Raw genomic sequence first — 115343 nt, forward strand, 5'->3', positions numbered from 1 at the left:
TTTCGACGCCACTATTGTTGCTCAGGCTATTAGGTGGCGTCGTGATGCGGTTGTAGGTCTGCTGGCGCACGCGCGCCGCATTCGGAATGGTGGCTAGGCCCCAGTTGTGGCAGGTCAGCAGGTCCGACTGCGCGGCTAGGGCCATGCGGGCGTACTCGCTGCGCCCGACGACCTTACCCGTGCCCGGCGCCGGGCCGAACCCGGTGGCGGCAAACGGCCCCGGCCCGTAGTTAATCGGCGAGGTAAACATGGCGGCCAGGGACGGGAAGATGACCCCGTTGGCGTCACGGTCCTCCAGGCTGATGTCGTTGACCATGGCCCCGGCGTTGGGCACTGGGCCTTGGTCGTCGTAGAAATCAACGGTGATGCGCGCCGCGCATTCGGCGGCGGTTCGCCACTCTGGGCGGCGGTTGCGCAGCACCATCTTGGCAATCATGCGCGTGTGCATGCTGTTGTGCCAGGGGCGGCCTTTGCCCCAGATAATGCCCAGGTGCCTGGTGGGCCCGTTCAGGGCTTCGTGCTGGTAGGCAAAGGCCGTGTCGTTGAGCACCTGCGAGAGCAGGCCCCGCGCCGGGTAGGCGTCGGGCAGGATGCAGTCGGCATCATCCATAATCGATATAGCCCAGGCGCCGTGGCGGTTGCCCTGGCGGTTCACGCCCGACACGCGGCGCGTGCCAATCAGGTAATCAGCGTACTCACTCGCGGCCAGGGTCAGGGCCATGCACAGGGCCAGCTCCAGGTACAGCTCGTCGCCGGTGCGCAGGTAGGGCACCAGGTTAAACTGCGTGGCGTGCGCCCCGTCGTAGTTCATGTCGTACTGCCGCCCGATGCCGGCCTGGCGCGGGCCCCGCGTGGCGAGCCACCGGGCAGCGTCGTTGCCGCCAAACTGCGGATTGCCTACCTGCCCGCGGCCCCCGCCGTAGGAGCGGAAGCCGAAGTTGTTGGGCCCCATCCCCGGAAAAGGCGCGCCGTTGCCGTCGGCTCCGCGCGTGTGCACCGGCGGCTGCCCGCTACGCTCGTCGAGAATGTTGTAGATGTGGCCGGCGTGGTTGAGCGCCTGCACCCGCGTGTTCTGGTCGAGTGCCTCATCGAAAGGGCAGCGCAGCAGGCGCGCGTGCCGGTACGGAATGGGGCCAATGCGGTCCACGTTTTCCGCGTCGCTGCCGGCCCGCCAGTCGGCCGAGAAGTAGGACGCTGCGCTGGCCACGTGCAGAAACTTCCGCTCGCCGGACAAGGGCACGGCGTAGCTCAGGTCGTAGTGCGGAATAAGCTGCGCCCGGCGCGAAAGGTAGAGCTGGTCGTGGGCCGGCAGGATAACCGGCTGCGTGCCCGCACCCACCCAGATGCGCCGCCCGGCCTCGGTCAGCAGCATGGCCTTGGTGTTGGGCCAGGTCATGTGCACCGGGTACACGCGCACCGTTCCCGAGCCGCCGCTGAAGCTCACGGTGGTATCCGCGTTCAGCCGCTCGGTGGTCAGGCGGAGCGCCGGCACGTTGAAGGTGTATCCGTAATAGATAGTGCCCGCGGTAAGCCCGGCGGGCAGGCTGTTGCCCGCCACCATAAGCGGCACGCCGTGGCCGTAGTCCTGCGTTTCCAGCTCGCCGGCCGGCAAGTGCAGCCGCTCGCCGGCAAAGGCCGTGGCCGGTACATCGAAGGCCAGTGGGTCTTGGGGGCCACCCCAGCGGTGGAGCACCTGAGCGCCGTTTTTCAGCGTCATGTGGCAGGCAATGCCCTGCTGGTCGAGCCGGTTGCCGATAGTGCCGGCCGGATGTGGGCCGTAGGCATTGGGCTGCTGGGTGATGGCGCCCACCTCGTACTGCCCCGTGGAGCGCTTATACACGAACAGGTCGCCGCGCAGGTAGGCATGCGTGGCCCCGCCGCTGGGGTTACGGAAGTAGGCCCAGGCGTGCACCCCCACCACCAGACTGCCCCGCTTGGTGTAGCGCCAGCCTCCCACCGGGTTGGTGCCCCAGCCCGTGGCTGGGTTCTGCTCGGGGTAAGTAGCCAGGATATGGTTGAAGGAGACGCGCAACGAGGCGCTGGCAAAGTCCCCGCCGCTGGCTTCAAGGTAGAAGTCGGTGGCGGCGGCTATCTGCTGGGCCGTGGTGTGGGGCGTGCGGTTGGGGGCCAGGCGCTCGGCGCTGAAGTAGATGGTGGTTTCCTGCCCGGCGGCCAGCGCCGCTGGCGCGGCCCAGGCCAGCGCGGCCGTGCGCGTGGAGCCGTCGTGGGTGTTTTCCAGGTCCTGCTGCAACGGAATGGGCGCATTGGCTCCGGTCAGGGCCTTCCAGCGCCAGCCGGCGGGCAAGTCGCCGGGCCCCGCGCCTTGCGCCGTCATCAGAATGTCGCCGGCGGCCACGGCCGTAACCGCTTTGTAGGAAAAGGGCACGCGCAGCTTGTCGCGCTGGCCGAAGCCAAAATCGTAGTCGGCGCCAGTAGCAGTGCCAGCGGTGCCGGCCAAGCCGGCGAAGGTGCCCAGGCCCGAGCTGGCCAGCCACACGCCCCCGGTAGCCAGGCCCATAGTGCGCAGAAACGCCCGGCGGCTCACCGAATCCAGGTTGCTGAAACTGTTGCTGTTGTCGGAGAAGGATGGAAAGGTGTCGGAGTGTTCCATAGGGTGTGGGAGGCTGGAGCTATGGTTGTTGTGGAAGATAAAAGACTTGGTGGTGCGCCGGTCACGGCTGGCTCTATCCACGGGTGGGGCGGGCGCACGTGAGAAGTTGGCGGGCCTTTAGAGCGGCATAGGGAGTTGATTGGGGTTGCAGGAAGTTTGTATGACCTACTCACACCACCAGCTTCAGCAGCTTAAGAAGCTTCACCCTGCTAATCCCAACTGCAACTGCTTGCAAGAGCGTCGTGATACCGCCCAGCTGAGTGCACAACTGGTCGGAAACGTTGACCAACTTACACTTTTATCCTTTATTCTATTTCCAATACAATAGTATTTCCCTATGAAGCTTCCCGTACTGGCACGGGTAATGCGCAAGGTGATTGATGCTGGAACAGCCGAGCCGTGCAAACAGCAGTTGTTGCCCTCCGAACAGGCCCTGGGCAACAGCTCTTTTTGGTTTGCTGCACGAATGCCCGATGTACAAAGGAAAAAACGTGTTCTACTTCTCCACCAACCCCCCCTGCAACACCGCCCACACGTTCTGGGCCAGGATTTTCTGGCCTTCGGCATTGGGGTGCACGCCGTCGGGGAGGTTGAGGTGGCGCTGGCCCAGCACGCCTTGCAGCAGGAAGGGCACCAGGGGCAGGCTGTTTTTGTCGGCCAGGTCCCGGAACAGAGCCTTGAACTCCTGGGCGTAGCGGGCCATGCGGTGCCCGCCCAGCGGGCCCAGGTCGAAGGGAAATTCCAGGCCGGCCAGCACGATGCGCGCCGCGGGGTGCTGGCGGCGTACCTGGTCGATGATGTCCTGGAGGTTGTGGGTGGTTTCGCGGACGGGAATCCCGCGCAGGCCGTCGTTGGCGCCCAAAGCCAGCACAAACACGTCGATTTGCCCGAAGCGGCTGAGCACCGAGCTGATGCGCTGCCGGCCGCCGGCCGTGGTTTCGCCGCTCACGCCGTAGTTGTATACTTTGTAGGGCAGGCTCAGCGCGTCGATTTTCTCCTGGATGCGGGACGGAAAAGCGGCACTGGCCGGCAGCTGGTAGCCAGCCGTCAGGGAGTCGCCGAAGAAGACAATGGATTTCATAGACATACGAACGGAAGCACGCAAACCCGGCCAACGAGTAGAGCAGGAAGCGGGTTTCCGATGCTAAATAGGCAGCCGCCGCGGGCCAGAGCTGCAACGTAGCGCCCGGTGGGTAAGTTGGTAAAGACGATGAGGAGAAGGTGAGTTATCCTTGCGTCGTCGGGCCTCCTGGCAAGGACAACTTACCTTCTCCTCACCTTCTTCTACATTCGCTCGAAAAGTGGGGCGGCCAGGCGCAGGCCGGCGGGGGTGCACAGGCCCCGCACGTAGGGCGCAAACACATGGTAGTAGGCGTCGGCCAGGTTGGTGTGGTCGGGCGGGAAGTAGGTTTCGTTGAGCACCAGGTTGAGCTGGGCCAGAAGGATGTGCGCTACCAGGGCCGCGTCCAGGTCGGCGCGGAACTGGCCTTCGGCCACGCCATCCCGCACCAGGCGCTCAATCAGGGGGCAGGTGTAGTCGTAGAAGTGCTCTTGCAGCGCCTGCCAGGCCACCGGATACTGGGTGCGGACGATGTAGTAGTCGAAGTGGGGCGAGTGGCGGATTTCGTAGAGGCTGTGCCGCACCAGGGCCACCAAGCACTCGGCCGGCGTCGGGAGGTGGGCAAACAGCTCGGCGTGTTCCCGGCGCTGCCGCTCCAGGTCGCGGCGAATCATGTGGTGCACGACGTCGGCCTTGGAGCCGAGCAGCTCCCGGAACATGGCAGGGCTGAGGTCGAGGGCAGCGGCAAGCTGCTCTTCGTGAAGCAGGCGCACCCCCACCTGCCGAAAGACAGCAAGGGCACGGTCGAGAAGCTGGTGAAGTAGAGTATCCTCCATAGAGGCAAAGGCACTGGTGGGCGTTTCAGTTGCTGCACGGCTTCTCCCCACCAGCCCTAACGACTACCTAGCTCACAGTAGCATACCCAGTCCAAAAAAAAATAATAGTTGTACCAAATAAACAAACGGCACCAGCGGGTTGCGCTTCACAAACTCGGTGCGGTTGAAATACACCTGCAAGATGAGGCTGACGGCAAACCAGCCCTTGAAATTCAGCATCGGAATGACGTCGTACTGCCAGGTCCAGAAGTCGTAGCGCACGGCCACGGGCTCAATGCACAGGTCGAGCCCTACCATGAGCAGGGCCGCCACCACGGCCCGCAAAAAGCCGGGCAAAGGCAGGTAGCGGGCCAGAATGCCGGTCATGTAGGTGAGCAGGGTCCAGTTCAGCCCAATCAGCAGCGGCACGCCCAGCCATTTCCAGCCCAGCGTAGCGCCGTAGGTGTATTGCCCAAACAGCACTCCCGTCCGGATGCCCACCACCTCCACGAAGAAGCCCACCACGGCCGTCACGGCGCAGAACACCCAGAAGGTAGGGCTCCGCTCGGGCTGAAACGCCAGCAGCAGCCCCGCCGTGAGCAGCAGGTTCAGGGGCACAAACTGTAGGTAGAACCCTGGGTCCTGCGAGAAAGCCAGCCCCACGAAGCCCGTGACGTGAAAAAGCAGCAGCACCGCCTGAGCCAGCCGCAGCCGGCGCCGGTGGGCGTCGGGGTTGGCCGGGGCCAGCGTGGCCGGCGCCGCCGAAGTGGAAAGAGAATCAGGCATAGGAGTTGGAAAGGAATTAATAATTAGTAATTGATAATCAGGAATTTCCTTGTTCATCTATGCTCCGCTGAGTAGGTGGTGAGCAGACGATTTCCCCAATTATTAATTCCTAATTCTTAACTACTGATTAAATCAGAAACGATGCGGGCGGAAAGCAGGCACAGCGGGATGCCCCCGCCCGGATGCACCGAGCCCCCGCAAAAGTACAGCCCTTCCAGCTGCCGCGAGAAGTTGGGGTGGCGCAGGAAAGCGGCCAGCATGTTGTTGCTGGACGAGCCGTACAAGGCCCCGCCAAACGACGACGTGCGCCGCTCAATGCCCGGCGGGTCCCAGACGTGCTCGGCCCGGATGAGCGGGGCCACGTCCTGGCCCAGGGCCTGGCTTACGCGCCGGAGCACGGCCTGCCGGGTGCGCTGCACCAGCGCGGGCCAGTCCTGGCCCTGGTCGTGGGGTACGTTCACCATCACAAACCAGTTTTCGTGGCCGGGCGGGGCGTCGGTGGGCGTGTGGCCCGCGGTGATGTTGACGTACACCGTGGGGTCGTCGGCAACGGTTTTCTGCTGGAAGATGGCCTCAAACTCGCGCTGGTAGTCCTCGGAGAAAAAGATGTTGTGCACGCCCAGCTCCGGGAAGCGCCGCCCGATGCCCCAGTAGAAAATCAGGGCTGAGGAGGAGCGGGGCTGGCTCAGGGTGCGCTCGGGGGCTGCCTGCCCCGGCAGCAGGCGCCGGTAGGTGGGCACCACGTCCATGTTGCTGACTACCAGGCCGAAGTCGTACACGTCCTGGGCGGTGCGCACGCCGGTCACGCGGCCGTCGGCGGTCAGGATTTCCTCCACCGGCTCCTGGTAGCGGAACTCCACTCCCAGCTCCTCGGCCAGGCGCACCAGGCTCTGGGCTATGGCGTAGATGCCGCCCTCGGGGTAGTAGGCGCCCAGCCCGTGCTCCAGGTGCGGAATCAGGCTGAGCGTGGCCGGGGCCTGGTAGGGGTCGGAGCCGTTGTAGGTGGCAAACCGGTCGAAGAGCTGCACCAGGCGCGCATCCTGCGGAAAGGCCGCCTGGTGGCGCTGGTGCATGGTGGTGGTGAGGCCCAGCTGGGGCACGGCGGCCAGGGCCTTCAGGGTGTCGCGGCTGAGGTAGGTGCCGGCCCGGTGCAGGGACTTATGCAGAAACGTGCCCGCCGTGGCTTCGTAGGCCCGGCCGCTGCGCCGCAGAAACCGAAGCACCTCGGCCGCGGGCACGTGCAGCTTGGCTTCGACTTCCTGGGCAAACTTTTCCTCGTCGGCCCAGGCCGTGAGGCGGGTGCCGTCGGCGAAGAAGTACTGGGTGATGGGGTCGAGGCGCTGGTAGCGGAAGTAGTCCTGGGGCTCCCGGCCGGCCAGCCGAAACAGCTCGTCTACCAAATGGGGCAGGGTAAACAACGACGGGCCGCCATCGAACCGGTAGCCGCCGGGCAGCTCCAGCTGGTGCATCTTGCCCCCGAAGCTTTCCTGGGCCTCAAACACCGTGACGCGGTGCCCGCGCGCGGCCAGGCGCACGGCCGTGGCAATGCCCCCGATGCCGGCCCCGATGATGGCGGCGGGCGGCTTGCGGGCGGCAGAAGGGGACGAGGAACGTGGTGGGGTCATGGGCAGATAACCGCAAAGCACCCAAACAAAGTTTTCGGGGGCCGCGGCCCAAACGTACAACCCACTTCCCATTCCGGCCGGCGGCATGGTGCGGGCTTTCTGCGTAGCTTTCGGGCCCTACTTGCTCGTGGAATGAAAGCGTTACTGGTTTTTGTGCAGTTGCTGGTGGCCGGAGCGACACTGGCCCAGCCCGCGGCCACCCTCGCCCGCCTGCACCGGCGGCTGGCTGCCACCGCCCCCACCGACACCAGCCGGGTACGGATGCTGGACAGCCTGGCCATAGCCTACCAGCAAGTGCAGTTTGATAGCGCCTGGACCTACGCCACCCGCGCCTACGAGCTGGCCCAGAGCCTGAACGACCAGCGGGGGCTGTTCGGCGCCTACAAGCAGCTGGGCATCCTCAACGGTATCCGCGGCAACGACGAGGCCTCGCTGCGGCTGTTTCTGGCCCAACTGCGCCTGGCCGACAAGGTGCCCGGCAAAGCCCGCTTCAAGCCGGCCATTCTCAGCAACATAGCCCACAGCTACTTCAGCCTGGGCCGCTACGACCAGGCCCTGGCCATGCTCCACCAGGCCCGCCGCCTCGACGAGCTGGCCCGCGACACGGTGGGCGTGCTGTCCGGCCTGGGCAACATTGCCGAAGTGCAGATGACCCAGGGCCAGGCCCACCTGGCCCTGCAAACTATAACCCAGGCCCTGGCCCTGCGCCGCCGCTACAGCGGCCCCCGCGACTGGACCCTGGACGTGCAGATGGCCAGCGCCCTGCTGCGCGCGGGCCGTCCCGCCGCCGCCCGCGACACCTGCCTGGCCATTCTGCCTCACCTGCAACGCGGCCGCCTCATCGACCACCTGGCCCACACCTACAACTGCCTGCTGAAAGCCTACCACCAGCTGGGCCAGCCGGCCGCCGCCGAGCAGGCTGGCCAGGCGGCTCTGGCCTACGCCCGCCAAGCGGGGCAGCTCAGCTTGCAGCGCGACGTGCTGGAAACCCTGGCTGAGCTGGCCGCCGACCAGCAGAACTTTGCCGCTGCCTACCGCCGCCGCCAGCAGGCCGGCCGCCTCACCGACAGCCTCACTCGGGCCAGCAACGCCAAAACGGTGCAGGACTTGCAGTTCCGCTACGAAACCGAGCGGAAGGAAGCCCAGATTCGGGCCTTGGCCCAGGAGGCGCGCAGCCGGCGCTGGCAGGTGGTGCTGTGGTCGGGGGTGGCGGTGCTGGGGCTGGTGGCGGCCGCGCTACTCTACCGCTCGAAGCGGCTGCAAAACAAGGTGTTCCGGCAGCGGGAGCAGCTGCTGGAGCAGCAGCGGGAGCAGAGCGAGGCCCGCCGGCAGCTGCAAGAAGCGGCCCGCGCGGCACTCCAGCTGCAGCTCGACTCCAACCAGCGGGAGCTGGCCAGCGCCACGCTCTACGCCCAGCAGAAAACCAAGCTGCTCGAAGACCTCACCGCCCGCCTCGAAGCCCTGGCCCGGCGGGTACCCGAGCCCCAGCGCGAGCCGGTGGCCGACATGAAAAAAGCCATCCGCCAGCACCTGCAAGTCGGCGACGACTGGGAGAAAGTGACCCTGCATTTCGAGAAGATTCACCCGCAGTTTTTCGAGCAGCTCCGCCAGCAGCACCCCAGCCTCACCCCCAACGACCTGAAGCAGTGCGCCTACCTCAAGCTCAACCTCACCAATAAAGACATTGCCAACCTGCTCAACATCGAGCCCAACAGCGTGAAGATTGCCCACTACCGCATCAAGAAGAAGCTGGGCCTGCCCGAGGAAAGCAACTTGCGGGACTATATTCTATCTGTCTGATAGGCAGAAGTATACGTATGATGTAAACCGCTTGTAACCGCCGGTTTTTTGCTGACTGAGCCTCGTGCCGTACATCTTTGAGCCACCTCGCCACCAGGCCGGGTGGCTCTTTTCTTAGAGCCTCTCTCCGAAGTTCTTTTCCAGTACGTCCTTTCCATGAAACGCCCCTCTCTCCACTTTGGCCTTCTGCTAGCCGCGCTGCTGGGCAGCGCCGGCGCCCACGCGCAAACCGTACTGTTTGCCGGCGGCAAATCCTTCCGCACCCACGAAAGCCCCTGCATTGCCATGTCCGCTGACGAAGGCAAAACCTGGAACCTCGTGTTTGAGGGGGCGCGCAAAAACATGGACAACCCATCCTGGGTAACGGGCCTGGCCTACGGGGGCGGCAAGCTGGTGGCCGTGACCAACTACGGCGTGGTGCTGACTTCCGCTGACAAAGGCAAAACCTGGACGGCGCAGGATGTGAAAACCCCGCTGCGGCTCAACAATGGGTTTAACGGCGTAGCCTACGGGGGCGGCATGTTCCTGGCCGCCGGCTCCGAAGATGCCCTGGCCTATTCCCTCGACGGCGTAACCTGGGACCGGCTGGGCAGCAACTGGCAAAGCGGCCAAGCTGGTGCCGCCAGCCAAGCCACCAACCAGGCCAAGGACGCGGCCCGCGCCAAGATAGGGGCCCTGGCTGGCGGCAAGCTGGGCGGCCTGGGCGCCGGCCTGGCCAAAGCCAAGGCCGCCACGCAAGCGGCAGGCGCCGCAGCTCCCGGTGCGCCCCAGTACCAGACCAACGTGGACCCCGGCGAGAAAACGATGTACACGCACACCTACGGCGTCGACTTCATCGACGGCAAGTTTTACCTCACCGGCAACTTCGGCCGGGTGGCCGTGTTCGTGCCCGAAAACGGCAAGCCCAAGCGCGTGAGCGTGGCCCACGTGAAGGAGCAGCTGACATCGGCCCTGCGCGACGCGGCCAGCAACGGCAAAGGCACCATCGTGGCCTTCGCCGACGGCATGATGAAGTCGGCTACTTCCACCGACGGCGGCCAGACCTGGGAGGAAAACTTCGACGCGCCCCAGCTGGTGGGCGGCGGCTACGGCAACGGCCGCTTCGTGGGCGTGAGCCGGTTCGGCGACGTGGCCACTTCCACCGACGGCAAAACCTGGAAATCGACCAACATCGGCGGCATCCGCGACGGAGGCTCCCTGGAAGATGCCGTGTATACCGGCAAAACCTGGGTGCTCTGTGGCGACGACAACTGCACCTGGTACTCCCCCGACGGCCAGAAGTGGACCCGCACCAACTCCGACAAGCTCTATCTGAAAAGAATAATAGCCGTCAAGTAGTCACCGCCTCCTATGTGACTAATCTTTTATGTAAGTATCCGATTGTGTGAGGTACTTATCCTGCCCGGTCCGGCAACGATGCGTCGTTGTGGGGCCGGGCATATTATATTCTCGCGGAGCTTAGCCGCCTTACTCCACGGCCAGCACGAGGCCTTTCAGGTACTCGCCTTCGGGGTGGAAGAGGCTCACGGGGTGGTCGGCGGGCTGGGTGAGGCGGTGCAGGATGCGGGCGGGGCGGCCGGCTTCGATGGCGGCGGCCAGCACGGCCCCTTCAAACAGCTCCATGCTTACCACCTGCGAACAGCTGAACGTGAACAGCAGCCCGCCCGGCGCAATCTGCCGGATGCCGGCCACGTTCAGGCGCTTGTAGCCCATCAGGGCATTGTGGCGGGCCGAGAGGTGCTTGGCAAAGGCCGGCGGGTCGAGCACGATAAGGTCGTACTGGTTGTGGCGGTCCTTCAGGAAGCTGAACACGTCCTGGGCGTAAGCCTCGTGCTTGCCGTCGAGGCCAGTCAGGGCGGCGTTGCGCTCCGTCAGCTCAATGGCCCGCTTGCTCGAATCGACGGAGTGCACCAGCTCGGCCCCGGCCCGGAGAGCGTAGGAGCTGAAGCCGCCGGTGTAGCAGAAGGTGTTGAGCACCCGCCGGCCCGGCGCGTAGCGGGCCAGCAGGCTGCGGTTGTCGCGCTGGTCGATGAAAAAGCCGGTTTTCTGCCCCGTTTCCCAGTCTACTACGAAGGGCGTACCGTTTTCGTGCACCACGTGCTCCTGCCCGCTGCTCTGCCCGAAGAGGTAGCCGTTCTGGGCGCCCGGCGCGGCTTTCTGCGGTACGGTTTCGGCGCTTTTGTCGTAGATGGCCCGCAGGCCGGGAATCACCTGCTGCAAGGCCTCGGCAATAAGCGGGCGGGCCCGGTACATGCCGGCGCTGTGGGCCTGCACCACGGCCGTATTGCCGTACACGTCGATGATGAGGCCGGGCAGCCCGTCGCCCTCGGCGTGAGCCAGGCGGTACACGTCGGTGGTGCCGGTGCCCGTCAGGCCCAGGCCCTGGCGCAGCTGGTAGGCGTTGCGGAGCCGCTCTTGCCAGAAAGCCGCCGTGGGCAGCTGGGCCGCGGGCCCGAAGTCGAGCATGCGCACGGCAATGGAGCCCGGCGCGTAGTGACCCACGCCCAGGGTCTCGCCGCCCGCGGCCAGCACCGTCACCACTTCGCCCTCCACCACCTCGCCCTGCAAGCGGGCAATGGCCCCCGAAAACACCCACGGATGCCGACGGCGCAGGGACTGGTCTTTTCCGGGTTTGAGCGTGACGGAGGCGGGCATGAGCGAGAGGGCTTAGCGACAGAAGCCGCAAAGGTAGACCACGGATTTCTCGGATTAGTCTGATGAAACGGATTTTGTGCCTGGCCCCCGCCGCCTACCCGAACGGGTCCAGCCAGGCCACCAGCACCGCCAGCGCCGACAAGCCCAGGAGGATAGCCCACACCGGCCCGCCCCAGATGAGCAGCCCCAGCAGGCTAATCGGCCCGACAATCAGGCCCAGCACCCCCAGCACGGTAGTGCCCAAACCTACTTCGACGGTGTTGCCGGGCCGAACCAACGCCCGGCGCGCGGCCAGCACCACCGGCCGCCTTGTGGCCCGCTGCCCCACTGCCCGCTGCCCGGCAGGCCGCGCCAGCTGCCGGGCCGCCACTGGCTCCTGCCGCAGTTGCCGACGTTTCGTCACCGGCTGAGCGGCCAGGGCCGGGCGGGTGGGTGGGGCAGCCGGTGCCGCGGCCAGGGCCGCCGGGGCGCGAGGTGCCGGGGCGGGCTGCTTCGGGTGGGCCGTTGCCGGTGGTGGCGCCGGGCGAAAACGATACGCTACCGTGTTGCGGTGGCAGCCCGAGGTGGCCACCGCTAGCAGCAGAATACCGCACAGCCACCAAGAAAGCAGCCGGGGTTGGTAAAGATGCTTGGGCATACGAAGAGCAACAGAATCAGAAAGTAATAACTGGTAGACGTGGGCAGTGTACGGCTTCGGCTCCATTTCCGCTACGCCAGCCGCGTACGGGCAAGGCAGGTAGCTGCCCCAGCATGGGCAAGGCGAACTAACGGATTGCCTTGAATGTGTGACAGCAGGCTAAGGTTGAAGCTGTTTATGCCGTCATGCTGAGCTTGCCGAAGCATCTCTACCGCTTCATTGCAGTCGTCAGAAGTTAGCCAGCGGTAGAGATGCTTCGACAAGCTCAGCATGACGTTCTATTTACTTCACCACATGCTGCCGCATTTCCCGCTCAATCAGCTCTTTGTAGGGGTAGAAATCCACCTGCATAGTGTGGCGGGGCGACTGGCTGTAGCGCCGGCGCAGGGCTTGCTTATCGGCCTCAATGCTGCGGAGCATGGCCTCGCGGGAGGGCAGGCGGCAGTGGCCCGTGAGCAGGCGCGCAATCCAGCGGGCCTGCACTTCGGCCAGGGGCATGATGGCGCCCAGCGGCTGCACAAAGGCCAGGAAATACAGGCCGGGATGGTCGGGATGCACCACGCGGCGGTACAGCTCCAGGTTGTTCTGCTCCTCCACGTTCAGAAACTCCTGGTCGAAAAACGGAAACGACACCTTGTAGCCGGTGGCGTACAGGAGCAGGTCGGCGGGCTCAGTGGTGCCATCCTCGAACAGAATCTGATGGCCCTGTAGCTCCCGGATGTTGGGCTTGAACTGAATCAGGCCCCGGCCGGCGAGGTTGAGCAAATCCTGCGACAGGGTGGGGTGCTCTTGCAGCAAGGGGCGTCGGGGCCGCGGCACGCCGTAGTTTTCCTGGTTGCCGTGGGCCAGCCACAGCGCCGCGCGCAGCACCAGGCGCTGCACACCCAGCGGCAGGCGGCTCACCAGCGGCGAGGCCAGCGAGTCGAACGGCCGGCCCCACAGCCAGTTGGGCAAAATGTAGGCCCCGCTCCGAGTGCTGACCGTGACGCGCCCCGTGTGGAGGCGGGCCGCTTCGCAGGCAATGTCCACGGCCGAGTTGCCGATGCCCACAATCACCAGGTTTCGGCCCTGAAGCTGGTCGGGGGTGCGGTAGTAGTGGGAATGCAGCACCTCGCCGCCGAAGTGGCCCGGAAACGGGGGCTCGGGGTAGCGCGGGCTCCAGTGGTGCCCATTAGCCACGATGACGGCCCGGTACTCCTGCTCGGCCGTGGCCCCGCTGCGGTGGCGGGTGGCTACGCGCCAGGTTCCGTCGGCGCCGGGCCGCACGCTGGTTACCTCCGTGTTGTAGGTAATGAGCTCGTCCACTCCAAAATGCCGGGCGTAGTCCTCGAAGTACCGGATAATGTGCGAGTGGTGCGGAAACATCGGGTAGCTCTCGGGCATGGGAAAGTCCGAGTAGCTCATGATGTGGCGGTTGGTGTTGATGTGCAGGGAGCGGTACGCCGACGACAGGCCGTTGTCGTTGTCGTAGCGCCAGTTGCCGCCCAGCGCGGAGCCCTTCTCGAAGCAGTCGAAGGCCAGGCTGGCTTCCTTGAGGGCTTTGGCCGCGGTGAGCCCCGAGGAGCCGGCGCCAATCAGGCAGATTTTCAGGGGGGAAGAACTCATGGCGAGAAGGTAGGAAATCAGAATTGGATGTTTAATAGCACTGTTTTGGGGTAGTAACTGCCGTCAGCTATCATATCACGCAATCAAGATAGAAATAAGACCGATTGGTTTATATTTGCTTGTCCTTCTTCGCTGCCATGCCTTCTAAAGCCGACAATACTAAGCAGATGATTGTTGAGAAAGCTGCCCCCTTGTTTAATACCAAGGGGTATGCAGGCACGTCAATGCGCGACATCTTGGCGGCCACGGGCCTGACTAAGGGAGGAGTGTATGGTAACTTTCCTGGTAAAGATGAAATAGCGGCGGCGGCCTTTGCGCACTCCTACGGGAAATTGCGGGCGGCCTTGTTACGGGCAGTGGCTTCACAGGCCACGGCACAAGGCCGGCTGGTGGCCGTACTGAAGTTTTACCGCAATTACACGGTGCAACCCGTAGTGGCCGGCGGTTGTCCCGTGATGAACGCGGCCGTTGAAACCGACGATGCCTACCCCGTGCTGCACCGGCAAGTACGTGCGGCGCTGGCTGAGCTGCTGGCCGGGCTGAGCCGTCTTTTCGCGCAGGGCATTACAGAGGAGGCGCTTCGGCCGGACCTCAACCCGGACCAGGAAGCAGAATATTTCTACGCCCAGATTCAGGGCGGCATCCTGCTCAGCCAGACCAGCGGCGACCCGCGCGTACTCAACCGGCTGCTGGACCGCCTCCGGGATTATCTGGAACGACAGCTGGTGCGCTGATTTTTTTTTGACATAAAAAAGACCGATAGGTTTATTTTCACTTCTTAACTCCTTGCGCGCACATGAACATCGTCATCTACCTCTATCACGGCATCACGGCGCTGGACGCGGTAGGGCCCTACGAAATTCTGAGTCGTCTGCCGCAGGCCAACGTCCAGTTCGTAGGCACCCAGAAGGGCGTCATCGTAACCGACACGCATTTTCTAAAGCTGGTGGCAGACTACGAACTGGCGGAAATAGACCGCGCCGACATTCTGGTGGTTCCGGGCTCTACCGTGGCTTTCGTCCGGGAAACTAAAAATCAGGCACTGCTGGCCTGGATTCAGCGCATTCACACCACAACCACCTGGACGACGAGCGTCTGTACCGGCTCGCTTATCCTGGGAGCGGCGGGACTGCTACGCGGCTTGCCAGCTACTTCGCACTGGGCCGCGCGCCCGCTGCTGGCCGAGTACGGAGCCGTGCCCACGGCGGCGCGCTACGTAATTGAGGGAAAGATTATTACGGCGGCCGGTGTTTCGGCCGGCCTGGATATGGCCCTGGGCCTGGTGGGGAAGCTCTGCGGCGCGGACCGAGCCCAAGCCCAGCAATTGCTGGTGGAATACGACCCGCAGCCGCCCTACCAGAGCGGCAACGCCGAGCGAGCCGCCGCCAACACGGTGGACTGGTCGCGTAGCTTGCTAGCCAAGGACGCCCGCAAAGACCTGACTCTGTGGGACGTGGTACGGCACGCGCAGGCGCTATTGAAACTGAAAAAAGCCCGCTAACCTGGCAATGGAAACGACCGAGCCCACTTCCAACCTGTTGCGGCTACCTCAGCAGCCACACGAGCTGCATAAGTACTATGCTGCCGCTTTCAACACGGGCGACGTAGAGCAGGTGTTGCGTCTGTTTGAACCCCAAGCCCAATTCGTTTCACCCGCCGGTACGGTGCATACGGGCCTAGCGGCCATCCGCGCCGAGCTAGCAGGCTACCTGCGGCGTGGCGGCACCATGCGCATCACCACGCGGCTGGTGCTGGAGTTTGAGGGCTTCGCGCTGCTGCGCTCCGAATGGGAGCTAATCTATGAACACGTGCCAGGCCAGTCAGTCATCTTGCGTGGCGAGGGCCTGGAAGTAGGCCGCCGGCAGGCCAATGGCGTCTGGCAATTCGTGGTGGACCAGCCGTTCGGGCCGGGGTGAGATTCAACCAGCATTCGGGGAAGCTGCTGGCTGCGGTGGGGCCCCGAAGAGCTGACGTTATGGAAGAGCACATGACAAGAAAGCAATGTTGGCTCGTTTGCACGCTTTCAAATAGCTTTTCAAGCGTCGATCGAATTGCCTCATCATGCTGTGTCTGGCGCTCCTTTGGCTGTGGGGCCTCACACATCCAGCAACGCCCGCGTACCGCCAAATAGCACGTCCTGCACGGCGTCCGAAGCCAGAAAATCGTGCGGGAAGCCCAGCTCAATCGTACTCACCTTATCCAGCCGCCGCACCTGCTCCTCACTGAGCCGCACCTCCGTGGCACCCAGGCTGTCTTGCATCTGCGCCACGGTGCGGGGCACCACGTGGCCATCGGGGCGCTGCATGGTCCAGCGTACGGCGGCCTGGGCCGGGGTGCAGCCGATTTCCTGTGCCACCGCTACTACCTCCCGCACGATGCTGGGGCTCCGCTCGTTGCGGCGGGCACTGTTTTCGGCCACGCGGCCGGTTTCACCCTGCAAGTACTTGCCGGTAAGGGCTCCGCCAGCCAGGGGCGCCCAGGGCGTGATGCTCAGGCCAAAGGCGCGGGCCATGGGCAGCAGGTCGCGCTCCGGAGGAGGCTGTACTCCACTTGCAAGGCCGAAAAGGGCGTCCAGCCGCGCAGCTAGGCCAGAGTGTTGGCCTGGGCCACAATCCAGGCTGGCGTGTCGGACACACCCAGGTGCAGGATTTAACCGGCTCGTACTTGGTCGTCGAGGGCGCGCATCACATCTTCCACGGGCGTGGTTGAATCCCAGGCATGAAGCCAGTACAGGTCGATGTAGTCGGTGCCGAGGCGCAGGAGGCTGGCGTCGAGGCTCTGCACCAGGTTTTTGCGGTGGTTGCCGCCCGCGTTTACGTCGCCGTGCCTGGTGAAGAGCGAGTACTTGGTAGCCAGCACGAATCGCTCCCGGTCGGGGCGGATAAACTCGCCCACAAACTTCTCGCTGGTACCCTCGGTGTAGCGGTTGGCTGTGTCGATGAAGTTGCCGCCGGCTTCAGCAAAGGCTTCAAATATCTTGTGGCTTTCGTCTTTGCTGGCACCCCAGCCCCATTCTTCGCCAAAAGTCATGGTGCCAAGGCACAATTCCGAAACACGCAGGCCGGAGCGACCGAGAAGCTGGTAACGCATAGGGAGTGAACAAGTCATGTGGACAGTAGTAGCGTAACAGCCGCGCGGCCAAAATGTCTGCGGCAACGGCAGCGGTGCGTAAACCCTTCGCTTGCCCAGCGAGTTATGCATACGTTCGTTTGTTGCGAATACCAGCTGTTTTCTGCCATGAACCGCCGCACCTTTCTGCGCTCCGGAACCGCCATGACGGCGCTAGTGCCCTTGCTGCCGGGCGCCGATGAGCCCCGGCCAGCCGCGCCGGCCAAAGCGGCGCGCTTCACTTCCAACCCCGATCTGCCCACCCTGCTGCCGCCCGCCCGCTGGCCCGGCACGCCCTTGGATGCCGAAGGCCGGTTTCAAAACCACGAGTTTCCGTACCGCACGCCCGGCGGGCAGGTGCTGAAGTGGATGCTACAGCGCAACCCCCAGCGCGAAGAGAAGAAAGCCGACCCGTTCCAGGTGCCCATCGTGGAGGGCGCGGAGTTTCTGGCTATGAAAGACGATGTGGTGGTATGGCTGGGGCACGCCTCGTTTTTCGTGCGGCTGGGTGGCATCAACGTGCTGATTGACCCCGTCTTCGGGGCCCCGCCTTTCGGCAAGCGCCTGTCCCGGCTGCCGCTGGACCCGGCCCGCTTCACTGGCCTCGACTACGTGCTCGTCTCCCACGCCCACTACGACCATTGCGACAAAGACTCCTTGCAGCAGCTGCACCGCCAGAACCCGCGGGCCCGCCTGCTCACGGGCCTGGGCATGCCGGCGCTGCTGCGCCGCTGGCTGCCGGAAGCCGACCTACAAGCGGCCGGCTGGTACCAGCAGTACCGCACCGACGAGCGGCTGCGTATCACCTTCGTGCCCTCCCGCCATTGGTCTAACCGCAGCCTCTCCGACGTGAACGAGACGCTGTGGGGCGGCTTTGTGCTACAGGGCGGCGGGCGGCAGGTGTACTTCAACGGCGACTCCGGCTACGGCTCCCACTACCGCGACATCGGCCAGCTGTTTCCCGGCCTCGACGTGGCGTTGCTCGGGGCCGGCGCCTACGCCCCGCGCTGGTTTATGGCCCCCAATCACCAGGACCCCGCCCAGGCCGTGCAGGCCTTCCACGACCTCGGGGCCCGCACCCTGGTGCCCATGCACTACGGCACCTTCGACCTGTCGGACGAGCCGCCGGGTGAGCCGGTGCGCCATCTGCACGAGCTGGCGGCTGGGGGCAAGCTGCGCGGGCAGCTGCGGGTGCTGGGAGCCGGGGAGGTAGTGCGCCCCGGTGCCTGACCTGGCCGCCCCCTACCATACCACAACGCGGGGCCACGCTTTCTTCCGGCCCGCCGCGAAAGAGAAGCTGGAGGAAGGCGTAGCCCCGCGTCGCGGCAGAGAGTGAACGTCTGGCTTACTGACTTACGACCAGGCTACGTACCAGCTGCCGGGCGCCGGCCACTACCCGCACAGTATACAGGCCCGCGGCCAGGCCGGCCGTGTTCAGGGGCAGCAGGTTGGTGCCGGGCGTGGTGGCCAGGGTATGCGCCCACACCTGCGCCCCACGGCTGTCTACCACCGTTAGCTGCACGGGCTGGGCCGTGGGCACCGTAAGCCGGATGGTGCAGCTGCCCGTGGCCGGATTCGGAAATACGTCGCCGGGCAGCTGGCTGGCTGAGGCGGTGCCGCCCAGCGTTACGCCCGACGGCTTCCACACCCGCACCCAATCGACCTGCGAGATGATGGGCCCGCTGAAGTTGTCGCTGTTGCCGAACCAGGCGCCGTTGTCCTTGCGCACCTCATCGGAAAGGATAAGTACGCCGGCCTCGTCCACCACGTTTTTAGTAATGGAACCCGGCTGCAACACGCCGTCGATGTAGAGCGTGACCTTATTTGCTTCCCACAGCACGCCGTAGGTGTGGAAGTCACTGGTCCAGTTGCCGGTTTTGCTGAAAGTCTGGTTGCCCAGGCCCGGCATGTGCGAAGTGGTAGCTACCACGCCCCCGCGTCCGCCAAACTCGGCAAAATCTATTTCCTTGAAGGGCTCAGCGCTGGGCTTGCTCAGTGGGAAGGCCCAGAAACAGGGGTCGTTGCCGGGTGAGCTGGCCGGCTTCATGCGCACCTCGAAATAGCCGTACTTCTGCATGAAGCCAGTATTCCGGATGCTGGTCGTCACCACCCCCGAGGTAAAGGTTTTGCCGCGGGTGGTCTTACGCTCGGTCTTGATGTGCAATTTGCCGTCCTGCACGTACACGTTGGCGTCTTCGTAGGCCGTGCCCATGCGGTCCTGGTAGGTGCAGCCCAGTTCGTTGCCGTTGCCGCAGGCCCAGCGCTTGGCCCACTTGCCCGCATCAAACGTGTCGAAGTTGTCCTCGAACGTCTTGGTCCAGGAGCCGGTACCGGCCGGGGGGCCACTGACGGCCGCCGTCTGGGCCCGCAGGGGCACTGCTGTGGCAGCCGCCAACACCACTGCCGCGAAGGCGCGGCCGGCGCAGCGCCAGGCAACCATCGACCAAGCTGTAGGGGGTACACAAGTTGTTTTCATAAAAAAGCTGATATAAGTGCAAGAAAATCAGGTCCTAACAAGGAGCTGACGGCTAAATGTACAAACCGCCGCCAATTCATCCTCACATACGAGAAAGCCGTTTGTGGCGGCAGCAGGATGGGGCAGGGGTGCGCACCGGCGGCGACGCAAAAGCCCCCGCGCTGGACAACAAGGGGCAACGGCTTTACCCGCGGGCTTCCCTGGCACCCAGCTGCTGTTCCACCCAGCCGGCAATCAGCTCTTCTATCACCGCGGCGCCGGCCGTGTTCAGGTGCAGGTTGTCGGTGAGGAAGCGGCAGCCGTGGCCGGCGGCTATCTGGTCCCAGCTCTGGCCCAGGCCGTAGTGCTGCACCACGGCCAGCCGGATTAGCCGGGTGGTTTGCTCGAAGCGCACCCGCGGGTGGCTGGGCTGCTGGTGCAGAAGCTCCTGCAGCCGCTCCCGCAGGGACAGGTAGGTGGCGCCTTCGGCCTGGGCTACTTCCCGGATAATGGCGCAGTAGTGGTCGGCGCGGCGGTTGGCTTCGTGGTGCAGGTCCTCCCCCAGGGGCGGCAACGACAGCACCGCCACCCGCGCTGTGGTTTCCTGGCGCAGGCGGCGCAGCAGCTGCGTCAGGTTCTGGCGGTAAGCTTCCGGCGAAGGCTGTTCCGCCGGGGTTAGCTTGCCGAGGCGCCGGTAGTGGCGCAGCTGGCCGGGGCCCAGGGTGGCATTCACGTCGTTGGTGCCGATGAGCAGCGACACAAAATCGGGGCGGGCGGCCACCACGTCATCGAGGCGCCGGAGCAGGGTGTGGGTGAGGTCGGCGTTGATGCCGGCGTTCAGCACCTCTACCCCGGCCGGTGCCAGGCGGGCGGCCAGCGGCGCTACGTAGCTGGCGCTCATGTTGCCGTGGGTAAGCGAGTCGCCGGCGCACACCAGGCGCCGCGTGCCGGGCGCGGCGGCCGGCACGGGTGGGCGGGGGTAGTGGGCATCGGGGCGTAGCAGGCGGCGCTCGGCCCAGGCACTGAGGGCTAGCAGCCCGGCCCCGGCGGTGCCCACGCCCAGCAGAATAGGTAGCAGCATACGAAACAGCAGAAGAAGCCGAAAATCAGGTGTAGTTTACGAAGAAACCACCGGCCTTCTCTTCTACTCTCTGCTTATGGCGGCTGCCCAAACTGTCCTGATTACCGGCTGCGCCCACGGCATCGGGCGCCACCTGGCCGGTGCCTTCTGCCGGCGCGGCTGGCAGGTGGTGGCTACCGACTACGACCTGCCCGCCCTGCAAGCGGCTGCCACTGCCTGGGACCCGGCTCGCTGCCTGCTGCTGCCTCTGGACGTGCGCCACGCCGACGCTTGGGAGGCCGCCGTAGCCGCGGCCCAGGAGCGGTTTGGCGCCCTGCACGTATTCATCAACAACGCCGGCATCGTCGCCCCCGAGTTTGCCGCCGAGCTGACCGTGGCCGCCATCGACCAGCAGGTAGACGTGAACCTGAAAGGCGTGCTCTACGGCTCCCGGCTGGCCGCCCGCCTGCTGCGGGAGCAGGGCCACGGCCACCTCATCAACCTGGCCTCGCTGGCTGGCGTGGCGCCCATTCACGGCCTGCCGGTGTATAGCGCCACCAAGTACGCGGTGCGGGGCTTCACGCTGGCCGTGGCCCACGAGCTGGCCCAGTACGGCGCGCACGTGTCCGTCATTTGTCCCGACCTGGTGCAGACCAACATGCTCACCCAGCAACTCGATTATCCTGCCGCGGCCCTCACGTTTTCGGGCCCCGGCGCCTTGCGGGTGCAGGACGTGGAGCAAGCCGTATTTTTCAATGCCCTGCACCGGCGGCAAGTGGAAATCCTGCTGCCCGCCGGCCGGGGCTGGCTGGCCCGGCTGGCCAACCTCTGGCCCCGCCTGGGCCGCCTGCTCACGGCCCGCTTGGTAGCCAAAGGGCAGCAGGCGCAGCAGACGTACCGGCAAACACACCTTTCCGAAACCTAGCCCCCGCGCCATGCCCGCCGCCCGCATCCTCGACTACCAGCCCAGCCACCAACCGGCCTTTCGCGCCCTCAATCAGGCCTGGATAACCCAGTATTTTGAAATGGAAAAGCCGGATTATGACATGCTCGACCAGCCGGAGCGGCACATTCTGGAGCCCGGCGGTGCTATTCTCATGGCTGAGTATGAGGGTGAGCTGGTGGGCACGTGTGCATTGATTCGGGAAGAAGAAGGCGTGTTTGAGCTAGCCAAAATGGCTGTGGCACCCGCTGCGCAAGGCCTGGGCATTGGCTGGGCACTGGGGCAGGCGGCCCTGGCCAAAGCCCGGCAGCTGGGCGCCCGCCAGGTAGAGCTGCTGTCAAATTCCCGGCTGAAGCCCGCCCTGGCGTTGTACCGCAAGCTCGGCTTCCGCGCGGTGCCGGTGCCCCCCGGCCCCTACCAGCGCGCCGACGTCAAGATGGTGCTGGACCTGTAGCCCGTGCTACGGGTTGCCCGAACCACCGCCGGTAGATGGGCCGGCGCCAGGCAAACTGCACCCACACCAGCGGATACAGCAGCCCGTCGAGCCACCGGAAGCGGGTGCGGTACTCCAGGTCTTCGACGATGAGCGTGCCCCCGCCGGGCGCGGGCTGCATGAGGTGGCGGTGGCGCCAGAAGCGCAGGGGCGGCGGCAGCTCCTGGCCCTCATCCACGAAGTAGCAGGTGCCGTCGGGTAGCTGGCCATGGTCGGTAATCAGGGCGGTCCAGCGCCGGCGCACCGGGCCCGCGCCCAGCTCCAGGTGCACCTCGTCGCCGCGGTGGCAGCCGTCGAAGCGCAGCAGCCGAAACGGCGGAAACGGTGGCGCCAGGGCCAGGAACAGCTCCCGCGTGAAGCCCCGCCACACCTGGGCCGGAGGGGCAGCTACGCGGGTTTGGAGAAGAAAGTGCATGGCCTCACAACCAGTCCGGAGCGGTTGTGTTCCGGGAAGGCACCAGAGGCAGTAAGTCAACGTGGGCGCTAGATTCCACTGCGTATAGACGCTATATCAGCATCTATGTGCCTTCCCTGGCACGGAGCCCATAGAAACCGACTTGCCGCCCCACCGACGCGCCCATCACGCGTGTGGTGCTGTCGGCCCTGCACACGGCCGCGGATGTGGCGCGCGTGGCCGGGCTGGTGGCGGAGTTTGCCGCTGAAAGCAGGTAGCGGCGGCTCACCCCCTTTCCGCTAACGCAAAAGCGCCCGGCCGTGGGGCCGGGCGCTTGCCAGAGCTATCTGCACCGGGGTTATTCCTTCACAAGCTTCAGCACCTTAACCGGAAACTGGCCCTGCTTGATGTGGGCCAGGTAGAGCCCGGCGGGCAGGCGCGACAAATCCAGCTTACCGGCTGTGCCGTCGGGCAAGGCCTGGTCGTACACCAGCTCGCCGGTGGCGTTGTAGAGCTTCACCGAGGCCGGGCTATGGTCGCCGCCCGATAGCAGCACGTTCAGCTCCTGGCGGAACGGGTTGGGGTAGGTCGTGACGATGGCTGGCTCGGCGGGCTGCTCCTCGTCCGGCAAGGAGCCTTTGGCGGCCAGGGTGCCGGGGTTGCACTGGGTGCCCGTGGAGGTGCGGGTGCTGGTCTGCGGCCGGTCGTTGGCTCCGGTCCAGGCAATCGTCACGGTGTTCGGGCCACTGACGGCGGCCGTGGAGAAGAAACTCTCGCCGGGCGGCACTACCAGCACGCCCTGCTGAGTGGTGCCGCTCACGGTCCACCGCACCTTCACCCGGAACGGGTTGTAGTTGAGAATGCGCCAGCGCCGCTCCGCGGCCGGATTAGCCGAGCACACCGGCGAAAAGCGCAGGTCGATAACGAACGGCGGCCGGAAGGTGACTTTCCGCACGGCGCGGTCGGCCTGGAGCAGGCCGTAGCCGGTGGTGAAGTCGAAGCCCTGGTCGAAGACGTCGCCGGCGGGGTCGGCATTAGGCCCTACGTCGTAAGTGGAGTCGTTGGTAAACTCGTCGTCCATGTCCAGGGCCGTGCTGGTCATGGCCAGCTTCACCAGATCGGGCGGCAAAGGGTTGCGGAAAGCCTCTATCATCAGGGCGGCCACGCCCGCCGCGTGCGGGGCCGAGGCCGAGGTGCCGAAGAAGTTCGGGAACCCGTCGCCCTCCACGTCGCTGTCGGCGAGAGGCGCAACTTGCACGGGTGGGAAAAAGGTGGTGTTGGCCCCATCAGGAGCCGTAATCTCGGGCTTTAGGCGCACTACCGGGCGCGGGAACCGGTTGCCGTTGGCGTCGAAGTAGATCGGGATTCGGCTGTAAGAAGAGAAGCTTTCGTGTACCGGCGGGGTCGTCCCAAACGGCGGCGTGTCCTGGTAGAAAGCCGCGCCTACCGAAATAGCCCCGGCCGCCGTTACGTGCCCGAATGCCGTGCCGGCAAAGATGCCCGGCACCGGCGGGCTGGTGCGGCGCGGGAAAGCCGCGGTGCCAAACTGGATGTACTTCACGCGGTTGGGGTCGGGGCCCGCAGACTTGGTGATAACCACGTAGAACACCTCGTTCTGATTGGTCCTGTCGGTGTTTGCGTACACCAAAAACTCGATAGGGTCGCCGCTGGCCAGATTGTTGGTGGCGCTGGCTGCTACTACCCGCAGCGAGTCGTTGAGCAGGTAGATGTCCAGGTCGGTGCGGGCCTGCTTGGTGGTGTCGCCCGTGACGGAGAAGAAGGCATCATCCCACTGAAACGGCACGGCAAACACCCCGCCCTTCGGAATGATAACCGGCTGGTAGTAGCGGGGCCGCTGGCCTGGCGCGCTGAAGTTGTGGGCCGTTCCCGTGCCCGGCCCCAGTGGCTCGAAAGCAGAAGCCCGAAATGGACTCTCGTACGAATCCCGGCCAAAATTGCCCACCGCCGTGAAGAAGCTTACGCCCTTGCTTTTCACCTGGTCGATGGCCTTGGCACTTACCCCGTCGGAGAAGTACGGTTCGTCAACAAAAAGAATGTCATCGACAATGACCTGGCAGCCGGCATCGGCCAGGTTCAGAATGGCCTGGGCAAAGTTGGCCTCGCCGCCCTCAAAGGCCGTATGAAAGGCCAGCTCGGCGTCGGGTGCCACGTCGTGAACGATTTCGAGCATGGCCCGGCCCTCGTCGATGAAGTCTTCATCTTCGGCGGGCAGCTCTTGCAGCACTTGCACGGGCTTGGTGCGGCCGGTGGGGTTACCGGGACCGGGCAGGTCGCCGGAGGCAATGCCGGCGGCAGCCCCATTCAGCCGATTGTAGCTGTCGGACAGCACGCCCACTTTCACGCCCAGGCCGCTTACGCCGGCCACCTGCCGGGCCACGTCCGAGCGTTGGGCCTTGTCGCCCTGGCTGGTCACCCTGCCCACTTTGAGCCGGGGCTTGTAGGCGGCCCGCACGAAGCGCACCTGGCGGTGGGCCCCCAGCTTGCGCAGGTTGCTGATGGGCACTGAGCCCGAAATCAGCTGCTGGGCCACGGCGGCGTTGGTCAGGCCCACGCTGCCTTTCAGCTCATTTGCCAGCTGCTGGGCGTCGCCCTGGGCCGTAATGTTCACCACTACCGAGCCGTTGCGCACTTGCAGGTACGGATTGGCGGGTTTGAAGGCCGCGCCGCGGCGGCTGGTGCCAGCCTGCGCCTGCTGGCTCAGCTCCAGCAGCTCGGCGCTGACTTTGCCGGTGGCTTTCTGAGTCTGGGGCCGGGCCGCTAGGCGGGCAGTGCGCTGGCCGGGGTCGGGCGGCAGGACTGGCTCGGCCACCTGGGCCTGCCCGTAGTGGCCCAGGCATACCAGCAGCACGAAGGCACTCCAGGCAGTTTTGAGGCTGGTGGAGAGCTGGGAAAGGGTTTGTTTCATAGAATGAGGAATAAGGTTGGTGGATGATGGAAAGGAAGACCAGAATGTATGCTGTAAGTCAGGAGGAAAAGCTCGAAACCGATGGTTGCTCCTGGGCCCCTAGCATAGCAGGGCCTAGCTAAATAGGCCGCTACTCGCAACAGAGCGTTGAACCTTCTATATAGTTGGCTGAGGATAAAACTAATTTCTCTGTGGTAAGCCCAAGCTCGACAGTCAAACAAAAAAGCCAGGACCTAAATTTTAGGTCCTGACTTTTTAGAAGTGTACGAATCTCAACTTAGCCCCTTCTCATCCCAGCAGCTCCTCAATATCCTCCTTGGTGAGGCTCTTGATGATGGCCTCGTCGGTGGTAATCAGGTCCGAAACGAGCTGGATTTTGCGGTTTTGCAGGGCCAGGATTTTCTCTTCCACGGTGCCGCGGGTAATGAACTTGTAGGTAAACACCGTGCGCTGCTGCCCGATGCGGTGGGCCCGGTCCACGGCCTGGGCTTCCACGGCGGGGTTCCACCAGGGGTCGAGGATGAACACGTAGTCGGCGGCGGTGAGGTTGAGGCCCACGCCCCCGGCTTTCAGGCTGATGAGGAACACGCGCAGGTCCTCGGTTTCCTGGAAGCGGGCCACTTCCTTGTGCCGGTCCCGCGTGTTGCCGTCGAGGTAGGCGTAGCTGATGTGGCGCTCATCCAGGGAGGCCCGCACGATGTCGAGGTGTTTCACGAACTGACTAAACACCAGTACCTTGTGGCCTTCCGACACCACGCTCTTTATCATGCGCACCACCTCGCGCAGCTTGCCCGACTCGTGGGCGTACTCCTCGTCGGCCATGCGGGGGTGGTTGGCAATCTGGCGCAGCTTGGTCAGGCCCTGGAGCAGCATAAACTGGGTGCTGGCCGTGCCGTGCTCCTCGATGCTTTGCAGGATCTTGTTGCGGTAGTAGCTCTTGGTTTCCTCGTAGCACTGCTGCTGCTCCTCGGTCATGGGGCAGTAGCTCAGGTTTTCAATCTTCTCGGGCAGCTCCCGTGCCACCTGGGCTTTGTGCCGCCGCAGGATGAAGGGCTTGATGAGCGTGTGCAGGCGCCGGGTCTTGGCCTCGTCCTTGCCTTTCTCGATGGGCTTCAAGAACTCCTTGCGGAAAAACGACTGACTGCCCAGCAAGCCAGGGTTGATAAACGACATCTGCGACCAGAGGTCCATGGTGCTGTTCTCGACCGGCGTGCCCGTCAGGATGAGGCGGTGGCGGGAGTGCAGCCCCCGCACGGCCTGGGAGGTGGTGGAGCCGGGGTTCTTGATGGCCTGCGACTCGTCCAGAATCACGTAGTCGAACTGGTAAGTTTTCAGCAGCTCAATGTCCAGGCGCACAATGCCGTAGGAGGTCAGCACCACGTCGTAGCCGGCAAACTGCTCCACGTTTTTGTCGCGGTAGGTGCCGGTGTAGATGAGCAGGCGCAGGCTGGGCGTGAACTTGAAGGCCTCAGCCATCCAGTTGTAGACCAGCGAAGTAGGCATGACCAGCAGGGACGCTGCTTCCTGAGCGGCGCCGGTTTCCTTGCGGTGCAGGAGCATGGCCAGGGTCTGGATGGTGTTGTGCGTCAGCACGAAATTGTCGGTGACGTATAGCCGGTCGGGCGCATCCACGCTGATGCACTGCGCGGGCATGGTACCCAGGTAGTCGACGGCCTTGATGCCGCGGTAGGGCTGGTACTTGGTTTTGGGCCGGTATAAGGCCGCCTTGCGGCCCAGCCGGAAGGGCTGCACGTGCGGCGGTAAGCTCAGGGTGAGAGTAAACGCGCGCTGTCCCTGTCGGGTCTCGCCCTGATGCATGAAGCGCGGCACCTTGCTCGACTGCCGCACGGTGCCGCCCAGCGACTGCACCAGAAACGTGACCCCCTCCACCAGCGCCGCCGATACGGAAGTAAACTGGCACACGTCGCCCGAGCGGGATACGTAGCCATCCGAATCCATCAGCCCCTGGAGCAGGGCCAAGCGGGTGGCCGCGTCGTTGAAGAGGTAGGCTTCCGGAATAAACTTATCACGGGAAGCTTTGTCCTTCAGGCCCAGCGCTTTGATGTGTTGCATCAGCGCATTGGCCCAGCCCGCGGCTTTCACAACATTGTATTCGTACGAGCCTGGCACATGCCTAAGCAGCAGGCCGTCCGGTAGGGCCGCAGTGGCGTAGTTCACGATTTCTCTATCGGCTGTGCTCAGCCCGATACTGTTGCGGCGGAAGCATCCGTCGCCGAGCAACAAGCCCAGCAGGTAGGCATCGACGGGCACGGGTTGCGCTGCAAATGCTACTGGCTGCACCAGCGGAACAAACCACTTCGTGTTGCCGTGCCGGTCGTGCAGGTCGTGGCGCAGGGCCCCCAGCTCCTTTACCTGGTAGCCTTGCCCCCGGTACTTCTGCACGGGGCTTTGCACGGCCCACAGGTGCTCGGCGCAGCAGTCGGCCGTGGCTCCGTCGGTGAACGTAACGCGAAAGATTTCCTTTTCACCCTGCGGAAACACGCCCGTGACGCGCGAACGGCTACCCTGCGAGTTGATAACCTCATCGCCCACCTGCACCTGCCCCATCGTGGTCCACCCGGTTGGCGTCAGAATGCGGGCGTGCAGCGGCTGCGCTTTGCCCAGGCCCATGTCGTCGGCCAGGCAGCCGCCAAAACCGTACTGCTGCACGAAATGAAGCCAATTGTAGCCTGCCTTTTGGTAAGGGCGCAACTCCCCGCGGAAGCCCGCGGGCAGGGGACGGTCTTCCACGGCCTCAAACTCGCGCAGCTTTTCCAGTTTCCGGCTCATCGTAACCGTGGCCAGGTTGCCGCTCTGCAAGTCTGATACCAGGGCCAGGTGATGCTTGCGCAGCGTCAGGGACTGGTGGTGCTCCTCCGAGAAGGCAAACAGCTCCAGGTATTGCGTAAACCACTCTTCCGGAATGATGGCAATCTGCCCGTTGGGCAGGCGGTATTCGGGGCGCTTGTTCAGGATGTAGGGCCGCAGCTTGATGAAGGGCACCTCAAACTCGCCGAAGCGCACCGTGCCGTGCACGTCAAACCAGTCGTTGGTTTCCGTGATGCCTACCTGCACCGTCACGGCTCCGATGAAGTAGTCCTTGCCCGAGGTAGGACCCTGCTGCACCGTAAAGCCCAGGCGGGCCAGCTCCTCGGCGTGGTGGTGGAGCCAGCGGAAGGCGGTGGCTTTTTCCAGCACGGCCCGGCCGTTGCGCACCTCCAGGGCTCGGTCGCGCAGCTCGGCAATGATTTCCTGCTCCCGGTCGAGGTTGCGGATGAGGCGGTGGAAGATATAGGTGTCTTCCTGCTTTTCCAGCTTCACGCACACGCGCTTGTCGTGGGCCGTGTGCACGGTATGGTCGCCGTAGCGGAAGCTTAGGTCGAAGTGGATGTGGTCGGACACCGGGGCCTCGGCCGTGGCAGCGACGGCAGCCGGGCTACCCCGCCGGGCGGGGGCCGGAGCCGGGCGGCCAGCGCCAGCGGCTACCACCGTAGCGCCCGGCGCATCCGAAAACGTGAGCTGGGGCCGGGCCACGTACCGCTCCGAACGGATATCGAAGCCGCGGGCGTGCACGTCGAACGACTCCACCAGTGGGGCCACAAACCGCTGGAAGTAGCTGTCCTCCACCTGCCGCGGAATCACAATAAACTTCTTGTTGAGGAAGGGCTTCAGCTTCCGGCCGTCCACGTCATTCTGGAAGTTGTGCAGGGTGTCGCCCACCAGCAGCCAGGCCGGCTGCTCGCACACAATTACAGCGTTTTTATACTGAAACTCCAGCTTCTGCCCCTGGTACTGGATGGTGGGGAAGTAGTGGGTGCTGTCCTCATTGCGGCGGAAGTGAAACAGCACCGAGGCCCGCTCCGGCGCCACGCCAATCTCGCGCCAGGTGGGCTCCCCGTCCTTGCCCATGATAAACACGCACTTGCCCGCCAGCCGCTCCAGAATCTGCCCCATGCGCTCCTGCACGTACTGCCCAATGGCTTCCTGCAAGGCTTTGTCGCCCTTGGTGGGGTCATAAATGCGCAGGAAGAAGTCGGCCGGCGTGGTTTTCTTGGGCCAAAATTCCTTTATCACTGCGTCCTGCTGAATCTGGTCGGTGAGAGCCACTAGCTCAAAGTCCACTTCGTCCAGCCCATCCGCAAACTCCGGAGCATTTTTGGCCGATACGGTCTGGTGTTGCAGGGTCAGCTGCCCCCGCGGGTTGCGCTGCACCACGTACGATTCAAACAGATAGCCCAGGTATTCATGCTCTAGAAGCGAATAAACAATCTGAAAAGGCTGAGAAGTGGAAACCTTCATAATCGGCGCTGATAATGCAACGTTGAAAGTAGGGACATTTGCTAAATACTGTATTTATTAGTGAAAAATAAAAAATAATCAATGAATAATTACATCTATAAGACGAGTCACGGTTTGCAGTCTTTGGACAGCCTTTCTGAGTAGATGAAACTAAGCGGTGCGGTGCACGCTAATCTGGCAAGTTCGCCAACCAAGGCTGTAGATGGCAACTTGATACGGTTGCTTCCTCTGAGCCGCAGACAGTAATAGAGCGTCATGCTGAGCGCAGCCGAAGCATCTCTCCCGCTGACTAACTCCTGCTGCTTGTTCAACGAAGCGGGAGAGATGCTTCGGCTGCGCTCAGCATGACAAGCAAGACCTGGCTCTTTGCCTAATTATGCACCTAGCTAGCGGGTGGCAGCGGAACCTGCTTACAGGTTTTCGCGCAGGTCGAGGCGGGCGGCGTTCAGGGCGGGCCGGATGGACACCACAATGGTGATGATGATGATGGCAATGCCGGTCAGTACGATGTCGGAGAGCTGCATCTTCACGGGGTAGGAGTCGACGACGCTGGTAGCCATGCCCATGCTCACAATGTGGAAGGTTTGCTGGAGCCAGCAGATGCCCACGCCCAACACCAGGCCCGTAATGGCGCCTACCTGGGCTACAATGGCGCCCTCCAGCAGGAAGATGTTGCGGATAGTGCGCGAGCCGGCACCCATGGCCATGAGCACAGCCACGTCCTTGCGTTTGTCAATGACCAGCATCGACAGGGAAAAGAAGATGTTGAGCGAGGCAATCAGCAGAATAAAGGCGAAAGTGATGAACACAAACATCTTCTCCACCTTGATGGCCTTGAGCAGGCTCACGTGCTGCTCATCGGAGTCGAGCACCCGGAAGCCGCTGCCGAGGCGCTGCTTCAGGGCCTGCTTCACGTCGGCAATGGGCTGGCCGGGCGCCACTTTCACCTCCAGGGCCGTGCGGCGGCGGCCGTAGCGCAGCAGCTCCTGGGCAAACTCCAGGGGCACGTAGATGTAGCTGTCGTCGATGTGCTGCTCAATCAGGAAGACGCCCCCGGCCAGAATCGGCTGCTCGTTGAAGGCCGTTTCGGGATTCATCGACAGGGTTTTGCGGCCCGTGTTGCGCGGGTAGAGCAGGCGCATGGGCGAGAAGCGGTTGTTGAGGGCAATGCTCAGCTCGTGCTGCACGCCGGCCCCCAGCAGGGCGTAGTCGAGGCCCTCCCGGCGCAGGCGGTGCTCGCCCTCCACAATGGCCGAGTCGATGTTGCTCTGGTGGTGGTAGTTGTCCGAGACGCCCTTCATCTTCACCACCATTTGCCGGTCGCGGTACTGCAGCAGGGCGTTGTCCTCGATAACCTCGGTAACCAGGCTCACGCCCGGCGTGCCTTTGAGGCGGGCCAGAAACTGCGGCTCTGCCACAAACGACTTGCCCTGCACGGCGGTAATCAGCAAGTCGGGGTCCGACTTGCCGTAGAGGCTGCGCACCAGGTCCTCCAGCCCGTTGAACACGGACAGCACAATGATGAGCGCCATCGTCCCCACCGCCACGCCAATCATGGAGATGTTGGAGATGATGCTGATGATGTTGCGCTTCTTCTTCGAGAGAAAATAACGCCGGGCAATGAGCAGAGGTACGTTCACGTGCGGGGCGCGGAGGGGTAGGGCAGAGCGGAGCGGAAAAGAGCGGGAAAAGTAGCGGAATTAGCTGGCGCGGCGCATAAAGTCTTCGAGGCGGCGCAGGCGCTCCTCGTGGTCTTGGTAAACGGTAATGCGAATCTCCCGCAGGTCAGCCCGAATACCTCCCAAGTGGTCAAGCACAGCACCAGCAAAGGCATTGAACCCAGCTTCGTTACGGTCCAGGCGGTCCAGAATCTGTACCTGCGTCTGCTGCATGTGCTCCTGAGTGGAGAGCATTTTTTCTTGAATTTGCACTACCGTGCGCAGGATGGAATTGGTTTGGTTGAGTTGCTCCTGCTGGCGGTCCATGCGGAGCAGCATTTCGGCCGGGAGTTCCGAGAAGTCGTTCTTATCAGCCATCGGGCAGCGCGGAGTAGTAAAGCGTGAAGCAAGATACGCCGCTCAGCCGAAAAGGTGGAACACCAAATCAGGCTATTTCCAAGCCTTCACAATCAGCCCCGTGCCCGACTCGTGGCGCCGGTTGGTGTCGAACCAGTTGAGGATAAGGCAGAAAGGAAAGGTGAGCAAGTAGTAGAACGGCAGCAGCAGAAAAAACCAGCGCGAATAGCCGAGCAGCAGGATAGGGTACTTCATGCTCAGGCGCCACGACACCTGCCCCGGCTCGCCGTAGCTGTAGCGGGCCTCAATCCGCTCGAAGCCCGCGGTGCGCAGCTTCTGCTGAATCTCGTGGATGTTATAGCCGTCGCGCACGTGCTCCTCAATGAAGGAGGTTTCGCCGTCGGCGTGCACATCGGAGCCGCCCTGGTCCGAAGGCGTGGAAATCAGCAACATGCCGCCGTCCTTGAGCGAGGCGTGGATGTTGCGGAACACCTCTACGTCTTCCAGGATGTGCTCCATCACGTCCACGGACAAGGCTAGGTCGAAGGTGTTGGGCTGCTGGTAGAGCACCAGGTCTTGCACGGCAAACTGGGCGTTGGTGCGGCCAATCTGCCGGAAGAAACGGTTGGAATCGGCCACCTGCTCGTCCTTCACATCCACGGCCAGAATGGTCCACCTGCGGCTCAGGCCCGACAGCCAGTAGGTGTACTGCCCGTAGCCGGAGCCGGCGTCGAGCACGTTCAGGGCTTCGTCGGTGCGGCCCTGAGCCCACTGGCGCAGCTCCCGGTGCACGTGCCAGGTGCGCAGCAGCAGCAAGTCGAGCAGGTGGTAAAACAGGCGGCGCAGCAGCGGCGTGCGGTTGAACACCTCGCCAAGGGACTTCTTAATCGGGTCGTAGTACAACTGAAACGAGTGAATGAGTGGATGAGTGAATGAGTGACTGTAGGTGGAGAGCCGTCGAGAAATGAGACATCGGCATGTTTTCATTCACTCATTCACTCATCCACTCATTCACTCATTCGTCTTCGTCGGCGAAGAGCTTGGGGCGTTTGGGGGCGGCGCTGGCGTCGTCGGAGGCAGCGTCGTCCTCGGGTGGGGCGGGCGGGATGTGCAGGTCGCCAAATACTTTGTCCATATGGGCGGCGTAGGCGGCGGAGTCGTCGAGGAAGAACACCAGCTCGGGCACCACGCGCAGCTGCTGGCGCACCCGCTTGGCCAGGGCCTGGCGGACGACTTTCTGATTGTCTTTCACGAGCAGCAGCTGGTCATCGGCGTTCTGGGCCAGCAGCAGGCTCAGGTACACGCGGGCAATGCCCAGGTCGGGCGACACGCGCACCAGGCTGATGCCCGGCGGCAAGCCCGGAAACAGGTGGGGCAGGTCGCGCTGAAATACGGCGGCCAGCTCTTGCTGGAGCAGGCTGGCTACTTTTTGCTGTCGTTTGCTTTCCATAAGAAGGGGCAAAGATAGGTGGTTAGGGACTTAGGGTCTTGGGGGCTTAGAGTCTTGAATAATGGGCGTAAAGAGGACTGCATAAGTGCCAACGGGTGCCGGGCTTCTATCTTTGCTTTACGGGGCTTTTCGATAAAGGCTTACACGAGAAATCTAAGCCCCTAAGCCCCCAAGACCCTAAGCCCCTCCTTTGCTCCAATTCTTCAAAAGCTCCCTGCCCACGCGGCTGTTTGTGCTGCTGCTCTTGCTGCTGGCCCTGCGGCTGCCGCTGCTCTGGTGGGGCCTGCCGCTGCTGCCCAGCGAGTTGCGCGGCCTGCTGGTGGGGGAGCGGCTGCACGAAGGCGCCTTGCTCTACCGCAACCTCTACGATAGCACCGCCCCGCTGGCCGCGGCCCTGTTCGGGGCTCTCGACGTGGTGGGCAGCCGCCCGCTCTGGCTGCACCGCGGGCTGGCCCTGGTGCTGCTTGCGTTTCAGGCCCTGCGCTTCAACTTCGTGCTCAACCGCGCCGACGTGCACCCCGAGCGCGGCTACGTGGGCGCCCTCACCTACCTGCTGCTCGGCTCCCTCACCGCCGACCTCGACATCCTGTCGCCGCTGCTGCTGGGGCACACGTTTCTGATAACGGCCCTGAGTGCCCTGTTGCCCACCTCCCGCGAGGGGTACGACAACCGCCGCCTGTTCCGGGCGGGCTTTCTGGTGGGGGTGGCGGCCCTGTGCTACCTGCCGCTGGCGCTGTTTCTGCTGGTGGGGCTGTTTGCGGTTATCGTCTTCGCCGCCAACTCGTTCCGGAGCTTTTTGCTACTGGTCTGTGGCTTTCTGTTTCCGTATGCGGTAGTGGCTACCGTGTTTCTGTACGCCGATTCCCTGCCGGCTTTCGTGCAGTTTCATTTGCAGCCTACCTTGCAAGGCCTGGCCAACGGCCCCGAGGGACTGCCGCTGGGGGTGCTGCTGCGGCTGCTGGTGCTGCCGGGGTTGCTGCTGGTGCTAAGCCTGGGCCGCAGCTTCACTACGTCGCTAGGGCTGGTATTTCAGGTCAAGTTTCTGCAGCTGATGCTGGTGTGGCTGCTGGTGGCCGTAGCCATGGGCGCAGCCGGCCGGGGCACGGCACCCGGCACGCTGGTGCTGCTGCTGCCGCCGCTCACCTACTTCAGCTTGTTTCTGTGGCAGAAAGCCCGCCGCCGCTGGGTGCCCGAGGTGCTGCTGCTCCTGGTGCTGGGCGCGGTGGTGGCCGTGCGCTACCGTGAGGCGCTGCGGCTGGAAGCCGTCGTGCAGATTCCGGCTGAAAGTCGCTTTGCCGTGCGCCCTAACCCCACCTATGCGTTTCTGGAAGGCCAGCGCCTGCTCGTGCTCGGTCCCGACCAGCGCCCCTACCTGCGCAACCGCCCCACCACGCCCTACTTGGACTGGCGCCTATCGCAGGTTGATTTTGGCCAGCTCGACCAGTACGATGCCGTGTTCCGCCTCTCGCGCAGCTTCCAGCCCCAGCCCCCGCGCTACCTCATCGACCAGGCCGGCCTGCTGCCCGAGCTGCAATACAAAGTGCCGGCCATCTTCGGCCGCTACGAGCCCACCAACACCCCGCGGCTGTACCGGCTGAGGTAAGTTGAGAAGTTTATAAGTTGAGGAGTTAGAAAGTTGAGAAGGCCCCTGGCCGAAGTCTTAGCCGCCGCAGGCGGCGAGACTTCGAGCCACGGAAATGGGGCAAGTCTCCCGACTTGCGGCCGCGCCAGCGGCCAGCCGGTACCGCGCCGTTTGGGTACAGCACCGTTTCGGGCATCATCACGCAGGTGGTAAGGCTCCCAGAGCGGAAGCCTCGGGCTACGTAGCAGCTCCCGGAGTATTCGCTGACTAGCCTTGAACTTTAGCTCTGGGACGTGCGGAGCGGTTTAGCATTGTTCTGCCTCGTCGTTCTGCCCCGTCGCGAAGTGAAACTTCGCGTTACTTATGACTTCTGCTGGCCACCCAGCAACCTCACGAGGCGCGGTTCCGGCTGGCCGCTGGCGCGGCCGCAAGTCGGGAGACTTGCCCCATGAGCCGGCGGGCAGACGCCTCGCCAAAGGCGAGAAGTCTGCCGCCAGGGGCCTTCTTTCAGCAGTCAATCTTGGCCACGCGGGTTTGGTGGCGGCCGCCTTCAAAGGCGGTATTTAGGAACTGGCTGACGATGGCGCGGGCGTCTTCCTCACTTACGAAGCGGGCCGGCACGCACACGATGTTGGCGTTGTTGTGCTGGCGGGCCAGGGCGGCTAGCTCCGGCTCCCAGGCAATGGCCGCCCGAATGCCGCGGTGCTTGTTGGCCGTGATGCACACCCCGTTGGCCGAGCCGCACAGCAGCACGCCCCGTTCCAGCTCCCCGGCCGCTACCGCCGTGGCCAGCGGGTGCACAAAGTCCGGATAATCAACTGAATCAGCGGAGAAGGTGCCGAAGTCGCGCACCTCGTAGCCATTATCCTGCAGCCACTGCACCAGCATCTGCTTGTACGCAAACCCGGCGTGGTCGGAGCCGATGGCAATGTGGTTTTCCATAAAAGCTACTGTGAGTAATGAGGAGAGAATGTGGGAAATCCGGTAAGAAACTAATTGGCCGAATAATCGGCCATTTTCACATTTCTCACATTCATCACATTCATCACATTCATCACATTCATCACATTCATCACATTCATCACATTCATCACATTCATCACATTCATCACATTCATCACATTCATCACATTCATCACATTCATCACATTCATCACATTCATCACATTCATCACATTCATCATATTCATCATATTCATCATATTCATCATATTCATCATATTCATCATATTCATCATATTCATCATATTCATCATATTCATCATATTCATCATATTCATCATATTCATCATATTCATCATATTCATCATATTCATCATATTCATCATATTCATCATATTCATCATATTCATCATATTCATCATATTCATCATATTCATCATATTCATCATATTCATCATATTCATCATATTCATCATATTCATCATATTCATCATATTCATCATATTCATCATATTCATCATATTCATCATATTCATCATATTCATCATATTCATCATATTCATCATATTCATCATATTCATCATATTCATCATATTCATCATATTTACTAGGCTACGTGGTTGTTTTCAGCGAGTTGGGCGTTGAGGCGGGCCGTGTTGTTGCGGCCTACTACGCGGGCAATGGTAATGCTTAGCTCGTAGAGCAGAATGACGGGGATGGTGACGATAATCTGGGCCGTTACGTCGGGCGGGGTGATGATGGCGGCCAGAATCAGAATGACTACAATGGCGTGCTTACGGTACACGCGCATGATTTCGGGCGTCACCAGGCCGGCTTTGGCCAGAAAGAACACAATCATGGGCAGCTCAAACACCAGCGCGCACGACAACGACATGGTAGTCAGCGTGCTGATATAGCTCTGCAAGTCAATCTGATTTTCGATGGTGGGGTCGAGCTGGTAGGAAGCCAGAAAGTTGATGCTCAGGGGCGCGGCAATGAAATAGCCGAACAGCAGGCCCAGCACAAACAGCACCGACACGAAGAACACCGCCCCGCGCGAGTTGGCCCGCTCGTGCGGGTACAGCCCCGGCTTAATAAAGCGCCAGATTTCCCAGAACGTGTACGGAAACGCCAAGGACAGTCCCACCACAAACGAGGTGCTGATGTGCATGGTCAGCTGCCCGCTCATCTGCCGGTTTTGCAGGTCGAAGGTGGGGCGGTCCATGCGCAGGCCCGGCGCCCCCAGCCACTCGCCCACCTGGTTGAACATGCGGTAGGTCCAGAAATCAGCCCGCGACGGACCCAGAATCAGGTCGTGAAACAGGAAATCCTTGGCCAGAAACGCGGCCAAGGTAAAAACGACCACCGCAATAGCGGCCCGGATGATGTGCCAGCGCAACACCTCCAGGTGGTCGATAAACGACATTTCCTGCTGGTCGCCCAGCGAAGGTTGAGGGGTGTTCAAGGGAATGAGTGAATGGGTGAATGAGCAAATGAGTGAATCAGCGGAGCGGAAGCATGAACGAAAACTAGTCTGGGCAGGATGTAGCCAGCCGATTTTATTCATTCATCCACTCATTCACTCATCCACTCATTTATGAAAACAGCGGGTATTGCTGCATCCAGTCGTTTACCTGGCCTCGCACGCGGGCCAGGCGGGCATCGTCGGCGTTATGGGTCAGGGCCTCGTCGATAAACTCCACGATGCGCACCATGTCGGCTTCCCGCAGGCCGCGCGTAGTCACGGCCGCCGAGCCGATGCGCATGCCGCTGGTCACGAAGGGCGACTTGTCATCGAAGGGCACCATGTTTTTGTTGATAGTGATATCGGCTTTGACCAAGGTGTTTTCGGCCAGCTTGCCCGTGAGGCCTTTGCTGCGCAGGTCGATGAGCATGAGGTGGTTGTCGGTGCCGCCCGAGATGATCTGGTAGCCGCGCGCCACGAAAGCCCCGGCCAGGGCCTGGGCGTTGCGAATCACCTGCTGCACATACTCGGTGTAGGTGTCGGTTAGGGCTTCGCCGAAGGCCACAGCCTTGGCCCCAATCACGTGCTCCAGCGGCCCGCCCTGAGTGCCCGGAAACACAGCCGAGTCGAGCAGGCTGCTCATCATCCGGATTTCGCCTTTCGGCGTCTTCAGCCCGAAGGGATTCTCAAAGTCCTTGCCCATCAAGATCAGGCCGCCGCGCGGGCCCCGCAGGGTTTTGTGCGTGGTCGTCGTCACGATGTGGCAATGGTCGAACGGGTTGTTCAGCAGGCCTTTGGCAATGAGGCCGGAGGGGTGCGAGATGTCGGCCAGCAGCAGGGCGCCCACCTCGTCGGCAGCTTCGCGCAGGGCCTGGTAGTTCCAGTCGCGCGAATAGGCCGAGGCCCCGCAGATGATGAGCTTGGGCTGCTCGCGGCGGGCCGTTTCTTTTACCTTGTCCCAGTCGATGAGGCCGGTTTCGGGCTCCACGCCGTAGAAGCTGGGCCGGTAGAGCTTGCCCGAGAAGTTGACCGGCGAGCCGTGCGTGAGGTGGCCGCCGTGGGCCAGGTCGAAGCCCAGAATTTTGTCGCCGGGCTGAAGCACGGCCAGCATCACGGCCGCGTTGGCCTGGGCGCCGGAGTGAGGCTGCACGTTTACCCATTCGGCCCCAAACAGCTCTTTGGCCCGGTCAATGGCCAGCTGCTCAATCTGGTCCACGATTTCGCAGCCCCCGTAGTAGCGCTTGCCGGGCAGGCCTTCGGCGTACTTGTTGGTGAGGATGGAGCCCTGGGCCCGCATCACCTGCTCCGACACGTAGTTCTCCGAAGCAATGAGTTCAATACCGTGGGTTTGCCGCTCCTTTTCCTTCTGAATAAGGTCAAAAACGGCGGTGTCTAGCGTCAGGGGTAGGGCTTGCGTTTCCATAGCTTCAAAGGTAAGCGGAGTTAGGGACTTAGGGGCGTAGGGTCTTGGGGACTTTGTTGCCGTTCTGGCGTATTTTGTTGCCCTTTGTCTGGCGTACGGCGGCGGCTGAAGTAGCTTCTCACGTCGGCACGAGTCGTTCGGGCGGCTTAGCCCGCCGAGGACGCAGAAGTTTGCGCAGAAGGCGCGGAGCTGTGCTGCCGCTTACCATTCCATGGGCATCAGGCTCTTGGTTCCGCCTTCCTTCGGTTCGCAAGCTCAGGATGACAAACCAAGCCCCTAAGTCCCTAAATCTCTATCTTGCTCATATGAATTCTCCGCAGCTTGCCGAGGTCCTGACCAACTTGCGCGTCGGTGACCAGTCGTTTCTGATAACGTTTTATGAGCAGAACCGCGACCTGTTTGCGCGGTGGGCACGGCGGCGGCACCGGCTGGAGGCAGCCCCGGCCTACGAGCTGCTGCGCACCGTGCTGCTGGAGTTCTACGACCAAGTAGCCGACGGGCGCCTGACCAAGCTGCCGCCCAACCTGCGGGCCTACGTGTATGGCATGGCCGACGAGCAAATGCGCGCCGACCGTACCACCGAGGTGCTGCCCGTGGCTGAGGCCGGCCGCCGCCAGCGCCTGCGGGGGCTGTTCAGCCAGCTCGGCGCCGACTGCCAGCAGGTGCTGATGTACTTCTACTTCCGGGGGTACAACTTCGAGAAGGTGGCCGGCAAGATGGGCTTTGCCAATGCCAACGTGGCGCGCATGCAAAAGTCAGGCTGCCTGCGCAAACTCTACGAGCTACAGTGGCGCACCGAGTCCGGCGAGGCCCTCCAGTAGCGGCCGGCTGCGCGCTTCTGCGTAGCTTAGCTGCCCGGTTTCTTGTTTCACGGCCTCCGGCGGCTCCGTGCCTCCCCCACGCCTTCTTTTATTCCCTTGGTTCAGCATGACGCCGCTGCCCGCTTTCGACCTGCGCCCCTACCTGGAAGAGCTGGAACGCTTTGCCGACGGCCAGATGACGGCTGCCGAGCAGACGGCATTTGAGCAGCGCATGGAGCAGGACGCCCAGCTGCGCCGGGCCTACGAAGCCTTTGCCCAGCTCATGGCCGACCTGCGCTGGGTGGCCGGGCACGAAACCCTGCGCCAGCGCCTCGAATCCGTCGACCTGCACCTCGACCAGCGGCAGGCTGCCCTCACCCGCATCAAGCGGCGCCAGCGCCAAACCCAGCGGCGCTGGGGGCTGCTGGTGGCACTGGGGGCCCTGGCCGTGCTGGCCCTGTGGCTGGTGCTGCGCCCCGCCACCACCACCCCGGATGGCGCCTGGAGCCGCTACTACGTGCCCGATGCCGGCCTGCCCGCCGCGGCCGTGCAAGAGTCGCGGCGGCCGTTGCTGGCCGAGGCCATGCGCCACTACCGCGAGGGGCACTACGCCCCGGCCCTGCACGCCCTGCGCCGGGTGCCCACCAGCAACTTGGGCCAGGACACGCTGCTCTACTACAGCGGCATCTTCCTGCTCAGCCAAGACGATAAAGAGCAAACCCAGGCCGCGCAGCCCCTGCTGCGGCGCGTGGCTACGCAGCCCGAATCGGAGCTGGCCCGCAAGGCCCGCTACCACCTAGGCATGGCCTACTGGCGCAATCAGCAGCTGACGGCGGCCCGCAACACCCTCCGGGCCGTAGCCGCCGATGCCCGCAACCCCTACCAGCAGGCCGCCCAGGAGCTGCTGCGCTCCGGCGCCCTACCCCGAGACTAAGCCGCCGCGCCTGGGGCTTTTCTTCCGCGTCTTCGGCCGAAAAACCAGCATTGAATGACTATGGCTACCCCCGCTTCGCAATGTAGTAGTCGGGCTCGATGTTGGGCTGCAAGGTAAGCTCCAGCGTGTCGAGGTTGAGGGCCGCCAGGTGGCGCAGCTCGGGGTTGTGGCGGTACACGCAGCCTGTGTCGAGGCAAATGGCGCCGGCTGGCTCGTCTACTTGCTTCTGCACCTCGGTGGTGAGCGTGGGTACGTGGCCGTGCAGCAGGCGCCGCCCGCCCAGGCGGGAGGCGTCTAGCACAAACTCCTTGATGTTGAGCATGGTATTCCAGTCGCGGCGCATCTGCTCGGGCGGCAGCCGGAAGTTGAAGCCCGCGTGCACCAGCACGAAGCCCGGCACTTCCAGCTGGTAGGGCAGCTCCTCCAGCCAGCACAGATACGAGTCGGGAATGTCGGCGGCCTGTTGCACCCCGAAGCTTTGCAGGGTCACGTGCCGGTCGGCATCGGGGGCCCAGGTGAGGGCCAGGCGGCCGCAGGCGGCATCGAGCAGCTCCTGGTCGTGGTTGCCGCGCAGGCACACCACCGGGTAGCCGTCGGCCTGGAGCTGCCTGAGGTAGTCGAGCACGCCGCGGCTGTTGGGGCCCTTGTTCACGTAGTCGCCCAGCACGTACAGCTCGTCGTCGCGCGTGAGCTTCAGCTTGTCTTCTACCAGCCGCTGAAACGAAAGCAGGCAGCCGTGCAGGTCGGAGGTGGCGTAGCGGGCCATGATGGGCAAGAGACGTAAGGGGGTGGGGAAATGGCTGCCACAAAAAAGCATCTGCCGCTGCGGCAGATGCTTTTTTGTGGTTGGGTAATCAAAACGGCTAGCTGTACGCCGGCTTATCCAGGTCGGGCTTTTCCAGGTTGCGGTTGGGGTGACGCAGGCCCGCATCCAAGGCTTCCTGTTCCAGCCGGTCTTCGGTGGCCGGGTCAAGGTTGTTGACAGGCAGGTTGCCGGCCCCTTTCGGCTGCTCGGTTTGCGTGGGGCTGCCGTGATTTTCCTTGGACTGCTGGTTGGTGTTGTTGCTGTGGTCAGGCATGGCGGTAAGCTGTTTGTTTTCAGAGAAATACAAAAACACACCGACGCGGCTACTGGATAATAGCTGTGTCGGTGGCGTTAGGGTCGGTGAGGTCGGCGTTGGTGCCCTGGCGGGCCAGCTCGTCATTGTTAATGGCGCGGGGCTCCATCTGGTCCATACCCACGCGGGAGTCGGGGTCGAGCATTTCGTCCTGGTTGGGGCGCTGGTCGTCGGCGTCCAGCTCGTCCACGGGGCGGCGGGGCTGGAGGTCGGCGTCCCGGTCGGCGGGCAGGTCCTGGTTGGGCCGGTCCTCGCGGCCTTCCTCATTGCTGCGCAGGTTGTCGGCGGGGCGGCTGTTTTTATCGGCGTCTTCGTTTACCGACACGGCCGTAATGCCCGACTCACTGTCGGTGCCGTAGCCTTCCTTACCGTCGCGGTTGCCGAAGCCCCCGCGGGCGGCTTCGTTTTTGGGTGGGTCGGCGCCGGGAATGATGTGGCCGGCGGCCAGCTCCTGCTCAGTGGTATCTTCTTCTAGCACGCGCACGGGGCGGTTGTGAGGGTCAGTGGCCATGGGAGTTTCAAGTGTGGTCCGTGAACTAGGATTCACCTGAGTGTACTGCGGTTTGCAGGTTTGGGTTTAGGTTTGATGCAGGAACTGACTGGTCGTTAGCCTTTCCCGACCGGCCTTGTTTCGTTCCTTAACTGCTCCTCATTCACCCTCACTCGCTATGTGGACCGAACACGACAACGCCCTGAACTGCCGCCTGCGCTTCCCCGACTTCAAAACCGCTTTTGCCTTCATGACGGCCGTGGCCGAAGCTGCCGAGGCCCAGGACCACCACCCGTGGTGGGCTAACGAGTACAACACCGTCGAGTTTCGCCTGCGCACCCACGACGCTGGCAACACCGTCACCCGCCGCAACTATCGGCTAGCCGACACCATCAGTCAGCTAGCGGCGCAGTTTGGCGGCGAAACGGTAGCGTAAGCGCGTTATTTAGGCGCTGAGCGAGCGGCAAACGTTTTGAGCCGGATTGGCACACCCAGCGTGGCGCTCAGCCCTGAGCCGCGCACGTGCAGCGTGGTGCTGCCCCGCTGCGAGTTGTAGCGGTACTCTACCGGCACCAGCAACATATCCGTCAGGCCCTGGGTGTAGTACAGGCTCAGGTTCAGCCGCTCCTTGCCAAGGCGGTAGAAGCGCGCCGTGACGCCGGCCGTGATAAACGTGCCGAAGCGGCGGCGTTTGATGATGGTTTCCTGGAAATCAATGGTATCGTAAAAAAGACCTCCACTGCTCAGGCTACTGCAATCAAAGCAATTTCGGTTGTTCCAGTTTAAACCAGTGCCTAAAACCGCGTCCAGCCGAAAGCTGGCCAGGTATGTGTGACGGACGGTATCTATTTCCTTGATATTGTACTCGCCTATTTTTCGGCTGAGCAGTACAGGGAATTGGTGTAGATAAACGCCAGTGCCGCTGCCCCGCCATTCACCATGAAATGGATTTACGGTGTATTGCTGCGGCATTTGCAGGCTATATGCCCAGCCTAACGTGCTACCGCTGTATCCAGTAGCAATGCCCCATTTCTCCCGTACTTGCAGGCGTAGCATAATTACGCCTTGCTCGTCAAATCCAAGCTTACTGTGCGCTTTAAACGGCTGCTTGCCCTTGCCAAAGTGTGCGCCCTCGGCAAAGGTATAGTTGGCTCCGAGTTTTAGGTCCAGATACAGCTTGCTTTGGCTATAACTAATCTTAGGAAATAAAAGCAACCAAGCAGAACAAAGGAAAAAAAGACTTTTCATTTCCTATTAGATTTAAGAACAGCACCCACCAACTATTTGGTGGGTGCTGTTTTTGTTACCATTCATCTTGAATGGAGAATACGCGAGTGATAAATTGACCAACTCTGAATTTAACGTCTGCTTTATATCGCTTGACTCCTTTCATGGAGTTAAAATAACGATGTGTAACTGTATTATGATCACCAGTATGGTTTCCTAGATAAGGAGCATTAAAATTATCATATGAATTTTGGTCTGATTCTACATATGTTTCACAAAGAGGTTGCCAATAGGTGCCAGGATTAGGCTGAATGTACATAGTAGCTGGAGAACCAACCCATGCTCCATACCACGTCTTTTTCTGGTGGTGTGCCTTGGCCACAATAGAATGATAGATGCCGAGCGGTTGATACACTATTTTACAGTCTAAACGTCTGTTATCGGCATAATATTGGTTAGCTTTATCATGCTTTCTATCTGCGCCAGGCCCACACCCTATCCCCGAACCAATTCTAATTCTACCCGGCCTGAATTCAGAGAAACTAGAGCCTGAATCTCCTCCATCCAATAATCCTAACACGTCTTCAGTCAAGTCGAAGTAGCGTATTGAGCTGGCACTTTCATCCGTAGGCTGGGCACTTACAAACTGATCATATTCGCTAGCCTGTGAGGAAGGAATGTAAGATACAATATTGTTAGCGAGGTCGATGCGGAAGATTTTACCTCCAATCTCAACCGTTCCTTCTGGTGAAAGCATAGCAGCGAAATAATCATCTTCAATGATGAGGCCTTCGTCCCAAGGTTCTTCATACGGCTCGAAATAAGGTGGCGTAGGATTACCATCATCTTCTTCCGGAAGTAGGGCCTGGGCGCCTACTGCGCTGGCTTGGTCAGCTACTCCTGCTGCTCTTCTTTCTCGTGCCTCTCTTTCCTGACGCTTTTTAGCGTAGTGGGCACGCAGAGAGTGAAAGCCTGTTTTCTTCTCCCACTTTTCTAAGTGCTCGGCGGTGCCTTCATTCGCGGCCAGCTTATCAAGCTCTTTAGCCTCAGCTAAAAAGTCTGCCTGGTTGGTGAAGGAGAGGTACCGGCCTTTGTTTTTAAACTCCCGTGAGCCTTTGGCATCCGCGGTAGCTGAAGAGGCGGCTGGAGTTGGAGAGGTTTCTACCTCTTTTTGGCAAGCTGTGCTGACTAAGAGCAAGCCACTAGTGATGAGCATGGCGAAGCGCCGTGCTGGTAAATAGTTGGTGAACATAAGTTGTGATGAAAAATGATGAATGGAACACAAGTACTCTTCGCCGCATAGGCTGCTGTTAACCAGAGGATATCAGCTTGTCGATACGACGCAAAAAACAATAGGTGCGCGGGGTGCGGGGCCTCGCTGGGGATAGGGCGGTGTAATAGCTCAAATCCACAAGGATATTTTAATAATTAAGTACAAAAGAAAAATATTGCTATTCGCTTCACCTAGGCATAACCAGCCGACACAAAGTACCTTTGCCCTATGGCTGAACCAACTACCACGCAGCTCTACCTCGTGCCCACGCCCATCGGCAACCTGGAGGACATTACCCTGCGGGCCATTCGGGTGCTGGGCGAGGTGGATACGGTGCTCTGCGAGGACACCCGCACCAGCGGCCGGCTCCTGCAACACCTGGGCCTGAAGAAGCCCCTGCTCAGCTACCACCTGCACAACGAGCACCAGCAGGTACCGCGCCTGCTGGAGCGCCTGGAGCGTGGCGAAACCATGGCCCTCGTCTCCGACGCCGGCACGCCGGGAATCTCCGACCCCGGCTTTTTGTTGGTGCGCGAGTGCCTGGCACGGGGCCTGAAAGTGGAGTGCCTGCCCGGCCCCACGGCCTTCGTGCCGGCTTTGCTCAAGTCGGGCTTCGGGGCCGAGCGGTTCGTGTTCGAGGGGTTTTTGCCGGTGAAGAAGGGCCGCCAGACCCGCTTGCGGGAGCTGGCCGACGAGCCTCGCACCCTGATCTTCTACGAGTCGCCGCACCGCATCGTGAAGACGCTGGAGCAGCTGGCCGAGGCGCTGGGGCCGGACCGCCCGGCCTCGGTGAGCCGGGAGCTGACCAAGCTGTTTGAGGAAACCGTAAACGGCACGCTGGCAGAGCTGGCCGCCGACTTCGGGGCCCGCCCCGCCATCAAAGGCGAAATTGTAGTGGTTGTACAAGGAAAACGAGAAGAGCGCCGTGCCGACTAAAACCTACGCTACCCCAACCCCTGCCGCCCCGGTAGCCGCCCTGCCAGGCGCCGGCCGGGGCACCTGGCAGTCCGCTTTGCTGGCCCTGCTGGGCGCCGGCCTGTTGTGGGCCGGCTGGCCCGTGCACCCGGCCCCGCTGGCCTTGCTGCTGCTGGTAGCCTGGGTGCCCTACCTGTGGCTGGAAGACGGCCTGACCCGGCAAGGCGCGTCGGGCTGGAAGGTCTGGGCCTACAGCTACCTGCTGCTGGTGCTCTGGAACCTGTTTACCACCTACTGGGTCAGCTACAGCACCGTGGGTGGCGGCGTCACGGCCGTGGTGGCCAATGCTCTGCTGATGAGCCTGCCGCTCACGGCCTTTCGCCTTACCAAGCAGCGCCTGGGCCCGCGGGTCGGCTACGTGGCGCTGCCTATTTACTGGATTGCCTTCGAGCAGCTGCACTTGCACTGGTTTCTGACCTGGCCCTGGCTCACGCTCGGCAACGGCTTCGCCCAGGCCAACCAACTCGTGCAGTGGTACGAGTACACCGGCTTCCTCGGCGGCTCGGTGTGGAGTTGGACGGTGAATATTCTGGTGTTTCTGTCAGTTAAAAAGTATCAATTAAAAATTAAAGATGACGCAGTTTCTACTGGTAACCAGAACGATGTAAACCAGAAGAGGCAATTTTTAATTACTGCCCTAGCTGCAAGCTTAGCGGTCCTGCTGCCCATCGGTATTTCCCTGCTCATCGGCCACAGCTACCAGGAAAAAGGCGCTACGGCGGAGGTGCTGGTCGTTCAGCCCAACGTGGACCCCTACCATGAGAAGTTCGAGGGCGGCTCCCGCTTCGTGTCCTATGATGAGCAGCTGAGCCGCCTGCTGACCCTGACCGAGCAGAACCTAACTCCGCAAACCAAGCTGGTGCTCTGGCCCGAAACGTCGCTGGACGAAACCTACTTTGAGGCCACCATTGAAACCTACCCCAAGATTCAGCGGCTGCGGCAGTGGCTGGGGCAGCACCCCGGCGTGGAGCTGATTACGGGCCTGACCACCGTGCAGCAGTACGGTCCGCAAAAGGAAAACGCCAGCCCCACCGCCCGCTTCCGCAAAGACCTGGGCTACTACGACCTGTTCAACGCGGCCCTGCACCTGGGCGGTGCCACCGCTCCGGCCGAGTTCTACCACAAAAGCCGCCTGGTGCCGGGCGTGGAAGGCGTGCCGCCGTGGCTGTCGGCCTTCGTCATCGACTTGGGCGGTACGGCCGGGGGCCTGGGCTCCCAGCCCGAGCGCGCCGTTTACCGCACCCAAAGCCCCAACTTACGCGTGGCCCCGGTTATCTGCTACGAGTCGGTGTACGGCGACTTCGTGCGCGACTACGTGAAAGACGGCGCGACGCTCATCGGTATCATCACCAACGACGGCTGGTGGAGCGACTCGCCGGGCCACCTCCAGCACTTGCAGTACGCTACGCTGCGCGCCATCGAAACCCGCCGCGACATTGCCCGCTCCGCCAACACCGGCATTTCGGGCTTCATCAATCAAAAAGGCGAAATCACCCAGCAAACCGGTTGGTGGGTGCCCGCCGTGAGCCGCGCCACCGTGCGCCTGAACACCGAAGAAACCTTCTACGTCCGCCACGGCGAGCTAATCGGGCCGGCCTGCCAGGTGCTGGCGGTGCTGTTGCTGCTTGGGGTACTGGTGGTGGCGGTGGTAGGGGCGCGTCGCACGCGCCCGGTTGGCAGAACGGCTAACCAGATGTAGCGCGAAGTTGTACTTCGCGAGGCGCTTGAGCAGTCAGCAGCGCGCGGCATCGGTTAAGCGCCCTGCAAAGTACAGCTTCGCGCTACATCGTTGACGCCTGTTCAACGACCAGGCGCGAGCGGCATGTGGCCTAAGCTTCAGCTTGGGCCGTCTCTGCCACCTCAGCAAACTTCTCTTTTCTCACGACCCAAGCTGAAGCTTAGGCCACATTGCACTACATGGACTATAACCAACTCAGCTTGCAGCTGGCGGCCGTGGCGCGGCGTGCGGGCCAGTTTATTCGGCAGGAAGCCGCCACCTTCGACCGGAGCCGCGTCGAGGTCAAGGGCCTGCACAACCTAGTGTCGTATGTAGACCAGGAAACCGAGAAGCTGCTGGTGGCCGGGCTGCGCGAGCTGCTGCCGGAGGCCGGCTTCATTACCGAAGAAGGCACCGAAGGCGCCGTGCAAGCCGAGAAGTTCAATTGGATTATCGACCCGCTGGACGGCACCACTAACTTTGTGCACGGCTTGCCCTGCTACTCGGTGAGCGTGGCCCTCATCCACTACCAGGAGCTGGTGGCCGGCGTGGTCTACGAAGTAAACCGCGACGAGTGTTTCCGGGCCGCCAAGAGCGCCGGGGCCTTCTGCAACGAGCAGCCCATCCACGTTACGGATGTGCCGGAGCTGGGCGGGTCTTTGTTGGCTACGGGCTTTCCGTACAGCCACTTCGGCCTGCTCGATGATTACCTGCGGGTGCTGGGCGGCTTTATGGAGCGTTGCCACGGCGTGCGCCGCCTGGGCTCAGCCGCCGTAGACCTGGCCTACGTGGCGGCGGGCCGCTTCGAGGGCTTCTTCGAGTTCAACCTCAACTCCTACGACGTAGCGGCCGGCATCCTACTCGTGCGCGAGGCTGGCGGCCACGTCACTCAGTTCCTCGAAGACGGCGACCCGCTCTTCGGCCGCGAAGTAGTAGCCAGCAATGGCCACATCCACCGGCAGATGCAGGATACCATCCGGGAGTTCTGGGTGCGGGGAGGAGAGTGATGAGGTAACAAGTGACAGGTGACAAGTGGATGGTCCTGCTGAGCTTGCCGAAGCATCTCTACCGCGGGCTCACTCCAATCATCAGCACCAAAGCAGTAGAAATACTTCGCGGGGCAGACGCCAGATAGAGCAGGACGCTCCGGTGTGGTTCGACCAACTTGTGAAACAGCTTCTGAGCAGTCAAGTGCAATCAGTGTAATCAATTCAATCTGCACAATCTGTGATTCAAACTATTCCCCGCTCTCTGTAGTTTTGCCGATATGCTGCTCGTACTCACCTCCTTAGAAATCCAATACTTCCTGATTGCCGTCCTGGCAGCGGGAGCGGCCTGGTATGTGGGGCGGCTGTTCTGGCGGGCCTTTTTTGCCCAAGACCAGACCGGCTGTGCCAAAGGCTGCGGGGCTTGCTCCACTATCGACGTAGACCGGCTGCAACGCACTATTGAGGTGGCCGCGGCCCGCAAAGCCGGGCAATAGCCTGCGGACTGGTCTTGCAGAGCCGGTTAGATAACCTGTCCCCGTACTGGCTACGTATAGCCGGTACGGGGCTTCCGTTTGTGAGGCCCCGTTTCCCTGACCCTTCCATCTCCAAAGCACCCCGCTCATGCAAGACAAAGAAGAAGAACGCTCGTTGGTCAATGTTGAAAATAAGCTGACCAAGGACGGTTTCACGGCTGACTTCCGGGTGGCCGATGGCCGGCTGTACCCGCTCGGCGACGACCGGCACCAAGGCTATACGCCCGAGGAAGTGACCATCGTTGACTTCTACCGTTTCGAGGGAGAGAGCAACCCCGACGACATGTCCATCCTGTACGCTATTGAGGCCGCCGATGGCACCAAAGGCACTATCTCGGCCCCGTACGGCGTGTACGCCGATGAGCAGATTGACGAGTTTCTGAAACGAGTGGAAGACCTGGGCAAAAACCTGATGAAAGGCCACAAGTAAGCGCCTGATTTTACGTCATATTTTCCCGCACCAGCATCACGCAGAGTGCGCCCCAACGCAGCTTGGGGTGCACTTTGTCATTTTTGCCCCCACCCACTCTCACCTACAAAAACGCCGCTGCCCATCCAGTAAAACAAGCGCGCCCGTCCAGCTTTGTGGCGGTGAGTAGAGTCAATCAAGAATTAGCCGGTCAATGCTCAATGAAAAATTGCTTGAATGGCTAATTTTTAATTCTTACTTCTCAATTTTTAATTACCTCTATCCCCACACCTTGGTGCCTTCGGTGCAGTTGCGGCACATGTCGATTTGGTCGCGGCCTTTGAGGAGGGCGGCGCGGAACTGCCGGTACTTGGAGCCGTGCCAGAGCTGGCGGAAGGTCTGGGTTTTCAGGTCGCCGAGGCGGTATTCGGCGTCTTTGTCGAAGCAGCAGGGTACCACTAGCCCGTCCCAGGTCACCACGCAGGAGTGCCACATCTTCCAGCAGTGGTTGAGCAGGCGGTTTTTGATGCGGTAGGTGCCGTCGCCCTGGTTCTGGTAGCGCGAGTAGTAGTCGATGGTGGGAATGAGCGGGGAGCCGTGCTGGTAGTCGTAAATCTGGGCCGTTTTAAACCACACGTCATCTACGCCCAGCTCCTGAGCTAGTCGTTTGGCGTCCTCCAGCTGGTGCTCATTGGGCCGCACCACCAGAAACTGAAACACCACCCGCGGCGTCTGCGACTTCAGCTCCCGCCGCCACTTTATCAGGTTGCGGGTGCCTTCCAGCACCTTGTCGAGCTTGCCGCCCACGCGGTACTGCTGGTACACTTCCTGGGTGGTGCCGTCGAGGGAAATAATGAGCCGGTCAAGCCCGCTTTCCACGGTGCGGCGGGCGTTCTGGTCGGTCAGGTAATGGGCGTTGGTGCTGGTGGCGGTGTAGATGCCTTTCTGCGAAGCATAGCGCACCAACTCCAGGAAGTTGGGGTGCAAATACGGCTCGCCCTGAAAATAGAAAACCAGGTACCACAGCCGGGAGGCCACTTCGTCAATGGTCTTCCGAAACAGCTCATCGGGCAACATGCCAGTGGGCCGCGTGAAGGAGCGCAGGCCGCTGGGGCACTCCGGGCAGCGCAGGTTGCAGCTCGTCGTGGGCTCAAACGACAAGGCCACGGGCAGCCCCCAGTGCCGGGCCCGGCCCGTAAGCTTGCTCAGCACGTACCCGCCCGTCACCTGCGCCGCGTTCCACAGCCGGTGCGGCGTAGCTTTCGAGAAGAAATTAAGTCCGTCGGTGAGTAGGGAAGCCATAGCAGGCTCCAAAGGTACGCCCCCGCACCGACAAGCCATCAGGCTCAAATCCGGCCAAAAACAAACCGACCGGTCGCCATCTGGCAACCGGTCGGTTTTACTTGAGGTAGCGGGGACTGGACTCGAACCAGTGACCTTTGGGTTATGCTTCCCACTACAGCTTTGGCTGCTGCCGGCCATGCGCCGGCATTTGTGGGCTGGACTGTCTCTTCACCCTCGGCCGTACCGTTAGGGTGCTTACCATTCAGTCTCTACACCTTCCTGAAACTCATATAGCTTCAGGCTTGGCTCGGGATTACCGCACTACCGGCTTCCCCGAGTTTGGCAAGTGAACACAAAGGAGTTTCCTCCAATGCCGCCCAATGTGCCATCAGCATCCAAGCTTCGCGGTAAGCTGCCGAACGCGGCTTACGTTGTCGTTTGTTGGTTTCGATTAAGTGTATCTCGGAACCGTAGCTTATGAATACATCAACCGGAAACACATACATCAGGTCTATTTCATCGAGGTAGGCAATGGCGAAGTCAAAATCGTTTACACAATAGCGGCTTCGGACCATGTGTCGTCGGTTGGTTTTTGTGCGGCGGTTGTCTACTACCCAGTTACCTCGGGCAGTATCAAACCAGGCACTTTTCACCTGAACTTTCAACAAGCGTCCCCCAATGTCAAAGACCAAATCGTATGGCAACCTGTCGCCAATTGGCCGGAGCACGCCCCAACCTTGTTTTAGCGCCCGAAGAGTAACTGCTTGTTCTGCAATGTCACCCTTCAGTTTGGTATTCATAACCTTGCTGATGTCGCAATTTCTTGAGCCCAACGAGCTACCAACTGCTCCACCCCGCACTGTTTGATAATGCAAATGTAGTAGGCTTTTTCGGAAATGTAGCTGTGAGGGTTGCGAAACCTGACAAAATCTGCCGTGGACGCTGAGTATCAGCTTAAAAAAGTTAGCCGAAGATTTATCACCTCATCTCAAAACCGGTTGGTGATGCCGAAATGAATCTTGCCGGCGTTCAGGGCTAGGCGCTGCTGCTGGTCGCGGCCTAGGGCGTACACGAATTGGAACTGCCCGGCTCCGGTGCGGAAACTCAGGCCCGTGCCCAGGCCCGTGGGTGTGTCGTGCCAGCGTGTAGTGGTCAGGTCGCGCCGCAGCCAGCCCTGGTCCACGAACACAAACACGTAGGCATCCGGGCCCGTGAACTGCCGGAACTCGGCCGTGCCCACCGCGTACTGGCTCACAAAGTAGTTCAACTCGTTGAAGCCGCGCAGCGTGGCCAAGCCGCCTACCCGGAACAGGTCGTTCAGGAACAAACGCTGGTTGAACAAGGCCTCGCTGCGCACCCGCGCCAGCAGCACCCCCGAGCGGCCGATGCGAAAGTATTGCTCGGCCCGCAGGCCCAAGCTGACCTGGGTACTGCGCAGGGGCAGGCGCTGGTAAAGCGTGTCGCTCAGGTTGGAATTGCGGCGGATGCGCTTGGTACCGATGCTGGCCTGCACGCTGGCCAGCAGCCCCCGCCGCGGAAAGTACGGGTCGTCGAGGGTGGTCCAGGCGTAGTCGAGGCCGTAGGAGTTGAACTCGGAGTCGATGTTGGCCGGCAGCCGCTGCAAGGTAGAATCAGTGGACAGCAGGCGGGAGCTGCGGCGCTCCGTGAAGAACGACACCCGCCCGGCCCGAGCCGTGGGGTAGGTGACTTGCAGGCGGGGCCGCAGCGTTACAAACTGGCTGTCCTGGCGCAGCAGGTTGAAGGCCCCGCTCAGCTCCAGGGGCGTGCCGAAGAAGCTGGGGTGCACGTACTGGGCGTCGAGCTGCTGGGAAGCGCCAGCAAACTTGCGCCACTGCAGCCCCAACCCCTTGCCGCCCCCCCGGATATTGCGCAGGTTGATGGTTACGTCGCCGGTAAGCTGCACGCGCTTCTGGCCCAAGCCAGGGTTGGGGTTGGGCAATACCCCCACAATAGCGTCGAACTGACTGGCGGCGCGGTCTTCGAGCAGCAAAAACACGCGGGCCCGGTTGCGGGAGAAGCGCACCTCCGGCTCGGCTTTCAGCTGCACGTACGGCAGCTGGCGCAGGCGGCGGGCGGCTTCCAGGATGCGCTGCTGGCTGAAGGGCTGGTTGGGCTCCAGCTGGAGGTATTTGGTCAGGAACCGGGTGCGGGTTTTGGTGGTGCCCACGATCTGCAGAGAGTCGAACACCACGGCCGGGCCGCGGCGCAGCACCACGCGCCCTTCCACGTCGGCGCCGCGTAGGGTCAGAGAGTCGAGCTGGACGGTGGCAAAGGGGAAGCCTTGGTTTTCAGCTTCCTGCAAGATGCGTTGCTGCAAACGGGCCCACTCCTGGGGCTGAAACGGCTGCTGGCGGAACAGCTTGTCGCGGTAGCCGGCCCGCGTGAGCAGGCCGTCGCCGAGGTTACCGTTGCGCAGGCGGGCCCACCGAAACTTTTCGCCCACGTACAGGCGCACCCGCAGCGTGTCGCGGCGGCGCCAGCGCAGCTCGTCGGCTGAGGCCGTGAGGTAGGCATCGGCCTGCAGGGCCAGCACCAACTCGCGCACCTCGCGCAGGGCCGCCAGCGAGTCGGGCAGCACTGGGCGGAAGCGGTAGCGCCGCACCACGGGCCGGTCGGCGGCTTCTAGCTCCAGGTGTAGCACTATGGGGCGGCTTGAGGCCAGCCGCGCCGGCCGGACCTTCACCGTGTCGGCGACCGGGGCGCGCTGGGCCCAGGCAGCACCGGCTACCAGTAGCAACAGCCAGAAACTGAGAAGGCGGGCGTACATTTGAGGGCAGAAACGCGAAACGCCGCGTTTAATTTCCACGCAAGATACTTTCCCGCTTTCGGCTTCTGAATGAGATACTAGCAGGACCGGAACGGACGGGCGGCCCGCTGCTGTCTGGTAGGAATTTGGGTGAAAGGAAACAAGTTAGGTAAGGAAACTACTGACATCAGGAAAAGTAACCGTCCTGCTCCATCTGGCCTCCGCCTGCCGAACCGCAGGTCGCCGCAGGCAAGCATCTCGCGTGCTGACGCTAGAGGCTAATCGTCATGCTGAGCTTGTCGAAGCATCTCTCCCGCTGGCTAACTTCTGACGACTGCACCGAAGCGGGAGAGATGCTTCGGCTGCGCTCAGCAGGACAGACGTGTTACCTGTCACTTGTCACCTGTCACCATTTCCCTCCTCACCTCACTACTTTCCATCCCGCGCCCGCGCTTCGCTCTGAACTATGCCTGGCCTCTATCTTCATATTCCCTTCTGCAAGCAGGCCTGCCACTACTGCGACTTTCACTTTAGCACCTCCATGGGGCTGAAAAGCCGCCTTGTGGATGCGCTGGTGCAAGAGCTGGTTCTGCGCCACGACTACCTCGGCCCTGCCGCTACGCTCAACACCATCTATTTCGGGGGCGGCACGCCCTCATTGCTGACCGAAAGCGAGTTGCACCAGCTGTTTGAGGCCATTCACCGCCACTTCCGCGTGGCCCCGGATGCGGAAGTGACTCTGGAAGCCAACCCCGACGACCTCACGACTGCCAAGCTGCGGGAGCTGGCCGGTTCGCCCGTCAACCGCCTCAGCATTGGCCTGCAAAGCTTCTACGAGCCGCACTTGCGCCTGATGAACCGGGCCCACTCGGCTGAGGAGTCGCGGGCGGCGGTGTTGCGGGCTCAGGATGCTGGCTTCGGAAACATTTCCGTGGACCTGATTTACGGGGTGCCCGCGCCCAGCCACGCCATTTGGGAGGCGGATATGGCGGCGGCGTTTGCCTTGCAGGTGCCTCACCTGTCGTGCTACGCCCTCACCATCGAGCCTGGTACCGTGTTTGGGCGCCAGCAGCAGAAAGGCCGGTTCTTGCCCCCGCCCGACGACTTCGTGGCCCGGCAGTTTGAGCTGCTGCTGGAGCAAACCGCCCGCCACGGCTACCAGCAGTACGAAATCAGCAACTTCTGCCGGCCCGGCCGCGAGTCGCGCCACAACTCGGCCTACTGGCGTGGGGTTCCCTACCTGGGTCTGGGGCCCAGCGCCCACTCTTTCAACGGCCACAGCCGCCAGCACACCCTGGCCAACAACCCACAGTACGTAACGGCCGTGCTGGAGCGCCAGCAGGTGCCGGCCACCGTGGAGCACCTCAGCCCCCTGGACCGCGCCAACGAATACCTGATGACCAGCCTCCGCACCGCGCAGGGCTGCGACCTGCACCACCTGCGCGACACCCTGGGCGTGGACCTGCCCGCCCAGCGCCCCGACTACCTCCGGCAGCTCCAGACGACGGGCCTGGCTACGCTCACCGATGGCGTACTTCGCCTCACCAACCAAGGGAAGCTCCTCGCCGACCACGTAACGCTGGAGCTGTTCCAGAGCGTCGGGCACCCGGTGTCTTCTAGTTGAAGAAAAGCCGGGACGTAACCGCTTCTGTCATTGGCGCTCATCTCTCCGCTTGCTGCTTCGCCAACGGCTAGTTCTAGAAGTAGCTGCTAGTTCAGTTCTCTAAGTAGAGGAGATAGGGTAGAGAACAGGCAATTTGGGGCCTTGCTTTTTTGCGTAGTTTCTTTCGGCACGCGGCGTTATCCTGTAGCTTTCTGCGGCGTTAGAAGCCAAGAGGCCGCGCTGTTAAGCGTAGCCACGTAGGCGTATTTATTCACCTGGACCTTTACTCCATGAGAAAACTAATTGACGCGTTGGCCGACGAAACGGATTTTTTCATCGAGCAGGTGCAGCTTACGGCCATTGTGTTCGACAACTCCGACGACGTGACCCTGTGGGCCACCACGTTTTTCGACCAGGAGCCGCACTTCTTCCACCTGGGCCTGCCGTTTCAGCAGCTCGACTTGCTGCTGCGCCTGGCCGGCTCGCGCACCGGTGAGTTGCAGGAAGACGTGGCCGACGCCCTGGCCACCGTGCGCGAGTGGCCCTGCCTGCTGGAGTACACCACCGAGGCCAACCCGCCCATTGCCTTGCCCAACGTGGCCCTCAAGCTATCCTGCACCTACCCCGCCGACGACCTCTACGACGACGAAGACGACGAGACGTTTGACATCAACATGCAGGCTCCGCCTTTGGGTGAGGATGCGGAAGGCGAAGAAGAGTACGAAAGCAGCCAGCCTCACAATATCTTTTACCTCGAAGGCGTGTTTCTGCGCGTCGAACCGTGACGCAATTAAAAAGTAAAAGAAACTACGATGCTCTTTTAGCTAGCACTACTTTGCAACCACTCTGGGCCAGCTACTCTGCACGGCGCTCTGTACATTTTTACCTCTATCAATGATTTATCTTTTGCCGGGCCTTGGGGCCGATGCGCGGGTGTTTCGCAACCTCCAGCCCCTGTTACTCGGCGAGTCGCGGGTGCTGGAGTGGGTGCTGCCGGCTTCGCCCACCGAGCCCCTGCCCGCCTACGCCGCCCGCCTGGCCGCCGACATTCCGCCGGAGCAAACGGGCCTGCTGGTAGGCATATCATTTGGCGGCGTGGTGGCCTTGGAAATCAACCGGCTGCGGCCCCAGCTGCGCACCGTGCTCATCAGCAGCATCCCTGATGCTCACAGCCTGCCACCTCTGCTGCGCCTTATTCGGGCCACGGGCGTGTACCGGCTGGTGCCGCCCCAGTTGCTCAAGCTGTTTCCGCGGGTAGGGCAGTGGTATTTCGGGGTGAAGAATGGCGAGGAGTACCGGCTGTTTCGGGAAGTCCTGCGCGACATGGAGCCGCGCTATACCCGTTGGGCCATCCATAGCCTGCTGCACTGGGACAGCGCCAACGTCGGCCGCGCCATTCAAATTCTGGGCACTCACGACCGGGTTTTCCCGCCCGGCCCCACGCCCGTCGAGTACCTCATTCCGGGCGGCGGCCACTTCATGGTCGTCAGCCACGCTCAGGAAATCAGCCGGATTCTGAACAAGCTGGCGGCTGGTGAACCTCACCCCCTAGCCCCCTCTCCAAAAGAGAGGGGGAACTAGCTTGTTAGTTGTAGCTCTAAAAAGCTGTTCCACGATTTATCAACCACCCCCAGCCCCTTCTCATCTGAGAAGGGGAGCAAGTTCTAAACTAGAACTAGCAGGCTAGTTCCCCCTCTCTTTTGGAGAGGGGGCTAGGGGGTGAGGTTCACCGCCATGTCTGCTACCTATTCCCACCACGGCCGCACCTTTGCCTTCGACCCCGCGGCTCCTTTGGATATTTCACTGCCACTGGCGCCCGGTGCCGGTCAGGTGAACTGCTTCTGGGCCGAGCCAATGCAGGTTGAGGTGATTCGAGTGGGCAGCTTTGTGGGCAGCGTGGCCGAGGGCGGCAGCACCAATTACCAGCGCGTCCACCTCACGCCCCACGGCAACGGCACCCACACCGAGTGCTACGGCCATATTTCGCCCGACCCGGCGGCGACGCTGAACCGCTGCCTGCGCCGGTTCCTGTTCGTGGCCCGGCTGGTGTCAGTGCCACCCCGCACCCAACCATCCGGCAACGCGGTAGTGCTGCTCGAAGACGTGTGCCGTGCCCTGGAAAGTGGCCCACACGCCGGCTTGCGGCCCGAAGCCCTTATCCTGCGCACCTTGCCCAACGACCCGGCTAAGCGCACCCGCCACTACTCCGGCACCAACCCCGCCTACCTCGAGCCCGCCGTAGCCCAGTACCTGACAGAGCACCACATCGACCACCTGCTGCTGGACCTGCCCAGCGTAGACCGGGAGGAAGATGGCGGCCAGCTCCTAGCCCACCATGCCTTTTGGCAGTACCCGCACGCCACACGCCGCCACGCCACCATCACGGAGCTGATTTTCGTGCCCGACGAGGTGCCGGATGGCCTCTACTTGCTCAACCTGCAAGTCACCAGCCTGGAGCTAGACGCCAGCCCCAGCAAGCCGGTGCTGTATGCGCTGAACGGCTAGGCATTGGTTTGTCATTCCTCGCTCTGCTCGGAATGACAAGCAAGCCTAAACAGCAAAAGGGGCCATCCATTCGGATGGCCCCTTTCCGGATCAATACTCGTAATGCAGCGCCTTTTAGGCGTTGCCGTGGAGTTCAGCCGATTCTGTGGCTGAGGTGTGCACCTCAGCGGCGTCCGTGGCGGCGGGAATTACCGAAACAAACGAACGGTCTTTGCGGCCCTTGCGGAACTGCACTGTGCCGTCAATCATGGCGAACAGGGTGTGGTCTTTGCCGATGCCTACGTTCTGGCCGGGGTGGTGCTTGGTGCCCCGCTGCCGCACGATGATGTTGCCGGCAATGATGTCTTGCCCACCGAAGATTTTCACGCCGAGACGCTTGGAGTGCGATTCACGGCCGTTGTTGGAGCTACCTACGCCTTTCTTGTGTGCCATTGGTATGAGAGCTGTAAGCTGCTAGCTACAAGCTGCAAGCTTTATTTTTTAGAAATACTATGCTCGGCGAACTGAACAAAAAGCGTGCAGCCTGAGGCTTGCCGCTTATAGCTCATTTCTTAGCCGATGCTGTTGATCAGGACTTTAGTGAACTGCTGACGGTGGCCGTTCAGCTTCTTGTAGCCTTTGCGGCGCTTCTTCTTGAACACCAGCACCTTGTCGCCCTGTACGTGGGCCAGGATGGTGCCGGTTACGGTTACGTCCAGCTCGGGGGCTCCGATGCTGATGGCTCCGTTGTTATCGGTTAGCAGGGCTTTGCCCAGTTCTACGGTGTCGCCGACGTTGCCAGCCAAACGGTGGGCGTATACAAATTTATTGGCTTCGACCTTGGTCTGCTTCCCGGCTATGTTGACAATTGCGTACATCGGCGTCTTCGCGGTTTCTGAAAAATGGAAGGCAAAAGTAGAAGCTTGATTTTACATATCCAAACCCTAACTCACTAAACCTCACACCTCATGCTGCAGCGCCACCCCAGTTTCGGCGGTTATACTCTTATAACAGAACGCGCCAGCGGGTACGCGGATAGTGTTTTTGTGGATAACTGCAATTGTCCACAAGGAAAATGTGGATAACTTCTAATTTCGACAGGTAGTAGGACGTCGTACAGGCAACCACGAGCCTACTCGGCAAGTGGCAGCGGCTTAGTAGTATGCACAAAAATTAACACACAAAAAACCATCAACTGGGCTCAACCTTCCCAACTGGTCGGTTTATCTTTGACATTCTGACTCTAGCGCCGGCGCGTCGTCGAGACGAAGTGAAACAAACTGCCGGAGCGAGAGTTAGGAAGCGGCTGGCCCCGCTGGGCCGCTCCAATCATTGTCCACTACCACACCTCTACTCTGCCTGCCATGGAACCTTTGCTCGTCGAGAACCCCAACCGCTTTGTCCTCTTTCCCATTCAGCACAACGATGTGTGGCAGTTCTATAAGAAAGCCGAAGCTTCGTTCTGGACGGCCGAGGAAATTGACCTGTCGCAAGACCAGAAAGACTGGGAAAACCTCAACGACAACGAGCGGCACTTCATCTCGCACGTGCTGGCCTTCTTCGCCGCCTCCGATGGCATTGTGAACGAGAACCTAGCCGTCAACTTCATGCAGGAGGTGCAGATGCCCGAGGCCCGCTGCTTCTACGGTTTCCAGGTGATGATGGAAAACATCCACTCCGAAACCTATTCCCTGCTGATTGACACCTACATCAAGGACCCCAAGCAGAAGGACTACCTGTTCAACGCCCTGGAAACCGTACCGGCGGTAACCAAGAAAGGCCAGTGGGCTCTGAAGTGGATCAACTCCGAAAACTTCACCGAGCGGCTGATTGCCTTTGCCGCCGTTGAGGGCATTTTCTTCTCCGGCTCGTTCTGCTCTATCTTCTGGCTGAAGAAGCGCGGCCTCATGCCCGGCCTCACCTTCAGCAACGAGCTGATCAGCCGCGACGAAGGCTTGCACTGCGACTTCGCCTGCCTGCTCTACCGCAGCCACCTGCAAAACAAGCTGCCCGAAGAACGCGTGCACGACATCATCCGCGACGCCGTGAGCATCGAGCAGGAGTTCGTGACCGATGCCCTACCCGTGAACCTCATCGGCATGAACGCCAAGAGCATGAGCCAGTACATTGAGTTCGTGGCCGACCGCCTGCTAATGGAGCTGGGCTATTCCAAAATCTACCACTCTACCAACCCCTTCGACTTCATGGAGATGATTTCGCTGCAAGGCAAAACCAACTTCTTCGAGAAGCGCGTGGCTGAGTACCAGAAAGCCGGTGTAATGAGCGAGCGAACCGAAAACGCCTTCTCCCTGGACGAGGATTTTTAGCCTCACCCCCCGGCCCCCTCTCCCGTGGAGAGGGGGAGCCTGACGGAACTGTTCTACGCTGCCCCTTCGGCTACCGCCTCCGGAACGGCTACCGATACAGATGGCACCGAATTCCCAGCCGCGTAGCGGCCTACAGGTTTGTAGATAGATGGGAGCAAACAGGCTAGCGCCGCGTAGCGGGGCAAGAGACACCAGAACGTTTCTTGCACCGCTATGCGGCGCGACGTTTTTACTACGTATGGCAGCTACAACCCTTTAGCCGCTACGCGGCCACCTTCACCGCAAATCCGGTAGCCGTGCTTGAGGCGGTAGCCGAAAGGACTGCGCAGAACGACGAACGTCTGGCTCCCCCTCTCCACGGGATACTGCGCATCAAGCAGTTGCGGGGCCGGGGGTGAGGCTACACATTCCGTCTCACTCCGCCAACTAAAAATTCTGGCAAGCGGCATGGCTATATAGCCGAGCTTCTTCAGGCAAAAAGCCTCTGAACGGCACTGTTTTATGCTTATGTGGAAAACTTCTGGACAGAAGGTTTGTCCTGCCCGCCAGAAGGGAATATCTTCCGGAATCAATAGACGCAGCCGCGCCAGGAGCGGGCGTCTGCTGACCTCTCTTCTGAATCAGGGCTGGCTCCGTCGGGAGCGGGCTTCTTCCTACTCCAACCTCTCCACATCAACCTGCTACGCCTATGCTGGTAATTAAACGCGACGGACGCCGCGAGTCCGTGAAGTTCGATAAAGTCACGGCCCGCATCGAAAAGCTGTGCTATGGCCTCAACATGCTGTTCGTGTCGCCGATTGAGGTGGCCAAAAAGGTGATTGACGGCATCTACGACGGGGTAACCACCATTGAGCTGGACAACCTGGCCGCCGAAACGGCCGCTTCGCTCACCACCAAGCACCCCGACTACGCCATCCTAGCAGCCCGCATTGCCGTGAGCAACCTGCACAAGGTCACCTCCAAGTCGTTCAGCTCCACCATGAAGCGGCTGTACACCTACGAAGACCCCAAAACCGGCGAAAACGCCTCCCTCATTGCCCGCGACGTGTGGGAAGTTATCCACAAGCACGCCGCTACCCTGGACTCGGCCATCATCTACGACCGGGACTACAACTACGACTACTTCGGCTTCAAGACCATGGAGCGCAGCTACCTGCTGCGCCTCGACGGCAAAGTGGTGGAGCGCCCCCAGCACATGCTCATGCGCGTGGCTGTGGGCATCCATAAAGACGACATCGACTCGGCCATCGAGACCTATAACCTGATGAGTGAGCGGTGGTTTACGCACGCCACCCCCACGCTCTTCAACGCCGGCACGCCCAAGCCCCAACTCAGCTCCTGCTTCCTGCTCACGATGAAGGACGACTCCATCGAGGGCATTTACGACACGCTGAAAAACTGCGCCCTGATTTCGCAGTCGGCGGGCGGGATTGGGCTGGCCGTGCACAACGTGCGGGCCACGGGCTCTTACATCAAAGGCACCAATGGCACTTCCAACGGGCTGGTGCCCATGCTCAAGGTGTTCAACGACACGGCCCGCTACGTGGACCAGGGCGGCGGCAAGCGCAAAGGCGCCTTTGCCATGTACCTGGAGCCCTGGCACGCCGACATCTTCGACTTCCTCGACCTGAAAAAGAACCACGGCAAGGAGGAAATGCGGGCCCGCGACCTGTTCTACGCCCTCTGGACGCCCGACCTGTTCATGAAGCGCGTGGAGCAGAACGGCGACTGGACCCTGATGTGCCCCAACGAGTGCCCCGGCCTCGATGAGTGCTGGGGCGAGGAGTTTGAGCGCCTCTACCAGAAGTACGAGAAGGAAGGCCGCGGCCGGCGCACCATCAAGGCCCAGGACCTGTGGTTTGCCGTGCTCGAAAGCCAGACCGAGACCGGCACGCCCTATATGCTGTTCAAGGACGCCGCCAATGGTAAGAGCAATCAGCAAAACCTGGGCACCATCAAGTCCAGTAACCTCTGCACCGAGATTCTGGAGTACACCGACAAGGACGAAGTAGCCGTGTGCAACCTCGCCTCGCTGGCCCTGCCCCGCTACGTACGCCCCGACGACCACGGCAACCTCATCTTCGACCACCAGAAGCTCTACGAGGTAACCTACCACGCCACGAAGAACCTGAACAAGGTTATCGACATCAATTACTACCCGGTGCCCGAGGCCGAGCGCAGCAACCGCCGCCACCGCCCCATCGGGCTGGGTGTGCAGGGGCTGGCCGACACGTTCATTGCCCTGCGCATGCCCTTCGAGAGCGACGAAGCCACGGGCCTGAACAAGGACATCTTCGAGACAGTGTACTTCGCGGCCATGACGGCCTCCAAGGACCTGGCCAAGCAGCACGGCGCCTACGAAACCTTCCCCGGCTCGCCCCTGAGCCAGGGCAAGTTCCAGTTCGACCTCTGGGGCGTCACGCCCGACTCGGGGCGCTGGGACTGGGACACGCTGCGGGCCGAGGTAATGGAGCACGGCGTGCGCAACTCCCTGCTGGTGGCGCCCATGCCTACGGCCTCCACGGCCCAGATTCTCGGCAACAACGAGTCGTTTGAGCCTTACACCTCCAACATCTACGTGCGCCGCGTGTTGAGCGGGGAGTTTATGGTGGTAAATAAGCACCTGCTCAAAGACCTGGTGAAGCTGGGCCTGTGGAACGAGCAGATGAAAAACGCCATCATTGCCGCCAACGGCTCGGTGCAGGACATCCCCAACATCCCGCAGCACATCAAGGACCTGTACAAGACGGTGTGGGAAATCTCGCAGCGCCGCATCATCGACATGTCGGCCGACCGGGGCGCCTACATCTGCCAGAGCCAGAGCCTGAACCTGCACGTGCAGAACGTGAACTTCGGCAAGCTCACCTCCATGCACTTCCACTCCTGGAAGAAGGGCCTGAAAACCGGTATGTACTACCTGCGCACCAAAGCCGCCGCCGACGCCATCAAGTTCACGGTGCAGAAGCAAGCCGCCGAGACCCTGGAGCCGCTGAACGTAGCCGCCCAAAACGCCTCGGACATGGCCTGCTCCCTGGATAACCCGGACGCTTGCGAGGCGTGCGGGTCGTAGGAAGCGCACTTATTGATACACACAAATAAAAAGGGTGAGGTCTGTAACTTCACCCTTTTTTATATCTAAGTAAATAATAGAAACTACGACATGCTTAATCTGAACTTAGCCTTAGCTTGGAAAAGATTAAAAGAGGAAAGCCAGGAAAGAGGTTTTATTGTGCTTCCATACGAATATCAATTAATTGAAAATAATTTATCAGATTGGTTAGGTTCAATTGACAACCGATTGAATTCTAAAGAGTATAAGCCAAGTTATGCAGAGATTTGTGACGTTCCTAAAGGTCAATATCTAATTCGTCCAGGAGCTATTTTGACTACTGAGGATTTATTAGTATACTATGCATTAGCTGGTAGCTTATTTGAATACATATATAACCAAGTTGAATGGGCGCAGTATAAGATAGACTGTTCTAACGCCTTGAATATTCAAGAGGGTAGTTGGATTTTAGATCCATATCGAGGCTGGGATAATTTTAGAACCAAAAGTTTGTCATACATAAAAACCTTCCCTTATGTAGTAGTTTCTGATATATCATGCTTTTTTGAAAACATAGATCATACTACACTCTTATCGAACTTAAAAGCGACACAAGCTCCAGAAGAAGTCATTCAGCTCCTTGGTGCCTGCTTAGGAACATGGTCACAAGTTCCGGCAAGAGGATTGCCACAAGGGTGCGTTCCATCAGATATACTAGCAAAATTGTATTTGAATTCAGTAGATAAATTTCTATACAATCAAGGTTACAAGCACTGTCGATACGTTGATGACTTTAGAATATTCTGCACAAGCTTAACACAGGCAAAGCAAGCAATAGTTGATTTAACTAAGGCTTTAAGAAAGAAGGGTCTTAGCCTGCATTCTAGTAAAACCAAAATATATGATGCAGAACAAGCAACGTATGACTTCGCCTATATACCTAATATCATAAATAATGTAAATGAACAAATCAAAGCAAAGAAGAAAGAGGAGGTCGTAGAGCCGTCAGCACCCGGATCTGATATTGAGGATCCGATAGACCCTAAAGACGCTCCTATTGGTATTATCAAAAGTACTTTTAATGACTTTTTTGTAGAAGGTAAATATGATTTCAATAAAACATTGTATCGGTTTTTATTACGTAGATTAAGAGAGGAGAAGGACGATTATGCAGCAGACCATTGTACATATATTTTATCTGAACATCCCGAAGAAACGCATACAGTTCTAAAGTACTTTGATTCGATTGAGTACCCACGTGCATTATCCATAGTATCTTCTTTCTTCTGCTCAGAACAGACTATTTATTGTTATCAAAACTATCAAATAATTCGTTGGTTTAATCAAAAAGCTTTTATGCCTGATAATGTTTTGATTGATAGAATAAGAAAATTGGCTTTTAACCAAGCTCAGCCATATTACCTTCGTTCCACAGCTAGAAACTTTATAAGCACATATGGCGACGCATCCGATATTGAGGTGCTAGAAGACATCTGTAAAGCTTCACATGGCTTAGAACAATCTGAACTCATATGCTTTTTAAAGAATCTTGAGAAAGGAAGACGCAACAGTTTCTTTAGTAGAATAGAACATAATGCTCAACATAATAAATCAGCAATAAGAATTGTGAAATCAGGTGCTTTAAGAGCAAAAAGAGTATAGATTTTAGCCCAATGTCCTCGTTACTAGAAGTTTCTAATAGCGCGGACACAACTGCGTTTAGGCTACGGCGCAACTTTTAGAAAATCCGTACTTTGAAGGTATGCCCGACCTCCTCTCCCGCATCACCATCGACTCCAACATCTGCCACGGCCAGCCCACCGTGCGGGGCTTGCGCTACACGGTGCAGAGTGTGCTGGAACTGCTGGCTTCGGGCATGAGCAATGAGGAGATACTAGCCGACTACCCCGACCTGGAAGCCAACGACTTGCGCGCTTGTCAAGCTTACGCAGCCTCGCTGCTGCAAAGAAGGCAACCACCGCTGCTCTCCATGAACGGCAAAACCGATGAAGAATGGAATGCCGGCCGCATCAGCGGGCCACTGACGAAACAGGAGTTTCTGGCCCACCTAATCAAAATAGGGAAGCTGCCACCGGATACGAAGCTGAAGTAGCGGCCCTTTACCGAGTAAAAACGAAAGGCTCCGTTCCCCTTACATTAGCTTCCTAAGTGGAACTTAGGCGTTCGGGAGTTACAGAGCCTTTCGGTCATATTGGTGCCCCGGTTGGTACAACCGAGGTCTTTGTCGTAGCCCAGCGAAGGCGACGCGGCCTAAGCGAGTCACAGGCTAAAGATAAATACGGACGTCGTTAGGAGAAAGCTAAAAAGTAATACCGCTATATCTTCGAGGGTAGATGGCTGCGCTTGGTATTCTGTTAATCTGGTTCATTTATGCACTACTTGGTGCTTATAGCATCTATTTTTTTATTCGCTGGCGGACTGTGTCACCGCTTGAGTCACGGAGGTCGTACGTTTTTTTGTTTGGGATAAGTGTAGGGTTGCTGATTCTTTTTGGCGGGAGTCAGTACTACAATCATCAAATAGCAGCAAAAGAATACATCGGAGTCTATTCTCTAAGTGCTTATCCAAACTGCCCTACTTGCCAGTTATACCTTAAAGCCGATAACTATTACGAAGTGAGACAAGAGCAGATAATTAAAGAGCGTGGCCCGTGGCGCTATGAAAGCGGCGGGGACTATTGGATTGTATACATCAATACTCAGGAGCAGCTCGGAAGCGGGCCATTTCAGTACACCACATTCAAGGCTGGTGAGTAACGCTGAAACACACAACTGATTTAACTAGAGCCCTGCGCGCCCTCATTCACCACATCAAAGCCAACTACCCCGATACCTTCGAGGCCCAGCTCCGGGAGTTCGGGTTCCAGAAAGAGAACTACTAAGCAGATAATCACAAAAAAGGCGCGGTTTCCCGCGCCTTTTTTGTAGCCCGATGGCGCGGGGCATAGCCCCGCGCCATCGGCTCTGGCAGCCATCAGGGGTGACAACGCTCTAGGCATAGGCACTGAAAGCACTACGATATTCTGTTACTGCCGCTGCCGGTGCAGCCAGGCTACGGCCTCGCCTTCGTCGCCAAAGAAAGCCACGTTAAATGGTTTATCGTGGTAGGCTTCGGGCGGCAGAAACCAAGGGCCGCTCAGAAGGTGGTGCATAAGGCCGGGGCCAACCAGGTATGCCACGTGCAGGCGGCCGCCCAGGCGGCGAGACACCTCGGGGAAGTAAGTCGTCAGCAGCCAGTCAGTAGTGGTGGGGTCGTTGAAGGTGCGGCGGCGGATGTCTTGTAGCCAAAAATGCGCCCCACAGTTCAGTGCTGTCTGGGTGAGATGGTCGTAGATGGCTGGTAGCATGCTGACCTCGGGCTGACGGGTCCAGCGGCCCACCAGAATGTCTAGATCAGGGCGGTAGGTGAGTTGAAGACGGTCGGAAAGTGTATCTGACATAGCGACAAACGGACCAGCAAAAAACGGGAACCAGAGCGCCAAGATAGCCACGGGTCAGGGCCGCCGGGAAGCGGGCCGGCGGGCCGGGTCAGGGGTTATTTGTACCGAGTCGACGATTACCTCGCCTTTGGGCAGCTTGGGCTGGGGCAGGGTGCCGTTGGGGCGCACCTCCGTGGGAACGGGCAGGGGGTCGGCGTTGCGCTGGCTGGCGCCGGTGGGCAGGGTCACGCCCGGCAGCGGGCTGACCCGCTCGGTGAGGCTGCGCTGGGTGGGCGCGGCCGGCCGGCGGTTCTGGGCCTGGGCCGATTCGGCGGTGGCTAGGCCGGCCAGCAGGCCTGCAAAGAAGAGGAGGCGGAACATGAGCAGGGGCAAGAGGGTGGAAGACAGTAGAAAAGAGAAGGGGCGGCGCAGCCGGGCAGGCTTGCCCCGAGCTACGCCGCCGCTTCCACGCTTTACGGTCATCCACCAGCGGGAGTTGAGCTAACGGGCGCGCTGAATTCTGACTACCGCCGCACCCCGAAGCCCGGCCAAGCTGCCGCTACGCTACTTGATAAAGTGAGGCCGAATCAGGTTCTCGAAGGTGAAGATTTCGTCCCACTTCTCCTGGCTAAGCAGCTGGCGCTCCACCACGGCCACGTCGTACACGGTTTTGCCGGTGCGCAGGGCTTCTTTGGCAATGTCGGCGGCGGTTTCGTAGCCCAGCACGGGGTTGAGCTGCGTAACGATGCCGATGCTGTTGCGGACCAAGCTTTCGGCGTGGGCGGCATTGGCCGTGATGCCTACTACGCACTTCTCGCGCAGTGTATGGCAGGCGCGGGTGAGGTAGCTGATGCTCGTGAACAAGGCAAAGGAAATAACCGGCTCCATCACGTTGAGCTGAAGCTGTCCGGCCTCGGCGGCCATGGTCACCGTGAGGTCGGCCCCGATAACGTAGAAAGCCGTTTGGTTGACTACTTCGGGCACCACGGGGTTTACCTTGCCGGGCATAATGCTGGAGCCTGGTTGCAGGGCCGGCAGGTTGATTTCGTTGATGCCCGTGCGCGGGCCCGAGGACAGCAGGCGCAGGTCGTTGCAAATCTTGGACAGCTTCACGGCTGTGCGCTTCAGCACCCCGCTCAGCTGCACGTAGGCGCCGGTGTCGTAGGTGGCTTCTATCAGGTCGCCGGCCAGGCTCAGGTCGAGGCCGGTGATGGTACGCAGGTGCTCCGTTACGCGCTCGGCGTAGCCATCCGGGGCGTTTACGCGGGTGCCGATGGCGGTGGCGCCCATGTTGATTTCGTGGATGAGGCGGCGCGAGTCCTCGATGCGCAGCAGCTCTTCGCGCAGGTTGGTAGCAAAGGCCCGAAACTCGTCGCCCATGCTCATGGGCACGGCGTCCTGGAGTTGGGTGCGGCCCATCTTAAGCACGTTGCGGAACTCCTCGCCCTTCCGGGCAAAGGCCTCGGCCAGCTCTTCCAAGGCCTGGCGGTAGCCGACCAGCTTGTTGCTCAGCGCAATGCGGAAGGCCGTGGGGTAGGCGTCGTTGGTGCTCTGGGAGCAGTTGACGTGGTTATTGGGGTGGCAGAACTCATACTCGCCCTTGGACTTGCCCATCAGCTCCAGTGCCACGTTGGCAATAACCTCATTGGCGTTCATGTTGACGGAGGTGCCCGCCCCGCCCTGAATCATGTCGGTCAGGAACTGGTCGTCGAACTCGCCGGCCGCCACCCGGTCGCAGGCGCGGGCTATACACTCGGCCAGTACCGGGTCGAGCACGCCCAGGTCGCGGTTGGCCAGGGCAGCGCCCTTTTTCACGTAAGCCAGGGCCTGCACAAACAGCGGCTCCGACTTCAGCGGGATGCCCGTGATGTGAAAGTTTTCCAGCGCCCGCAACGTCTGAATACCATAGTAGACATCGGCGGGCAGGCTTCGTTCGCCCAGAAAGTCGTGCTCAAGCCGCGAAGTTGGCATAGAATACAGGTAAGGTGAGGTAGCTCATGTACGGAAGCAAAGCACAGAAGCCGCTGATCTGTCCGCTGATCCGGCAAATTGTGGCTCCGTGTGCGCTGGAAACTTACTGGAACGGTCCTGCTCCATCTGGCATCTACTTGTCGAGCCGAAGGCCGGCCAAGCCAAGCGTCTCGCGTGCTGGCTAGCTTCTGTTGTGCAGCCGGAGCGGGAGAGGTGCTTGGCTTGCGCCTTCCTTCGGTTCGGCTGCGCGGACGCCAGATAGAGCAGGACAAGCCAATGACTTCTGAAACAGCTTCGGCACACACGGAGCCACGATCTGCCGAATCAGCGGACAGATCAGCGGCTTCTATGATTACTGGCGGGGCGGCATCGTGCCCTTGGGTGGGTCAACGGTAATGACGCCTTTGCGGCGCGGCGCGGGGGCCGAGTGCCGGGCCTTCCGGCGGGCTTTGCGGCGGGCGGCGCGGCGGCGGAAGTAGGCAAATGGTCCGCGCCGGCGCCGGCTGTTGCCGCGGTAACGTTTGTAGTTAGGGCGCGGCACTTTTTGGTCACCGATGACGTCGGCTTCGGTGGAGGCCTCGGGCGCTGCGGCTGGGTCGGCCAGGGTCATTTCCGGGTCCAGGAGGGTCAACAGGCCGCACAGCAGCAAGAGTAGGATTTTGAACATAAGAAAGAAGAGAAGAAACGGCTCTTTTCCTACCCGCCTGCAATAAGAAAGCCAAAGCGCCGACAACGCCGGCTACAATCAACATAGCAAGTGAAGTAGCGGACAAATATCCAGCTTTTACTTTGGAAAGCCGCTAGGTTGTTTTGGGTTGATAAGTATTCTTTTTTCCAGAAATAGTTAGTCGATGCCCTTGTTGCCCGCCACGGCCTGCGCGCCAGCAACAGCAAGCCCCGTCACCTGCCCCCACAGCTCCGGCAAGAAGTTGTGGGGGTAGGGACGGGGCTAGTGGCGTAGGAGCTGTTTTGGGCAAAGCTACCGAGTTGGTTGGCCCGTGTAGAGACGCTGCAATAGCTGCGCCAGCCACTTCTCAGCTGGCTGTGGCCGGCTCTGGAAGGTTCAAGGCTGGGGCCACTACTTCTTGGACATGGAGCGCACGGGGGCTCCCACTTTAATATTGGGGTTGCCTTGGCGCTTGTACTGGGCTTTGCGGCGCAGCTTCCAGCGGCGCACGGGTCCCAGCTTCCTGGGTTTATGGCGGCTGTTGCCGCGGTAGCGTTTGTAGTTGGGGCGGCCTTTGCGGTAGTGAGGGCGGCCAACGCGCATGGTGAGGACGGGTTTGGGGCCCGTCTCGTCCGTGGGTAGAAGTGCGGTGGCTTCAGCTGGCTCCAGGAGCGTCAGCAGGCACAAGAATAGGAGAAGTAGATTTTTGAACATACCGGAGATGCACTGAAGCGTGGCACAAAAGGAAAAGAACCGGAAGCGTAAGGTGTTTTCATAGGCAGGTGCAATTGTAGTAACCAATATAAATTGATTTTCTGTCAAATGTTCAAGCACGTTGAAAAACGTAGTCGGTAAACATAAGTTACTTCTGTTTTTGTATAAAATATAGATAAAACTACGGATGAGCTTATTGGCTTATTCAGGGACATTACGCCTGACACAGCTACACCCAGAGAGTAAGGAAGGCCACGGAGAGGCAGTTTGGCAGCGCTTCTAAAAAGGTGGCTTACGGCCAGCTGGCGGAGGGGAATGCAGAAGCGAAGCGGCTGGCGGTTGGTAGCTGCTGACCAGGCAAGTGCTGCGTAAAACCAGCTGTCAGAATCTGCGTCAGCTCAACAAAAACCGCCTCAACAGTACCAAAAACAGCTTTTTTTGTGAATCCTGGTTGGGGACGCTACGTACATACAGGCACCTAATTGCAGTTCCTTTCACTTCAAAACAACCACTCACATGGCTATTCAAAAGTATCAGGACGCATTCTCGGACCTAGCTTCGTCGAGCTTCAGCACCATGCTTGACCGGTTCTTTAACGATTCGTTGGCTTCGCGCGGGCGGGTAAGCAGCTTCTCGCCCCACGTGGATGCGTACGAGACGGAAAAGAGCTACGAAATTGAAGCGGCATTACCCGGCATGAAGCGGGAAGACATCAAGGTGGACTTCCACCAGGGCCGCCTTTCCATTTCCGGGGAGCGGCAGTTTCGCAACGAGCGGAATGACCGGCGCTACCACGTAGTAGAAAGCTCTTTCGGCTCGTTCCAGCGCTCTTTCGTGCTGCCCGACACGGTAGATGCCAGCGGCATTCAAGCCACGTTTGAAGACGGCATGCTGCGCGTGAGCGTACCCAAAGACCAGCAAAAAACCATGCGCCACCAGATTGAGGTACGAGGCGGCCAGAACGGCTCTGTCAACCCCGGCCAGATGTCGGAGCGCGTGGGCCAGCAGGCCACCGATGTTACCGTGCAGCAGGGTGATTCCTCCACCACGAGCGTAAACAGCCCGGATGCCGGCAGCAACCACGACAGAGGAAGCTTTGACCCCGCAACCGAAATGGAAAGCCGGCCCCAAAGCTCGGGAGTAGGCGCATAAGCAGCCCCTGTAATACTGTAGTGAAAAGCCCTTCCTGCACGCAGGAAGGGCTTTTTTAATGAATGAAAATACGCTGACCTGGTCCTGCTGAGCGGGGCCAAAGCACCCCTGCCGAGAGTAGTTACAACTGTGTAAACGAAGCGGGAAAGCTGCTTGCTTCCAGCGAACCTGCGTTTAGCCAGCAAACGCCAGATAAATCAGGATACGGCCACCCAGACAGTCGCCCGCCAGATGGGCTCAGTAGGACGATTATTCGACCTCCTCAGTAGCCTCAGCACCAACCAGGTTCAGGCCAGGTCCGGGGGTGTTTTGGCTTGCAGGGTGGGAAGCGAGGCCAGCGGGTAATGCGTTTGGATGGGCTGGGAAGTAAGGGCGGCTGGCAAGCCGGTGTGCACAGCTCCAGCAGAGCCTAGCGCTGGGCTACCAGCCAGCGCACGGCTTCGCCTTCATCCGTAAACTGATTCAGGGAGCAGTAGTCGCCGTGGGTGTAAGGCAGGGAGGGGAGGGTGTCGTCCTGCACCTGGTCGAGCTGGTAGGGGGCCAGCAGGAAGGCCAGGTACACGTGGGCATGCAGATGCTGGCGCAGCGCCGGGTAAAACTCCTCCGTCAGCCAATGCACGTCGCGGGCGTCTACCTGCACGCGGCGGCGCGAGTCAACCAGCCAGCGGCAGCAACTGTCGCAGGAAGTGGCGGCGTAGCGGAGCAGAGTTTGGTAGCCGGCGCGCAGCTCCGAGGAAGACGTGGGCCGCGTCCAGCGGGCCGCCACCAGGCCCAGGTCGGAGCGGTGGGTGAGGTGCAGAAAGTCGGCGAGGCTGCTGGTAGAGAAGTCAGACATGCAAATAGGGTAAAGAAGCGGGCTACGCGCGCCCAGACGTGTGCCCGATACGGCGGAGGTTGAGTTTGGGTTTGTGCGGGCCTGGGGTGCCGGCTGCGGCCCGCATTTCAGCTTTTGCACCGGGCGCTACGTAAGGAACCGGAACCTGCTACCTTGCACCAGTCGGCTCCCGCGGGGGCGGGCGGCTACAGCTTCGTTGCGACTCGTATGACCAAAACCGTATTCATTGCTTCGGCCGAGCCGCACAGCGGCAAGTCGTTGGTGGCGCTGGGCCTGGTGAACATGCTGCTGGGCCGGGCCCAGAAAGTCGGCTACTTCCGGCCCATTATCAACGAAACCGCCGATGGGCACTCCGACGGCCACATTGACACGGTGGTGCGGCACTTTCAGCTGCCCCTCGACTACGACGCCACCTACGCCTACACCCGGCCCCAGGCCATGCAACTACTGGAGGCCGGCCGCCAGGGCGACATCATCGACACGGTGATTCGCAAGTTCAAAAGCCTGGAAGACACCTACGACTTCACGGTGGTGGAGGGCAGCGACTTTCAGGGCGAGGGCACGGCCTTCGAGTTCGACGCCAACTTGTCGATTGCCAAAAACCTGGGCGCCCCGGTGCTGCTAGTGGTGTCGGGGGCAGGCAAAACCACGGCCCAGCTGGTCAACGCCCTGCTCACGATGTGGCGCAGCGTGGAGGGCCGCGAAATACAGGTGCTGGCCGCCGTGGCTAACCGCGTGGCCCCCGACCAGGTGGCCGACGTGCAGAACCTCTTGCGGGCCCAGCTGCCGCCGGAAATCATCCTGGCCGTGATTCCGGCCGATAAGAACCTGCAAAACCCCACGGTCAGGGAAATCTACGAGCAGGTGGGCGGCAAGGTGCTGTTGGGCGAGCAGCACCTGGGCAACCAGGTCGACCATTTCATTACCGGGGCCATGCAGGTGCCTAACTTCCTGACCCGCCTCGAAGAAAACGTGCTTATCGTGACGCCCGGCGACCGGGGCGACATTGTTATTGCCGCTCAGCAGGCCAACCTCTCGGCCAACTACCCGCGGGTGGCGGGGCTGGTGCTCACCGGCGGCCTGGAGCCCGAAGAGCCCGTGCTGCGCCTGCTCGAAGGCCTCGAAACCGTGGTGCCCGTGCTGGCCGTATCCGCTGGCACCTTTCTCACCACCACCCGCATCGGGGCCATTCAGGCGCTCATCTCCCCCGACAACCCCCGGAGAACCCGCCTCGCCATCGACACCTTCAACCGGTACGTGGACGTGACGGCCTTGCAAGAGCGCATCGTCACGCTGGAGCCCGAAGGCCTGACGCCCCACATGTTTCAGTACCGGCTGCTGCAATGGGCCAAGAGCCAGCGCCGCCACATTGTGCTGCCCGAGGGAAACGACGACCGAATTTTGCGCGCGGCAGCCCGCCTGCTCACCGAAGACGTGGTGGACCTCACCATCCTCGGCGACCCGGCCGCCATCCAGGCCGCCGCCAAGCGCCTGGGCCTCGACCTGGGCCGGGCCCGCCTGCTCGACCCGGTACGCTCGGAGGTCTACCCCGACTACGTGCAGACTCTGTTTGAGCTGCGCCAGCACAAAGGCGTGAACCTGGATATGGCCCGCGACCTGATGACGGACGTGTCTTACTTCGGGTCGATGATGGTGTATAAGGGCCACGCCGACGGCATGGTGTCGGGGGCGGTGCACACGACGCAGCACACCATCCGGCCGGCTCTTCAGTTCATTAAAACGCGGCCGGGCGTGTCGGTGGTGTCGTCGGTGTTCTTCATGTGCCTGCCCGACCGGGTAGCGGTGTTCGGCGACTGTGCCGTGAACCCCAACCCCACGGCCGAGCAGCTGGCCGAAATTGCCATTTCCTCGGCCGAGAGCAGCCAGCGGTTCGGCATCGAGCCCCGCGTGGCCATGCTGTCGTACTCGTCGGGCACCTCCGGCGAGGGCGCCGACGTGGACAAAGTGCGCCAGGCCACCCAGCTCGTGCGCCAGCGCCGCCCCGACCTCAAAGTGGAAGGCCCCATCCAGTACGACGCCGCCGTGGACCCCATTGTGGGCCGCCAGAAGCTGCCTGGCTCCGAAGTGGCCGGCCAGGCCAGCGTCCTCATCTTCCCCGACCTCAACACCGGCAACAACACCTACAAAGCCGTGCAGCGCGAAACCGGGGCCTTGGCTATTGGGCCTATGCTGCAAGGGCTCAATAAACCGGTAAACGACCTAAGCCGCGGCTGCACCGTGGAGGATGTATTCAACACGGTGCTGCTGACGGCTATTCAGGGGCAGGAAACATAGGCCGGGGCATATCAGGGCCTTCAAGTTGTCTGGCGATTCATCGGCTGGTCACCTCATTATGTCTTGGGCGCGCCGGCATTCCAGACCAGAATGGTGCAGCCACTGGGGCTGGTGGCGTTGTGCTCGGTTCCGGGTGGGTAGTACAGGTAGGAGCCGGGGCCGAACGGCCGGCCGTTTTCCACGCCGGGGTCCACGTACACGCCATCTACCACAAACACCTCGTCGGGGGTGGCGTGGGCGTGGTGGGGGTAAGCCCTGCCGGCGCCAATCTTGATAAGCACGCGGTTTTCGCCGGGCTGCGACCGAAGGATGGTGCGTTCTACCTCCTCGCTTACTTGCTCCCACTGCTGGGCGTGGGCTTCCCGGAAATCTACGGTGGTCATGTGGTGGCGGCTTACTGACGAATCGAAAAGTAGTGTTGAAAGGTAGAGGCTGCGCAGCCGCGAGACAACCCTCTTGGCGTTAGTACAGTTCCTTTCGGTAGCTTGCCGCTTGGTAGAAGAGCAAACAAGCAGAACACTCTCTTAAACCAAAAAACAACCACCCAACCCCGCTATGCCTTCCGGACTTTTTGCTTTACTAGATGATGTTTCGGCTTTGGTGAAAGTCAGTGCCGCCAGCTTGGACGATGTGCCGGCGCAGGTAGCCAAAACGACTGGTAAGGTGTCGGGCATCGTGATAGATGATACGGCCGTTACCCCCAAATACGTCGTGGGCCTGGACCCCTCCCGGGAGTTGTCGATTATCTACCAGATTGCCAAAAAATCACTCTTCAACAAGCTGCTCATTTTAACGCCGGCGGCCCTGGTGCTAGGGTACTTCGCACCTTGGGCCATTACGCCTATTCTGATGCTGGGCGGGGCATATTTGTGTTTTGAAGGGTATGAAAAGGTACATTCCCTACTGAGCAAGCACCCTGATGTGCAGCCGGAGAATGAGCAGGTGCAGGCCATTACGCCGGAGGAGCTGGAGCAAGAGCGGGTGGCCGGGGCCGTGCGCACCGATATTATCTTATCGGCCGAAATTATGGCCATTGCCTACAGCCAGGTAACCGGCCAATCGATAGTAAACCAGATACTCGTTATGCTGGCCGTGGCAGTATTCATCACCGTGGCCGTGTACGGCTTTGTGGGCCTGATTGTAAAAGCGGATGATTTTGGTCTGCATCTGGTGGAGAATACGGACAATCCGGCTACTCAGAAATTTGGCCGCGGTATCGTCAAGTTCATGCCGCACTTCCTGCGCATTCTCAGCTACGTGGGCACCGCCGCTATGCTGTGGGTGGGGGCCGAAATCGTGGCCCACGGCATTCCCTTCACCAACCACTTACTGCACGACCTGGAACACGCGCTGGCCTCCCTACCGGCCGTAGCCTGGCTGGCTAAAGTGCTGGCTTGTGGGGTTGGCGGACTGGTGCTGGGTTTTCTGATTGACCAGGTGGTACGACTGGTGAAAAAAGCACGGTCTGGCCAAAAGTGAGGCGGAGAGTGGTTGCACCTTTTGTTGGCTGACTTTTCCATTGCTCTGCCCTCCCATGTACATCTTCATCGTCAACTCCGGCAGCTCCTCTATTAAGTATCAACTATTCCGGTGGCCGGCGCCGGAGCCGGTGTGCAGCGGGCTGGTGGAGCGCTTGGGCCTGCCCGACGCCGTGGTAACGCACAACACCCGCCGCCCCGATGGCACCGAGGCCACCGTGCAGCGCCCCCTGCCCGCCTCCGACCACGAAACCGGCCTGCGCGAAGTAGCCCGTCTGCTCACCGAGCCGGAAGTGGGTGTACTCCGGGACCCGGCCGAGGTAGATGTGGTAGGGCACCGGGTGGTGCACGGGGGCGAGACGTTTGCGGCTACCACGCTCGTCACGCCCGAGGTGAAGGCCGAAATCCGGCGGCTGTTTCCGCTGGTACCTCTGCACAACCCGGCCAACCTGCTCGGCATTGAGGTGGCCGAAAAGACGTTTCCGCGGGCCCGGCAGGTGGCGGTGTTCGATACGGCTTTCCATCAGACCATGCCCGAAAAGGCCTTCCGCTACGCCCTGCCCAACGACTTGTACACCGAGCACGGCATCCGGGCCTACGGTTTCCACGGCACCAGCCACAAGTATGTAGCCGACCAGGCCGCCCGCTACCTGGGTCGCCCCGAGGCTAAGCTTATTACGGTACACCTCGGCAACGGCAGCAGCATCACGGCCGTGGACGGCGGCCGGTCCGTGGACACGAGCATGGGCTTCGGACCGCTGAGCGGGCTGGTGATGGGCACCCGCTCCGGCGACCTGGACCCCTCCATCCTCCTCCACCTGCAGCAGCAGCTCGGCTACACCCCGGAGCAAGTCGGCACCCTGCTCAACAAGCACAGCGGCATGAGTGGCCTCACCGGCCTGAGCGACATGCGCGACATCACCCGTGCCCTCGAAGCCGGCGACCCGCACGCCCGCCTGGCCTATGACCTCTACGCCTACCGCATCCGCAAGTACCTAGGCGCCTACACCGCCGTGCTCAACGGCCTCGACGCCGTGGTATTCACGGCCGGCGTGGGCGAAAACGACGCCCTGGTGCGGGAACTGGTCTGCCAGAACCTCGACTATCTGGGCATCCGCCTCGACCCGGCCCGCAACGCCATCCGCAGCAAAGAGCTGCGCGAAATCAGCCCCGCCGACGCCCGCGTGAAAGTGCTGGTCATTCCTACCAACGAGGAGCTGGAAATAGCCCGGCAATGCGTGGAGTTGCTGGAAAAGGTGTAGCGCGAACTGTGTAGTTCGTGTATCGGCCGGGTCGTTGCACGATTGTCCAGCGACAATTCAGCTTTCCGTCAAGGGTCGTCAGGTGTAGTCTAGCTTGAGAAGTAGAGTAAGGTCGTTGCAATGACCATCGTGCAACGGTGTGCGAAGCGTAAGCTTCGCGCTACAGCAGACGCCCTAATTCTGAAGCAAGAATTAGGGCGTCTGCTGTAGCGTACTATTTTCTTATTCTTTATCCGATTTTGTCATCACATACAGAACACCGTGCTGTGCCTTATTGCCATACTTTGGAGTCGGACCGTCTGATAGTGCAAGACCTGTAACCACCCCGGCTGGTAGAGCCTGTAGCTGTTGCATAGAAGCTTCTTTTTTATCGATTATAATCAAGCGGCCGCCAATTTCTTCATTAGTTAGCGGCTGACCTTGCCGTAGCTTTTCATAAATCTTGCTAGTAGCTGAACGAGACGAATTATGAGATGTATTACCAGCTATATTGTATTTGGCTAGAAAGCTTCGAACCGCTTCTGAATCAAGATTTTTCTTTGTAACAATCAGCAAGATTCCATCATCTAGTTTGCTGCCATAGTCTCGGCGTAAAGCTTCTAAAGCAACACCTTGACCGACCTTATTCCCTTTGAATACGTGTACTATTTCAACAGCATTGGCACTGTCTGAGCTAAACATGAAAGCTTCACCTTCTTTGCGGCCTATTTCCTTGCCATCAAGTATATATGTCAAATTTTGCAAGTCATCCTGTGACTGAGTAATCGAACTAGGCTGCGGCGTTTCGGTGGCTTTGGGGGTGGCGCAGGCCACGGCCAAACCCGCCAGCAAAGCCAGGCCGGCCGCATAACGCAGCAGCTGCCGGGGCGAAGAGGCACGGGAATTCATCATACGAATACGGTTTTTGAGGGTAAGAAAAGAGAAAGGCGAGGCCAGCGCCGAAACCGGCGCCAAGGTGCTGAGCTGCACGAGGCTATATTGATACTGCCGGGCTGGCATGTGACTTTCGCGCAGCACGGCGGCATCGGCAATGAACTCAAGGTTTTCCTGCACGGCCCGCAGTAGGAGCCAGGCCGCCGGGCTCCACCACGCGGCGGCGCGGTGCAGATGAGCCAGCAGCACATCTAAGGTGTGCAGCTGCCGCACGTGTACTCGCTCGTGCAGCAGCACCATGGGTAGCTCAGCCGGGGCGTGGTGGTTAGGGTTGAGGTAGATGCTGCGCCCAAACGAAAACGGGCTGACCTCGCCACTCACCGCCCGAAACTCCGTACCTGCCGCTGCCGCCGGCCGCGACGCCCGGTGCAGGCGCACCAGTGAAGCCAGCTGCACCAGCAGGCGCAACAACAGCACCGCTACACCAATCCAATACAAACCCAGCAGCCACGCTCCGTGATTGGGGCCGGTGGGGGCCGGCGCGGCAGAGGTTACTGCGGCTCTGGCGGCCCAAGTCGGCAGCGGCAGGTGCAGGGCCGAGGTAGCGGCGGGGCGCGGCAGCAAGTAGCTCAGGTCCAGAGCCGGGTACAGGGCCGCGAAGCTCACGGCGGCCAGCAGGTAAAGGCGGTTGAGCTGGTGAAACGTTAGGTGCCGGAGCAGGCCGTAGTACACGCCCAGCAGCAGGAGCAGAGCCAGCTGGGTTTTCAGCAGGTAGAGCAGCAAAGCCGGTATCATGGCTGCGGGGGCGTTTGGTCCTCAATCATGCGCACGATTTCCTTTAGCTCCTCGGCGCTGATTTTCTGCTCTTTGGCGAAAAACGATACCAGCTCTTTGTAGGAGTTGCGGAAATAGTCGCCCACAAACGTGCCCAGGAACCGTTTGCGGTAGTCCTCAGCTGGAATCAAAGGCGTAAAATGGAAGGTGTTGCCCAGCTTCTCGCCGCGCAGGTAGCCTTTGCGCTCCAGGTTGCGCACCGTGGAGGCCAAGGTGGTGTAAGGCGGCCGGGGCTCCGGCAGCAACTCCAGCACGTCTTTGATAAAGCCGCCCCCCAGCTGCCAAAAGGCCCGCATAGCATCTTCTTCGGGTTGAGTTAATCGTTCCATGAGTTAAGTTACGATTGTTTCGTAATACTACGAATATTTCGTAGCAATTGATGTTTGCAGGAGGAATATATTTTTTGTTGTCGCAAAAAAAGGCCGCCTGCACTGCGCAGGCGGCCTGTAACCCCAACTGAGAGTTGGGAAACGTTGGAGTTTCTAGAGCCTAGAGACGAAGAAGTTATCTAAGGCACCTTGGCCCTTCACGCTCTATTAGGCGTCCGCTTGTCGAAGCATCTCGCGTGCTGACGTTGTGCTGGTATTGTCCTGCTGAGCGCAGTCGAAGCATCTCTCCCGCTTCGTTGAACAAGTGTCAAGAATTACCCCCGGTAGAGATGCTTCGACAGGCTCAGCATGACGGTCTTTCCACTTTCTAAACATCTTCAACACCCGGCGCGGCACCGGCCCAGCTGAAAGTTGGGGTTACCAGATGCGGGCCCGCTGGTTTTGGGCGCGCACCATCTTGGCGTCTTCCTTGCAGCCGAAAGCTTCGTAGAACTCCGGCATGTTCATCAGCGGGCCATTGGTGCGGAACTGAGCGGGTGAGTGTGGGTCGGTGAGGACTTGCTGGCGCAGGTACTCAGGACGGGCGTTGGTACGCCAGATTTGGGCCCAGGCCAGGAAGAAGCGCTGTTCCGGCGAGAAGCCGTCGTAGCGGGGGCGGGGCTGGATGCCGTATTTCTTCTGTAGCTGCTTTTGCAGGGCCGAGTAGGCCAGGGCCAAGCCGCCAAAGTCAGCCAGGTTCTCGCCCATGGTCAGCTTGCCGTTCACGTGCACCGAATCCAGGGGCTGAAAGGCCGAATACTGAGCGCCTACCATGTCGGCGCGTTTCGTGAATTCGGCCGCGTCTTCTTTGGTCCACCAGTCGCGCAGGTTGCCCTCGGCGTCCGACTGCCGGCCCCGGTCGTCGAAGCCGTGAGTGATTTCGTGGCCGATGACGGCGCCCATGCCGCCGTAGTTTACCGCGTCGTCGGCCTTGGGGTCGAAGAAGGGGGGCTGCATGATGCCAGCTGGAAACACGATTTCATTCAGCGAAGAGTTGTAGTAGGCATTCACCGTCGGCGGGGTCATGCCCCACACGGCCCGGTCGATGGGCTTGCCGTAGCGTTGCAGGTTGTCTTTGGACTCCCATTCGCGGGCCGCCAGCAGGTTTTTCAAGTACGATTCGCGGGTGATTTGCAGAGCCGAGTAGTCCTTCCACTTGTCGGGGTAGCCGATTTTGACGGTGAAGGCGTTGAGCTTCTTCAGGGCCTCCTGCTTGGTGGCCGGGCTCATCCACTCCAGGGCCTGGATATGCTCACCCATGGCTTCCTTGATGTTGGCCACCATTTCCAGGGCTTTCACCTTGGTGTCGGGGGTAAATGCCTTGTCTACGTACAGCTGCCCGAAGGCTTCGCCCAACGCCGCGTCGGTGGCGCGCAGCATGCGCTTCCAGCGAGGCTGCTGCTGCTTGGCCCCGGTAAGGACCTGTTGAAACCGAAACGACTCATCCACATAGGCCTTGGGCAGCGCCGACGACACGGAGTTCACCAGGTGCGCCCGCAGGTAGGTTTTCCAGTCGGCCAGCGGCTCTTGTTGCAGGGCAGCGCTGGCTTCTTTCAGAAACTCCGGCTGGCCCACAATCACCTCCTTAGCCGAACCCAGGCCCAGGGCCGGCAGCAGGGTGGGCAGGCCCAGGTTAGGGAACTGCTGGGTGGCCTCGGCCACGGTCATTTTGTTGTAGTTAGCGTACGGGTCGCGCAGGGCCACGCGGTCCTTGCTGGCTTTGGCCAGGCGGGTTTCCAGGCGCAGCACCGTAGCGGCGTTTTTCTGGGCCGCGGCCTCCGAGTCGCCGAGCAGCTTGAAGGTGTTCACCAGGTAGGTCTGGTAGGCCGACCGGATGGCCTTAGAGCGGGCGTCGTCCTTGAGGTAGTAGTCCCGGTCGGGGAGGGTGAGGCCGCCCTGGCTGAGGTAGAGGGCGTACTGGGTGCTGTTCTTGCGGTCCTGGTTTACGCCCATGCCAAACACGGAGCGGGTTTGCAGGCGTTGGGCCCGCACCAGCTCGCGCTGCATGCCTTTCAGGTCCCGGATGGCCTGGATGCGGGCCAGCTCCGGCTGCAAATACTTCAGCCCGGCTTTCTCGATGGCCGCCGAGTCCATGGCCGAGGCGTAAAAGTCGCCCACCTTTTGCAGGTTGGAGCCTTTGGTGGCCGAGCGGTTGGCAGCCGCTTCCTCCAGAATACTGCGCATCACGGCCTCGTTCTGGTTAATCAGGGTGTTCCAGGAGCTCCACCGCGACTCGGCGGCCGGAATCGGGTTGTTCTTGAGCCAAGTACCCGACGCATACTGAAAGAAGTCGTCGCAGGGCGACACCGATTTGTCGATGTTGCTGGGGTCGAGGCCCACGCCCGGCAGCACCGGCCCGGCCGGCGCGGCGGTGGTCGTTGTGGCGGAAGCCGTGGCCGCGGGCGTGTCGGTAGCGGCCGAGGTAGCGGCCGGGGTGCTGGAAGCGCAGCCCGCCAGGGCTAGAGCGGCGGCAGTTCCCAGGGAGAGCAGGAAGGTGTGGCGAAGGGTCATGGGTGGGTATGGAATGTAGGTTGTGGAAGAACTTCTGATTTGTCTGTCAGTTCGGGCGTCTTTAGCCCGCAGAGGACGCAGAGATTTGCGCAGAAGGCGCAGAGTTGTTCTGGCAGGATAAGGTCCTTGGCTTCGCCTTCCTCTGGTTCGCAAGCTCAGGATGGCAGGTCGTTTCCTTGCCGGGCAGCTACTACCAAATCACCGCCCGCTCGGCATCGGGCCGCACCATTTTCTGGCCTTGCTGGCAGCCGAAGGCTTGGTAGAACTGGGGCATGTTCATCAGGGGGCCGATGGTGCGGTACTGGCCGGGTGAGTGCGGGTCGGTGAGGATTTGCTGACGCAGGGCAGCGGGCCGGATGTTCTGGCGGCGCAGCTGGGCCCAGGCCAGGAAAAAGCGCTGCTCCGGCGTGAAGCCGTCGATGATGGGGCGCGGATTGGAGCCGTATTTCTGCTGAAGCTGCTTTTGCAGGGCGCCGTAGGCCACGGTGAGGCCCGCGAAGTCGGCCAGGTTTTCGCCCATGGTCAGCTTGCCGTTCACGTGCACCGAGTCCAGGGGCGAGAAGGCGTCGTACTGCTGGCCGACTACGGCGGCGCGCTTGGTGAACTCGGCCGCGTCGGCGGGCGTCCACCAGTCGCGCAGGTTGCCCTGGGCATCGTACTGGCGGCCTTGGTCGTCGAAGCCGTGGGTGATTTCGTGGCCGATAACCCCGCCGAGGGCCCCGTAATTCACGGCGTCGTCGGCTTCGGCGTCGAAGAAGGGCGGCTGGAGGTAGCCCGCCGGAAACACGATTTCGTTCATGGGCGGGTTGTAGTAGGCGTTGATGGTGGGCGGGGTCATGCCCCACTCGTTCCGGTCAATCGGCCCGCCAAACTTCTTCACGTTTTCCCGATACGCCCACTCACGGGCGGCCAACACGTTTTTCAGGTACGACTCCCGCGAAATCTGCAAGGCCGAGTAGTCTTTCCACTGGTCGGGGTAGCCGATTTTGACGCGCAAAGCATTCAGCTTTTGCAAGGCTTCCTGCTTGGTGGCGTCGCTCATCCAGGTGTTGCTGCGGATGTGGTCGGCCATGGACGCCTTGATGTTCTGCACCATTTCCAGCGCCTTCTGCTTGGCTTCCGGCGGAAAGGCCTTGTCGACGTACAGCTGCCCAAAAGCTTCGCCCAGCGTAGCGTCGGTAGCGGCTTGCATTCGTTTCCAGCGGGCCGCTTGCTGCTTGGCGCCGCTCTGCACCTGCTGGAAGCGGAAGGCCTCATCGGCGTAGGGCTTGGGCAGGGCCGACGGCACCGACGACACCAGCTGCCAGGTTAGGTAAGTGGCTATATCCGGCAGGGGCTCCTGCTGGAGCACGGCGTTCAGCTCCTGAAAAAACGGTGGCTGGCCCACTATCACCTCCTGGGCAGTGCCCAGGCCGTTTTCAGCCAGCATGGTAGGCAGCCCCACGGCCGGGTACTGGCGGTGGAAGTTGGCCACCGGCAGCTTGTTGTAGTTGAGCTGAGGGTTACGCAGCTCCACGCGGGTGCGGCTGGCCTGGGCCAGGCGCTTCTCCAGGCGCAGCACAGCCGCCGCTTTGCGCGCGGCCGTAGCCTCCGCGTCGCCCATCAGCCGGAACGTGTTGGTCAGGTACGCTACGTAAGCCGTGCGAATGGCCTGGGAGCGGGCATCATCCTTGAGGTAATAGTCCCGGTCGGGCATGCCCAGGCCGCCCTGGTAGAGGTTGACGGCGTATTGGGAGCTGTTCTTCCGGTCGGGGCCCACGCCGGCCCGGAAAAAAGCGCCCGTGCCCAGGCGCTGCTGCCGGGCCAGCAGGGCGGGCAGCGCCTTCCGGTCCTTAAGGGCCTGAATGCGGGCCAGCTCCGGCTGTAGGTACTTCAGGCCCGCCGCTTCAATGGCCGCTGAGTCCATGCCGGAAGCGTAGAAGTCGCCCACCTTTTGCAGGTTCGAGCCTTTGGGGGCGGCGGTATTGGCCGCGGCTTCTTCCAGAATCTGCCGCAGCGTGGCCTGGGTCCGGTCGCCGAGCAGGTTGCGCGGGCCCCAGCTGGAAGCGTAGGCCGGAATTGGGTTGTTCTTCAGCCAGTTGCCACCCGAAAACAAAAAGAAATCCTCGCAGGGCGACACCGTGCGGTCAAGGTCTTGCAGGCTGAGGCTGCGGCCCCCGCTGCTGGTGGGTGCGGCCGGAGCCGCCGCGGTAGTTGGTTGGGTAGCAGGTTGGCTGGTGGCGCAGCCGGCCAAAGCCAGCGCAACCGCCGCTGTGCCCAGGCGGGCTGCGGAAAGGTGTTTCATAGAGCAAGATGGAAAGGCGCACGGTAAGGTCGCGCGGAAGCGGGTAAGGGTTGCGCCCGGCAGCGGCGCGAAGCTTCCGCTGCGCCTATCGGTGCGGACCACAGCGCCGACAAGCACTGTTCAACACTGCGCGAAACGGGAGCTGCGCGCTACACCTGCCGTTCGTGTCAGGTCTGGCGGGGCTTGGCCCGCTCGTACTGTACAGGCCAGGCCACTTCGGCACCCAGCTCCTGGGCGGCGTGCAGGGGGAAGTACGGGTCGCGCAGGGAGGCGCGGGCCAGCAGCACCACGTCGGCTTGGCCCGAGGCAATGATTTCCTCGGCCTGCTGGGCGGTGGTAATGAGGCCGACGGCGCCGGTGGGCAGGCCAGTTTCCTGGCGCACCCGCTTGGCAAACGGCACCTGGTAGCCGGGCCCGACCGGGATGGAGGCTTGAGGCACGTTGCCGCCGGTGGAGCAGTCCAGCAGGTCCACGCCTTCGGCTTTCAGCAAGTAAGCCAGGGCTACGGTGTCGTCGGCGGTCCAGCCGCCCTCGGTCCAGTCGGTGGCCGACACGCGCACGAACAGGGGTAGGTGGTTGGGCAGTTCGGCGCGAGTGGCGCGCACCACCTCCAGCAGCAGCCGCACCCGGTTCTCGAAGGAGCCGCCGTACTGGTCGGGGCGCTGGTTGCTGAGCGGCGACAGAAACTGATGGAGCAGGTAGCCGTGGGCGGCGTGCAGCTCCACCACGTCGAAGCCCGCCGCCACGGCCCGCCGGGTGGCCGAGCGGAAGTCCTGAATGAGCCGCTCGATGTCGGCGGCGGACAGCTCGTGCGGGGCCGTTTCGGCGGGCGCGAAGGGCAGGGCGCTGGGCGCTACGGTGGGCCAGCCGCCGGCCGGTGGCGGCAGCTGCTGGCCGCCTTGCCAGGGGCTGGTGTGGCTGGCCTTGCGGCCGGCGTGGGCCAGCTGGATGCCCGGCGTGCAGCCGTGAGCCCGCAGAAAAGCGGTGATGCGCTGCAAGCCAGGTACATGGTCGTCGTGCCAGATGCCCAGGTCGTCGGGGGTAATGCGGCCCTCGGGGGCTACGGCAGTGGCTTCAAGCAAAATCAGGCCGGCCCCGCCCACGGCCCGGGAGCCCAGGTGTACCAGGTGCCAGTCGTTGACGAAGCCATCCTGGGCGCTGTACTGGCACATGGGCGAAATCACCAGTCGGTTTTTGAGCGTAATGCCGCGCAGCGGTAGCGGCGTGAAAAGCCGAATCATTCGGGTAAGGAGAAGAATGTCAAAACAAAGCCCTTTTAACCCTTGTGCCTGATTTCGGGTTTCGGAGATGCGCTATTCGGTGGTTGCTTTTCGGCGCGGGGAGCGAAATTAGGGCCGCATTATAGCTGGAGACGCCCCAGCTTACCCGCCATCAGGCCAGCAAGTCTGCGTGGTATGAGAAAAATAAAGTACACTGTCCTTATCTTTGTGTAATGTATACTTGACTTTTTGGAAAATATATATGACGTTTATGCGTCTATTTACCTAAGCGTCTAGTATCATGCTGACACAGTATTTGTTCCCTCATCGATTCAAGCGGCTCGGCCTTGTGCTTACCGGAGTGTCGTTGGTAGCGGGCTTGTTGGAATTGTACGAAGCCATAAAGCTGCCTAAGCTACTCGCCTGGTTACCAGCGGGCCTCGGCGACTGGGCACCTTTTCCAGGACCAGAGCGAGCCAACCACGACTTATGGGCTTTATTATTTATCGTGGGTGGCGTGTTGGCGGCCTGCTCCCGAGAGCAAGTAGAGGACGAGTACATTGCCAAAATCCGGCTTGCGTCGCTGCTCTGGGCTTTTTATCTGTACTACGCGTTGCTGGCTTTGTCTTTCCTGCTGTTCAGTGGCACTGCCTTCCTGAGCGTGATGCTATACGCCATGTTTGCGCCGCTGCTCTTGTTTCTGGTACGTTTTCATCTGGCCCTGCTCTTGGGAGCCAACAAGGCAGTTTATGAGGAATAACCTGCGCGTAGAGCGGGCCGTCCTGCGTCTGACCCAGGAAGAGTTGGCCCGGCGCATTGGCGTGAGCCGCCAGACCATCAACGCCATGGAAGCCGGCAAATACGTGCCCTCCACCGTACTGGCCCTGAAGCTGGCCGGCGTATTCGGCAAGCCGGTGGAAAGCCTGTTTCAGTTGGAAGACGAAGACTGAATCACGGAGTATGCAGATGCGTCGCTGATTATACTGATGCTACTCCCCGTTGGTAGCCCAATCAGCGTAATCTGCGAAAAATCTGCGTAATCTGTGATTTATGAAAGTGCTACTGATTATCCTTGGCTTGGGCCTGGGCTTGTACGCTGCCGTTTGCCTGCTCCTGTACGTGAAGCAGGAGAGTCTGCTGTTTTTCCCCACGCGCCTGCCGGCCGACTACCAATTCCGCTTCCCCGGCCGCTTCACCGAGCGGTGGGTGACGGCTGCCGATGGCACCCGCCTGCACGGTCTGCTCTTCCGGGCCGAGACGGATTCGGCCAAGGGGTTGATTTTCTACTTGCACGGCAACGGCGGCGCCCTCGACAGCTGGGGCAGCGTGGCCCCGCTCTACACCCGGCAGGGCTACGACGTGTTCCTGCTCGACTACCGCGGCTACGGCAAAAGCCAGGGCCACATCAGCAGTGAAGCGCAGCTACGAGCCGATGCGGAAGTTGCCTACCAGCAGCTCCTGCCCGAATACCCGGAGGCCCGGACCGTAGTGCTGGGCTACTCGCTGGGCACGGGTGTGGCTGCCTGGGTGGCGGCCCACCATCGGCCGCGGCTGCTTATCCTGCAAGCTCCTTACTACAGCCTGCGCGACGTGGCCCGCCATCATTTTCCGTGGGTGCCGGGCTTTCTGGTGCGCTACCCGCTGCGCACCTATCAGCAGCTGCCCCAGGTGCAGGCACCCATCGTCGTCTTTCACGGCGACCAGGACGAGGTGATTCCCCACGAATCGGCGCGGAAGCTGCGGCCCCTGCTGAAACCCAAGGACCAGTTTATCACGCTGCCCGGCGCGGGCCACAACGGCATGACGGAAAATCCTCAGTATCAGCAGGTGCTGGCTGGGATTCTATAAGCGGTTCGGAAGTCGGGTGGACGACGTAGCCCGCAGAAGCCGCAGATACCCTACTTTCCCAGGCCTACCCAGCCGCGCTGCATGGCGTAGTACAGGGCTGTGCCCACGGTCAGGCCCACCAGGTAGCCGTAGGGCAGGCCGGCGCAGAGCAGGCCCACCAGCAAGGCCACCAGCAGCTCGGGGCGGGAGCTGCTGACGTCGCGGAGCAGGCTAGCCAGGGTCAGGGCCTCGAAGAGCAGCAGCACGCCCAGGATGGGTAAGGGAAATATCTGGACCACTTGCTGAAAACCCTGGCTCAGCAGCAGGCCCAGCCCCAGAAACAGCAACCCATACAGCACCACCGAGCCGCCCGTGCGGCCCCCAAACGTGTAGTGCCCCACCATGCCGCCCGAGCCGTGGCATACCGGGAAGCCGCCCAGAAACGGGTTTATCAGGTTCATCAGGGCGTAGGTGAAGCTGATTTGCCGCACGGTGAGGTTGCGCTCCGGAAAGTAGTCGTGGGCGACCTGGCGGGTGGCCAGCACGGAGTTGCCCAAGGACAGCGAAATCTGGGGCAAAGCCAGCAGCAGGGCGCCGGTGACAATGTCGGGCCACTGGGGCACGTGCCAAGTAGGCAGGCGCAGGCCCACGGCCCGCTGGGCAGTGGCCAGGTCGAGCTTGAAGAGCAGGGCGTAGGCCACGCCTAGGGCAATAACCACCAGAGCGGCCGGCCAGCGGCGGTTGCCCAGCAGCACCACCGTCAGCAGAAAGCCGGCGGCAGCCAGGACGTAGCCGGGCAGCCCATCGGCAGGCACGTATTCTTTCAGCGCCAGCGTCGCCAGCTGCAAGGCCAGCCCAAACTGAATGCCCCGCACCACGGGCTTGGGCACCAGCCGGGCCAGGGCATCCACCAGTCCCGACACCGACAGCACCAGCATACCGACCCCAATGGCCAGCCCGCCCCCGAAGATAACCCGGTCGGGCAGCTTCTGGGCAATAACCAGGGCGGCAAAGGCCTTGAGCGGCTGCACCGGCATGGGCATGCCGTACCACCACCCCGAAAACACCTGCATCAGCCCGAACAAGATGAGCACGCCCGCGCTGTCCATGCCCGAGGCAGCCACCACTCCAATCAGCAGCGGCAGGTCGGTGCCCAGGTCGCCGAAGGCACCGGCCAGCTCATTTCGGTCGAAGCGCAGGCGGCGGGAAGGAGAGGGGGCGGTGAGGGGCATCAGAGGGCGGCAAGAAAGAGTGAAATGCGCGGAACGTGAAAGTGGCTGGCGGTAGATGTCTCGGCAGTGTGAAAGTAAAAACTTTCGCTTTAGATAGTATTACTATTTTTTTTGATAGCAGCCTCAAACATTTTTAGACAGACGCAAGTTAAAGCGGAAAACACACCAAACTTTTACTGCTTATGTTACGCAACAGCCTGATTATGCTGGCCCTGCTGGGCTGGCTCACCACCACTCCGCTAACGGCTAAGGCCCAGAGCCGCCGTTCGGCCCCGGCCAAAACGGCTAGGACAACTCAGACAGCCAGCATCGATTCGGCGAAGTGGCGGAAGGACCACTACGTTGTCAATCGGGACTCGGCCTACGCCAACCCCTATGTGGCCTTGCGCAAGCTGATGGGCGGTAACCGCCGCTTCGTGGAAAACAAGAGCATCAGGCCGCGCCAGGACCGCGCCGCCCTCACCAACACCGAGAAAGGTCAGAAGCCTTTTGCTACCATCGTGGGCTGCTCCGACAGCCGGGTACCCAACGAAATCATCTTCGACCAGGGGGTAGGCGACCTGTTCATCATCCGCACGGCCGGGCAGGTAATGGCGGAGGCCTCGTACGGCAGCATCGAGTTTTCTTCGGTGGCGCTGGGCTCCAAGCTGATTGTAGTGCTGGGCCACCAGAGCTGCGGAGCTGTGGATGCGGCCATCAAGCGCCCCGACGTGCCCGGCCACATCGTTTCGCTTGTTAACAGCGTGAAGCCGGCCGCCGAAAAAACCAAGAACATGGCCGGCGACCGGCTGGAGAATACCATCCGTCAGAACGTTATCGACCAGGTAAACCAGCTGCGCGACCTGGAGCCGGTACTGGCGAAAAAGTACAAAAACGGCGAGATTCTGATTGTGGGAGCGGTGTACAACCTGGGCACGGGCAAAGTTGAGTTCCTGTCCGAAACGCTGCAAAACCTGCCCGCTTTCCGGGCCCCGGCGGCAGCGGCTAAACCGGCCGGCAAGTAATGGCGGCACCGGTAGTACTGCCGGCCCTGGCCCGCTGGGCTGGGGCCGGCCTGCTGGCGGCGGGCCTGCTGCTGGCTGCCAGGCCCGCCGCGGCCCAGAACACCCGCCTCAACGACCGGAATACCATCGGCTGGCTTACCAACACCACTACGCTGCGCTTTGCCGAGCGGTGGAGCGGCCACCTGGAGTACCAGTTCCGCCGCGAAAACGGCTTGGCCGACTGGCAGCAGAGCCTGCTGCGCACCGGGGTCAATTACCAGGTCAACGACCGGCTGACGGTGCGCCTGGGGTACGCCTGGATTGAAACGTTTCCCTACGGCGACTACCCCATTCAGGCGGCGGGCCGGCAGTTTCCTGAGCACCGTATCTACCAGATGGCCACGCTCAGCAACCCCATCGGCCGCGTCGAGGTCAGCCACCGGTTTATGCTGGAGCAGCGCTGGTTTGGCCGTTTCCTCAGCCCCACCAGCCCCGACCCCGACGAGTGGGTGTACGTGAACCGCCTGCGCTACATGGCCCGCGTGCAGGTGCCGCTGAGCCAGCCGGGCCCCGGCGGCCGCGGCCCCTACGCCGCTGCCTACGACGAAATCTTTCTTGGTTTCGGCCGCAATGTCAACGAAAACGTGTTCGACCAGAACCGCTTGGCCCTGCTGCTGGGCTACCGGTTCGGGCCGGCGTTCCGGATAGAGGGCGGCTTTTTCCAGCAGCGGCTGCAGCTGCCCCGCGAAATCGAAGGCCGCAACGTGTTTCAGCGCAACAACGGCTTTATCGTGAATACCGTGGTAAACCTGGACCTGCGCCGCTCCACCCCCGCCACCCCGGCTAACTAAGCGGGAACGGGACGCCGACAGCCCTAGCGCGACTCTGGCGGCAGACTTAGCCAGCTGTGCTGGCGCGTCTGCCCGCCGGGGGATGGGGCAAGTCTCCGGACTTGCGGCCGCGCAGCGGCCATCAGGCGTCAGGGCCGCATGGCTTTGCAGCCTGCGTAAAAAGACGGTAACGCGAAGTTTCACTTCGCGAGATGCTAGAACGACCGGTCCTGAATCGTTCTGACGCCTCGCGAAGTGAAACTTCGCGTTACATCTGTCTATCCTACCACCAATTCATGCGGCCCTGACGCCTGATGGCCGCTGCGCGGCCGCCAGTCCGGAGACTTGCCCCATCCCCCGGCGGGCAGACGCGCCAGCACAGCTGGCTAAGTCTGCCGCCAGAGCTGCCAGGGCTGTTTACTCTACCGATTCTTTGTTCACGACATCCGACCAGGCCAGGATGCCGCCTTCCAGGTTCAGCAGGTTGGCTAAGCCATACTCACGTTGGAGGCGCTCCACGGCGCGGGCACTGCGGGCCCCGGAGCGGCAGTATACTACCACCGGGTGGTGGCGGGGCACGGCGGCGGCACCCCGGTCGAGGGCGCTGAGGGGCAGCAGGGTGGCGCCGGGCAGGTGGCCGGCGGCGTATTCTTCCGGCTCCCGCACATCCAGCAGGAAAGGCGGATTACCGGAATGAAGCTGCCGCAGCAGCTCCGGCACCGAAACGGAGCTGACGCCCACGCCGCAGAGGTCGGCGTAGTCGTCGTGGTTGGCCGTGTCGAGGGTGATGGCGGCCTGCTCGGGGCGGCGCTTGAAGCGCAGGGTGCGCGTCTCGAACGTGAGGGCATCGAGCAGCCAGAGCCGCCCGCTCAGCACCTCGCCCAGGCCCAGCACCACTTTCAGCGCCTCGGTGGCCTGGGCCGTGCCCACCAGGCCGGGCAGCACGCCCAGCACGCCGGTGGCCTCGCAATTGGGCGCCTCCTGGGCCGAGGGCGGCTGCGGAAACAGGCAGCGGTAGGTGGGGCCGCCCTGGTAGTTGAACACCGAAACTTGCCCCTCAAACTTATAAATGGCTCCCGACACCAGGGGCTTGCCCAGGCTCACGCAGGCGTCGTTGAGCAGGTAGCGGGTGGGGAAGTTGTCGGAGCCGTCCACCACCACGTCGTAGCGGCTCACTAGCTCCCGCACGTTGCCGAGCGTGACACGGTAGGCGTGAATTTCGGTGACGACCAGCGGGTTGAGGCGGTGCAGGGCCCGAGCTGCCACCTCGGCTTTGCGCTGGCCCAGGTCGTCGGGGCCGTACAAAATCTGGCGTTGCAGGTTGCTCAGCTCCACTTTGTCGGAGTCGACGATGCCCAGCGTGCCCACGCCGGCAGCGGCCAGGTATTGCAGCACCGGGCAGCCCAGCCCCCCGGCGCCCACCACTAGCACGCGGGCGTCGCGCAGGCGCAGCTGCCCCGCCTCCCCGATTTCGGGCAGCTGCACGTGGCGGCGGTAGCGGTGTTGTTCGTCGGCAGTCAGCATGTGTTCAATTAAAAATTAGGAATTAAAAATTAAAAATTGGGGATGCTGGCTTTCGTGACGGTCTGCTAAATCCTTCAGCAACAGCAGCGTAAAAACAGTTCGTGTGAAACCTGTTTCACCTTGGCAAAGTTGGAGAAACAGGAAGGTTTTCGGAATGGATGATACCGCTTCTCTATCCCTCCTTGTGCATAGGCAAGAAGACGCACCAAGCCATTTTTAATTTTTAATTCTCAATTTTTAATTGACCACATGGACATTCTGCTGCCTCCTACCAGCTACGACTACGTGACCGTGCAGCGGGTGCAGGGCCAGGACGTAGCCACGGCCTCCGACGTGCTGGCCGCCGAGGAACCCCTGGAAATCCGGGTGGGCTACGGGCCGGCGGGGCAGCGCCAGCACCGCACCTTGTCTATCACCATGCGCACGCCTGGCCACGACTTCGAGCTGGCCGCCGGCTTCTTGTTCACCGAAGGCATCATCCGGGGCCGCCAGGACCTGACCGGGGTTATCTACTGCGCCGATGTGGAAAAAGAGGAGGAGCGGGAAAACGTGGTGCGCGCCGAGCTGGCCGTCGGGGCGGCCGTGGACCTGCCCCGGTTGGAGCGCCACTTCTACACCAGCAGTAGCTGCGGGGTCTGCGGCAAAACCAGCATCGAGGCCGTGCACGCCAGCGCCTGCCCAGTGCTGCCCGCTGCCGGCCCCCACGTAGCGGCTAGCGTCATTCATCAGCTGCCCGAGCGGCAGCGCGCGGCCCAGGCCTTGTTTGAGCAAACCGGCGGCCTGCACGCCTCGGCCCTATTTTCGCCCGCGGGCGAGCTGCTGCTGCTGCGCGAAGACGTGGGCCGCCACAACGCCCTCGACAAGGTAATCGGGGCGGCCCTGCTTCAGGAGCAGCTACCTCTGCACAACGCGGTGCTGCTGGTCAGCGGCCGGGCTTCGTTTGAATTGGTGCAGAAAGCCGCCGTGGCCGGCATTCCGGTGCTGGCGGCCGTGGGTGCCCCCTCTTCCCTGGCCGTGCAAGCCGCCCACGACTTCGGCATGACCCTCTGCGGCTTCGTGCGTCAAAACCGCTACAACATCTACACCCACCCCTGGCGGATTACAGAAAAGTAAGAACGAGGACCTCAGAGCTGTGTTCCGGCCCGCGTGAACTGTCATTCCGACGCAGGAGGAATCTGGGCTACTCACCAGATGTCAAATCCAGATTCCTCCTGCGTCGGAATGACAGTTCTGGCGACTCGCACAACCAAGCCGAAGCCGGGTTTTGGGGCACTGGGGTTTGGTACAACCTTACGATTCCGCCTCCGCGTAATCAGCGCGTAATCTGCACAATCTGTGATTATATGAAGCTCCGCATCGAAGACAACTCCCTGCGCCTGCGCTTGTCGGACGACGAGGTGGCACATTTTGCCCAAACGGGCCGCGTGGAAAGCACCGTCAAACTGGGCCCGCGGCCCGAAGACCAGCTTACCTACGCCCTGGAGCGCCTGCCCGGCGAAGACTCCGCCACCACGGTGCGGGTGCTGTTTGTGGGGGCCGCCCTGGAGGTGCGCGTGCCGCCCGCTATTGCCGAAGCCTGGACGGGCTCGGAACAAATCGGATTTTCGGAAAAAATAAGAGTGACCGAGAGCCAAGAGCTGCGTATCTTGGTAGAGAAGGACCTGGATTGCAGGCACTAAGCTCAACTTTATTGGGTACTTGTGCGCTTCCGGATTTCCACTTGACCTTTCATCCCACCCCGAGTTATGGACAAATCTCCTGCCTACGACCCTAGCAAAGCCGGCAAAACCGAGCAGCAAACGGCCAGCGACAATGCCCCTAAAAGCGGGGAGCGGCCCGACCAGGGCGCTGCCCCCACCAGTGACAACTGGAGCACCTCGCCCGACCGCCACTCGATGGACGAGCGAATTATGGAAGCGCCCGACACGCTGGGCGCCAAGCATAAGTACCCTATTCTGGCCCAGCCGCCCGAGGAGTTTACCGGCCTCAAGCTCACCAAGCCCGCCAAAGTAGCCGCCGGCGTTACGGCCGTGCTCAAGTCGGGCGCTTTTGCCTGGGGCGAGGACGGCGTGGGGCGCGGCACGCACGCCCTGCTCAAGATGAACCAGAAGGATGGCTTCGACTGCTCCTCCTGCGCCTGGCCCGACCCCGACGAGCACCGCTCGGTGGCCGAGTTCTGTGAGAACGGGGCTAAGGCCACGGCCTCTGATGCCGACTCTCAACGCGTAGACCCCGAGTTCTTCGCCAAGCACAGCCTCGTGGACCTGTCGCGCATGACCGACCGGGACCTGAACAACGCCGGCCGCATTACGCACCCCATGGTGCTGCGGCCGGGGGCCACACACTACACGCCCATCACCTGGGAAGAAGCGTTTCAGTTGGTGGCCGATGAGCTGAACGCGCTGAAGTCGCCGCACGAGGCCATTTTTTATACCTCGGGCAAAGTGCCGAACGAGCCGGCGTATCTGTACCAGCTCTTTGTGCGGCAGTTCGGCACCAACAACCTGCCCGACTGCTCTAACCTCTGCCACGAAAGCAGCGGCGCGGCCCTGAGCAACACCACCGGCCTGGGCAAAGGCTCGGTCACGCTCAACGACTTCTACGAGGCCGAGGTCATCATCGTCATCGGGCAGAACCCCGGCACCAACCACCCGCGCATGCTCACGGCCCTGCAAAAGGCCAAGCGCAACGGTGCTAAAATCATCAGCATCAACCCCTTATACGAGGCGGGTCTGTTGGCTTTCAAAAACCCCCAGGACTTCATGAACCCGCTGCGGGCCCTGGGCGCTCTGCTCGGCGACGGTACACCCATTACTGACATCTACCTGCAAGTGCGCATCAACTCCGACCAGCTGGTGCTGCGCGGGCTGATGAAGTGTCTGCTGGAAGCCGAAGCGCTGAACCCCGGCCAGGTGCTCGACCAGGAGTTTATCCGGGAGTACACCACCGGCTACCCCGAGCTGGTGGAAACGCTGAACAACACCAGCTGGGACGATATTGAGCAAACCAGCGGCCTGACCAAAGCTCAAATCCAGGAGGCCGCCAACCTGATTGGCCGCCACAAGAAGATTATCACCTGCTGGGCCATGGGGCTTACCCAGCAGAAAAACGGCGTGTACACGATTCAGGAAATCGTGAACATGCACTTTATGAAGGGAGCCGTGGGCATCCCCGGTGCGGGCTTGTGCCCGGTGCGCGGCCACTCCAACGTGCAGGGCGACCGGACCATGGGCATCTGGGAGCGGCCCACCGACAAGTTTCTCAACTCCCTGGCCGAGGAGTTCAACTTCGAGCCCCCGCGGGAGTACGGCTACGACGTGGTGGAAGCCATGAAGGCCCTGCACGACGGCCACGTGAAGGTATTTATGGCCATGGGCGGCAACCTGCTTTCGGCTTCTTCTGACACGGAGTTTGTGGCCGAAGCCATGCGCAAACTGCGCCTGTCGGTGCACGTGACCACCAAGCTCAACCGGGGCCACCTCGTCAACGGCGAAATGGCCTTACTGCTGCCCTGCCTGGCCCGCACCGATATTGACATGCAGAAGTCGGGGCAACAGTTTACGTCCTGCGAAAACTCGATGGGCGTGGTGAGCATGAGCAAAGGGGTACTGCAACCGCTGGAAGGCCAGATGCTGAGCGAAGTAGCCATTGTGTGCGGCATTGCCCTGACTACCCTGGGCGACCGAACCACGGTGGACTGGGTGGGCTGCACCGAGAACTACGACCGAATCCGGGACTACATAGCCCGCACTATTCCGGGCTTCGAGGATTTCAACGAGAAGGTGCGCCACCCCGGCGGCTTCTACCTGCCCAACGGCCCGCGGGAGCGAAACTTCACCACCGAAAATGCCAAGGCCAACTTCAGCAGCACGCCCTACGAAAAGCACGTGCTGGAGCCCGACCAGCTGGTGCTGATGACCATCCGCAGCCACGACCAGTTCAATACCACCGTGTACGACTACAACGACCGGTACCGGGGCGTGCACAACGAGCGGCGGGTTATCTTCATGCACCCCGACGACATGCGCCAGCGCGGCATTCGGGAGCGGGGCCTGGTCAACATCACCAGCCACTTCGAGGGCCAGCAGCGCCACGCCGAGAAGTTCATTGCCATTCCCTACGACATCCCGAAGGGCGACTGCGCCATGTATTTCCCGGAAGGCAACGTGCTGGTTCCCATTGGCTCAGTGGCCTATAAGAGCAACACCCCCACCTCGAAGTTCGTCATCGTGACGGTGGCCCCGGTGGAGGAGCCGGTGGGCAAGCGCACCGCGTTGCCGGAGCGGGAAGCAGTAACGGCGGTGTCGTAGCCTCACCCCCCGGCCCCCTCTCCCGCGGAGAGGGGGAGCCTGACGACGGGTCGTTCTGCGCCGCCCTGTCGGCTAGCGCCTCCAGAACGGCTACCACTGAGGACAGCACAGTGGCCGCGTAGCGGCTGAAGGATTGTAGCCGCCACACGTACAGACAACAAGGCGCCGCGTAGCGGTGCAAGAGACGCCCAAACGTTCCTTGCACCGCTACGCGGCGCCTTGTTTTTACTGCTTATTGTCTCTATAAACCTTTAGCCACTACGCGGCTATGATGTTCGCTGCTTCCGGTAGCCGTTCTGGAGGCAGTAGCCGACAGAGCGGCGTAAAACGACCTGTCGTCTGGCTCCCCCTCTCCGCGGGAGAGGGGGCCGGGGGGTGAGGCTAAAACGGGTACCCGATGGCTATGTTCAGGCGAGGATCCAGAATATTCAATTTTGGCTGCGACCTATAAATCAGTGAGCCATCAGCGTTACGAATATCCACATTGTCGTATGGGTAAGTTATGGGATACGCTAGGTCTAGGCGGATGACAAAGAACTGCACGTCGATGCGGAGGCCGATGCCGGCACCTATGGCCAGCTCTTTCAGGAAAGAATTAAAGGCAAATTGTCCGTTGCGGCTATCAGGGTTGCCTTGAGCGTCAATGGTTTGGCGGCTCGAATCGGGGTTGACCAGCCAGATGTTGCCGGCATCCACGAACAGGGCGCCTTTCACGTACGGAAACAGGTCTTGCCGGTACTCGATGTTGCCCTCTATGCGTATGTCGCCTACCTGGTCGTAGAAGGAGTTGTTTTCGCTGGCAACCGGGGGGCGGTAGGTACCGGGCCCGACACCGCGGGCCGGAAAGGCCCGGATGCTGTTGGGGCCGCCGATGCCATACTGCCGCAGGTAGGGCAGCACGCGGGAGTTCTGGTAGGGCAGGCCCAGGCCCAGCAGCAGGCGGGTAGCCAGCTTGTTGCCGCTGGTAGGCAGCGGGCTAATACGGAAGTAGTTACGCAGCTCCAAATCGAATTTGGCGTACTGGGCAAACTCCTGACCGAGTAGGGTGTAGGAGCCATCGGCGTCGCGGGGCTGGCCCGTGAGGGAGCTAACCAGGCGGGCCAGGTTGCCGGCCACTTCTACGCCCCCGCTGAAGTAAATCTGGTTGCGGCGCTGCTCCAGGGCCTGCTGGTTGTAGGTGTAGCGGTAGGAGCTGGCCAGTACAAACTGCTGCCGGAACGAGGTTTCCAGAAAAGGCCGCTCCTGCAACAACCGGCTGAAGGCTCGGCTGGTATCGGCCGTGCGGATATATTGCACGTCGATGGGGCGCAGCTCCTGCTCGTTGGTAACGCGGGTTTTCCAGGTGTAGCCGTAGTTGACGCCAAACACATCCTGAATAAAGGCCTCCCGCCGTTCGACGCGCCGCACATTGGCCCCGAAGAAGGTGCGGGGCTGGAAGTCGGAGCTGGGCAGGCGCACGTCCAGAAAGGGCAGGGGCGGGGTAATCAGGCGCGGCACCTGGAGCTGCGCATCCAGCCCTAGCTCGTAGCTGGTCAGCCCGATGGTGGTGGCGTCGTTCAGCCGCTGGTTTTCAAACGAGCCGGTCAGGTTTACCAGCAGCTGCTCGGCCCCGCGCAGGGCTGAGCGGTTGCGGTACTGCACCCGGAAGCCCGGCCCCACGAAGCCGTTGGCCTTGCTCACAAACTGCACCTCGGCCCGCAGGCTTTTCTTGGGCACCTGGGTCATGCGCACAACGGAGTTCAGGAAGCCGTAGCCGGCCGAGTCGGGCTTGTTGGCGGCCGGGCGGAAGCGGATGTCCACGAACTTGAACACGCCCAGGCTCATCAGGCGGCTCAGGGTCTGGTCCTGGCGGCGGCGGCGGTAGAGGCTGTCGGGGTAGAGGAAGGTGGCGTTGGTGATGGAGCGGGCCGAAAACACCTCCTCGTCGGGGTAGTAGATGTAGCCCCGGTACCGAATGGGCCGCTCGCTCAGGGTGGTGTCGGAAAGGGAATAGTCGGTGTTGAGGCGGATGCGGTTCAGGATATAGGGCTTGGCGGCGCGGGGCGGTGTGGTGGGCTTCACCGTCAGGTAGACGTTCACCTGATTATCCAGCGTACTATCTACCTGAAACAGGATGTAGTCGGGGGCGAAGTAGTAGAAGCCCTGGTTTTTCAGCTCCCCGTCGATGCGTACCCGCTCGTTGGTGAAGGTCTGGAGGTTGTACGGGTCGCCCACCTTGAGCAAGGAGCCCGCCTGGGTGGCCCGCACGGCGCGGGGCAGCAGGGAGTCGCCCTGGGGGAAGTGGATTTCCTTGATGAGGTAGGGCTTGTTTAGTGAAGCGTTATAGTCTACGCTGGCAGTCTGGCCCTTGGTCTGGATGCGGCTGTGCACCACGGGCGCGAAGTAGCCGTTGTTGTAGAGGCGGTTAATCAGCAGGCCCTTTACGCGCTGGGTGTCCACTTCGCTCAGCAGCACGGGCTTCTCGCCGTACCGGTCGGCCAGCCACTTGCCCAGGCCCTTGGTTTTGCCCTGGCCCAGGTGCCAGAAGTACAGCTTGGGCCGCAGCCCCAGAATGGACGTGTTAGGCTTGGGCCGAATCACCGACTCCAACTCCGTTTGCAAAGCCGCCTCGTTCGGAATCGGCGCCTCGGATTTCAGCTTAACCGCGCTGCCAGTGTACAGCTTACTGCCTTCCGGAATGTACTTGGTGCCGGAGCAGGACGCCAGCAGCAGGAGCAGCCCCACCCCCCAGCCCCCTCCCCGGTGGGGAGGGGGAGCCTGACGATTCTTGTCGGCAGGGCCTTTTAGGGAAAAGCAGAAGGGAAGTAATGAAGCCATGAAGTCAGTGGTCAGAAACAGGGAAAGGAAAATCAGGCTCCCCTTCTCCCGGAGGATGTGGCGCATCAAGCCAGGGCGGGGCTGGGGGGTTACGGGCGCCGGGTACGCGCCGAATCAGCGCGAATCGGAGTGGCGCGGGTGGCGGCCGGGCGGCGGACCGAGTCGGGGCGGGCGGCTACGGGGGTAGCGGTGGAGTCGCGGGGGGCATTGCGGCGGTTTTGGCGGCGCTGGCGGCGGTCCAGCTTCATGTCTTCTTTCACCTGGGAGTCGATGCCCTTGAACAAGTCGGCCAGGTTCTGGTAGTCGCGCTGGAAGATGAGGGCCGCGCCGGTGCGCACAAACTGCCCGTCGATGTCGGAGTAGGCGTTGTTGCGGAAGGCCCGCAGACGGATGCGCCCGTTGGCCAGCACGTTGTACTCGATGCTCACGTCGCCGGCAAACGAGCTGACGTTGCTGCCACTCTGGCCCTGGCTGGCCTGGTTGCCGCCGCCCAGGGGCACGTCGGTGCCCAGGCGCACGGTGAGGCGGTTGTTGAGCAGCTGGCGGCGCACGGCCACGTTCAGGTCGGTGCGGGTTTTTTCGGAGCCGCTGCTGAAGTCGGCGTAAGAATTCACGCCCAGCTCCACGCCCAGGTTGGAGAGGTAGGAGCCGGTGAGGTTGTTGAGCTGCTGGGTGAGCACCTGGCTGGCCGACCCGCGCAGCTGCTCGGCCACCAGGCTGCCACTGCTGCTCCGGAACGGGTCGTCGGCCAGGAAGCGGCCCAGCACCAGCAGCGAGAATACCTGCTTGTTCAGGTCACTTTCCTCGGAGGGCTGGCGCAGCTGAGCCAAGCGCGTCTCGATGGGGCCGCGCAGGTCGGAGCGGGCCTCCTCGGGCAAGCGAATGTCGAAGCCGATAATAGGTTTGAGCAGCTGCCCGGTTACTTTCAGGTCGACCTCGAACGGCACCGGGTTGCGGGCCACGGCATTGAGGGTTTCGTCGGTGGAGCCCTGGCCCGACAGCAGCTCGGCCGGGGCGGCGCGCACGTTGTAGATGGCCGTTACGTTGGCCTGCCCGTTGTACGGGTCGCCGGTCCAGGTGATAGACGAGCCGGGCGCAATTTCAAACTCCCGCGAAGCCAGGTCATACAGCGAGAGTTGGTACTTGCCGCTGGCCACGTCGAGGCGGCCGGTGAGGGTGATGTTGCCGGTCCGGTCGATGGCCGTGTTCAGGGTGCCGTTGGCCCGCACTTGCAGGTTGTCGCCGGAGGCCTGGTCTACCACAATGGTAAAGGGCGTGGCGTCGGTAACCGTTACCAAGGCCTGGATGTCGTAGCCGGTGGTGGTTTCGGCCGTGTCCAGGGGCACGTTGCGGGCCAGCATGGTATCGAGCGGGGCGCTTTTGTCCACAAACTCCACAATGCCGGCGCGAGCCACTTCTACCGGGTCGTCGTTGGGCACGGCCACCGACAGGGCCGAGCCGTCTTCTACCCGGGCGGTGGTGCGTACCACGGGTAGGTTGAGGGTGCCGGTAATGCGCGAGTCGGAATCGACCAGCAGCTTGCCCCAGAACAGGGGGTTGTCGCGCTGGGAGCTTTGCACGGCCAGGAAGTCCTCGGTGGTGGCATCCAGGTCGAAGCGGAAATCATTTACGTAGTCGGTGGTGCGTACGTAGCCGTTCACCACGGCCCGGTTACCCACCGAGTCGCGCACCACAAACTCCTCCAGCCGAATGCCCTCCGGCGTAAAGTCGATTTCCTGGGATGCCAGGAAGTAGGGTGCCCCCAGCTGGGTAAGCGTAAATGTGGCATCCGGGGTGGTGGTGAGCGTGCCGTTGATGCGGGGCTGGGCCACGGTGCCGGTCAGGGCCAGCTGGCCGGTCAGGCCCCCGCCCATTTCGCGCAGCTGCCCCAATGAGAACGGCTCGATAATCTTGAGGTCCAGCCGCTTCACGTTCAGGGCAAACTCGATGGGTGAGGGCGGCGTGGCCAGGTAGTAGCCCACGGCCTGCACGTCCATACCGGTGGCGCTGGTAAGGCGGGCGTCCACGTCGAACCGGTCGGGCGTGGGGTTGGTAGCCCGCAGGGCCACGTCGCCGATGGTGGCTTTGTTGTAGCCGAAGTCTTTCAGCGTCACGTCGGCCGTGAAAGCCTGGCGGGGCTGGCCCAGGTTCAGGGCCACGGCCTGCCCGTTGAGCGTGCCCGTAACGAGTGAGTCGCCCAGGCCGGCGGCGCGGCCCAACCCGTTCAGGTCGAGGTTGCCCATGGTGACTTGCAGCGGGTACTGGGCCCCGGCCAGGGTTTGCAGGGTCAGGAAACGCTCATTGCGCCGAATGTCCACGCTCTGCGCGAAGATGGCGCCCGTGGCCGTAGTGTAGCGCAGCTCGTTGCCGGGCGTCACCGTCCACTCCTTGTTATCCAGAATTACCGGCGAATCGAGCTGGAAAGCGTAGGCGCTACCCCCGTTCAGCACCCGCAGCACGCCCGCCAGGTTCAGGCGCTGGGCGCTGTCCGACTCGGCAATGCGCAGGCGGGTGCCCACCTGGTTGTTCTGCACCGACCCGGCCAGCGTGGGGTTCGGAATCGTCAGGCTGGTGTCCTGGCTGATCTGACGCAAACCCAGCCGGTAGTCCAGTTTCTGCGGGTCGGAGCTGACGGCGAGCCGCAGCGAGTCGAGGGCGAAGCCGGCGTACACGATGCGCGGCACGCGGGTGTTCAGGCGCAGGTCGGCGGCGCGGCTGTCGTAAGAGCCAGTGAGGGTGAAGGGCGTAAGCTGGGTGAGGTCGGGTACGAGCTGCTGCACCAGCCGTGGCTGCTTCAGGCGGGCCTCAAACGTAAGCTGCCGCTGCTCCTGCGAGGGCCGGAACTGTACATCAGGCAAGTCGAAGTACCGGTCGATGTGGCGCTGTAGCTCCAGGGCCAGGTCGCCGAGGCGCATGTTGCCGCGCAAGGTCAGGTCGGCCACGCTGGAGGCAAAATCCACCTCGGTGCGGCCCGTGCGCTGCACAATGCGCCCACTCACCGAATCCAGCGCAAACGGCCGGTTGTTGCTTACAATGACGATGCGGTTGCCCGAGAACGTACCGTTCAGCGTGTTCAGGTCCGAGCCGCTGAGGTCGGCGGCCAAGTCGCCCTGCACGCGCAGGTCGCCGCCGGTATAGAAGCCCAGGGCCGTGAGGTTGGCCCCGCGCAGGTTCAGGCGGTCTACGCGGTAGCTGGGGTTGGACGCGTTGCGCAGGTCGATGGTCGCCAGCAAATCCAGGTTCAGGTTGGGGTCGTCCTGGCTGCGGGCATCCACCACGTAGCGGTTCCGGTCGATGTCCACTTTGGCCGTGATGCCGCGGTAGGTGTAGCCGTTGTAGGTGGCCTGCTGCACCCTGGCGTTTAAGGTGCCGCGCAGCTGGTTGGGGTCCAGGCCCCCGCGGCCGGTGAGCGTGCCGCTGGCGGTTATCTTGCCAATCGTGGGGTCACCCAGAAACTTGCCCACATCCAGGGCCTGGGTGCTGAAGGTAGCCCGCACCGGCTCCTGCCCGGCCGGACCCTCACCCACGTTCACCTTAGCCGCCAGGTTGCCGAAGCTGGTAGTGGCCCGCAAATCGGTATCAAACACCAGCGCCGTGGGCCGCCCCCGGAACGTGCCCGTCAACGACAGCCGGGGCGGCAGGTTGTAGCCGGCCGGCAGCGTACCCGCCGGCAGCATGCCCCGAATGTCGGCGGCAGTGGAGGTAAACTCCCGGATGGTGAAGTCGGCGTAGAGGCGGCGGTCGGTGTTGGGCAGGCCTTGTAGGCGGCCACTGGTCCGGATGCGGGTGCCGCTGAGGCCCCGGAAGTCGATGTTTTGCAGGGCCAGGTTGCTGATGCGGCCCTGCACCTGCCCGCTTATGGTCAGGGGGGCGTTGGGGTTGATGCCCAGCTCGGGCAGGGTGCCGGCCGGCAACAGACTGCGCATATCAGCCTCGGTGGTGCGCACGTAGTCCAGGTCCAGGTTCAGCACCAGCCGGTCGTCGGTGTAGGGCAGGCCCTGAATGCGCCCCTCGCCCCGCACAATGGTGTTGCGGAAGCCCACAAAGTCCAGGTTCTGTACCCGCAAGTCGCCCAGCCGGCCACTTACCAGCCCGGTAATCAGAAACGACTGGTTGGGGCCGCTGCTGAACGGGGGCGTGTCGATGAGCGTGGGCGTGATATAGAGCACGTCGCGGAAGCCCAGGCGGGCCTCGCGCAGGTCGCCGTTAAGGCGCAGGTTGGGCAGGTCGTCGGCAATGCCAGCCAGCTCCTTGTACCCAATGCCAATGCGCCGCCGCAGGTGGCTATGGGGCGTAAGCAGGTCCAGGTTGTTGAGCTGAATCCGGTGGTCGTCGTAGAGGAAGCTGGCGGCGGCGCGGGTAATGGCAAAGCCGCTCTGCTCCTGCCCGGCCAGCTGCGTAATGCGGCCGGTGGTGCTGTCGGCGGAGTAGCGCAGGTTCTCGGTGTTCAGCGTCAGGTTCGTGAACTTCAGGTGGTTGTAGTCCATGCCCCGGATGCGGGTCTGCTGGCGCGGCTCGTTGAAGTTGTCGAAGGCCACGTCTACCCCGCTGATGTCGGAGCGGCGCAGGGTTACCTGCCAGGAAGCCGGCTGCGCCCCGTTGGCTTTTTCCACCGCTTCGTTCAGGTCGCGCACGGCTTCGGCGGGGTTGACGAGGCGCTTCTCCACCGGCACGTTTTCGTTCTGGGCGTAGGCGAAGGAGGAGTTGCGCAGGCGCAACGTGTTCAGGGCCACGCGGGAGCCGCGCAGGTCAATGGCGTCGGCCGTAATGTCGGCCTCGCCTACGCGGGTGCTGATAAACTGCGCCGACGGGTCGTTGCGGTAACTCAGGCTCACGTTGGCCAGCTGAGCCCGGTTCAGGCCCAACTCCAATTCCAAAGGCTCCGCCGTGGCCGTGTCGGGCGGGGCGGTTTTGGTTTGGGTGATGCCGATGCTGGTGTTGCGCAGAGCCGCCTGGTCGATGCGGTAGGTGGAGCCGTCCACGTCCACCTCGTCCATGTTCACGGCCAGCTCGCCCACTTTGGTGCGCACATTCATGCCGTCCACCTGGTCGTTGTAGGTGAGCAGGATATTGGTCAGGCGCAGGTCGCCGATGTTGTACTGAAAGCCCGCCCCGGTGGTATCGGCCGGCGTCGTGGTGGTCGTGTCGCCGGTGGCAAAGGCGTTGACGATGAAGTCGTAGTTCGACACGCTGTCGGGCTCGGTGCGGCTGATGGCCACGCGCCCGTCGTTCAGCTCCAGGCTCTTCACGTTGATCTGCGACTTCGCCAGGGCCCAGATGTCCAGGTTCACCCCCAAGTGCCCCACCGACAGCAGCGTGTCGCCTTTCTGATCTTCCAGATACACCCCATCCAAGCTGATGGCGTGCTTGAAGTCGGTGCGAAATTTCCCGATGCGGACCTCGGTTTGCAGCTTGTCCCGCAGGTAGTTTTCGGCCCGGCGGGCGACAAAGTCCTGGCCGGCCGGAAACTGCAAAAACACAACCACTCCCACCACAAGCAGGAGCACAAACGCAAGCAGCCCTAGCAGGGCGTACAGGATACGGCGGGCGTAAACAGGCAAAGCAGCAGGTAGATAGGAGTGAGGTGAGGGCTCGGTCAGCCAAACGAGAAAACTGCGGTTGGGGTTAGCTGGGTTGGAATGTGGGTAATGTGGTCAATAGGAGGTAAATGTGAACAATGAACGGTCGTCCTGCTGTGGTGTCCACACAACGGACGGACGAACGGCGCAGCCAGGAACTTCCGCCGGCTTGAACTACTGGCGGCAGACTTCTGGCCGGAGGCGAGGCGTCTGCCCGCCGGCCCATGGGGCAAGTCTCCCGACTTGCGGCCGCGCCAGCGGCCAGCCGGTACCGCGCCACTCCCATGTAACGCAACGCTCCCGTTTTCCGCATTTTTCCACGAAAATCGTTCAAATTTCCGAGTTAGCGCCTCGGGTTGGTGACAGAGCCAGGCAAGCAATGGGAACGAAGTGAAGCGGAAGCTTTGCGGCGCAGCATCCTAACGGCGCGGTTCCGCCTGGCCGCCGGCGGCGGCCGCCAGTCCGGAGACTGGCCCCGTGGGCCGGCGGGCAGACGCGCCAGCTCTGCTGGCTAAGTCTGCCGCTAGGTGCCGTACCTTCACTCATTCACTCATTCACTCATTCACTCATTTCCCCAAGCCCCTTATTCCCTAACTTGCGCCCCCAATCCGAAGTTAACCCCGAATGATTCTTCGTTTTACCCTGCCCTTCCGCACTGCCTGGGGCCAGCGCCTGGTGGTGTGCGGTGGATTGCCCAGCCTGGGCAGCTGGAACCTCGCCGAGGCGCTGAGCCTGCATTACGCCCCCGACGCTGGCACCTGGAGCCAGGAAATCAGCCTCCCCGACGATCAGCTGGGCACGGTAGAGTATAAGTATGTACTGCTGGATGAGCGCGACGGCGGCCAGAACTGGGAGTGGGGCCCCAACCGCACCATCACCGCTGATGCCGGCCGCTTCACCCGCATCGTACTCGAAGACTTCTGGCGGGCCCCCGCCCTGCCCGAAAACGAGCTGCACACCGCCGCCTTCACCCGCGCCCTCATGCGCCGTCCGGAAAAGAAGGGTGTTGCTTCAGCAACAACTATAACGGCGTCGTCTGGCTCCCCCCCTCTTTTGGAGAGGGGGCCGGGGGGTGAGGCAACCGTCCGCTTCCAGCTCACGGCTCCGCGCGTCGACTCCGACCACCTGCTCTGTGTGCTCGGCTCCGACCCGGCGTTGGGTGCCTGGGACGCTCAAAAGGCCGTCATCCTCTCCGACGAAAGCTACCCCACGTGGTGCGCCGATGTAGCGCTGGAAAATCCGGAACGCACCGTGCAGTACAAGTACGGCATCTGGGACCCGCGCGAAAAGAAAATCATTCACCTGGAAGCTGGCGAGGACCGGCTCATCTACCCCTCGGCGGACCGCCGCACCCTGCGCGTGAAGTCCGACGACCAGTTCCGCTATCCTACCGGCCACTGGCGCGGGGCCGGCGTGGCCCTGCCCGTGTTTGCCCTGCGCAGCCGCCGCGGCCTGGGCGTGGGCGAGTTTCCCGACCTCAAGCTGCTCGTGGATTGGGCCGTAAACACCGGCCTCCAGCTGGTGCAGGTGCTGCCCATCAACGACACTGTGGCCACCCACACCTGGGTTGATTCGTACCCGTACGCGGCCATTTCGGTGTTTGCCCTGCACCCGCAGTACCTCAGCCTCGAGGCCGTGGCCGAGTTGCAGGACCCCGCCGCCCGCCAGGAGCTGGAACGCCTGCGCGACGAGCTGAATGCCAAGGACTTCGTGGACTACGAGCCGGTGATGCAGGCCAAGTGGCGCTTCATCCGGCTGCTCTACCAGCAGGAAAAAGTCCGCTTCCTCCAGGACCCGGCTTTCCAAGCGTTCCGCCAGGAGCAGCGGGCCTGGCTGGAGCCCTACGCCGCCTTCTCGGCCCTGCGCGACCGGTACCAGACCGCCGACTTCCAGCAGTGGCCCGAGGAGTTTCGCACCCCCGCGCGCGTGAGCGAGCTGGTGCGCCCGGACGCCCCCGACTTCGACGACTTCGGTATCCACTTCTTCACCCAGTTCCACCTCAACCGGCAGCTGCGCGAGGCCGTGGACTACGCCCGCCAGCGCGGCGTGGTGGTGAAGGGCGACCTGCCCATTGGCATCTACCGCCACTCCGTGGATGCCTGGACCCAGCCCGAGCTGTACCACATGCACCAGCAGGCCGGCGCCCCCCCCGACGACTTTTCCGTAACCGGCCAGAACTGGCGCTTCCCTACTTACAACTGGGAGCGGATGGCCGAGGACGGCTACGCCTGGTGGAAGCAGCGCATGGGCCACCTGGCCCGTTACTTCGACGCCCTGCGCATCGACCACATCCTGGGCTTCTTCCGCATCTGGGAGATTCCGGGGCACTCCGTGGAAGGGTTGCTCGGCCACTTCTCGCCCGCCCTGCCCCTGCATCGCCACGAGATTGAGCAACGCCTGGGCTGGTTCGACTACGGCCGCCTGTGTGAGCCCTACATCCGCTGGCATATCCTCCAGGACCTGTTCCACGCCCAGGCCCAGGCCGTGTTCGACGAGTTTATGGAGGATGCCGGCCACGGCGCCATTCGGCTTAAAGAGCCGGTGCGCACCCAGCGCCAGCTTGAGGAAGTATTTGCGGAGAAGATGGCGCAGGACCCCGGCAACGTGGACCATTACACCTGGCTGCGCACGGGCCTCTACCGCTTGGTCAACGAGGTGCTGTTCGTGCCCGATGACCTCCAGGCCGACTTCTACCACCCACGCATCACGGTGCACCTGAGCCGCTCGTTTCAGGAGCTGGACGAGGAAAGCCGCCGCCGGATGTGGGACCTGTACGTGGACTTCTTCTTCCGCCGCCACGAGGACTTCTGGCGCCGCCAGGGCCTGGTGAAGCTGCCGGCCGTGCGCTTCGCCACCGATATGCTTATCTGCGGCGAAGACCTGGGCATGGTGCCCGAGTCGGTGCCCGGTGTGATGAAGGCCCTGGGTATTCTGGGCCTCAACATCCAGCGCATGCCCTCGGACCCCACCGTGGAGTTCGGCCACCCCGGCGCCGCGCCCTACCTGTCGGTGGTCAGCCCCGGCTCCCACGACATGAGCACCGTGCGCGGCTGGTGGGAGGAGGACCGCGAAAAAACCCAGCGCTTTTTCGAGTACACCCTGGGCCACCACGGCGAGCAGGCCCCGTTGTTCTGCGAGCCCTGGGTGGCCCGCGAAATCACGGCCCAGCACTTGCACTCACCCGCCATGTGGGCCATCTTCCCTTTGCAGGACCTGCTGGCCATGGACGCCCGCCTGCGCCGCCAGGACCCGCTGGCCGAGCAAATCAACGTGCCCGCCAACCCCCAGCACTTTTGGAAGTACCGCTTCCACCTCCCGCTGGAAGACCTGCGCGAGGAAGTTGGCTTCAACCAGGAAATGCGGCAGCTCGTGGAGCGCAGCGGCCGGAATCGGGTGTATTGAGTAGTTGGCGGTTGTTCTGGTGGGTCGCCTCACCCTTTGGCTCCCTCTCCAGAAAGAGAGGAGAACCAGACGAAAAAAGACGGCATACTTTCGCCTCACCACTTAATCGGCGAACCTGGACCAAGACAAAAAGCCCCACGGCCGAAAGGTCGCGGGGCTTTTGCGCGATAATTAGTTATCGATGGGGAAGCAGGTAACATTCCTGATAATACGCTTCTTCCTCTTATAGCAATGTTAGGAGCGGTAAACGCTCTAGTCTGACGGGTGCTTAAGCTGCCGGACCGGTTGCCATTAGCTAAGGTTACGCTGTCGTCGTGGTAACTGACTGTTCTAGCAGCAACCGGTCCGACAGCTTCAGCACCCGTCAAACCTAGGTAGATGACAACATCCTTACGCGACATTTCCGCGGTGAGCTTCGGGGCAAGGTCGGGGGCAGGCCTGGGGAAGACTCAGGTTCAAAGGCAGGAGCGCAGTAGCTAGGAGCGCAGTAGCAAGAAATAGAACTATACCAAGCGAATTATAAGATGCGCTGCTCGGAGGCGGCGTTGGCAGGGCGGCTGGTGGCGGTGTAGCGGAAGGTAACCGTTGGGGTTGGGGCTCATACAGGCGGATAGGCGTACCGGTAGGTAATTGAGCTGCCACGGTGTATGAGGCGCGGCAGTGCGAATTAATACTCCACATTCATTTATCGAGCAAAGCAGACAGTTTGCCGAAAAGAAGCGCGCTTCTACGGACGTGGAAGTAGTTTTGGTTTCGCGCAATCAATATGGGCGACTGGAAACGTCAACTCTTCATCCATTCATACCTTTCATGAAAACATCTTTACGAATATTAGGGCTTCTGCTGGCCCTGGTACCCTTGGGAGTTTTACCAGCCTGGGCGCAGGTCACGCGCACACTGGACTTCTCCAATGCCAGCTACGGGGGTAGTTGGGTAAACAGAGCGGCCACGGCGGTTCCGGTTGGCTCCACGGTCACTACTGTTAGCAGCGCCTACAATGTTAACGGTAGCGGGACAGTTGCGGGAACTGGCGCCACCAACGGTACCTATTCTTTTTCTACCGGCACTCTTAATGGTGTCACCACACTGTTCTGGGTAGTTAATTACCCTGCTGGCTCCAACAAGACGTCTAGAGTAACCTTTACTTTCAATCGTCCACTGGCCAATTTTAGGGTTCAGGTTCAGGATATTGACAGAAATGACGCTGCTGGTACTTCCTTTGTCGATAGAGTGACTTTTGAAGGGGCCAATGGCGGCACAGCCGTAACGCCAAGCCTGGCTGCGTCTTTACCAACGGCGGGTGCTATCAACGGAAATACCGCTGAGGGTAATACTGCTAACTTGACAGCTAGCAATACTACTATTACGGCTTCCTTCGCCAACCCGATTACCAGCTTGACCCTCACTTATCAGAATACCTCTGGTGCTAATGATGTAGGACAGCAAGGTATCGGCATCAACAATATGTCGTGGAATGCGGCGCTGCCGGTGGCCAACAACGTCACCAACGCCGCTACTTTGGCCAGCACTGCCGGCCAGACGGATATCGACAACCCGAGTGCCACACTCGATGGCGGGACGGTCAATAGCTACACCATCACGCAGGTTCCGTCGGCTAACCAGGGTATCCTGTACTACAACTCGACCGGCACCACGTACGTGGCCGTAGCGGCTAGCCAAGTGCTGACCGCTGCGCAGGCAGCCAGCCTTCAGTTCGACCCTGCTTCCACCTTTGCGGGTGGTAACGTTCAGTTTCGCTACACAGTAACCGACGATGCCGGCCAGACCTCGGCTTCGGCTTCGGCGGCTACGTTTACTATTCCGATTGCCGCCATTGCTGCCCCTGCTACCTGCGGCGTTTCATATTTCGATAATACCAACTCGTTCAGCGGCCTCACGGCGGAATACTACACGGGGTATTTCAACGACAATCTGTCGTTCTTTAACAGCAATACGCCCAAACTGCGGCGCGTAGATGCTCAGGTAAACTTTACCACTAACACTTTCGGTGACCTGGTGGCGAGCGGCGCGGCTGATAACTCTGTCGCTGACCCTAACAACTTCAGCGCCCGGTATCGGGGCAGCATCTTTATTGCTACGGCCGGTACGTACACGTTCGACGTGTTCTCGGACGATGCCAGTTACATGTGGATTGACGGGGATGCGCTGCAAGCCGTTCCTTCTCTTGCTACGGCCATCGTCAACAACGCAGGTAGTCATGCGCCGCAGTCAGCCCCTACTAAGGTGGCCGTGAACCTGTCGAGAGGGCTGCACAACATTCTGATTTTCTACGGTGAAGGCGGGGGTGGCAACTCGGTTGAACTGCGCTACTTCGCTGCTCCCGCGGGCTCGGGCATTACGGCCAACTCGGTGGTGCCCAGCTCGGTGCTGTGCGCCGGCAGGTCGGGGCTGCCCCCGGTGGCGAACAACATCACGAATACCTCTACTATTTTCCGGACGGCGGGTCAGACCCTCATTTCGGAGCTTGACGCTTCGGACGCCGACGGTACTATTGCCTCCTACACCATCAGAACCTTGCCGACAGCCGCTAGCGGCGTACTCTACTACAACACCACCGGCACCACCTATGCAGCCGTAACCGTTGGTCAGGTATTGACGCTGGACCAAGCGACTTCCCTCCGGTTTGACCCCGCGCCGAACTTCGTCGGCAACGCCACCTTTACGTATTCGGCCACCGATAACTCGGGGTTTGAGTCTAACTCGGATGCTACCTACACGATTCCGATAACCGACGTGGTGGTAACCGCCCGCAACGACAGCTACGAGGTGCCGAAGAACACGGCCGTAACCGGCAACGTTATCCTCAACGACACCGAGCCGAGCTACGCGCCGCTGGTTGCCTCGAGAGTAACGAACCCCGCTAATGGTACGGTTACGGTAAATGCCAACGGCACCTACACGTATACGCCCAATACCGGCTACACCGGCACGGATAGCTTCACCTACCGTGTGTGTAGTTCCGTTACCACTACGCAGTGCGCCACGGCTACTGTGAACCTGCGTATTTACGACTCGGGCGCCGCCTGTACTTCCTCGACCGGACCAAACCTGCTGGAAAACCCGGAGTTCACCAATGGCGACACTGGCTTTACCAGTGACTACAACTACGTGTCGGCGGCGGCCAATGCGGCCACTACTAATGGTAACAGGGGACTGGTGCCAGAAAATACCTATGCGGTAGACGCCAATGCCAACACCTACCACCAAGCCTTCCAGGGCACCGACTATGACGGCACCGGCAGGTTCCTGATGATTAACGGCTCGGCGACCATCCAGCGGATGTATTCGCAGACTATTACGGTACAGCGGAACCGCTACTACACCTTCTCGGCCTACTTCAACAACCTGCTGCCTCCGGGCAGCGCCAACGGCCTGCCAGAAGTTGGTTTCGTAATTAACGGCACCGGTGTATCCAGCACGCAGGTTGTTCAGGAGTCGCCGGACCGGTGGGTGAAGTATTCCAGCATCTGGTACTCGGGCAACAACACGACGGCCATCTTCGAAATCCGCAACGTGTCGACGGTAGCAGGTGGCAACGACTTGGGCATCGACCACGTGTACTTCGGTACCTGTAACGTGCCCCCGGTAGCTAACAGTGACCTGAGAACCACGCTGCCTGGCACTACGGTATCTTTTTCGGCCACCGGTAACGATGTAGACGGGGACGGTACGCTGAACCTGAGCTCGGTTGACCTCGACCCGGCCGCTGCCAACCAGCAAACCAGCGTTGTGGTAAGCGGCAAAGGCACCTTCACGGTGGACGCTAGTGGCAATGTAACCTTTGCGCCGGTACCGGGCTTCACGGGCACGGCTTCTATCCCGTACACGATAATTGATAACGACGGCGCCATCAGCAACCCCGGCACCCTGACCGTGACGGTACAGTACCCGCCGATTGACCTGGCCACTACCATTAGTGCCAGCCCCACGGCTACCGTGACGGCCGGCCAGAACCTGACCTACACCGTAGTTGCCACCAACAACGGCCCGTCCGTGGCTTCCAACGTAAGAGAAACCGTGACGCTGCCCGCCGGCCTGGCCAGCAACGGCAACACGGTAACGTTTACCATCAACGGCGCGGCCAGCACGGCTCCAACCTACGACAACACCACGGGTGTCGTGACGTTCCCAACCATTGGCACTCTGGCTTCGGGCAGCAACACTACCTACACCATTGCGGTAAGAGCTCCCGGAGCGGGCCCAATTACGGCCGTAGCCGCCGTAGTCGCCGACAACTCGGACACCAACACGGCTAACAACACAGCCAGCACCTCGGTGGCCGTTGCTCCGGTATACGACGTGGCAACGACCATTACGGGCCCCACGAGCGTAGTTTCCGGCAATCTGGCCACCTACACCGTGGCAACTACTAACCTGAATACGACGGGGGCTTTATCGCCGGCGCCGAACGTATTGCAGACGGTGCAGCTGCCAACGGGCCTAACCAACGTGTTCGTATCGAACAACGGTACCTACAATAGCTCTACTGGTGTTGTGACGTTCCCGGTGCTGGCCTCACTGCCGCTGGGACAAACGGTCCTGAACACCATCAGCTTCCCGGCTACCGGGGCAGTTACGGCTTCGGCTACGGTGGTGGGCAACTTCGGCGGCACTACTAACGCCGGGGACATCAGCACGGCCAACAATGCCCGGACGGCCACGGCTACAAGCGTGACAGCCGCCACTACTGCTTCAGCAAACCTGACGGCTACCATCAGCACGTCTACGCCTAGCGTAAATCCCAACGGCACGGCTACCATCACGGCTACTGTGCAAAATAATGGTCCGAGCGCCGCTACCAACGTGGTGCAGCGGATTGTGCTGGTACCTGGTTTGGTGGCCGGCTCTACGCTTACAGGCCTGCCGACCGGGGCCACCTACGACACCAACACCGGCATCGTAACGCTGGCTACAGCCTCTTCGCTGGCTATTGGCGCGCAGCAAACGGCTACCCTGCAATTCCGGGTTCCGGCTAGCGGCGTGGTGCTGGCCGCTACCAGCGTCAGCAGCGCCACCTCCGACCCGGTGGCTGCCGACAACGTGGCTTCCACGAAAGTGACGATTGGCTCGGTTGCGGATATTAGCACTGCCTTGGCAGGCCCGGCTACGGCCCTGGCTGGTCAGCGTATGGCTTATGCTGTTACCACTACCAACAACAGCGGGGCTCTGGCCTCGAACGTAATGCAAACGGTGAGCATTCCGGCCGGCCTGACCGACGTTAGCGTGTCGGGTGGCGGTATGTACGATGCGGCTACCGGCGTGGTAACCTTCACGCTGGGCGCTTTGCCCGCGGGTAGCCAGCAGGTGAATTCTATTTCCTTCAGCACGGCCAGCACCGGTAACATCCTGGCTACGGCCAGCGTTGGGACCACCACGCTTGAAAGCTCTGCTACTAATAACCGGGCAACGGTTACCACTGCGGTACAGTCCTCGGTTGATGTTACGGTAAGCGTAAATGGTCCGGCTTCTACGCCGGTGTTCAGCCCCGCTACCTACGTAGTGGTTACGACCAACAACGGGCCCAACTCGGCCGCTTCGGTAGCACCCACGCTGCAACTGCCAGCGGGTCTGACCGTGGTGTCGTTACCAGCTGGGGCTACATATAACTCCACTACGGGACTGGTAACGCTTGCCTCCATCAGCAATCTGGCCAGTGGTATTAGTGTCGTAAACAGCATTACCGTAGTAATGCCGGACGTAGCCCAGCTAGTGGCTGTAGCTCAGGCTTCGGTAAGCGGTACCGCCGACCGGAACCTGGATAACAACCAAGCTGGTATCACCACAGTTTCTTCTACGCCTACCGACCAAGTAGCCGACTTGAGCGTGACCCTGACTTCGTCGGCTAGCACAGTTGCCGCTGGCCAGCCCGTTACCCTAACGGCCACCTTCCGCAACGGGACACTGGATGCCGCTGTCAACGCGTTGCCTCAGCTGAGCCTGCCGGCTGGCCTGAATATTCCTGCCGGCAACATCTCAAATGGTGGTACTTACAATGCAACGACCGGCCTGGTAACCTGGCCAACGGTGGCCTCTATGGCTACCAATGCCTCGCTGTCCTACACCGTAATCGTTCCGGCACCGGGTAGTGGCACGCTGGCAGCAGCGGCGTCTATCACTTCCAGTACCTCCGATTCTGCGCCAGCCAACAATGCGGCTACTACCAGTGTGGTCATAACTGCCCAGGCTGATGTGACGACCGTGGTGAGCGGCCCAGCGGTGGTAACCGCCGGCAGCACGGTAACTTACTCGGTAGTGACGCTGAACAATGGACCTTCGGCTGCCGCCAACGTAGTGCAGCAAGTGACGCTGCCAGCTGGGGTAACTGCTGCCAACCTGCCCAGCGGGGCCAGCCAGAGCGGCACGGTCGTGACGTTTGCTACCATTGCTTCGCAGGCAGCCGGTGCTGCTGGTCAGGTAACGAATACTTTCACCATTACGGCGCCGAACACGAACTATGCTGTCGTAGGAAACGTGAGCACCGCAACCAGCGAAACGAACAGCGGCAACAACAGCTCGACGGTGAACACCACCCTGTTCAACCAACCCCCGACGGCCCTGGATGTGGTCAACTTGCTCCAAGTGCCGCAAGGCAACACGGCTGGCCAGCAGAATATTTCTCCGCTGTCCGCTACCGACGACGGCACCGTTAGCTCGTACGCTATTCTGCCTTCTTCGCTGCCGACTACCGCGCAAGGAATCGTGTACTACAACAATGGCGGTACGTACACCGCTCTGCCCACCACAGGCGCCGCTGTTCAGCTGACGACGGCGCAAGCAGCTACGCTTCGGTTTGATCCGGCTGCTGGCTTCGCGGGTAACGCCTTCTTCACCTACACGGCTACCGACAACCTGGGCAGCATATCCGCTCCGGCTCTGTACACCATTCCGGTAGCGCAGGACCTGAACGCTGTGTATGCCTACACGCCGCAGAAAGGTGGCACTACCTCGTACAACAACAACGACGTGCTGGCCTTTGTAACGGACGTGAATACGCTGCGTGCGGCTGCGTCGGGCTCGGTGTATGATGCCACAACTGGCGCCCTGCTGGCCGGAGCTAGCAACGGCCTGGCTACCACCGGTACCAACGCCACTATTCCGGCCGCCACTCGCACGACGCTGAACAACGCCGGCATCGACTTCAACTCAACTACGGGCCAGTTCTTCGTGTTGAACCGTCTGCTGCTCCGCGCCGGCACCTACACAGCTAGCGTAACGACAGTGGACCTGAACGGCGGCGTGACTACGCAAAACGTAAGCATCACCATCGGCCCCCGCCCGCTGCCCGTGACGCTGGTGGCCTTCCAGGCCCAGGCTGCGGGCAGCAGCGCCCAGCTGAGCTGGCGTACGGCCCAGGAGCTGAACAACGACCGGTTTGAGGTAGAGCGCAGCTTCGACACCCGCTCGTTCCAGGCCATCGGCACGGTGCGCGGGCAGGGCACCACTACCGCTACCACTACGTATAGCTTCACCGATGCCGACGTGGCAGCTAAGGCGCAAGGCCACCCGGTGTACTACCGCCTCAAGCAGGTGGACACCGACGGTACTACCCACTACAGCTCGGTGCAAGTGGTTTCCTTCACGGGGCAGCCGGTAACCGCTGCTGCCACGCTCTACCCTAACCCCGCCACCACGGCCACGGGTGCTACGCTGAACCTGACGACGCTGCCCGCCGGTACCTACCAGGTAACCCTGACGGATGCCGCTGGCCGCCTGGTGCAGACGCTGACCGTACCGAACAGCCTGCGGGTGCTGCCTCTGGAGACACTGCCCCAGGGCACCTACCTGGTCGGCATCCGGGGAGAAAACTACCGCACCGTGCTACGCCTGGTGAAAGAATAAGCAAATCAATTTGCCCTGCAAAAGCCCTTCTGCCGCTGGCGGAAGGGCTTTTTCGTGACCCGACGGCAAGCCCGGCCTAACCCGCGCCTGCACTAGCCGGTATAGACCTCGCACGTAGCCTTGTTTTTGTATGTCAGTTACAATCCGCCGCCACCGGCCGGCCGGTCAGTCCTTGACCGATGTAGATGTGGTCATTATAGGAGCCGGCAGCGCCGGCCTGAACGCGGCCCTGGTGCTGGGGCGCTGCTTGCGCCGGGTGCTGGTGTGCGACGGGGGGCGCCCCCGCAACACCGAGTCGCCGGCCGTGCAGGGCTTCCTGACCCGCGACGGTACCAAGCCCGCCGAGCTGCTGCGCCTGGCCCGCGAGCAGCTTCGGCCCTACGAGTCGGTGGAAATCCGGCCGGCCCGCGTAACGGCGCTGGCGCGGCAGGGCCACCTGTTTGAGCTAAAGCTGGAGGGCGAAACCGGCCGCCCGTCCACCGTCACGGCCCGCAAGGTGCTGCTGGCTACCGGCGTCGAAGACGAGCTGCCGCCCATCGACGGCATGCGCCAGCTCTGGGGCAAGGGCGTGCTGCACTGCCCCTACTGCCACGGCTGGGAAGTGCGCGACCAGCCCCTGGCCGTGTACGGGCGGGCAAAGATGGTAACGGGCCTGGCCCTGCTGGTGAGCCGCTGGAGCAAGGACGTCGTGGCCTGCATCGATGGACCCGGCGTCCTGACTGAAAACGCCCGCCGCCGCCTGCACCGCCAGAAAATCAAGATTCGGGAGGAGCCGGTGGTGCGCCTGGAAGGCACCGCCTCGGGCCAGTTGCAGTGCATCGTCTTTGAGTCGGGTGAGAAACTGGAGCGGGCGGCCGTGTTCATCCACGCCCACCAGCACCAGCGCACCACGCTCATTGAGCAGATTGGCTGCCGCATCACCAGCAAAGGCGCCGTGTGGGTTAGTAA

Annotated in this window: 90 protein-coding genes (2 of these 90 cut by a window edge); 41 read left to right on the top strand and 49 right to left on the bottom strand. The window is 61.5% G+C overall.

Annotation, left to right across the window (positions count from 1 at the left end):
• The 5 genes from OIS53_RS14830 to crtD form a co-directional block, all read right to left on the bottom strand.
• Positions 1-2611 carry the 5' portion of a T9SS type A sorting domain-containing protein gene (locus tag OIS53_RS14830; RefSeq protein WP_264679350.1) on the bottom strand. It extends 320 nt beyond the left edge of the window, so the window shows 2611 of its 2931 coding nt (coding positions 1-2611); it begins with the start codon at positions 2609-2611; the stop codon falls past the left edge of the window.
• Between the two features lie 496 nt (positions 2612-3107).
• Positions 3108-3692 carry an arylesterase gene (locus OIS53_RS14835; RefSeq protein WP_264679351.1) on the bottom strand — a complete coding sequence of 195 codons (585 nt, stop codon included), beginning with the start codon at positions 3690-3692 and terminating at the stop codon, positions 3108-3110.
• Positions 3693-3895: 203 nt separating this feature from the next.
• Positions 3896-4507 carry a hypothetical protein gene (locus OIS53_RS14840; protein WP_264679352.1) on the bottom strand — a complete coding sequence of 204 codons (612 nt, stop codon included), beginning with the start codon at positions 4505-4507 and terminating at the stop codon, positions 3896-3898.
• Between the two features lie 72 nt (positions 4508-4579).
• The gene (locus tag OIS53_RS14845) at positions 4580-5272 is read right to left on the bottom strand and encodes a carotenoid biosynthesis protein (protein WP_264679353.1); all 693 of its coding nucleotides are present in this window, start codon (positions 5270-5272) and stop codon (positions 4580-4582) included.
• Positions 5273-5388: 116 nt separating this feature from the next.
• Positions 5389-6897 (bottom strand): 1-hydroxycarotenoid 3,4-desaturase CrtD, encoded by a 1509-nt coding sequence (gene crtD, locus OIS53_RS14850; protein WP_264679354.1) that lies wholly within the window; start codon positions 6895-6897, stop codon positions 5389-5391.
• Between the two features lie 132 nt (positions 6898-7029).
• Here crtD and OIS53_RS14855 point away from each other — a divergent pair, with 132 nt between their 5' ends.
• Both OIS53_RS14855 and OIS53_RS14860 read left to right on the top strand, forming a co-directional pair.
• Positions 7030-8697, top strand: coding sequence for a tetratricopeptide repeat protein (locus OIS53_RS14855; protein WP_264679355.1), 1668 nt, complete (start codon positions 7030-7032; stop codon positions 8695-8697).
• A gap of 156 nt (positions 8698-8853) precedes the next feature.
• Positions 8854-10035, top strand: coding sequence for a beta propeller repeat protein (locus tag OIS53_RS14860; RefSeq protein ID WP_264679356.1), 1182 nt, complete (start codon positions 8854-8856; stop codon positions 10033-10035).
• Positions 10036-10164: 129 nt separating this feature from the next.
• Here the strand turns inward: OIS53_RS14860 and OIS53_RS14865 are convergent, their stop codons facing one another.
• The 3 genes from OIS53_RS14865 to OIS53_RS14875 form a co-directional block, all read right to left on the bottom strand.
• On the bottom strand, positions 10165-11352 hold the full coding sequence (locus OIS53_RS14865; protein WP_264679357.1) for a class I SAM-dependent rRNA methyltransferase: 1188 nt from the start codon (positions 11350-11352) through the stop codon (positions 10165-10167).
• Between the two features lie 94 nt (positions 11353-11446).
• Entirely contained in the window at positions 11447-11989 is a 543-nt protein-coding gene (locus OIS53_RS14870) for a hypothetical protein (RefSeq protein WP_264679358.1), read from the bottom strand.
• A gap of 282 nt (positions 11990-12271) precedes the next feature.
• Positions 12272-13594, bottom strand: a complete 1323-nt coding sequence (locus OIS53_RS14875; protein ID WP_264679359.1) for a flavin-containing monooxygenase — start codon at positions 13592-13594, stop codon at positions 12272-12274.
• A 137-nt stretch (positions 13595-13731) separates the two neighbouring features.
• Between OIS53_RS14875 and OIS53_RS14880 the strand changes: the two genes are divergently transcribed.
• The 3 genes from OIS53_RS14880 (at position 13732) to OIS53_RS14890 (ending at position 15510) form a co-directional block, all read left to right on the top strand.
• Positions 13732-14328 (top strand): TetR/AcrR family transcriptional regulator, encoded by a 597-nt coding sequence (locus tag OIS53_RS14880; RefSeq protein WP_264679360.1) that lies wholly within the window; start codon positions 13732-13734, stop codon positions 14326-14328.
• 62 nt (positions 14329-14390) lie between these two features.
• Positions 14391-15095, top strand: a complete 705-nt coding sequence (locus OIS53_RS14885) for a DJ-1/PfpI family protein (RefSeq protein WP_264679361.1) — start codon at positions 14391-14393, stop codon at positions 15093-15095.
• A 7-nt stretch (positions 15096-15102) separates the two neighbouring features.
• Entirely contained in the window at positions 15103-15510 is a 408-nt protein-coding gene (locus OIS53_RS14890; RefSeq protein ID WP_264679362.1) for a YybH family protein, read from the top strand.
• Between the two features lie 179 nt (positions 15511-15689).
• On the opposite strand, the gene OIS53_RS14895 is transcribed toward OIS53_RS14890, so the two are convergent.
• Both OIS53_RS14895 and OIS53_RS14900 read right to left on the bottom strand, forming a co-directional pair.
• Positions 15690-16106 carry an aldo/keto reductase gene (locus OIS53_RS14895; RefSeq protein WP_264679363.1) on the bottom strand — a complete coding sequence of 139 codons (417 nt, stop codon included), beginning with the start codon at positions 16104-16106 and terminating at the stop codon, positions 15690-15692.
• Between the two features lie 137 nt (positions 16107-16243).
• Complete coding sequence (locus OIS53_RS14900; protein WP_264679364.1) at positions 16244-16684, bottom strand: aldo/keto reductase; 441 nt, start codon at positions 16682-16684, stop codon at positions 16244-16246.
• Between the two features lie 105 nt (positions 16685-16789).
• On the opposite strand from OIS53_RS14900, the gene OIS53_RS14905 reads away from it, so the two are divergent.
• Complete coding sequence (locus OIS53_RS14905) at positions 16790-17932, top strand: MBL fold metallo-hydrolase (protein WP_264679365.1); 1143 nt, start codon at positions 16790-16792, stop codon at positions 17930-17932.
• Between the two features lie 115 nt (positions 17933-18047).
• Here OIS53_RS14905 and OIS53_RS14910 read toward each other — a convergent pair whose 3' ends face one another.
• The gene (locus tag OIS53_RS14910; protein WP_264679366.1) at positions 18048-19178 is read right to left on the bottom strand and encodes a family 16 glycosylhydrolase; all 1131 of its coding nucleotides are present in this window, start codon (positions 19176-19178) and stop codon (positions 18048-18050) included.
• A gap of 184 nt (positions 19179-19362) precedes the next feature.
• On the bottom strand, positions 19363-20238 hold the full coding sequence (locus OIS53_RS14915) for an SGNH/GDSL hydrolase family protein (RefSeq protein ID WP_264679367.1): 876 nt from the start codon (positions 20236-20238) through the stop codon (positions 19363-19365).
• A 76-nt stretch (positions 20239-20314) separates the two neighbouring features.
• Between OIS53_RS14915 and OIS53_RS14920 the strand changes: the two genes are divergently transcribed.
• The gene (locus tag OIS53_RS14920; protein WP_264679368.1) at positions 20315-21142 is read left to right on the top strand and encodes an SDR family oxidoreductase; all 828 of its coding nucleotides are present in this window, start codon (positions 20315-20317) and stop codon (positions 21140-21142) included.
• Between the two features lie 10 nt (positions 21143-21152).
• On the top strand, positions 21153-21614 hold the full coding sequence (locus tag OIS53_RS14925) for a GNAT family N-acetyltransferase (protein WP_264679369.1): 462 nt from the start codon (positions 21153-21155) through the stop codon (positions 21612-21614).
• On the opposite strand, the gene OIS53_RS14930 is transcribed toward OIS53_RS14925, so the two are convergent.
• The 7 genes from OIS53_RS14930 to OIS53_RS14965 form a co-directional block, all read right to left on the bottom strand.
• The gene (locus OIS53_RS14930; RefSeq protein ID WP_264679370.1) at positions 21592-22068 is read right to left on the bottom strand and encodes an SRPBCC family protein; all 477 of its coding nucleotides are present in this window, start codon (positions 22066-22068) and stop codon (positions 21592-21594) included. The two genes, OIS53_RS14925 and OIS53_RS14930, sit on opposite strands and share 23 nt — an antisense overlap.
• 337 nt (positions 22069-22405) lie before the next feature.
• Positions 22406-24973 (bottom strand): S8 family serine peptidase, encoded by a 2568-nt coding sequence (locus tag OIS53_RS14935; RefSeq protein WP_264679371.1) that lies wholly within the window; start codon positions 24971-24973, stop codon positions 22406-22408.
• A 288-nt stretch (positions 24974-25261) separates the two neighbouring features.
• Positions 25262-29272, bottom strand: coding sequence for an SNF2-related protein (locus tag OIS53_RS20515; protein WP_413775165.1), 4011 nt, complete (start codon positions 29270-29272; stop codon positions 25262-25264).
• A 410-nt stretch (positions 29273-29682) separates the two neighbouring features.
• Positions 29683-30912 carry an FtsX-like permease family protein gene (locus OIS53_RS14950; RefSeq protein ID WP_264679372.1) on the bottom strand — a complete coding sequence of 410 codons (1230 nt, stop codon included), beginning with the start codon at positions 30910-30912 and terminating at the stop codon, positions 29683-29685.
• Between the two features lie 60 nt (positions 30913-30972).
• Positions 30973-31308: a hypothetical protein gene (locus tag OIS53_RS14955; RefSeq protein WP_264679373.1), complete on the bottom strand. Its 336-nt coding sequence runs from the start codon at positions 31306-31308 to the stop codon at positions 30973-30975.
• 72 nt (positions 31309-31380) lie between these two features.
• On the bottom strand, positions 31381-32190 hold the full coding sequence (locus OIS53_RS14960) for a class I SAM-dependent methyltransferase (RefSeq protein WP_264679374.1): 810 nt from the start codon (positions 32188-32190) through the stop codon (positions 31381-31383).
• A 112-nt stretch (positions 32191-32302) separates the two neighbouring features.
• Positions 32303-32737, bottom strand: a complete 435-nt coding sequence (locus OIS53_RS14965) for a ribosome-binding factor A (RefSeq protein ID WP_264679375.1) — start codon at positions 32735-32737, stop codon at positions 32303-32305.
• A gap of 190 nt (positions 32738-32927) precedes the next feature.
• Here OIS53_RS14965 and OIS53_RS14970 point away from each other — a divergent pair, with 190 nt between their 5' ends.
• Positions 32928-34340, top strand: coding sequence for a hypothetical protein (locus OIS53_RS14970; RefSeq protein ID WP_264679376.1), 1413 nt, complete (start codon positions 32928-32930; stop codon positions 34338-34340).
• A 486-nt stretch (positions 34341-34826) separates the two neighbouring features.
• On the opposite strand, the gene rpiB is transcribed toward OIS53_RS14970, so the two are convergent.
• The 4 genes from rpiB to OIS53_RS14990 form a co-directional block, all read right to left on the bottom strand.
• Positions 34827-35261 carry a ribose 5-phosphate isomerase B gene (gene rpiB, locus OIS53_RS14975; RefSeq protein ID WP_264679377.1) on the bottom strand — a complete coding sequence of 145 codons (435 nt, stop codon included), beginning with the start codon at positions 35259-35261 and terminating at the stop codon, positions 34827-34829.
• Between the two features lie 50 nt (positions 35262-35311).
• Entirely contained in the window at positions 35312-35863 is a 552-nt protein-coding gene (locus OIS53_RS14980; protein WP_264679378.1) for a hypothetical protein, read from the bottom strand.
• 5 nt (positions 35864-35868) lie between these two features.
• A complete protein-coding gene (gene tatC, locus OIS53_RS14985) occupies positions 35869-36726 on the bottom strand; it encodes a twin-arginine translocase subunit TatC (protein WP_319805460.1) in 858 nt (285 codons plus the stop codon).
• Positions 36727-36856: 130 nt separating this feature from the next.
• A complete protein-coding gene (locus OIS53_RS14990) occupies positions 36857-38149 on the bottom strand; it encodes a serine hydroxymethyltransferase (RefSeq protein WP_264679379.1) in 1293 nt (430 codons plus the stop codon).
• A 305-nt stretch (positions 38150-38454) separates the two neighbouring features.
• On the opposite strand from OIS53_RS14990, the gene OIS53_RS14995 reads away from it, so the two are divergent.
• Positions 38455-38970, top strand: coding sequence for an RNA polymerase sigma factor (locus OIS53_RS14995; RefSeq protein ID WP_264679380.1), 516 nt, complete (start codon positions 38455-38457; stop codon positions 38968-38970).
• 106 nt (positions 38971-39076) lie between these two features.
• Positions 39077-39883: a tetratricopeptide repeat protein gene (locus OIS53_RS15000; protein WP_264679381.1), complete on the top strand. Its 807-nt coding sequence runs from the start codon at positions 39077-39079 to the stop codon at positions 39881-39883.
• A 64-nt stretch (positions 39884-39947) separates the two neighbouring features.
• Here the strand turns inward: OIS53_RS15000 and OIS53_RS15005 are convergent, their stop codons facing one another.
• The 3 genes from OIS53_RS15005 to OIS53_RS15015 form a co-directional block, all read right to left on the bottom strand.
• Positions 39948-40649 carry a metallophosphoesterase family protein gene (locus OIS53_RS15005; protein ID WP_264682374.1) on the bottom strand — a complete coding sequence of 234 codons (702 nt, stop codon included), beginning with the start codon at positions 40647-40649 and terminating at the stop codon, positions 39948-39950.
• Positions 40650-40746: 97 nt separating this feature from the next.
• Positions 40747-40962, bottom strand: a complete 216-nt coding sequence (locus tag OIS53_RS15010) for a hypothetical protein (RefSeq protein ID WP_264679382.1) — start codon at positions 40960-40962, stop codon at positions 40747-40749.
• 49 nt (positions 40963-41011) lie between these two features.
• Positions 41012-41512: a hypothetical protein gene (locus OIS53_RS15015; protein ID WP_264679383.1), complete on the bottom strand. Its 501-nt coding sequence runs from the start codon at positions 41510-41512 to the stop codon at positions 41012-41014.
• A 157-nt stretch (positions 41513-41669) separates the two neighbouring features.
• Between OIS53_RS15015 and OIS53_RS15020 the strand changes: the two genes are divergently transcribed.
• Positions 41670-41927 carry a 4a-hydroxytetrahydrobiopterin dehydratase gene (locus OIS53_RS15020; protein ID WP_264679384.1) on the top strand — a complete coding sequence of 86 codons (258 nt, stop codon included), beginning with the start codon at positions 41670-41672 and terminating at the stop codon, positions 41925-41927.
• A gap of 5 nt (positions 41928-41932) precedes the next feature.
• Here OIS53_RS15020 and OIS53_RS15025 read toward each other — a convergent pair whose 3' ends face one another.
• On the bottom strand, positions 41933-42739 hold the full coding sequence (locus tag OIS53_RS15025) for a hypothetical protein (protein WP_264679385.1): 807 nt from the start codon (positions 42737-42739) through the stop codon (positions 41933-41935).
• A gap of 55 nt (positions 42740-42794) precedes the next feature.
• Entirely contained in the window at positions 42795-43970 is a 1176-nt protein-coding gene (locus OIS53_RS15030) for a hypothetical protein (protein ID WP_264679386.1), read from the bottom strand.
• A 249-nt stretch (positions 43971-44219) separates the two neighbouring features.
• Here OIS53_RS15030 and rsmI point away from each other — a divergent pair, with 249 nt between their 5' ends.
• The 5 genes from rsmI (at position 44220) to OIS53_RS15055 (ending at position 48635) form a co-directional block, all read left to right on the top strand.
• Entirely contained in the window at positions 44220-44927 is a 708-nt protein-coding gene (rsmI, locus tag OIS53_RS15035; protein ID WP_264679387.1) for a 16S rRNA (cytidine(1402)-2'-O)-methyltransferase, read from the top strand.
• The gene (gene lnt / locus OIS53_RS15040; RefSeq protein ID WP_264679388.1) at positions 44890-46665 is read left to right on the top strand and encodes an apolipoprotein N-acyltransferase; all 1776 of its coding nucleotides are present in this window, start codon (positions 44890-44892) and stop codon (positions 46663-46665) included. Before rsmI ends, lnt begins: the two co-directional genes overlap by 38 nt.
• Before the next feature lie 218 nt (positions 46666-46883).
• Positions 46884-47690 carry an inositol monophosphatase family protein gene (locus tag OIS53_RS15045; RefSeq protein WP_264679389.1) on the top strand — a complete coding sequence of 269 codons (807 nt, stop codon included), beginning with the start codon at positions 46884-46886 and terminating at the stop codon, positions 47688-47690.
• Between the two features lie 260 nt (positions 47691-47950).
• Complete coding sequence (locus OIS53_RS15050) at positions 47951-48166, top strand: hypothetical protein (protein WP_264679390.1); 216 nt, start codon at positions 47951-47953, stop codon at positions 48164-48166.
• A gap of 127 nt (positions 48167-48293) precedes the next feature.
• The gene (locus tag OIS53_RS15055; protein WP_264679391.1) at positions 48294-48635 is read left to right on the top strand and encodes a hypothetical protein; all 342 of its coding nucleotides are present in this window, start codon (positions 48294-48296) and stop codon (positions 48633-48635) included.
• Positions 48636-48893: 258 nt separating this feature from the next.
• Here the strand turns inward: OIS53_RS15055 and OIS53_RS15060 are convergent, their stop codons facing one another.
• The 3 genes from OIS53_RS15060 to OIS53_RS15070 all read right to left on the bottom strand — a co-directional run bounded on the left by OIS53_RS15060 (position 48894) and on the right by OIS53_RS15070 (position 52686).
• Complete coding sequence (locus OIS53_RS15060; protein WP_264679392.1) at positions 48894-49916, bottom strand: SPASM domain-containing protein; 1023 nt, start codon at positions 49914-49916, stop codon at positions 48894-48896.
• Between the two features lie 278 nt (positions 49917-50194).
• Positions 50195-50698, bottom strand: coding sequence for a group I intron-associated PD-(D/E)XK endonuclease (locus OIS53_RS15065; protein ID WP_264679393.1), 504 nt, complete (start codon positions 50696-50698; stop codon positions 50195-50197).
• 188 nt (positions 50699-50886) lie between these two features.
• The gene (locus OIS53_RS15070; protein WP_264679394.1) at positions 50887-52686 is read right to left on the bottom strand and encodes a BamA/TamA family outer membrane protein; all 1800 of its coding nucleotides are present in this window, start codon (positions 52684-52686) and stop codon (positions 50887-50889) included.
• A 445-nt stretch (positions 52687-53131) separates the two neighbouring features.
• Here OIS53_RS15070 and hemW point away from each other — a divergent pair, with 445 nt between their 5' ends.
• From hemW to OIS53_RS15090, 4 genes are all read left to right on the top strand, one after another.
• Complete coding sequence (gene hemW, locus OIS53_RS15075) at positions 53132-54289, top strand: radical SAM family heme chaperone HemW (protein ID WP_264679395.1); 1158 nt, start codon at positions 53132-53134, stop codon at positions 54287-54289.
• A 269-nt stretch (positions 54290-54558) separates the two neighbouring features.
• Complete coding sequence (locus tag OIS53_RS15080) at positions 54559-55053, top strand: hypothetical protein (RefSeq protein WP_264679396.1); 495 nt, start codon at positions 54559-54561, stop codon at positions 55051-55053.
• 109 nt (positions 55054-55162) lie between these two features.
• Complete coding sequence (locus tag OIS53_RS15085; RefSeq protein WP_264679397.1) at positions 55163-55849, top strand: alpha/beta fold hydrolase; 687 nt, start codon at positions 55163-55165, stop codon at positions 55847-55849.
• A gap of 153 nt (positions 55850-56002) precedes the next feature.
• The gene (locus tag OIS53_RS15090) at positions 56003-56773 is read left to right on the top strand and encodes a cyclase family protein (RefSeq protein ID WP_264679398.1); all 771 of its coding nucleotides are present in this window, start codon (positions 56003-56005) and stop codon (positions 56771-56773) included.
• Between the two features lie 114 nt (positions 56774-56887).
• On the opposite strand, the gene rpmA is transcribed toward OIS53_RS15090, so the two are convergent.
• Complete coding sequence (gene rpmA / locus OIS53_RS15095; protein ID WP_264679399.1) at positions 56888-57205, bottom strand: 50S ribosomal protein L27; 318 nt, start codon at positions 57203-57205, stop codon at positions 56888-56890.
• A 119-nt stretch (positions 57206-57324) separates the two neighbouring features.
• A complete protein-coding gene (rplU, locus tag OIS53_RS15100; protein ID WP_264679400.1) occupies positions 57325-57630 on the bottom strand; it encodes a 50S ribosomal protein L21 in 306 nt (101 codons plus the stop codon).
• A 486-nt stretch (positions 57631-58116) separates the two neighbouring features.
• Here rplU and OIS53_RS15105 point away from each other — a divergent pair, with 486 nt between their 5' ends.
• The 5 genes from OIS53_RS15105 (at position 58117) to OIS53_RS15125 (ending at position 64905) form a co-directional block, all read left to right on the top strand.
• On the top strand, positions 58117-59079 hold the full coding sequence (locus OIS53_RS15105; protein ID WP_264679401.1) for a ribonucleoside-diphosphate reductase small subunit: 963 nt from the start codon (positions 58117-58119) through the stop codon (positions 59077-59079).
• A gap of 688 nt (positions 59080-59767) precedes the next feature.
• The gene (locus OIS53_RS15110) at positions 59768-62149 is read left to right on the top strand and encodes a ribonucleoside-diphosphate reductase subunit alpha (protein WP_264679402.1); all 2382 of its coding nucleotides are present in this window, start codon (positions 59768-59770) and stop codon (positions 62147-62149) included.
• A gap of 90 nt (positions 62150-62239) precedes the next feature.
• Entirely contained in the window at positions 62240-63790 is a 1551-nt protein-coding gene (locus tag OIS53_RS15115; protein WP_264679403.1) for an RNA-directed DNA polymerase, read from the top strand.
• 100 nt (positions 63791-63890) lie between these two features.
• On the top strand, positions 63891-64241 hold the full coding sequence (locus tag OIS53_RS20400; RefSeq protein WP_319805461.1) for a DUF433 domain-containing protein: 351 nt from the start codon (positions 63891-63893) through the stop codon (positions 64239-64241).
• A gap of 241 nt (positions 64242-64482) precedes the next feature.
• Entirely contained in the window at positions 64483-64905 is a 423-nt protein-coding gene (locus tag OIS53_RS15125) for a hypothetical protein (RefSeq protein WP_264679404.1), read from the top strand.
• Positions 64906-65174: 269 nt separating this feature from the next.
• On the opposite strand, the gene OIS53_RS15130 is transcribed toward OIS53_RS15125, so the two are convergent.
• The 5 genes from OIS53_RS15130 to OIS53_RS15150 form a co-directional block, all read right to left on the bottom strand.
• On the bottom strand, positions 65175-65588 hold the full coding sequence (locus OIS53_RS15130) for a nucleoside/nucleotide kinase family protein (RefSeq protein ID WP_264679405.1): 414 nt from the start codon (positions 65586-65588) through the stop codon (positions 65175-65177).
• 54 nt (positions 65589-65642) lie between these two features.
• Entirely contained in the window at positions 65643-65948 is a 306-nt protein-coding gene (locus OIS53_RS15135) for a hypothetical protein (protein WP_264679406.1), read from the bottom strand.
• A 183-nt stretch (positions 65949-66131) separates the two neighbouring features.
• On the bottom strand, positions 66132-67538 hold the full coding sequence (aspA, locus tag OIS53_RS15140) for an aspartate ammonia-lyase (RefSeq protein WP_264679407.1): 1407 nt from the start codon (positions 67536-67538) through the stop codon (positions 66132-66134).
• A 352-nt stretch (positions 67539-67890) separates the two neighbouring features.
• Positions 67891-68205 carry a hypothetical protein gene (locus OIS53_RS15145; RefSeq protein ID WP_264679408.1) on the bottom strand — a complete coding sequence of 105 codons (315 nt, stop codon included), beginning with the start codon at positions 68203-68205 and terminating at the stop codon, positions 67891-67893.
• A gap of 411 nt (positions 68206-68616) precedes the next feature.
• Positions 68617-68808 (bottom strand): hypothetical protein, encoded by a 192-nt coding sequence (locus OIS53_RS15150; RefSeq protein WP_264679409.1) that lies wholly within the window; start codon positions 68806-68808, stop codon positions 68617-68619.
• A 627-nt stretch (positions 68809-69435) separates the two neighbouring features.
• On the opposite strand from OIS53_RS15150, the gene OIS53_RS15155 reads away from it, so the two are divergent.
• Complete coding sequence (locus OIS53_RS15155) at positions 69436-70071, top strand: Hsp20/alpha crystallin family protein (RefSeq protein WP_264679410.1); 636 nt, start codon at positions 69436-69438, stop codon at positions 70069-70071.
• 409 nt (positions 70072-70480) lie between these two features.
• On the opposite strand, the gene OIS53_RS15160 is transcribed toward OIS53_RS15155, so the two are convergent.
• Positions 70481-70906: a hypothetical protein gene (locus tag OIS53_RS15160; protein WP_264679411.1), complete on the bottom strand. Its 426-nt coding sequence runs from the start codon at positions 70904-70906 to the stop codon at positions 70481-70483.
• A gap of 207 nt (positions 70907-71113) precedes the next feature.
• Between OIS53_RS15160 and pta the strand changes: the two genes are divergently transcribed.
• A complete protein-coding gene (gene pta / locus OIS53_RS15165; RefSeq protein WP_264679412.1) occupies positions 71114-73201 on the top strand; it encodes a phosphate acetyltransferase in 2088 nt (695 codons plus the stop codon).
• A 56-nt stretch (positions 73202-73257) separates the two neighbouring features.
• Here the strand turns inward: pta and OIS53_RS15170 are convergent, their stop codons facing one another.
• Entirely contained in the window at positions 73258-73584 is a 327-nt protein-coding gene (locus OIS53_RS15170; protein WP_264679413.1) for a cupin domain-containing protein, read from the bottom strand.
• 172 nt (positions 73585-73756) lie between these two features.
• Between OIS53_RS15170 and OIS53_RS15175 the strand changes: the two genes are divergently transcribed.
• Both OIS53_RS15175 and OIS53_RS15180 read left to right on the top strand, forming a co-directional pair.
• A complete protein-coding gene (locus OIS53_RS15175) occupies positions 73757-74680 on the top strand; it encodes a DUF808 domain-containing protein (RefSeq protein WP_264679414.1) in 924 nt (307 codons plus the stop codon).
• Positions 74681-74735: 55 nt separating this feature from the next.
• Positions 74736-75941: an acetate/propionate family kinase gene (locus OIS53_RS15180; RefSeq protein ID WP_264679415.1), complete on the top strand. Its 1206-nt coding sequence runs from the start codon at positions 74736-74738 to the stop codon at positions 75939-75941.
• A 222-nt stretch (positions 75942-76163) separates the two neighbouring features.
• Here the strand turns inward: OIS53_RS15180 and OIS53_RS15185 are convergent, their stop codons facing one another.
• From OIS53_RS15185 to OIS53_RS15205, 5 genes are all read right to left on the bottom strand, one after another.
• Entirely contained in the window at positions 76164-77546 is a 1383-nt protein-coding gene (locus OIS53_RS15185; RefSeq protein ID WP_264679416.1) for a M56 family metallopeptidase, read from the bottom strand.
• Between the two features lie 59 nt (positions 77547-77605).
• A complete protein-coding gene (locus OIS53_RS15190; protein ID WP_264679417.1) occupies positions 77606-77977 on the bottom strand; it encodes a BlaI/MecI/CopY family transcriptional regulator in 372 nt (123 codons plus the stop codon).
• Positions 77978-78394: 417 nt separating this feature from the next.
• Positions 78395-80527: a M13 family metallopeptidase gene (locus OIS53_RS15195; protein ID WP_264679418.1), complete on the bottom strand. Its 2133-nt coding sequence runs from the start codon at positions 80525-80527 to the stop codon at positions 78395-78397.
• 190 nt (positions 80528-80717) lie between these two features.
• Entirely contained in the window at positions 80718-82811 is a 2094-nt protein-coding gene (locus tag OIS53_RS15200; RefSeq protein WP_264679419.1) for a M13 family metallopeptidase, read from the bottom strand.
• Positions 82812-82978: 167 nt separating this feature from the next.
• Positions 82979-84052 carry an NADH:flavin oxidoreductase/NADH oxidase gene (locus OIS53_RS15205; RefSeq protein WP_264679420.1) on the bottom strand — a complete coding sequence of 358 codons (1074 nt, stop codon included), beginning with the start codon at positions 84050-84052 and terminating at the stop codon, positions 82979-82981.
• Between the two features lie 280 nt (positions 84053-84332).
• Here OIS53_RS15205 and OIS53_RS15210 point away from each other — a divergent pair, with 280 nt between their 5' ends.
• From OIS53_RS15210 to OIS53_RS15220, 3 genes are all read left to right on the top strand, one after another.
• Entirely contained in the window at positions 84333-84791 is a 459-nt protein-coding gene (locus OIS53_RS15210; RefSeq protein WP_264679421.1) for a hypothetical protein, read from the top strand.
• Positions 84781-84981, top strand: a complete 201-nt coding sequence (locus OIS53_RS15215; RefSeq protein ID WP_264679422.1) for a helix-turn-helix transcriptional regulator — start codon at positions 84781-84783, stop codon at positions 84979-84981. Before OIS53_RS15210 ends, OIS53_RS15215 begins: the two co-directional genes overlap by 11 nt.
• Positions 84982-85081: 100 nt before the next feature.
• On the top strand, positions 85082-85879 hold the full coding sequence (locus tag OIS53_RS15220; protein ID WP_264679423.1) for an alpha/beta hydrolase: 798 nt from the start codon (positions 85082-85084) through the stop codon (positions 85877-85879).
• A gap of 50 nt (positions 85880-85929) precedes the next feature.
• On the opposite strand, the gene OIS53_RS15225 is transcribed toward OIS53_RS15220, so the two are convergent.
• Entirely contained in the window at positions 85930-87090 is a 1161-nt protein-coding gene (locus tag OIS53_RS15225; RefSeq protein ID WP_264679424.1) for a putative sulfate/molybdate transporter, read from the bottom strand.
• Positions 87091-87272: 182 nt separating this feature from the next.
• Between OIS53_RS15225 and OIS53_RS15230 the strand changes: the two genes are divergently transcribed.
• A complete protein-coding gene (locus tag OIS53_RS15230; RefSeq protein WP_264679425.1) occupies positions 87273-88094 on the top strand; it encodes a carbonic anhydrase in 822 nt (273 codons plus the stop codon).
• The gene (locus OIS53_RS15235) at positions 88094-88924 is read left to right on the top strand and encodes a DUF2490 domain-containing protein (RefSeq protein ID WP_264679426.1); all 831 of its coding nucleotides are present in this window, start codon (positions 88094-88096) and stop codon (positions 88922-88924) included. Before OIS53_RS15230 ends, OIS53_RS15235 begins: the two co-directional genes overlap by 1 nt.
• A 396-nt stretch (positions 88925-89320) precedes the next feature.
• Here the strand turns inward: OIS53_RS15235 and moeB are convergent, their stop codons facing one another.
• Positions 89321-90427, bottom strand: coding sequence for a molybdopterin-synthase adenylyltransferase MoeB (moeB, locus tag OIS53_RS15240; RefSeq protein WP_264679427.1), 1107 nt, complete (start codon positions 90425-90427; stop codon positions 89321-89323).
• Positions 90428-90676: 249 nt separating this feature from the next.
• Between moeB and fdhD the strand changes: the two genes are divergently transcribed.
• The 3 genes from fdhD to OIS53_RS15255 all read left to right on the top strand — a co-directional run bounded on the left by fdhD (position 90677) and on the right by OIS53_RS15255 (position 94737).
• The gene (gene fdhD / locus OIS53_RS15245) at positions 90677-91540 is read left to right on the top strand and encodes a formate dehydrogenase accessory sulfurtransferase FdhD (protein WP_264679428.1); all 864 of its coding nucleotides are present in this window, start codon (positions 90677-90679) and stop codon (positions 91538-91540) included.
• A gap of 230 nt (positions 91541-91770) precedes the next feature.
• The gene (locus tag OIS53_RS15250; RefSeq protein ID WP_264679429.1) at positions 91771-92106 is read left to right on the top strand and encodes a DUF7009 family protein; all 336 of its coding nucleotides are present in this window, start codon (positions 91771-91773) and stop codon (positions 92104-92106) included.
• A gap of 66 nt (positions 92107-92172) precedes the next feature.
• A complete protein-coding gene (locus tag OIS53_RS15255; protein WP_264679430.1) occupies positions 92173-94737 on the top strand; it encodes an FdhF/YdeP family oxidoreductase in 2565 nt (854 codons plus the stop codon).
• Between the two features lie 381 nt (positions 94738-95118).
• On the opposite strand, the gene tamL is transcribed toward OIS53_RS15255, so the two are convergent.
• A complete protein-coding gene (tamL, locus tag OIS53_RS15260) occupies positions 95119-97620 on the bottom strand; it encodes a translocation and assembly module lipoprotein TamL (RefSeq protein WP_264679431.1) in 2502 nt (833 codons plus the stop codon).
• A gap of 23 nt (positions 97621-97643) precedes the next feature.
• Entirely contained in the window at positions 97644-103115 is a 5472-nt protein-coding gene (locus tag OIS53_RS15265) for a translocation/assembly module TamB domain-containing protein (RefSeq protein ID WP_264679432.1), read from the bottom strand.
• A gap of 642 nt (positions 103116-103757) precedes the next feature.
• Between OIS53_RS15265 and OIS53_RS15270 the strand changes: the two genes are divergently transcribed.
• The 3 genes from OIS53_RS15270 to OIS53_RS15280 form a co-directional block, all read left to right on the top strand.
• On the top strand, positions 103758-106535 hold the full coding sequence (locus tag OIS53_RS15270; RefSeq protein WP_264679433.1) for a 4-alpha-glucanotransferase: 2778 nt from the start codon (positions 103758-103760) through the stop codon (positions 106533-106535).
• Positions 106536-107876: 1341 nt separating this feature from the next.
• On the top strand, positions 107877-114395 hold the full coding sequence (locus OIS53_RS15275; protein ID WP_264679434.1) for an Ig-like domain-containing protein: 6519 nt from the start codon (positions 107877-107879) through the stop codon (positions 114393-114395).
• Between the two features lie 130 nt (positions 114396-114525).
• A protein-coding gene (locus OIS53_RS15280; RefSeq protein WP_264679435.1) for an NAD(P)/FAD-dependent oxidoreductase crosses the window boundary here: on the top strand, positions 114526-115343 show its 5' portion. The gene runs 145 nt beyond the window's last position; the window shows 818 of its 963 coding nt (coding positions 1-818); the start codon lies at positions 114526-114528; its stop codon lies beyond the right edge, outside the window.

This window comes from Hymenobacter sp. YIM 151500-1 (assembly GCF_025979885.1).
Lineage (GTDB): Bacteria > Bacteroidota > Bacteroidia > Cytophagales > Hymenobacteraceae > Hymenobacter.

Coding starts and splice junctions, on each gene's coding strand:
- rsmI (WP_264679387.1), top strand. CDS start 44,220: ATGGCTGAACCAACTACCACGCAGCTCTACCTCGTGCCCACGCCCATC.
- OIS53_RS15020 (WP_264679384.1), top strand. CDS start 41,670: ATGTGGACCGAACACGACAACGCCCTGAACTGCCGCCTGCGCTTCCCC.
- fdhD (WP_264679428.1), top strand. CDS start 90,677: ATGGACATTCTGCTGCCTCCTACCAGCTACGACTACGTGACCGTGCAG.
- moeB (WP_264679427.1), bottom strand. CDS start 90,427: ATGCTGACTGCCGACGAACAACACCGCTACCGCCGCCACGTGCAGCTG.
- OIS53_RS15050 (WP_264679390.1), top strand. CDS start 47,951: ATGCTGCTCGTACTCACCTCCTTAGAAATCCAATACTTCCTGATTGCC.
- OIS53_RS14885 (WP_264679361.1), top strand. CDS start 14,391: ATGAACATCGTCATCTACCTCTATCACGGCATCACGGCGCTGGACGCG.
- OIS53_RS15025 (WP_264679385.1), bottom strand. CDS start 42,739: ATGAAAAGTCTTTTTTTCCTTTGTTCTGCTTGGTTGCTTTTATTTCCT.
- OIS53_RS14990 (WP_264679379.1), bottom strand. CDS start 38,149: ATGGAAACGCAAGCCCTACCCCTGACGCTAGACACCGCCGTTTTTGAC.
- OIS53_RS20515 (WP_413775165.1), bottom strand. CDS start 29,272: ATGAAGGTTTCCACTTCTCAGCCTTTTCAGATTGTTTATTCGCTTCTA.
- OIS53_RS15155 (WP_264679410.1), top strand. CDS start 69,436: ATGGCTATTCAAAAGTATCAGGACGCATTCTCGGACCTAGCTTCGTCG.
- OIS53_RS15190 (WP_264679417.1), bottom strand. CDS start 77,977: ATGGAACGATTAACTCAACCCGAAGAAGATGCTATGCGGGCCTTTTGG.
- OIS53_RS14930 (WP_264679370.1), bottom strand. CDS start 22,068: ATGCACTTTCTTCTCCAAACCCGCGTAGCTGCCCCTCCGGCCCAGGTG.
- rpmA (WP_264679399.1), bottom strand. CDS start 57,205: ATGGCACACAAGAAAGGCGTAGGTAGCTCCAACAACGGCCGTGAATCG.
- tamL (WP_264679431.1), bottom strand. CDS start 97,620: ATGCGCCACATCCTCCGGGAGAAGGGGAGCCTGATTTTCCTTTCCCTG.
- OIS53_RS14895 (WP_264679363.1), bottom strand. CDS start 16,106: ATGGCCCGCGCCTTTGGCCTGAGCATCACGCCCTGGGCGCCCCTGGCT.
- OIS53_RS15205 (WP_264679420.1), bottom strand. CDS start 84,052: ATGATTCGGCTTTTCACGCCGCTACCGCTGCGCGGCATTACGCTCAAA.
- OIS53_RS14920 (WP_264679368.1), top strand. CDS start 20,315: ATGGCGGCTGCCCAAACTGTCCTGATTACCGGCTGCGCCCACGGCATC.
- OIS53_RS15175 (WP_264679414.1), top strand. CDS start 73,757: ATGCCTTCCGGACTTTTTGCTTTACTAGATGATGTTTCGGCTTTGGTG.
- OIS53_RS15030 (WP_264679386.1), bottom strand. CDS start 43,970: ATGTTCACCAACTATTTACCAGCACGGCGCTTCGCCATGCTCATCACT.
- OIS53_RS15220 (WP_264679423.1), top strand. CDS start 85,082: ATGAAAGTGCTACTGATTATCCTTGGCTTGGGCCTGGGCTTGTACGCT.
- OIS53_RS15255 (WP_264679430.1), top strand. CDS start 92,173: ATGGACAAATCTCCTGCCTACGACCCTAGCAAAGCCGGCAAAACCGAG.
- OIS53_RS14935 (WP_264679371.1), bottom strand. CDS start 24,973: ATGAAACAAACCCTTTCCCAGCTCTCCACCAGCCTCAAAACTGCCTGG.
- OIS53_RS14900 (WP_264679364.1), bottom strand. CDS start 16,684: ATGCGTTACCAGCTTCTCGGTCGCTCCGGCCTGCGTGTTTCGGAATTG.
- OIS53_RS15225 (WP_264679424.1), bottom strand. CDS start 87,090: ATGCCCCTCACCGCCCCCTCTCCTTCCCGCCGCCTGCGCTTCGACCGA.
- OIS53_RS15215 (WP_264679422.1), top strand. CDS start 84,781: ATGAGGAATAACCTGCGCGTAGAGCGGGCCGTCCTGCGTCTGACCCAG.
- OIS53_RS15160 (WP_264679411.1), bottom strand. CDS start 70,906: ATGTCTGACTTCTCTACCAGCAGCCTCGCCGACTTTCTGCACCTCACC.
- OIS53_RS14915 (WP_264679367.1), bottom strand. CDS start 20,238: ATGCTGCTACCTATTCTGCTGGGCGTGGGCACCGCCGGGGCCGGGCTG.
- OIS53_RS15125 (WP_264679404.1), top strand. CDS start 64,483: ATGGCTGCGCTTGGTATTCTGTTAATCTGGTTCATTTATGCACTACTT.
- rplU (WP_264679400.1), bottom strand. CDS start 57,630: ATGTACGCAATTGTCAACATAGCCGGGAAGCAGACCAAGGTCGAAGCC.
- OIS53_RS15000 (WP_264679381.1), top strand. CDS start 39,077: ATGACGCCGCTGCCCGCTTTCGACCTGCGCCCCTACCTGGAAGAGCTG.
- pta (WP_264679412.1), top strand. CDS start 71,114: ATGACCAAAACCGTATTCATTGCTTCGGCCGAGCCGCACAGCGGCAAG.
- OIS53_RS15080 (WP_264679396.1), top strand. CDS start 54,559: ATGAGAAAACTAATTGACGCGTTGGCCGACGAAACGGATTTTTTCATC.
- OIS53_RS15065 (WP_264679393.1), bottom strand. CDS start 50,698: ATGAATACCAAACTGAAGGGTGACATTGCAGAACAAGCAGTTACTCTT.
- hemW (WP_264679395.1), top strand. CDS start 53,132: ATGCCTGGCCTCTATCTTCATATTCCCTTCTGCAAGCAGGCCTGCCAC.
- OIS53_RS15195 (WP_264679418.1), bottom strand. CDS start 80,527: ATGACCCTTCGCCACACCTTCCTGCTCTCCCTGGGAACTGCCGCCGCT.
- OIS53_RS15170 (WP_264679413.1), bottom strand. CDS start 73,584: ATGACCACCGTAGATTTCCGGGAAGCCCACGCCCAGCAGTGGGAGCAA.
- OIS53_RS15015 (WP_264679383.1), bottom strand. CDS start 41,512: ATGGCCACTGACCCTCACAACCGCCCCGTGCGCGTGCTAGAAGAAGAT.
- OIS53_RS15115 (WP_264679403.1), top strand. CDS start 62,240: ATGCTTAATCTGAACTTAGCCTTAGCTTGGAAAAGATTAAAAGAGGAA.
- OIS53_RS14865 (WP_264679357.1), bottom strand. CDS start 11,352: ATGCCCGCCTCCGTCACGCTCAAACCCGGAAAAGACCAGTCCCTGCGC.
- OIS53_RS14965 (WP_264679375.1), bottom strand. CDS start 32,737: ATGGAAAGCAAACGACAGCAAAAAGTAGCCAGCCTGCTCCAGCAAGAG.
- OIS53_RS15110 (WP_264679402.1), top strand. CDS start 59,768: ATGCTGGTAATTAAACGCGACGGACGCCGCGAGTCCGTGAAGTTCGAT.
- OIS53_RS14905 (WP_264679365.1), top strand. CDS start 16,790: ATGCATACGTTCGTTTGTTGCGAATACCAGCTGTTTTCTGCCATGAAC.
- OIS53_RS15005 (WP_264682374.1), bottom strand. CDS start 40,649: ATGGCCCGCTACGCCACCTCCGACCTGCACGGCTGCCTGCTTTCGTTT.
- OIS53_RS20400 (WP_319805461.1), top strand. CDS start 63,891: ATGCCCGACCTCCTCTCCCGCATCACCATCGACTCCAACATCTGCCAC.
- crtD (WP_264679354.1), bottom strand. CDS start 6,897: ATGACCCCACCACGTTCCTCGTCCCCTTCTGCCGCCCGCAAGCCGCCC.
- OIS53_RS14980 (WP_264679378.1), bottom strand. CDS start 35,863: ATGATGAATATGATGAATATGATGAATATGATGAATATGATGAATATG.
- OIS53_RS15250 (WP_264679429.1), top strand. CDS start 91,771: ATGAAGCTCCGCATCGAAGACAACTCCCTGCGCCTGCGCTTGTCGGAC.
- OIS53_RS15210 (WP_264679421.1), top strand. CDS start 84,333: ATGCTGACACAGTATTTGTTCCCTCATCGATTCAAGCGGCTCGGCCTT.
- OIS53_RS15090 (WP_264679398.1), top strand. CDS start 56,003: ATGTCTGCTACCTATTCCCACCACGGCCGCACCTTTGCCTTCGACCCC.
- OIS53_RS15270 (WP_264679433.1), top strand. CDS start 103,758: ATGATTCTTCGTTTTACCCTGCCCTTCCGCACTGCCTGGGGCCAGCGC.
- OIS53_RS15180 (WP_264679415.1), top strand. CDS start 74,736: ATGTACATCTTCATCGTCAACTCCGGCAGCTCCTCTATTAAGTATCAA.
- OIS53_RS14840 (WP_264679352.1), bottom strand. CDS start 4,507: ATGGAGGATACTCTACTTCACCAGCTTCTCGACCGTGCCCTTGCTGTC.
- OIS53_RS15150 (WP_264679409.1), bottom strand. CDS start 68,808: ATGCGCGTTGGCCGCCCTCACTACCGCAAAGGCCGCCCCAACTACAAA.
- OIS53_RS15230 (WP_264679425.1), top strand. CDS start 87,273: ATGTTACGCAACAGCCTGATTATGCTGGCCCTGCTGGGCTGGCTCACC.
- OIS53_RS15135 (WP_264679406.1), bottom strand. CDS start 65,948: ATGTTCCGCCTCCTCTTCTTTGCAGGCCTGCTGGCCGGCCTAGCCACC.
- OIS53_RS14910 (WP_264679366.1), bottom strand. CDS start 19,178: ATGAAAACAACTTGTGTACCCCCTACAGCTTGGTCGATGGTTGCCTGG.
- OIS53_RS14995 (WP_264679380.1), top strand. CDS start 38,455: ATGAATTCTCCGCAGCTTGCCGAGGTCCTGACCAACTTGCGCGTCGGT.
- aspA (WP_264679407.1), bottom strand. CDS start 67,538: ATGCCAACTTCGCGGCTTGAGCACGACTTTCTGGGCGAACGAAGCCTG.
- OIS53_RS14955 (WP_264679373.1), bottom strand. CDS start 31,308: ATGGCTGATAAGAACGACTTCTCGGAACTCCCGGCCGAAATGCTGCTC.
- OIS53_RS14860 (WP_264679356.1), top strand. CDS start 8,854: ATGAAACGCCCCTCTCTCCACTTTGGCCTTCTGCTAGCCGCGCTGCTG.
- OIS53_RS15010 (WP_264679382.1), bottom strand. CDS start 40,962: ATGCCTGACCACAGCAACAACACCAACCAGCAGTCCAAGGAAAATCAC.
- OIS53_RS15045 (WP_264679389.1), top strand. CDS start 46,884: ATGGACTATAACCAACTCAGCTTGCAGCTGGCGGCCGTGGCGCGGCGT.
- OIS53_RS14875 (WP_264679359.1), bottom strand. CDS start 13,594: ATGAGTTCTTCCCCCCTGAAAATCTGCCTGATTGGCGCCGGCTCCTCG.
- rpiB (WP_264679377.1), bottom strand. CDS start 35,261: ATGGAAAACCACATTGCCATCGGCTCCGACCACGCCGGGTTTGCGTAC.
- OIS53_RS15130 (WP_264679405.1), bottom strand. CDS start 65,588: ATGTCAGATACACTTTCCGACCGTCTTCAACTCACCTACCGCCCTGAT.
- OIS53_RS15055 (WP_264679391.1), top strand. CDS start 48,294: ATGCAAGACAAAGAAGAAGAACGCTCGTTGGTCAATGTTGAAAATAAG.
- OIS53_RS15105 (WP_264679401.1), top strand. CDS start 58,117: ATGGAACCTTTGCTCGTCGAGAACCCCAACCGCTTTGTCCTCTTTCCC.
- OIS53_RS15060 (WP_264679392.1), bottom strand. CDS start 49,916: ATGGCTTCCCTACTCACCGACGGACTTAATTTCTTCTCGAAAGCTACG.
- OIS53_RS14870 (WP_264679358.1), bottom strand. CDS start 11,989: ATGCCCAAGCATCTTTACCAACCCCGGCTGCTTTCTTGGTGGCTGTGC.
- OIS53_RS14835 (WP_264679351.1), bottom strand. CDS start 3,692: ATGAAATCCATTGTCTTCTTCGGCGACTCCCTGACGGCTGGCTACCAG.
- OIS53_RS15200 (WP_264679419.1), bottom strand. CDS start 82,811: ATGAAACACCTTTCCGCAGCCCGCCTGGGCACAGCGGCGGTTGCGCTG.
- OIS53_RS15145 (WP_264679408.1), bottom strand. CDS start 68,205: ATGTTCAAAATCCTACTCTTGCTGCTGTGCGGCCTGTTGACCCTCCTG.
- OIS53_RS15085 (WP_264679397.1), top strand. CDS start 55,163: ATGATTTATCTTTTGCCGGGCCTTGGGGCCGATGCGCGGGTGTTTCGC.
- OIS53_RS14855 (WP_264679355.1), top strand. CDS start 7,030: ATGAAAGCGTTACTGGTTTTTGTGCAGTTGCTGGTGGCCGGAGCGACA.
- OIS53_RS14925 (WP_264679369.1), top strand. CDS start 21,153: ATGCCCGCCGCCCGCATCCTCGACTACCAGCCCAGCCACCAACCGGCC.
- OIS53_RS14845 (WP_264679353.1), bottom strand. CDS start 5,272: ATGCCTGATTCTCTTTCCACTTCGGCGGCGCCGGCCACGCTGGCCCCG.
- OIS53_RS14880 (WP_264679360.1), top strand. CDS start 13,732: ATGCCTTCTAAAGCCGACAATACTAAGCAGATGATTGTTGAGAAAGCT.
- OIS53_RS15235 (WP_264679426.1), top strand. CDS start 88,094: ATGGCGGCACCGGTAGTACTGCCGGCCCTGGCCCGCTGGGCTGGGGCC.
- OIS53_RS15070 (WP_264679394.1), bottom strand. CDS start 52,686: ATGTACGCCCGCCTTCTCAGTTTCTGGCTGTTGCTACTGGTAGCCGGT.
- OIS53_RS14890 (WP_264679362.1), top strand. CDS start 15,103: ATGGAAACGACCGAGCCCACTTCCAACCTGTTGCGGCTACCTCAGCAG.